Origin of the sequence: Candidatus Chloroploca sp. Khr17 (assembly GCF_004138165.1) — a bacterium.
Lineage (GTDB): Bacteria > Chloroflexota > Chloroflexia > Chloroflexales > Chloroflexaceae > Chloroploca.
Genome location: NZ_RYFF01000004.1, coordinates 115,344 through 221,181 on the forward strand (window position 1 = coordinate 115,344; position 105,838 = coordinate 221,181).

The window sequence follows — 105,838 nt, forward strand, 5'->3', positions numbered from 1 at the left end:
CACCACGCGCCTGAAGTTCAGCGAGCGAGGTAGCGATATCATCAACGCGATAGGCAATATGGTGAATGCCGGGACCTTTCTCACTTAAAAACTTGGAGAAAGCTGCCTGCTCTGAGGTCGGGGCAATCAATTCGATCAAGGTCTCACCAAGGCGGGCAACCCCGACGGCCATGTGGCGATCGTCCAGACTGATGCGCTCCCACTCGGTGATGCCGTAGGCCTGACTGTAAAAAGCAATCGCCTCCTCGACATTATGAACAGCAAAGCCAATGTGATCAATAACCGTGAACATATGTACTCCTTTACACATAGAAACTAGCGCTTAGATATAGGCTATTATACCCTGTCTGGCCAGATCTGGCAGATGAATCTGGGTCTACGTCACTTTTTTGTAAAGTAAACCATAGCATCAGTGACCATGAGAGAGTACAATGCAAACAATGGTATGGTAGACACGCTTGTAGCGCTTACGCTGCCCTACATTATAGTACGGTCTTCCTTATGCTGAGTGTACAGCCTGAGCAAGCGACAGAGGCCCTGATGCTGCTGGCCGAAGCGACCCGGTTGCTCTACGAAGATCAGCCGCTCCAACAGCGTGTTCATCGTGTATTTGAACTCTTGCGCGGGCCGGTCAGTTTTCGTGATGCACGCTTGACATGCTGGCTCCAGTCGGCTCAACCGGGCACAGCTCGCCAGCAATACTATTCTGCCCGTGGTTGGCCCTATCCGTGGGATGAAGCCCTCACACGGCGGGTGGCCCTGAACGGAGTTTTTGAGAGTCGGACAATTGTGCTGAGCAACGAGGCGGCGGGAGATGGTGATTTGCCAGTTATGCAGGCAGCCTACCTTGGCACACCGATCTTCTGGGGCGGGCGTTTATGGGGTGTCATCGAGTTGCGCGCCCCCACCGGTACGAACCTGGTCAACCTCGGACGTGAAATGCTCACAGGCTTGCTGCCTCAGTTAGCCATTGCGATTGCCCGGGAAGGGCGGCGTGAAACAGTCCCGGCTGGTCTTACGCCAGTGAGTGAGACGCCAACTGGTCTCACCCTTGAGCCGCAACGTCGCCAGCAACTGAGTGAACTCGATGCAAATTTAGAGCAAATGCTCGATTTGCATGAATTATTGAGTTTACTGTTACGGCGTACCATCGAGGCAACCGGGGCTGACGCCGGAGCGATTGTGCTTGTCGATCACCAGCGGCGTCAATTGATCCTGCAACTGGCCGAAGGCTATCCATCATCTTTGCAGCAGGGGCTGACGAGCCAGGGGCGCCAGCGGTTTAACTGGGAGACAGGCTTGGCGGGTCAGGCGGCCCACAGTGGTCGGGTCTTGCTTGTACGCGATCACGCAACGCAAGTCGGGCTACAGCCTACCTGGGCAGGAGCGCGAACCGAACTCGCGGCACCAGTGTTGCTCGGCGACCGTCCTGCAGCCATCATTTTATTGCATAGTACGCGGGCAAATGCCTTTGGTGAAGATGAACTGAGTTTTATGCGTGCCCTCTGCCGCCGGGTCGCCAACCCGCTCAACCGGGCCATTCATTACCAAGAAGCGCTTGAGAGTGCCAATTATCTTGGTCAAGTCTTTGCCAGTTTGCCAACAGGGTTGGCATTGATTGATGCAAGTGGCAAAGTGTTGCGGGCGAACCCTGCCTGGAGTGAAATCTGGGGCTTGCGGGGAACACTGGCACGCTCGCCCTTTCACGTCAGTTTTGATCTCGTCGAGTTACTCTTGCCACGCCTGCAGGACCCCATGCGCCTGACCGAATTTTTTACCCGGTGTCAGCGCAACCCCGCCGAACTACAGACAACCCGTGTGCGCCTGGTCAACCCAAATCAGAATCTGCAAATCCTCTCGGTGCCGACGTCTGACAGCCAGCACCGGATCACCGGGCGGCTCTGGGCAGTGACTGATGTCACCCGCGAAGGCGAAGCCGATCGCCTCAAACACGAATTTGTTTCGATGGTCAGCCACGAATTGCGGACACCACTAACCTCAATCCTCGGTTATACTGAACTCTTGTTGAACCGTGAATTTACGACACCTGACCGCATGCAGTTTACGCAAACAGTCTTTGATGAAGCGAGTCGTCTCTCACAACTGGTGGAAGACTTGCTAAGCATTTCACGGATTGAAGCGGGCAAAGTTCAGCTCAATCGGTGGCTCACCTCACTCCATAGCATTGTGGCCGAGTTGACGACGCAACTCAACACCCAACTGGCCCGTCATCGTATGTTGCTGGATGTGGCCCACAACTTACCCCCAGTCTATATTGATCGTGACAAAGTGAAGCAAATTATCTTCAATCTTTTAACCAATGCGATCAAGTATAGCCCGAATGGTGGGCAGATTGTGTTGGCAATCAAGGAGGCTGACGAGGAAGACCTGCCGCTTGATCATCCACCAGGCAGGTGGATCCGGATTGCCATTAGCGACAAGGGACTTGGCATTGCCCCCGAGGATCTGCCCCGTATCTGGGAGCGCTTTTATCGCGTGGATAATACGAACACGCGCAGGATTGGCGGAACGGGTTTAGGTTTGAGCATTACCCGTGCGCTTGTCGAATTGCATGGAGGGCGGATCTGGGCTGAAAGCGAACTTGGAACTGGTTCAACCTTTACCTTTACCCTTCCTATTCCTGGCGTCAACGTTGGCTTTCGTCAACGCCTTGCTGATAGTGTGTAATATCATGCAGATTCTTACGATCAGTGATGAGGTTGTTCCCACAATCTACAGCTTGAATATCAAACAGCGCTTTCCCGCGATTGATTTTGTCTTAAGTTGCGGCGATCTGCCCTATTACTATATCGAGTTTGTCATGACCATGCTTGGCGTGCCATGTTTCTATGTCTATGGCAACCACGATGGGTCACAGTTTCTAGAGACCGGGGAAGAGTTGACGGCCCCTCGCGGGGCTATTTCGGTTGAAGGTCGCGCCATGCGCTATGGGGGGCTCAGTATCGCCGGGCTCGGTGGAAGTTTGCGCTACAAACTTGATGGGTATCATATGTATACTGATGCCGAGATGATGCGGCGGGCCTGGCGTCTGGTACCCTGGATGCTGCTCAATAACTATCGTTATGGCAGTTATCTTGATATTCTGATCACCCATGCCCCACCCCTTGATATCCACAACGGCCCGGATTACCCACATCGCGGCTTCCAGACGTTTCTCTGGCTGATGGATCGCTTCCGTCCGCGCTATCTCATTCACGGTCATATTCATCTCTCGTATGGCTATACGAGCACGACCGAAACCCGTTATGGCGATACGATGGTGATCAATACGGCCGGGTACGGTCTGCTTGAACTCTGATCAAAGGCAAAGAACTGGCTGTGAGGGGGCTGGCAAAGCCAACCCCCTCACAGCCAGCTATCAGATCAACCCTCTTGCAATGAAAGACTGTTCATGCTACCCTACGCTTAAAGTGACGCAACCATAGCGGCTGCGCAGGTCCCGTCGAAGGTAGACAGACATCACACGGCGTCGTGGGACGTAGCCAGGAGATAGAATCGATGTCCTGGATTCAGCAGACGACTCGTGAGGATTTTAGTCGAGCCCGGCGCAAAGCACTGATCACTCAGTTGCTTTCGCTAGTTGATCGTTCTTCGAATGAACTGCTCGCGTTTGAAGAGGTGCGCTCACGCCTGAATGTGCGGAGCCAGCGCGATCTAGGCCTCCACAGTGTGCCGGTCGCGCAAATTATTGGCAGCGAAGGCCGCTACGCCGATTTTGACCGTCAGTTTGCACCCCGACATCAGGCTACGATGTCACGCTGGCTGTCGGTTGATCGTGCCTTCCACGAGGCAGTGACGCTGCCAGCGGTCGAACTCTACAAGATCGGTGATATTTATTTTGTCAAGGATGGCAACCATCGTGTCTCCGTAGCCCGTTTGCAGGGCCAGGTAGACATCGATGCGTTGGTGATCGAACTGGTCGTTGATGTGCCGCTTGGTTCAGATTTGAGTATGCGCAGTCTCTTGCTGAAGGAAGAATATAGCGATTTTCTTGAGTGGACTGAGTTGGCAAGCCTGCGTCCAGAGCAGCGGATGGAGTTTAGTGAACCGGGGGGCTACCTGGCCTTGATCCAGCATATCAATGCCCATCGTTACTATCTAAGTCAGGAACAAGGCAGTGAAGTTACCCGCGATGAAGCCGTTACAAGGTGGTACGATACGGTCTATATGCCGGTTGTCAGTGTAATCCGTGAGAGTGGGGCCTTGCGTTCGTTCCCAGGCCGTACCGAGGCTGACCTCTATCGGTGGATTATGGATCATCGCTGGTATCTGCGCGAACGCAATGGTGGGGCTGACCCTGGCCCACTCGTTGCGCTTGAAGACTATGTACGGTTGTTTGGACGACTGAGCCTTGCCGAATTGACCGAGCGCCTGATGCGTGGGCTTCGTGCGGCCGTCAAACCCTCTACCGACCGCGCTGCGTAACAGAAGGTCTGTGTTGTGAGTCCGACCGTGTCTGTTGTTCCTACACGATCTGCGCGCCTCCCACGGCAGGTTGTCGCCATGGTTGTGACTCCAACCCTGCTGGCGCTCTTCACCCTGGCACTTCTGATGCTCGGTTCATCGCTAGCACGCGCTTCTCACCAGATGAGGGTCGATGATCCGCTGCTCGGGCGATCGTTGTTCCGTTTTTATCCACTCGAAGTGAGTGAAACGGGGATCTATCGCTGGTCACGCCCCGAGGCAACGCTCTTTCTCTATGGCTATGATGGGCGTGCCGTCGTGACAAGTCTGCGCCTGGCGGCGTTTCGACCTGCCGATCAGCCGGTTGCTCTGGTTCATCTGCGAAGCGACACGCTTGATCAAGGCTCATTTCCGGTCGACTCTGTCTGGCGAACCTATCATCTGCTGATGCCGATGCGCCCTACTGGTGAAACACCGCTCTACTTCACCACAGCAGCCTATCAATCGCCCGCTGATCCACGTGAACTCGGGGTGGCCCTGAGTGACGTGACGATCGCCGCGACGCCGGGCTTGATGCTCCATCCGGTGCGCCTGGTCTATCTGCTTGGCTGGCCGTTGCTTGGCTGGCTTGCGCTGGTGCGACTGCGTGCCTCGCCCAGGCTGGCGGTGGGGGGCGGCCTGGTGATGGCGCTTGGGGCTGGCTGGGCTGCCGCTTTTCCGGTTGAAGCAGGCTACTGGTGGCCGACCCTTGGCTGGCCCTGGTGGCCGCTGCTCCCATTCGCACTGCTAATGGGAGCCCGGCAACTCGGCTTATTGCTTGCTCGTGTGCGCTCATATCTTATCTCTCACTCTACGCTCAGTCTGGCAGGCATTGGCCTGGCGCTGGGGGCCTTGCTCGCGCTGCGCTTGGGCTTTGCCGTTGCACCTGGGATGCTGCTACTCGTGGTAGGTACGTGGCTTGGACAAGTCTGGCTCAAGCGTGCTGCATTACGCCAGGGGCTTCTGAGCACGCGCAAGGTTGCGATCATGCTCGCGCTGCTTGGGCTCCTTGCCCTGGGCACACGCCTCGTAAACCTTGACACACAGCCCGCTGGCCTCTGGCGTGACGAGTCGCGTCACGGCTTGCAGGCCTTGCGTATCTGGGAAGATCCAGCGTATCGTCCGGTCTATGTCGTAGAAGGAGCCGATCTTCCTGCCCTGCTCTTCTACCTGATGGCACCGGTCATCGGCAGCTTTGGCCCGCACCCGTGGAGTGTGCGCCTCGTGAGTGCGCTGGCTGGTGCGCTGACACCATTGGCACTTTATTGGGCTTCGGTGCCCCTTATCGGTCGTCGGGCCGCGCTCGTGGCTGCAGGATTGCTTGCAAGTGCATCTTGGGCGTTGAGCATGAGTCGGTGGGCGTTTCCGGCAACCCTGGATCATCTGCTTGTCCTGACCGCGCTTGGTCTGGTCTGGCGTACCCTGCCCGTTGATGCCTCCCAACTGAGCCTGTTCGATGCACCGCGAACCAAGCCAGAGGTAAATCAGCAACGCAGAAGCATAGTGCCTTCCATGATTGGCATGGCGGTGGCAGGCTTGCTGGGTGGCCTGGCGATGTACACCTACCATACGGGGCGGCTGGCCCCGGTCGCCCTCGGCGCGGCTGTGGTGATACGCCTTGGCCTGAACCCGTATCTATGGCGTAAAGCGGCACCGGGTCTTGCCATCGCGCTCGTTGTAGGGGCACTCATGATCACGCCACTTGGTTTGGCGATCCTCGGTGATCTTGAAGGCTACAACCGACGCGTCGGAACGGTTTCGTGGCTTGATGCCAATAACCCTGTTAGCCGTACACCGCTTGCGCTTGCACTTGATAATCTGCAACGCTATGCGCTCGCCTACCATGCCATTGGCGAGCGCAATGGCCGACATCATCTGCCCGATGTCCCGCTGCTCGATCCCGTGACCGGTCTGTTACTCGCGCTTGGGCTTGGGGCGGCGCTCCCTCGCCTTCGGCAACAGCCGGGACTCCTTGTGGTTGTAACACTGGGCGTCATCTATCTTGTGCCAGCCGTTTTGAGCAACGACGCGCCTCACGCAATGCGTGCGCTTGGCACGCTTGCCCCGGCTTGCATGCTGGCCGGGATCGGGTTTGTCGGTCTGCGTTATGGCCTCGGAGGTTCGCCTGACCAGATTGATGAGCCTGCACCGAGCGCCTTTGCGTCAACTATTTCGCGGGTTTACCCAAAGGAGAAGCCAGTGCCGCCGCTGATACGCGCTGCTCCTTTGATGCTGCTTGGCGCAAGCCTGCTCTTCAACCTCTGGCTCTATTTTGGCGTGATGCGGCTTGATCCACGCGTCTATGGGGAATTTGATCTGGTCGAAACAGCAGTGGGACGGCTTATTCAGCAGGATCATGAGCAGAACAATCTGGTGAGTGAAGACCTAACAATCTATTTGCCTGAAGCACTGCGCACAGCCGACACGGTTCGTTTCATGACCTGGGGAATCGAGCTAGGCCGTTACGATGGGCGTCCCCTTGAAGCAGAAGGGGCAGCAGTGATCTTGTTGCCTGCCAGTGCGGATGATACAGAACAAGCTGCGGCCCTGGCCGCACTCGGGGCTGAAGGCCGCGCCCTTGGTGTGGTGGCAACAAAACCTCATGGCACACCACTGGTACTTGCTTTTGGACGTGGGCAAGCCGCTGATCGAATGCTGCGCTGAGAACTATCATGAACACACAGATCTGGAATCACACCCAACTACGCTGGCATCAGTTGCGATGTCAGGGATTCGTCTCACCACTGGCAACCCCCGAAGCGGTCGCATCTCAACTGATTGGCGTGCAGGCGCAGATTGTGCCCGCAGCCGGTTTGGCGCTGTGGAATCGGCTCGCGGCGTTTACTGCAGCCGAGTTATCCGAGCGCTTGTATGCACAGCGGAGCCTGGTCAAGCTCTGGGGGCAACGCCATACCCTGCACCTCTATGCTCGCGAGGATTGGGCGCTGCTTTATGCGGCACAGGCGGATCTGAAGAGTTACTGGGAGCGTGAGGCGCGCAAGACAGGGGCTAGTCTGACGGAACTTGAAGCACTGGTCAGCACAGTCGAAGCCCTCTTGCGTGAGCGGGATGATCTGGGGCGAAGCGACTTGCGTGCGACGGAATTAGCGCTTGATGAGACACATCTTTCGGGTTGGGGAGGCATCTTTTCGATCCTGGCGCGGCGTGGTCTCGCATGTCATGCGCAGCCGCGGGCAGGCGAAGCACGGATGGCTCACCGAACGCGCTGGCTACCAGAAATGGCCTGGGATCCGCCAGCAGTGGAGCAAGCCAATCTGACCCTGATGAAACAGTATTTCGCCACGTATGGGCCTGCGACGCTTCAGGATTTTGCCTACTGGCGCGGGCGAACCTTGACCGAAGTCCGTCGTTGGGCGGTCTTACTCGCTGATGAACTCGTGCAAGTGCAAGTTGAAGCGCAAACAATGCTCGCCTTGCGTACGGCACTACCTGAGCTTGATCTTGTTCCACCCGAAGCTGAAGCATGGCCGGTCAAGCTCCTCGGGCGCTTTGATCCGCTCTTGCTAAGCATCAAAGACAAAAGTCAATTGATTGCGCCTGAACACTACCAGCGTGTCTGGCGGCCCGCCGGACATATCGAGGCGACCGTGCTGGTGGCCGGGCGCCTTGCTGGTACATGGCGTTATGAGCGCCGCCAGGGTGGCCTGGTCTTGACGATTGCGCCCTTTGAGCCTCTTTCCGCAAGGGTACGCCAAAGCGTTGAAGCGCAGGCGGAAGGTGTTGCTACACACTTTGGGCTTGCTCTGGTAACATTGAACTGGGTTTCAGCCAAAGCAAGATGACAACGCATAGCAGGAACGATGGAGCACGATGACCTTGCACGAGTGGCGTGTGCTGCCCTATCAAGCGACTGACGTTGCGAGCGAGCTCGCGGCGAGTGATAGTTTATTAGCAGGGCTTGCGGATGTGGCGCAGCCTGTGGTGCGCTGGTATGGCGCGCCAGGCGAGGCCCTGGTGCTTGGTTCAGGGCAACGGCTCAGCGAGATTGACCGCGAAGCAGCCAGGCAAACCGGGGTGACGGTACATCGTCGCAGTTCGGGCGGGGGCGCGGTGCTCTTTACACCTGGCTTTCTGATGCAGGATATTGCCTTGCCGCCGACCTCGCCACTCTACCGTACTGACGTGACCGAAGCGTACCGCTGGCTTGGCGAAGCCTGGGGGAGTGCTCTGGGCCGCCTGGGGCTTATGACAACGCTGGTTAGCGTGGCTGAAGCACGTGCCGATGCGAGCAGCCTTGATGAGTTGGTGCGGCGAGCCTGTTTTGGCGGACGCTCGCCGTACGAACTGCTCGCCGACGGGCGCAAGCTGGTCGGTTTTTCGCAGATCCGTCGACGCCCTGGGGCGCTGTTTCAGGTTGGCCTGTACCGCCATTGGCCCGGAGCGGAACTGGTGCGGTTGCTCGGTCTTCCCACCGCGAGCCAGACGCACCTGGTTGACAGGCTGGCCGAGCGCGTTGTTGGCCTCGACGAACTGCTCACACCAGTTCCAGACGAACGCACCGTCATGGATGCATTTGCGCACGCCCTGGCCGAGCGTTACGAGGTTCAGCTTGTGGCTGACACCTGGCGAAGTGATGAACTCCAGGGAGCGGCGCAAGCGTCTGGACGCTATCTGCCCTTGTAGGATTCACGGCGTTCGCAACGGATCGCGCACTTTGTACCAGAGCACCACGAGCAAGATGACCGTCTCGCCGAATGCACTCAACACATGGGCCATCGGCACAGCGGCCACCCCAAACCGTTCGAGCAAGAGCATTGCGAGCATGATGCGGATCACAAGCTGGAGCATATTGGCGAGCATCGCGGTCAGGGTGTCATAACGTGCGACAAGGGCGCGGGTCGCGACCTCAGTCGCAACATAACTGGGCAACCCCAGGGCATAGATCACGAGCACCTGATACGTCAGCGCAACTGCCGCCGCATCAAAGGCCCCGCGTTGAAAAAGCAACATCAGCAAGGGGCGTCCGAGCGCGATCAAGAGCGCAGCAGCAAGCAACGCGAGAAGCGAAGCCGTGACGAGGGTGCGAAGGATGAGGCGACGAAAGCCAGCCAGATCGTTGCGAATACCGAGCAAGGCGAGGTGAGGCAGCGCTGCCTGGCCGACGGCTACCCCGAGCAAGCGGGTGGGCAAACCAATCAAGAGCCATGCATTGAAAAGCGCCCCGATAGCTGCTGCAATGCCCGTGAGACTGGCAATGGCCGTATCAACAATATTGCCCGCATAATTCGAAACCGCGCCCAGCGCATTGGGCACCATCAAGCGTCCGACCGTATGCACATCAATATTATTGGGTTCCCAGACAACCGCTGGGCGATACCCTCGCTGGCGGAGACCGGGCACCAGCAACCCAAGCTGGATCAGGGCATCAATAAGAGCGCCAATGGTCGGCCCATAGATGCCCACCTCGGGGATCAGAATAGCAAGCAGAACGCCCCCGATCAGCGTCACATTGCGGGCAGCAATAGCAAGAGCCGGAAGCAACACCTGATTGCGGCTAATCAAAATAGCAGCGAGGGCTGCCTCAGCCACAACAAGCAGCACCTCCATCAGCATCAGGCGCGAAAGGCTCACCGTAAGGGCCTGAGTTGGGGCATCAAAACCCGGGGCGAGCAGGGTGCGAACGAAAAGCGGGGCAACCAGGGCGGCCACGAGGGCAAGCGGCGCAATGAAGGCCAGCATCATTGTCAGCGTTGCATTGACGAGGCGCAGGGCTGACTGTTCGTTATCACGGTTTGCCACACGCAGCAAGACCGGAATCAACGCATTGGTCAGGGCACCGCCGGCGACCAGCATCGCCACCGTCTCGGGTAAACGAAACGCTGCATAATATGCGGCGGCTTCGGGACCGAGGCCAAAGCGGGCATTGAGCAGGATCTGTCGGATCACACCGAGCGACGCCGAGATCAGAAACGTCACGACATAGAGTGCCGTGGCCTCACGCACCGCAAACTCAAGGGTAGGCCATGCGTGCAACGGCGTACGGCGAAGGCGCTGGCCGAGACCAACGAATAACGCGAGGTAGCGTTGGATATACGAATAGATCAGCGTGCGTTGCTCAAACACAAAGGAAGAAAGGTGATCAAGAGTAAACAGGTGTCACACGGTCGCAAGACCGTGTGACACCTGCTTGCGCAAAGCCATACGCACACAATGGACTAGAAGAGCAACCCACCGTCCACTGAAAGCGTAACACCGGTGATGAAGCTCGACTCATCCGACGCCAGGAAGAGATAAGCATTCGCAATATCCTCGGGGAGACCGAGGCGACGGAGGGGAGTACGCTCACGGACACTTTCGAGAACTTTTTCGGGCACCGTGGCAATCATCTCAGTAGACGTAAACCCTGGGGCAATGGTATTGACGCGAATCCCATTGGGGCCAAGCTCACGGGCCCAAGTCTTGGTCATCCCGATGACACCGGCCTTCGCGGCGACATAGTTGGTCTGCCCAAAATTACCATAGAGACCGACGACCGAAGCAGCATTAATAATCGAGCCACCGCCACGGCTAATCATGCTTGGCACAGCGGCTTTAGCGCAGAGCCAGACACCCTTCAGGTTGACCGCAATAACCGAATCAAACTGAGCCTCGGTCATCTTCTGCATCCGCGAGTCGCGGGTAATCCCGGCATTATTGACCAGGATATCAACGCCACCGGCCCAATTCATCAACGACTGAAACGCTGCTTCAACCGAGTCAGCCCGGCTCACATCGAGGAAAACAGCCTTGGCCTGACCATCGGCCTGCTCAATTTCTTCAGCTGCAGCCTGAGCGGCGCTCATATTAATATCAGCAACAACAACTTTGGCACCTTCGCGAGCGAACGTCATTGCGGTCAATTTACCAATACCCTGACCACCCCCTGTGACCAAGGCGACCTTGTCTTTGAGGCGCATAGTGTTCCTCATGGCGAGGATACTGGATCGTCGACAGAGACACCGCTGGTGGGCATCGGTGGGCCGACCCTGTAACCTGGCTTTAATAGTTGAATGCTACAAAAAACCGTGTTAGATATGACATAACCAGAACGTAGGCCGCGCCATACATTGCTGATGCGGCCTACCAGCATCTAAAATCGAGCTCTTACGCACTACGCTTGGCAAGCCAGTTATCAATCTGAGGCCATGTACGCTTACTTGCGCCACTGCCCACCATCAGACCGATATGACCGCCCTTCATCTCGAGCAAGAGCTTATCTTGTGTACCGAACTTATCCATGGCTGCCGTCGACTGGCAATTGGGAACGATATGGTCTTTGTCGGCGATCACATTCAGCACACTGGCCTTGATATTCTGGAGTTCGACCGGACGGCCCTCCATGATCAACGTACCTTCCATCAAGCGGTTCTCACGGAAGAACTCCTTGACCCACTGACGGAATGCAGCCCCAGGAAAATCGACATTATCGGTAACCCAGGTATTCATCGAGAGCCATGACTCGACGACATTAGGATTATCGAGATTATCCCAGAGCTTGAGATAGTTCATGACATAGTTTTCGACTGGCTTGAGCATTTTGCTCCCATAGTCGATCACTGCACCAGGAACATTGCCATATTGACGCACAAGTTCGTCAACATTGTAGAACTCGGTATTAAGCCATTTGTTGTAGGGGCCGGCTTCTTTGTTGGCAAAATCGAGTGGTGCGGTCAACAAGATCAAATTGCGTAGGCCATCATCGGGACGCATTGCCGCATAGAGTGCAGTAATCGTTGCCCCGATACACCAGCCACACAAACTGAACTCGTGCGAGCCTGAATGACGTTGCACTGCTCTGACAGCCCGGGGAAGAAACTTGAGCGAGAAGTCCTCGAAATCATAGTTTGCATCCTCGAGTCCAGGCCGTCCCCAATCAAGCAGATAGATGTCATAGCCCTGCCGCACCATATATTCAATGAAACTGTTGCCAGGCCGCAGATCATAAATATCAGGCCGGTTAATCAAAGCAAACACCAGCAGCAGCGGAGTGGCTTTACGCTGCTCGAGGGGGGTCTGCGGATAGAAGTGGTACAGCTTCATCTTGTTGAGTGTCCAGATTGTTTCACGGGGCGTTTGCCCGATCTGGACATTCATACGACTGGCGGCAATCTTCGAGAAGGTGTCGCTGCTCTTGCCAAGCCGCTCCATCTCTTCATACAATTTCGCCGTCATCACCTCAACATCGAAGGTTGCGGTGCTCGGTGTAGTCATGGGCAACTCCCTAATATAGACGAAGAATGATCATGGCATGCAACAACATCATGCCGTGACAACAGCACCCACTTGCATGTCTGCGCGGCGCGGCCTAACTTTCAGTTGTTTGCTTCCGGCTACGACGGTTGGCAGGCTTGGCCTCTTCAGCGGATGGATCAACAGGCTGAGCAGCTTGTACCGAACCGAGTGCACGAATAGCAAACAGCACGTCGTCGAGTTGTGCCTGCATATCATCAAGACGAAGTTCAATGTTGGTCATACGGGCTGCAAGGCTGACAACTTCAGCACGCGAAGGCATGTTGACCTGAGCAAGATAGGTTTCCATGTACTGTTGAACAGCCTTCTGTGCCGGAGCTGAAGCCGCGAGCAGCGTGTCGAGCTGCATGCCAATGGCTTTGGAAAAGACTTCCGTGTTGACCAGCGAAGTCATACCTTTCGCCCAGGCATCGAGGTTGGCGTCGCGAATGGTGCGCCAGGTGCCGAGCGGATCGTTAGGGTCAAACCCGCCGGTCGCGTTCTGGCTCATAAGAGTCTCCTTTGACAGTGCGCAATAAACACGCATTCCTTCTGTTTTAGTATTACCCCAAGGGTACCGTAGATAGTTACGACAGGGTTACATTGCAGTATAATTCATTCTAACGGAAGCGATAGAGAGAAAATGAGGTTATTCTATGCAATTGTCACTACCCACATCAGCGCTCGAGACGCTTGAATGGGGCTGGCAGGCGTGGCGTCCGGGGTTTGCTCTGCTCCGTGAGGCGCCACTTGATGCAAGCACCGTTGCAACATGGCTGGCAACGTGGACAACCTTGAGCAATTTGATCAGTGAGACCTATGCGCGTCTTTCGGTGGCAACAACGTGTGATACAACCGACCCCGTTGCCGAGCAACGTTTTCATGCATTTTTGAACGATGTCTACCCACAAGCGATGGCGGCTGACCAGGTGTTGAAGCAACGTTTGTTGGCAAGTGGGCTTGAGCCAGAAGGGTTTACGGTGCCGTTGCGCCATTTGCGTGCTGAAGCAGCCTTGTTCCGCGAGGCGAATCTGCCGTTGCAAACCGAAGAACGACGCCTTGGCAATGAATATAATCGGGTGATCGGTGCCCAGACGGTGCATTGGGATGAACGTGAGTTGACAATTGCGCAGTTGGCACCCTATTTTGAAGATCCTGACCGCAGGGTGCGTGAACAGGTCTGGCAGTTGGCTTCCACCCGTCAACTGGCTGATCGTGAAGTCATCAACGATCTCTGGCGTCAACTGCTCGCCTTGCGTTTGCAACTCGCGGCAAACGCCGATCTGCCTGATTACCGTACCTATGCGTGGCAGGCGCGGCAGCGCTTTGACTATACGCCTGACGATTGTCTGCGCTTCCACGACGCGATTGAAGAAATAGCCGTGCCTGCTGCCGAGCGTGTCTATGCCCGCCGTGCGGCACGTCTGGGGCTTGACCGCCTGCGGCCCTGGGATATCATTGCCCGTGCCCCCGAGGATACCCCGTTACGCCCGTTTGCCAATGGCGAAGACCTGGCTGCCCGTGGCGAAGCCGTCTTGAGCCGGGTTGATCCGGTGCTCGGTACGCATTTTGGGACGATGCGGCGTGAGCAGTTGCTTGATCTTGATAACCGTAAGGGCAAGGCTCCGGGTGGGTACTGCACGACCTTTGCGGCAGCCGGGCGTCCGTTTATTTTTATGAATGCCGTCGGGATGGCAACGGATGTCCGTACCCTGCTGCACGAGGCCGGGCATGCCTTCCATGTCTTTGCCACCGATGCATTGCCGTACCATCAGCAGCGCTCAGTGCCAATTGAGTTTGCCGAAGTTGCCTCGATGGCGATGGAGTTGCTGGCCGCACCATATTTGCGCCGTGGCGATGGTGGCTACTATGCCGATGAAGCGGCATATGCACGCGCACGGATCGAGCATCTTGAAGGTATTCTGCTCTTCTGGCCCTATATGGCTGTGGTTGATGCGTTTCAGCATTGGGCATACACCAATTCTGAAGCAGCCGATGATCCCTCGGCATGTGATGCCGCCTGGGATGGCCTCTGGTCGCGTTTCATGGGTGCCCTTGACTGGTCAGGCTTTGAAAGTGACCGGATGACTGGTTGGCATCGCAAGCAGCATATCTATCGTTACCCCTTTTATTATGTTGAGTATGGTATGGCGCAACTCGGTGCCGTGCAAGTCTGGTGCAATGCGTTGCACGATCAACCAACGGCCGTCAAGCGCTACCGTGAGGCGCTGGCGCTTGGCGGAACGGTCACTCTGCCTGAACTCTTTGCCGCTGCAGGGGCCCGTTTTGCCTTTGATCAGGGAACCCTGCAAGACGCAGTCACGCTGATTGAAGAGACGATTGACGAATTACAAGCGTGAGAAGTCCACGCTCTGCGATGAGCGCATGTGCTCAGTTTAGACCTGAACAGTCTCGTCAACGGGGCGCGCTTCCACCAGATCAGGCTGCACCGCAAGGGGGAGCCAGATAGCAAAGGTGCTGCCACGTCCTGGCTGACTTGCCACCGTCGCATACCCTTGATGGGCTTCGGCGACACGCTTGACAATCGAGAGACCGAGCCCCGCACCGCCACTATGCCGCGAGCGCGACTGGTCGGCGCGGTAGAAACGGGCAAAAACATGCGCGAGTTCGGTCTCTTCGATGCCAATGCCAGTATCAGCGACACTCAGGCAAGCAAAGCCGTCCCGTTGTTCAAGACTCAACGTCACCGAGCCACCCTGCGGCGTATACTGCAACGCATTGACCCCCAGGTTGAGCAAGGCCTGTTTGAGGCGATCGCGGTCACCTTTGATGATAACCTGGTCTTCGTTCCCAATGCGGAGGTGGACACCCTGAGCAAGGGGACGCAACTCGCGGTAGACTTCGAGCACGAGAGTATCAAGTTCCACCAGTTCACAGCGTAGTTCCACGTGGGCATCACTCTGGGCCAGGAGCAACAGATCATTCACCATACGAATCAATCGTCCGGTCTCGCGGCGCATATCAACAACAGCCTCGGTCGCAAGCTCAGCATCACGCAAGCCTCCGCGGTCGAGCACCTCAAGATTGCCTTGCATCGCGGCGAGTGGGGTGCGCAGTTCATGGCTTACATCGGCAACAAAGCGTCGTTGGGTCGTAAAAAGATCTTCAAGGCGGGCAAGCAGATCGTTAATCGTGATGGTCAAACGCTGGAACTCATCCTGATGAGGCGGCACTGGCACGCGCTGAGCAAGATCTTCGGCATTGACAATGCCCTGCGCCGTCCGTGTCAATTCATCAATGGGGCGCAAGACCCGCCCAGCAATCAGCGTCGCACCGAGACCGGTGAGTAACAGGGCAATAGCGCTGCCACTGATCAACATTGCCGTCAGAACCCCCAGAGTCAGATCGACATCACGGAGGGGACGCGAGATCTGAACGAGACCAACCACCTGGTCATTGCCCGATAAGACCAGTGGCGTCACAAGTGACGCGAGGCGGAGACCGCCCACCTCACGCACAACACTATAGCCGGTCCCAACATCTTCGGGGCCGAGCAATAATGCCGCGGGAGGAAGGGGAAGTTCACGATTGCCGAGATTAGGCGTACTATCGAGCAACTCGCCATCGGTACGAAAGATCTGCGCAACGAGATTAGGATTATTAAAAATTTGGATAAACTCAACCCGCAAAAAGAGGCGGAGTTCACCAGTAGGCGTACGAATCGGCTCGAGTCCACCGGCATTAAAAATGGCGCGCACCTGACTGGTGGCCGCCGAGAGTTCGCGCTGGACCCCGGCATAAAGCGCCTGGCGGACAGCAAAATAGGTACCGCATCCGAGCAGCAGCAGAGCGAGGGCAAAAAAGACGGTATAGATAAGCGTCAGGCGTGCACGAAATGACATAGCAACTCGATGAACCTTGCGCCTGCATCATTGGCAACGGCAAGGCCCGATGTACATACTCATGATTGCAAGAGCAACTCAGCAGCCGTATAGGGATCGCGTTCGCGTGAAGCAATCATTGCCACAAGATCTTGCCAAGCAGTGCCACGTAACCGTTCAACGGCCAACTCCTGGACAGCAGCAATCAACTCACGCTCGGCAGCGTCAAGGGCACGTTGGGTTGTTGTCCCTGTTTCGCGAAGATACGCCAGATGCTGAGCAGCGGCATCGACAATTGCCTCACTGCCCTGGGCCTGAAGTGCGACCGCCTTGAGCACGGGTGGTTGCCAGGCATCAGGCTGATACGTGCCGAGATGGAGCATCGTCTTGAGGTGTTGAAGCACCCGGTCGGCCCCGTCATGATCGGCCTTATTGACCACAAAGAGATCGGCAATTTCGAGCATGCCGGCCTTGATGCTCTGCACATCATCGCCCATCCCGGGCACCTCAACAACAATCGTCGTCTGGGCGGTACGGGCAATATCCACCTCGGACTGACCAGCCCCGACCGTTTCGATCAGAACCACATCAAAGCCTGCGGCATCAAGGAGCACCACTGCATCGGCAGTGGCCCGTGCAAGCCCGCCAAGGCGACCGCGGCTCGCCATCGAACGGATGAAGACCCCGGGGTCACCACCCAGCACCTGCATCCGAATGCGATCACCGAGCACGGCCCCACCACTAAAGGGAGAGCTGGGATCAACGGCAATAATGCCCACCGTCATACTACGGCGACGCCATACCTGGGCAAGTACCGTAACCAGGGTTGACTTGCCGGCCCCAGGTGCCCCGGTAAGCCCAACCACATGGGCATGGCCCGTATAGGGGTAGGCCTCGGCGAGCAGGGTACGCGCACGTGAACCACCCTGCTCTACCAGTGAAATCGCTCGTGCCAGCGCCCGGCGATCCCCAGCGCGTAGGCGGGGGATCAAGTCGTCAGCACGCATCATGGAAGAAGGTTTGCTATTCGTCACATCAATCTCGGCTTGCTAGCGCATGAGCCTGTATAAACCTGACAATATCGTGGGTTGAAGCGCCAGGGCCAAAGATCTCGGCGATGCCATGGTCGGCCTTGAGAACCGCTGCTTCGTTATCTGAGATAATGCCACCAGCCACAACCAGCACATCATCCATACCCTGTTCAGCCAGCAGACGCGTCACTTTGGGCAACAGGGTCATATGTGCGCCAGAGAGAATTGACAGACCGATGACATCAACATCTTCCTGGAGTGCAGCTTCGACAATCATCTGAGGGGTCTGTTGCAGACCCGTATAAATAACTTCCATGCCTGCATCGCGTAGTGAGCGGGCAATAACTTTGGCCCCACGATCGTGACCATCGAGACCTGGTTTCGCGACAAGCACACGGATCTTACGCTCCATGGTGAGCCTCCTGGGTTGGGTAGGGTGAACATCGTTCGGGAATTCCCGTATGGGCACTAAGACAGGGTTAAGGCTGAAACCTTGTCGAACGATACAGCTTCATAATTACAGAGAAGTGCAAGACTGAGGAAATTATAGCATGGCTCTGATGTTCATTGCGAATACCGGCTTTCGTAACGGTTCACACTTCTCCTGGGAGCGCGGGCGGCTCGCCCGCTCTGGTCTGGATGCGGGCGAGCCGCCCGCGCTTCCAGGGTGGTGCTTTACCCGAAGTGTGAACCGTTACGGGCTTTCTACGATTTGCATCTTTGGGCAGGATATGATATACTCCTCGCTGTGATGAGGTTGTGGCCCCATCGTCTAGCGGCCTAGGACGCCACCCTCTCAAGGTGGAGATCGCGGGTTCGAATCCCGCTGGGGTCACCAACAAATAAATCCTGGACCCGTGGTGTAGCGGTTAACATGTGGCCCTGTCAAGGCCAAGAGCGCGGGTTCGAATCCCGTCGGGTCCGCCAACCAGGTAGCAAAACGCTCAGAGTAAACTCTGAGCGTTTTGTGTTATGCCTCTTCCCCGCTTTCGACATGACCAGTGACCATCTGGATGCGCAAGGTCGGCCCGGCATCGCCAGGGATAATGCGATCACCGTCGCGAAGCGGCACCATCGTCGCTGGGGGCAAGCGTTCTTGGTTGAGAAAGGTGGCAAGATCGGTACGCCGGGTGGCGATTGACCATCCCCCATGGGCCTCAGGACCGATGTCACAGTGGGCTTCCCGTGACACATAGGCATAGGCTGAGGTACGCTGGGCAAGACGTGCCAGTTCCGCCTGATATGATCCAGGGTTCAGAAGTGCCATCATATGGAAGCACCAGGCTCGGGTCAAGGCAAGACGATGCTGCGGCAGGGTAATGGTGCTTCCATCAGGCAAACTGAGCAGACAGGCGACCTGACGGGTCAGCGCTTGCTCGGTCAACCAGAGATGGGTACCACTTCGTATGCCGTGAATGCTCAGAAGTGCCTTGCTCGGCAAGACTGGGCCATCAATGGCGCTGTTGCGGAGTTGGTACCGATGCATGTGAGCCGTACGATCATGGGTGGGAAGGCCACACCCGTGCGCCAAGAGAGGGATCAGTTGCACTGGGGGGCTGTCTTCACAGACAACAGTCGTTGTCTGCTCTTGCCCTTCAACGAGCCAGTGCAGCGTAACAGTAAGGCTTTCACGCCGTGCTTGCATCTCACTTCCTTTCGGTCAAACCCGGGCAAGCTGGAGAAGCTGATGCTCGTCTTCTCTGACCAGAAGGGCGCGTCCTGGAGGTTGCTCGGCGCTACGTTGATCGCTCAGGGGGAGGGCGACCCCCAGGAGGCGGGTGCCCGGATCATACCGGCCAGGCCAGAGAATAAGGCCGGAACGCCCCGCATCCAGCGCACGTAGAAGGTTATCATCAGCATAGGCCACACTGGCGGCGAGTAGCAGATGCTCACCATAACGACCGCCAACCTGGATCATTTCGCCCAGCGTATCGAGCAGATTGGGGCTACCACCATAACTCTGCGCAAACTGGGTGCGCATACGCTCGCGGCAAAGGTTGTAGTCATCAATGAGGACAAGTCGTCGGGGCGGTGAAGCGGCCGTCCGTGCTGCGATGAGATCGATCCTCAGCGCACCCGCTCCAGGTTCATCATCCGCATAGAAACGGGTATGGGCCAGTTCACGCAGCGCAGATAGGTTGCTCCGCGGGCCATCAAGGATGTACAGGCCCAGTTCAGCGGGATCGTGATGGGCAGTCAGTTGATGCACGATCAGGTGGAGCAGGCTCGTTTTACCACTACGCCGGGGACCAATAACAAGGGCATGAGGAGTTTCACTATCCAGCGCCAGCCACGCAGTATGAAGATTACGGCTTTCGCGACCAACAGGAAGCACCAGCTCACTGTGCGCATGTGCGGGTGGCATTGGCGTGGCAAGGGTAGCAACAGTGATGCGCTCGGGGAGCAACTCAACACGCATTGGTTCGGGATCAGAGCTTCTTCTTGCGCCCCAGAACGTAGCCAGATACGTCACATAATCGCGCACCTCACTGGTGAGATCAGGCTCGAATGGACTTGCCTCGCGTTCGGCGACGCCGGTTGGGGCCAAAGCCATAGAAGGAAGGGCAACCTGGAGATCCAGCGCTCCATAGTCGGGATGCGCCACCAGAGCACGTCCAGGCTGACCAGGAGGTAGCGGCGTTGTCACCCGTGTGCCGAGCAATTCGCTATAGTCGTGAAGCTCGGGCTGACGGAGCGTCAGGCGATGCTCAATCAAAGCTAACAAACGATAGCTCAGGTCAGCGGCACGATCGGCACTTATGACCAGATGCATACCACAGGATCGTCCGAGGCGCGCCAGGCGGATCAGGGTTGCCAACAGTTCATCGTCACCACCCTGTTCGCCAAATTCTTCACGGAGAACCGCGAGCTTATCAATGACAACCAGAAGTTCTGGGAGAACGATACCCGTCCGCAGCCGGTAGGCCGCGAGATCAGCCGCATCGGCAGCGCGCAAAAGCTCTTGTCGTTCACGAAGCGTCGTATCCAACATGCGCAGGAGGCGACGCACCCGTTCAACTTCACGAGCTTGCAAATGGTCACCAACATGCGGGAGACCAATGAGAGAACCGAGACCCTGACCACCCGCATCAACCAGGTAACACCAGAGCGCCTGGGGCGCAAAGGTCTGGGCCAGACTCAGCACGAGCGTACGCAGCAGCGTTGTTTTACCACTGCCGGGAGCCCCTACCAGAGCCACATGTCCAGTCGCAAAGTCAAAGGCAAAAGGTTGGCGGCGACACTCCTGGGGCACATCAAGCAAGCCAACAGGTGCCGCCTGCCATTGCGCTTGCCCAGATGCTTCGCTTGATGCAAGAGACGTTGGCTCAGCAACCAGTGCTCTGAGGGTCAGACGGAGGGGGAGCGGCGGTTGCAAGATGGGTTGCGGTAGCCAGCCAGGGTAGGCGGGGTCCATTGTGCTGCTAGCCGTGCGGAGGGCACGAACGAGCAGATCGAGGTCTGTTTCGCGTTCGGTTAAAGGGCCGGGATGCCCTGGAGCAACCGGTTGTTCCTGGCCGTTGCGCAAGAAACTCACGCGGGGGCCGTGTATCCCAGGCTCAGTGGGCTGATAGACTCCGGTAACGACGGCGACCTGGAGGGGCCGCACTTCGCCGCCTGAGCGCATATAGGCTCGTCCAGGCAAATCAGTGGTCAAGAAGGCCGCATCAGGCTTGAGCAACATCGTGCGACTATCTTCCGCATTGCCCAAGCGCAGAGCGACAAAGAAACTCAATTGGCTCCGAATCTCATCAGTAACGGCACGCGAAGGTTGCTGTGTTGCGAGCAGCAGATGCACACCGAGGCTGCGACCCTGTTTGACAACCCGAATTAACTCGGCCACAAAGTCTGGATAGGTGCGCGCTAATTCGTCAAACTCATCAACAACAATCAGCAGATTGGGCAAAGGTGGCAGACCCTGGCTCGCAGCGAGCACACGATAATCGCGGATATTTTCAACCTTGACCTCGTGGGTGGTAGCCATGGCTTTGAGCAAACTTTTGCGGCGTCGCAACTCACTTTTGATCGACGTCACGGCGCGTTCGGCCATACGGCCCTCGAGATCAGTGACGAGACCTGCGGTATGGGGAAGGGGTTCAAACATCATCAGAGCCGCCCCGCCCTTGAAATCAATCAAGAGCAACTGCAAGCGTTCGGGGCTATGGGTGGCACACAGCGCAGCAACGATTGTTTGCAGCAACACACTCTTGCCTGCACCGGTTGCCCCGGCGATAATACCGTGCGGCCCATGACGGCCTTCATTGAGATCGAGACAGACCGGCACGCCATCCGCGCCAGCACCGATTGGAACATCGGGATGCCACGCCAGAGGCAATGGTTTTGACCAAGCTGCGGGTGGCGTCAGACTCAGTTCATTGCGGATACCAAGCAAATCAAAGAGTCTGACGCTACGCGGAAGATCCTGTGCGCCACCACGTTCGAGCAAACGAATGCCTGCGAGGCGGCGTGCGAGCTGATCACTTATGGCAAGTGCAACCTGATCGGGCGTAAAACGCCCACGGGGCCACTGTTCGCCACTGCGAACCCAACGACCACCGTAGGCATCCAGTTCCAGCATCGCGGCACAATCTTCGGGGATCTGATGCCACGCCGCGACCAGCAAAAGGCAGACCATACCGAGAGAGGCACCATGGCGAATAACCTCGGCCAGCGCAGGGTATGTCTGAGGCAAATCGGCCCCATCGATCAACAAAAGGATCCGCGGTTCTTGTTGTGATAAGGGATTGGCCCCGGGACTCTGCTCACGGCGCCGACTGAGTTGATCAAGTAACTCACTTCCCAGGGCACCAATAGTTCCAGGTGAAGTGGCAAGCATGCGCTTGCCAGGGGCAGAATCATTGCCCAACGGAATCGTATGGGGAAGCCAGCGGAGCCATTCCCATTCATCGGCGGTCGCAGCCGGACAAAACAGAGCGACGCGGAGATCACCCGGAGCGTGCAACACCACTGCTTGCCAGAGCAGAGCACGTATGAGGGCACTGGCAGCAACACGAGAACCTGCCACGGCAAGCGAACCGAGCGTGCCAAGCGGCACCGTGATAGGCACCTGGCGCAGGGTTGCATATTCAGTGGCAATCCGGTAGAGACGCTGATCGACCATACCATCACGCGTGGGGGGAGGAACACAGGCCTGACTAGAGGCTGGTATGCTGCCAATCCCCACCCGCAGATCGAGAAAATCATCATCGCTGATACGACGCTCCCACAATCGTGGCTCAGGCCTCGCCTCACCGCTACCCGCAATGAGCAAGAGTTCGTTGGTCTCGGGATGAAGATAGCATCGCGCAGTGCGTTCCTGGTCATAGAGGCGACGCAGGCGTGTCCGCCCCGCTTCCAGCTGATCTTCAAAAAGATCAGTGCGGCTGCGATGAACAGCAGCCGCATGACGAGCCTTAACGCGATGCTGATGCAAGCCCAGACCAAGACCGAGCAGGGCCATTGTTCCGGTTGGCAAAGCAACCAGCAACGGATTGCCACCGGCGAGGCTCGCGGTACCGGCAAAAACACCAGCCCCGGCAAGTGGCAACAGCATCGGCAACAGATCAGGCTGTCCGCTTTGCGGCGGATCAGGCGGCTCGGGCAAATCAACGGTTTCGCAGGGCCAGTGAGGGCGAATCCGGGGAGGACGATTAAAGATCTGGTAGGTCATGCGCATAGGTTCCTGCTCAAGGTTTCTTTGCCAATTGGCGTTCACGCTCACGTTCGCGCTCACGCGCTTCTTCCTCTTCACGTTCACGTTCCTGGCGTTCCCACTCGGCGCGATCACGTACACGGCGAACCTGTTCATCGTAAGCTTCGGCATCAGCGCGAGCCAGACAATTGGCCGCATCGCGGCAATCGCCTGCAAGCTGACCCGCATCGAGGTTCTGGGAATGGCGTTGATGGTCAAAGAAGCTACGATGGCTTCCTAGCCAGACCTGGCAAGCATCGCTTCCCAGCCTTGTGCAATCACCAATAGTGCTTTCGATCGTGTCAGCAGCATAGCGCAGGGCAAAGATAGCGGCCCCGGCAGCGCCGTGATCCCAACGAACATCATCATAATTGGGTCGTTCCATAGTTGTTTGCTCTCTACGGCCAGCTAGGTTGGTTTTCGCGAGTCCAAGCGTGATGGCGGGATGCGTTGGGTCTCTATCGGCCTTCTTCGCTGGAACAAACCTGTGATGTGAGCTTGTTCCAGCGAAGGCAAGACTCCTTAACTTCCTGGTATTCTGGAGTGCCGGCTTCAGCCGGCTAAAGCCGGCACTCCCTTCGGCAGCAGAGCAGAAAACGTACGTTACTCACGACTTACCTTGATGGGCCTAGTGAAGGCGGCGTTGGTGTTGGCACGGGCACGGGTGTTGGCACGGGCACGGGTGTTGGCACGGGCACAACAACATTCCAGGCAAACGACTCCGGCGTTGGCATCAGGTTTTCGGAAGCTTCGAGGTTGAAGGGCACTGGCGTGGGCCTGGGGCCAGGGCCAGGCGGCGGTGGTGCGGGTGCAGGCAACGGGGCAAGTTCGAGCAGATCGCTATAGGCGCGATAACTGATGCTCGCAACCTCGTAAGGCGCGATCTGGAGTTCGTAAGGCAGATCCTGATATTTGCTGACATCCCCATAGCTGGTATGGGCCTGGATGGGATCATCAATAGAGTAATTGTTGAGCATGATGATATTCTCGTATCCACTATGACCAGCCCCGACACTCAGGGCCAGCGCATCGTCAGAGTCAACATAATGGCGTTCGATCGTGTGCGCAAACGGATCATCATCTTCGTCGGGTTGCTGATCAGCACCGGCGGGGCCATTCGGTCGTACCATGCCCAGGGTAATGAGCGAAGCACAGACAATGCCTGCTTCTTGCATCCGTTGGCGTACTTCGGGATCGTTGCGCAAGAGCATACACATGCCACCGCCCATGCTGTGGCCTTCGAGATGCAGCCTGCTCCCAGGTGGGATGCGTTCGAGGGCTGCAAGGAACCGTGCCTTAACCTGCAGATAGTAGGCGTTCGTTTCGGTCAGGTTCATAGAGGTCTGGATGACAGCAGTGAGATTATTGGCAGCACCGGGCTTGTGGGGATCAAGCCCAGCAAAACTGATCCGATAGTCACCCGTGGCGTCATTGAGCCGCTCAAGACGAACCTGCTCATACGGCCAGTAGCTGATGCCACAGTGATCGCCAAAACGAGCATCGGCGATCAGCGGGTGAAAGTGTGCTTCGGGAACACCACCGGCGCTGAGTTCGAAGGCCTGGGTCACACTGACATTGAGGACACCCTCTTCGGCATCAATCAGGTATTCAGCGGAGGTTTCGTCACGGGCCTCAATCGTCTTGCCCAGTTGCTGACTCAGATTCAGCGAAAGTTGATCAAGTTGGGTGGCGATCAAGAGAAAGAGTTGAGGATGCAGGTGGGCTTGACTCTCGTACCAGAAGCCCTGGTGCAACAGATCAAGCATATCCCCGGTCTCTTGCACATCTTCGTAGGCCCAGCGTGGGCCATTGCCAAAGGTCGTGAGGAAGATGGTCTCGAGGCCACAATGAACCAACCCCAAGGCCAGGAACTGGGTCAAGGCAGGTGTGAGCAAGGGAAACGCAGGACCGACCCACTCCAGCGACAGATTGAGGCTTGTCACAAGCAGCAACAAGCGCAGGCCAATCCAGTTCCAATGCAACTCTTCGTAGGTGGCGACAATCTCACCAAGGGTAAAATCCACCCCAAAAAAGACCGGTTGGTCGGCTCCCTGCTCCCAGAGGGTCTGGGCTATCAACATCAGGGCACCGTCAAAACCATGCTGATCGTAGTGATGACTGAGCACCCGCAGACCATTGTGCATCGTCTCGACAAGTGAGCGACCTCCGCCCAGGGCCGTATCGGCGATGGCAAAGCCATGGGCGATCTGTCCTGTCCACGACGCAAGTTCAGCTTCGCGGCGTGCGAGTTGTAAGAGGCGAGCCGGAAGATCGGGCATGCCACCAGGGGCAGGGAACTCGGTGCAGCGGGCCAGACATGGGCCAAGAGCTGCATCAAGCCGACGCGCCTCATCTTCGAGACGTGCAGCCGCATCATTGCCGCCACGAGCGTAGATGGTGAGCAACGGAGGACGAGCTGAGCTAGTCGTGAGCATCGAAGAATCTCCCTAAGCAACAGGTTGAAGCCATGCAGTCATAGTGGCAAGCTCACTGCGGAGCCTGGTGCCATCAATGGGATGCAAGGTCAGCGTCGTGGATGAGCCGTCTGATGGGCTCCACCAGGTACCAGATGTGCCAACAAGCGCAACGGCACCACAGACCTGCGGGGGGAGGCCAGTGGTCATACCGCGCATAGCCCCGAAGGCAAAACGGGCGGGTTGTGGTCCAACCGCGTACAAGAACTGGCTCGCCAGATCAGATTCAAGACCACTGGTCATCAGTGAGCGATGAGCGATCGCAACGTCACCCCGATCGATGGCATCAAGGGTGGTAGCGAGCACATCCACTGCGACCGTCACAACCGGCCTGGGCTGTTCAGGATGAGCATCAAGCGTCGCGACCAGCCAGGCTGTCGCCTCAGCATGGCTCCCCAGGAGCCTGAGGCGATGCGTACGGGGCAAGGGGCTGGTATGGAGGACAACAAGGCCTTCACACGACGTGAGATGTGCAACCTGTCGCTCGTTGGCGCGACGCTCTACCAGGACGAGGCAGCTATCAGCCAAGGCGACTGAGCGGGTAAGCTCGGCAAGCGCACGAACAGGCTCAGGAGGATAGAGGGCCTCGGTATCAAGTTGTACGAGTTCGCGTGCAAGGAGACTCCCGGTTGCTACGGCGAGCGCGATGCCCAGCCCGATCTGGTCGTACCCTTCGGTTGGACGAGGACCCAGGGCGAGCGGGGTAGGCAAACCCAGCAGACCGAGGAGGAGGAGCAGTTCCTCGTGACTAAGTTGGAACGAGTGGTCTTCCATTGGTCTCCCTCGATTTCGTAGCGTACCTGGCAAGGTATGCGTCGTTGGCTGAACACGCCTTGCCAGGGCACCAACTTCAGCCTCACATATTGCCGCCAGCCTGCATGATGTTCTGATTGATCTGATGGATCTGTAGGCGCAATTCTTCGAGCGCCTGCTGAATCACGATCAACTTCTGATGGGTATCACTCCAATGGGCACGAAATTCGGTGGCAAGCCGTCCATCCCAGTTGTCGGGCTGCGAGAGAAGCTGGCCTTTGCTGTTGAGTTGGTTAATCTGATCAAGCAGTGGGCCGTTGACGATCCCTTGAAAGGCAACGATAGCTTCACGAGCGGTAGCCGTCGAAAGAACACGATCACTCATAGAGAACCTCCTGTAGACAATGCGGTTATAATCGTCTCGCACGTTATACCGCCGGATAGTCCAAAAAGTTACGGTCGCTGATCAAACAACCGAAGGATCTGCCATGAATATTTCAGAGCATCGTCTCAAGCGCCGCAAGCGTTGGGCGCTGTGGGGTGCCTTGATTCTCGCTGCCCTGGCGATTGTGCTCGGGGGGCTCTTCAACGTCTTAATTGCGCTGACTGGACACAACGTTCCACCTGACACAGGGATAGGCTTCTGGGCCCTCTTGCTGTTGCGTTCATCGTTGGCCTGGGGTGGGGGTGCGCTCTTCTTTGGTGCCGTGCTAGGGGTCTTTGCCTCGATGATCTGGCGCGACGACGAAGAATTGCGACAGCACGAAAGCTAACGAGTATCAACGTACGCAGGGCAATTGCATCCTCCGTTGGTGCGTGCCGCCCTGCGCACGGATCGCCCCCATCAGCCCCCACCGTCGGCGTGAATACCTCGGCTACCGAAGGCGAAGTCGGCGAAGGCCGGCTCGCTCAGGCCACACAGGTGGCCTTTGCTCGCCAAAAGCCGAGGCGTTGACGGCGACGGCAAGAAGATGCAATCGCCCTGAAGCAACCTACGCCCCTACTTGCAGAAGCAGTAGGGGTATGTTATACTCAAATTGCATATAAACAAAAAATATGCTTTATGTGAATTGTCATTTCATACTTAAATTACTCCTGCTGCCCTGAGAAAAAGTTGGCGCTCATTTCGGTTCTGTGTATGTGCAAAAGGATTGTTTAACGCTTGCATATGCTGTGCAAGTATGATACACTCAGCCTGATACCATCACAGCGGAGTCACTCGTGAATGTACAATTAAACAAAAACTTCCCCAAGGCGGGTGAAGAACCAAGCAGTGTGACAGTACGCAATGCGGAACGGCTGATCTTGTTTTACTGGCTTATTTCCGGGGTGCTCGGGGTGATCTTTCTCTGGGACTGGCTGATGGCCTGGAATGTTCCGGTGACATTCAGCCATCCATGGTTCGTGCTCTACTTGATCTTCTCGTTTGGACTGACCCAGGTTCTCTATTTGCTGGTAGCGCGCCACGATGGGCGCCCATTGCACTGGGGGGCAACGGCGATCTTTGCCATCGGCAATGGGGTCGCCGAAACGCTCGCGTTTGCCTTGGTTTACCGGCTCGGCGAAGTGATCGGGACATGGCTGATTGGGCTCGTTGCCCCATCCTTTGCCGCACTTGGTGGGTTGATGGTGGGCATTATTTTCTTTACCATTTATGGTGGCCTGATTCATGGCCTCTTCTGGATGCGCATTTTGCCCCCACACCTCGATGACTCACCCCGTTCGCAGGCGATTCGGAAGAATCGCCCCATCGCCGAGATTGTCCTGGTTCTCGGGTGGAGTCTCTGCTTGTGGTGGACCCGCGATATCTGGACAGTGATCTTCTTCCATGTTCTGGTAGATATTGGCCTGATGGTACTGGTTCGTCCTCCCATCTTTGGGGGACGCCCAAGCCCTGTGCCAGCCAGTTGACCTTTGATGATCGCGCAAACCGAAACCGCCAGCAATGCTGGCGGTTTCGGTTTGCGCGATCAATGTGCGCTCGCTTTGAAAATCCCGTGCATAATTGCTCTCAGTTCATACATCCATCCTCTCAGCTCCTGCGTAATGGTATATGTAACAATGACTGTGCATATCCTATGCATAATGTTTGCATAGGGGCTTAACGCAAAAAGCTGTTTTGAGGAGGAAGTCTGTGAAGTTGTCAAAGCTGTTCGTATTTGCTCTGGTTGCGGTGCTCGCCTCGCTTTCGTTTGTGCCTGCTACCTTCGCTCAGGAAGGCAATGCTCAGGTTCGGGTTATTCACGCGTCGCCTGATGCACCTGCTGTCGATGTTTTTGTTGACGGCGATCGCGTGCTGTCGAATGTCCCGTTCTTTACGGCGAGTGACTATCTTTCGCTGCCCGCAGGGACATATCGCATTCAGGTGAGCCCCACCGGTCAGCCGGCAAGTGCTGCGGTGATTGATGCCAATGCGACGGTCAGCGCTGGTCAGGCGTATACGATTGCGGCCACCGGCCTGGTTGCTTCGATCCAGCCAACGATTATCGTTGACAACCTTGCTGCTCCGGCGAGCGGCAACGCCAAGGTGCGGGTCTACCACTTCTCGCCCGATGCGCCTGCGGTCGACATCAAGCTTGCCAGTGGCGATACCCTGGTTTCAGGTCTGGCTTTCCCCAATGCAACTGACTACCTTGAGGTTCCTGCCGGTACCTATGACCTTCAGGTGACGCCTGCCGGTGCTAGCGCAGTGGTCATTGACCTGCCTGGTACGACGCTTCAGGCTGGCCAGATCTACTCGGTCTTCGCCACCGATGTGGTTGCTTCGATTACTCCGCAGCTCGCTGTGACCCAGGGTCTTCAGGTCGCTGTTCCGCTGCCTGCTCCTGAGGCACCGACCACGCTGCCGACCACGAGTGGCTCGTCGGCTCCGCTTGCCCTGTTTGCCGCTGTCGCTCTGGCGATGGTTGCTGGTGCGCTGATGCTGCGCCGCCGCGCTTCGCTCTAAAGAAGCGTTTGAGTACTGCCGAAGGGCAGGTCAGCCTAGCTGACCTGCCCTTCGGCGTTTCGCTGAACTGTATCGGGTTGTTTATCCGGTGAGCGGTTTACGGGTAGGGGTGCCAACTGGCCGTGGGTAGCGGCGATCGGTAGAGGCAATTTTCTCGATCAGAACGACGCTACGTGGTTCAAGCCCGGGAAGCAGCACTGGCTCGATGCTGTGCAAACGACCACCGAGCATCGCGAAGACCGGTAAAGCGGCCTCAACCTCGGCCCGAGGATCGGCCCCTTTCGGCGCGAGCAGCCGTCCACCGGGGGCCAGCAGAGGTAACGCATATTCCGCAAGCACGCGTAAATCGGCGACAGCGCGTGCAGTCACAACAGGATAGCGTTCGCGCTCGTAGGGGATACGGGCAAAAGCCTCGACCCGTTCGGTGACTATGCGCACCTGCTCAAGCCCAAGTTGCATGATCAGATGTTTCAAAAAGTTGGTCTTTTTGGCAACCGAGTCGATCAAGACAAGCTCAAGTTCAGGAAACAGGATCTTGAGCGGCACACCTGGCAAGCCTGCCCCACTGCCAATATCGATCAGTGCCGCTGGTGACGTACCGCAGAAACGAGCAAGGGCCAGCGCGTCGAGAAAATGGCGCAGGTAGATCTGGTGGCGATCAGTGATCGCAGTCAGGTTGGTATGGGTATTCCACTGGGCCAGGGTCTCGGCATAGCGGCGAAAGAGCGCCAACTGCTTCAGATCAAGGCACAAGCCCCACGCATCCACCTGGGACACGAGCATCTTTTCCGCAACATCATCAGTCATATTCAGGCACACCTTTGGCTTGGCTTGCATCACGATAGAGTTGATGGGCCGCGATATAGTGACGCACAGGCTCTGGTACCTGATAGCGTACCGAACGTCCTATGCTGATACGTTGACGAAGATCGCGGCTTGAAATGCTCAATTGAGGGCCCTCGATCAGACGTGCTGTTCTGATAACTTCGACTGGCAAGTGATGGGCAAGGAGTTGGGGCGTATGGGGGTAGCCAGGCCGCAGCATAAACGCAAAGCGCGTTAAGCGGGCAATCTCGGGAAAGCGATGCCAGCGTGGCAATTCCAGAGCCGCATCAACGCCGAGAATAAACCAGAAGGTTGCCATTGCGCCATAGCGTTGAGCAAGAAATTCGAGGGTCGTGATCGTATACGAAGGAGGTGGCCGCTCGACCTCAAAGGGTTCAGGAAGAAAAGCCGGATGATCTTCACAGGCCAAGCGAACCATCGCGAGGCGATGGTGGGGTGTGGCAGCAACTTCATCTTTGAACGGCTGGCGGGCGGCAGGCACAAAGAGCACCTGATCGAGCCCGAGCACGTCGCGGGCTTCTTCAGCGATCACCAGATGGCCGAGATGAAGGGGATCGAAACTCCCCCCATACACCCCGATACGCCTGAGGTGTGGCACTGGCAGATGCTCCTCAGGCTGCGGCAAGGTCAAATTCACGGGCAGACTGAAAGAGATGCCAGACCACCCACGAGAGTGCGTGCTGATCATCAGGCGACAGATCATCAACGTAAGGCGCAATCAACTCGAGCACATCACTACGGGGCAACAGATAGACCCGTGGCCCGAGCGACTCGTGGATCTGGAGAGCGAGGACATCAGCGAGATCGAGCATATCACGTTCGGGGAGATGCCGATCCGTGGAAAAACGATAGCCTTGCATAGGAACAGCCCTGTAGACTAATAACGACCCGTTGGCCGATGGCGCCCTTCAACATACCGACCAGCATCATCATAATAGGCTTCACCGTGGGCTTGGGTTTGTTGCGGTTGCACCGGGACAGGGACGCGTTCCTGGGTGCGGCTACGACCGGGGAGGAGCGCATTATCAGTCAGGCTCTCGTGAATATAATCGAGATAACTACGGATATCATCATTATCATCAAGACTGGAAAAAGGCACGGTTGCGCCACTCACTGTTTTGACACTTTCGCCGATATCACGCAGGGTATGATCAATGCCTTTGACCAGACCGCGCATCACACCAGCCAGTTCTTCTTTTTCTTGAACCGTCAAATTCGCGAAACCGATCAAGGCTTTTTCCTGTGCTCGTAACAATGTCGCACGGAGAATCGCAATATCAGCCTGGGTTTGCAACTCATAGCGACGCACCAAATGCGCCTGGCGCACCTGTTCCACCAATTCTTCGCTGGTGACAGGGGTCCAGAGCAAAGCCGGAATAATAATAAAGCCAATAATGCCAATAATGACCTGCTGGAGGATCAGGCCTGTCCCGGCAACTACTGGCTGAGACGCCCACCATGAATATTGGATTTCAAAAGAATAATAAAGCAAATAGAGCGAAGCGCCGATAATGACCGCATAGCCCCACGTACGGGCATTGATCTTCTGGAGCAACATCCCGCCGGGAGACCAGGGAATCAAAAAAGAGGTCAGACTCGGCGGAGCCAGGACAAGAATAGCGGTAAACGCTGTTGCGACAACCCAGTTACTCGTCAGTTGACTCTGGACACCCCACCAGTAGACGGCCGAACCAATCATCGCTACGACCGCCAGAAGCGCGAGGAGCGATTTCGCGGTAAACTGCCACCCTCCATTGCCACGCCGCCGCTGCCCTCGAACCATGTCAAGATATCGGCTACTCACATCATCTCTCACTTCCAGGTTTACGCTCACCCTGCTATTATAGCACTTGTGTTCTTATTAGGCAAGGCGGTTTTTGCTTACAAAGGTGCAATGTTAGAACCGACAAAAACGTACGTTTCGATCCAATCTGAAAAGCCAGCCACCCGAATACGTTCGAGCAAGGCTGGCGAAAGGGCCGTCAAACCATAGCTTACATTGACTTGATACGGCACTTCAAGGGCCTCGACCCCCTGACCCCGCAAAATAAAGCGCGCCTGCGCAACAAATGGCCCATTTATGCGTCCAAGGATGACTGATTGTTGTTGCACAGGATCGTACCACCAGAGCTCACTCCCCGTTGTCGTAAAGGCAAGGGGCGCAGCAAAGATTTGCCGATCAATCTGTTGGACTCGCCAGCGCTCTTCGTACGTCAGTTGAGGGGGAGGAGGCACGGCGAGGGTTGGCAAGATTTCTGGAGCAGGTGGAGGGTCAAGCGAAGGAAGCGGGGTGAAGGTCGGATCGAGGGCAGGAGTCGCCTCTGGTGGGGGTACAGCGGTCGCCGGATCGGGGGCGAAACTGCCGACTGAGGTCGGATCTATCGCTATCGTCACGGTCGGCCTGGGCAATGCCGAAGGACGTTCCACAGACGGCATCTGGCTTGTTTGCAACACAGTCATGCAACCCGACAGCAGAAAGATACTGGAGGTTAAAAAAAATAAACGAAGCCAACATCGAAATGAAGATACTCCGCCTGATTGTGGACAGCTTGAGGTCACCTTAGGCTGGTGGCTCACCACAGTCGTTCGCTTGCTACGGTAGAGCAGAACCGCTTGTCGGAAGGTTCTATACCGTCAACGTCAATGCTACACCCAGCCCATGATACCACAGTTGTTGATTCTCTTAAGACGACACGCCTGATCGCATGATGACAAGAAGAGGCATGGGGGCATAGAGGAAACACAGCTACGCTGTGTGGCAAGATCTGGGCAAACATCACGGCTGGCTCGTCTAGACTGAGCCCTGAGCGGGACAGGGCCCACCAAGGCCCGGGAATAGTTAGAGAAAGGTTAGCATATTCGTTATCTCATGTCAATAGGTTTTGTTCCTATTGGGCAAAACCTGACTGCCATGCTAGAATGAGAGAGGAGAACAATCTGGTCGGAACAGGGGTTCCGTACAATGATGCCGGAGACCAAGCGTACCAGTTAAGGGAGGAAACTACGACCATGTCAATTCTTACGCGTATCAAAGATCTGGTCAGTGCGAACGTCAACTCGATGCTTGATCGTGCTGAAGATCCCGAGAAGATGGCCAACGAGTATCTGCGCCAACTTACCAACGAGCTCTACGAGGTTCGTACGGGGGTGGCAACAGCGATGGCCGATGAAACCCGGCTTGAGCAGCGACGAATTTCGGCCTTTGCCGAAGCTGAGCAGTGGACAGCGCGGGCTGAAGCGGCGCTCCGTGCTGGTGATGAAGAACTGGCCCGTGCGGCTCTCTCACGCAAGGTACAGAGCCAGAAACTCGCCGAGCAGTTCCTGACCCAGGAGCAGGCCCAGGAAGAGCAGGTCAACGCGATGCAGGATGCCCTCGTGCAACTCGAGACCCGCATTGCCGAGGTGAAGGCCAAGAAAGAACTGATCATTGCCAAGAAGAATCGGGCGCAAACGCAGGAAGCCCTGCAACGCACGGCACAGAGTATGAGCCAGATCGGGACGATGGATAAGCTGAGTCAGTTGGAAGAGCGGGTTGATGACCAGTTGGCAAAGGCTGACGCAATGGCAAAACTCGAGCAGGGTTCACTCGAGGCACGCTTCGAGGATCTCACGAAACGAACCGAAGTTGACTCAGAACTGGAAGAACTAAAGCGCAAACTTGGGATGTAAGCGCCTGGTGGGAACAATTGACGCCCCGTGCCGGGCAGGAAGGGCTGCCCGGTTTTTTGTGTCGGGCAGGATGTGTGGACATTATGCCATTCTATAAAGATATGGAATTGATCTGTCGCAGCTGTGGCGAGTCGTTTATCTTCACTGCAGGCGAACAGGAATTTTATGCCGATAAGGGCTTTCTGCATGAGCCGACCCGCTGCCCGCGGTGCCGGTCGCGACGCGATGGGCCACCATCACGTCCGCGTGAGACTGAACCGCGGCAGGGTCGCCGGCCAAAGGATTAAGTATGCGTGACCGGAGTCCGCTGCGTGAGCGGTATGAAGTGGTCGTGATCGGGGCGGGTATTGGAGGGTTGACCGCAGGAGCGCTGCTTGCCGCACGGGGCAAAGATGTGCTCGTGCTCGAGCAACACTATCTGCCGGGCGGTTCAGCACAGACGTTTCCTAGTGGGCGTTATCGGTTTGATGTCGGCCCCAAGCTCTTTTTTGGGATGGATCAGGGTCGCGGCAATATGCGCTATCATCAAGAGGTTTTTGCCGAGCTTGATGAGTGGCCTGAATTAAGCTCGTACGAGAGTTACTACACCTTTCGACACCCCCGAGGCACGTTGCGAATTGCCGGGTCAACAGAGGAGTATCTTCACGAGTTGATCACCTGTTTTCCTGAGGAAGCGGCAGGGATCCGTGCGTTTTATCGCCGCCTCGAGCAACTGCACGAGCTGTTTGTGGCGATGCCGAACCTACCCCTCGATGATCCCTGGACCTATGCAACCCTGTTATGGCGTGTACCACTTGAGCGCCTGGTTGAACTCAACCACTGGAGTCAAGTGACGCTCGGGGAACTCTTTGACCGTTACATAGCTTCGCCCGAGGTACGCTCGATCATCAATGCCGAGATGATCGCTTTCTGTTACTCGGATCTTGATGAGACCCCGGCGGTACTGGGGGCCCTGGTCTTGATCGAACGGCATAAGGGAGGCGGCACATTTACCAAAGGTGGGAGTGGTGAACTGGCGAAACTCTTGATTCGGGGGCTTGAAAAGCATAATGGACGGATCAGCTATCGTAGCCCTGTGGTACGGATCGGAGTCGAAGACGGACGCGCCCGTGGGGTCGTGCTTGGCGATGGATCCCGGATCAGAGCCGACTGGGTGATCAGCAATGCCGGAGTCGTCAATACGTTTGGACGTACCGGAACACCGGTTGAGCCCCTCGTCGATCGGCGCTGGGTGAAGCCAGCGACACGCACGCGGGTTGACCAGTTGAAAATCACCGATTCATTTATCACCCTCTTTGCAGGTGTTGATGCAAGCGTCTTTCCTGAGGGAACCGACCCGCACACCCTCTATATTGATCACTATGCGCAAACAGGCAATGATCTGCGCATGATCTGTTTCTGCAACTCGTCCTTCAAGGATCCGAGTCTGGCTCCACCGGGCAAACATGCCCTACAGATCGTCTATTTTGACCCTGACTATTGCCGATATGACGTATGGCAACGGAATGACGACTATGCCGCACGCAAAGCCGAAGCGACCGAGCGTGCGCTGACGATGGCCGAGGAGGTTTTTCCCGGGATCAGAGCGGGCATTGAGCGGCTGGAAGTCGGGACCCCGCTGACCTACGAAGACTACCTGGCAAAATGGGGTGGCGGCTGGGGAGCCCGCATGAGCGTTGATCAATTTGCCTTTCAGCGCTTCCAGCACAAAACCGACATTGACCGTCTTTTGCTGGTAGGGGCCGACACGCACCCTGGTATCGGGGTCGTGAGTGTCACCATGAGCGGAATCAACTGCGCGAGCTTGATTGCACGACCGCGCTAACCAAAGGAGAGCGGTCATGAACGAATTGATCCGGTTGCGCGAGGCGGCGCTCGGGCTCGTGAATATCGGGCGTGGGAAGGAGGTGTTGAATGAAGGAACCATTGATCCGGAAACCATCCCCATTCACGCCATCCCGGGGGCCATGGTGCGAGCTTTGCTTATGCTCAAAACAACTGCCATCAGTGATGAGGGAACAAAGGTTGCGTATGATGCGTTACGCGAGAGCGAGGCATACCGCGAATTACGCAACCTGACGCCACATCTGCGCCGACTCACCCCTGAAGATCTACCAAGTCGAACCGAGCGGCTCGCTTTGTGGATCAACCTCTACAACACACTTGTGCTTGATGCCGTGATCAGCTATGACATTCAGCGCAGCGTGAGCGAGCGCCTGGGGGGGATCGGTTTCTTTCGGCGCGCAGCGTACAATGTGGGCGGCCTGCGCTTCAGTGCCGACGATATTGAACATGGCATCTTGCGTGCCAATGCCTCGCACCCCTTCTTGCCAGGACAACAGTTCGCCCAGGGCGATCCGCGGTTGGCTTGGAAGATGGAGAGCCGCGACTCACGGATCCATTTTGCGCTCAACTGCGCGAGTCGCTCGTGCCCACCGATTGCCGCGTACCGCGCCGAGCAGATCGACGACCAACTGGAACTAGCCGTGCGCAACTTTGTTGACGCCGAGACCAGCGTCGATCCGGCGGAAGGAACCCTGCAGATTTCGAGCATCTTCAACTGGTTTCGGGACGATTTTGGCGGCCTGGACGGGGTCGTCGCCTTTGTACGGCGCTATCTCCCCAACGATGCGCGGCGGACATGGCTAGAGGCCAGGCACGAAATTGATCTGGTCTTTACCCCGTATGACTGGAGCTTGAATCGTTAACTAGGGCGATTGCAGCTTAAAGTCCCAAAACCTAACTCAAGGTAGGAGTCCTTGAGTGCCACACGAAAACGCTTGGCCTTGATACGGCCTTTCCTTGGTTTCCGACGCAAGAGGGGTGAGCTTAATCATGTCGAGCAGGTTGTGCGCCTTGGTGCGCTCAATCCGTGGATCTTCCACAGTCGCACAAAGAGGGCGCGAGGGTTCGTTCAGCATGCGACGACATCAGCTTGCTCCTCATACATGGTGGCCTACACGAATGATGCGCTTATGCCCCATGTTGCCCCACCGCGCAACGGGGGTGAAACACGGCGTTGGGCAAAACAGTATGGCACACTCCAGCGCAATCGATTAAGCTGCAATCGCCCTAACCCGATGGCGTCCCCCACTTGACGCTGTGCGACCCTGTTGTTATACTAAACGCAAATGGCTGTGACGGGGACGAGTAGGATGATCAATCTCGCCTTCAGCGAGCCCGGGTTGGTGTGAGCCGGGCGGTTGAGCATCATCTGAAGATCACCCCTGAGCTGGCAGGTGAACCGTGGTGTCACATCGATGCCCCCAGTAGCCCCGCCCGACCTTGTCCCTCGTTAGCGGGACAGAGCGTTGTTGGACGCTCGCCGAGCGCAGAATGTGAAGGCGTCGGGATGGTGGGTGAGTGCTTTGCTCGCTGCTCCTCTCCGTTCCTTCAACCTTCTGAACCGGGGTGGTACCGCGGGGCTTTTTCGCCTCGTCCCCTTTCTTGATGGGGGCGGGGTTTTTTGTTGTCTCGCCGTTTGGCCAGGTACGTTTCTGGAGGATGCATGTTTACACCAGTCACGACGAATGTCTCCTTCCCGCAACTCGAAGAAGAGGTGCTAGAGTGGTGGACTGAGCGACAGATTGTGGAACGCTCGCTTGCTTCGGGTGAAAAACCGTTTGTCTTTTATGAGGGGCCGCCGACGGCGAATGGTCGCCCCGGTCTCCACCATGTCATCAGCCGAACCTTTAAGGATATTATCCTGCGCTATCGGGCGATGCAGGGCTATCAGATCATTGGCCGTCGTGAGGGCTGGGATACCCACGGGTTGCCGGTTGAAATCGAGGTTGAACGCAAACTTGGGTTTACCGGCAAAGCTGATATCGAACGCTTTGGCATCGCAGAATTTAATAAGCTCTGCCGTGAGAGTGTTTGGGAGTATATCCAGGAGTGGAAGACCTTTACTCAGCGCATTGCCTACTGGGTTGATGAGGATGGCTACTACACCTACGATAACAAATATATCGAGTCGCTCTGGTGGATCTTGCGCCAGCTCTGGGAGCGTGGGTTGCTCTTCCGTGACTATAAGGTGACGATGCATTGCCCGCGCTGCGGGACGACGCTCAGTGATCACGAGGTGAGCCTCGGCTTTAAGGAGGACGTTGATGATCCGAGTGTCTGGGTGAAGTTCCGCTTGACAGGCGCATCAGTCGAGGGCGCTCCCGCCGAGGCGCTGGCCTCAGGGTTGGAGGGGGCCTTTATGGTGGCGTGGACGACGACGCCCTGGACGTTGCCGGCCAATGCGGCACTGGCGGTCAATCCCGAGGCTATGTATGCACTGGCCGAGGTGGATGGACAGCAGTTGCTGGTCGCGGCAAGCCTGGTCGAGCGGGTGCTCGGCGAGGGTGTGCCGGTGCATCGCCAGCTCCAGGGCAGCGACCTGGTCGGCCTGCGTTACGAGCCACTCTTTCAGGGGGTGCCGGGCAAGGGCGATACGGTTGATTGGACGCAGGCGTATCGGGTAGTTGCCGATGAATTTGTGAGCCTTGATGATGGTACCGGGGTGGTGCATATCGCACCAGCCTATGGTGACCTGGAGATCGGGCGCAAGTATGGGTTGCCCACGCTCTTTTCGGTGGGACTCGATGGCAAGGTGCTGCCCGAATATGAGGAACTGGGTTTTGGTGGCAAGTTCTTCAAAACGGCTGACCCTGACATCACGCGCAATCTGAAACAGCGCGGGCTGATGTTCAAGAGTGGGCGCGTGCGTCACAGCTATCCTTTTTGCTGGCGCGACGATACGCCGTTGCTCTACTACGCCAAACCTTCGTGGTACATCCGCACAACGGCGTACAAGGATGATCTGGTTGACAATAATCAGCAGATCCACTGGGTGCCCGAGCACATCCGTGATGGGCGCTTTGGCAACTGGCTCGAAAATAATATTGACTGGGCGATCAGTCGCGAACGCTATTGGGGAACCCCCTTGCCGATCTGGACCAACGCTGATGGCTCGCATATGGAGTGCATCGGCAGCCTGGAAGAGCTAGAGCAGAAGGTGGGACGCTCACTGCGCGATCTTGATCTGCATCGGCCCTATGTTGACGAGGTGACCTGGCAAGATCCGCAACACGGCACGATGCGACGCATTGCTGATGTTGCCGACTGCTGGTTCGATAGCGGGGCCATGCCGGTGGCACAGTGGCACTATCCCTTTGAAAACCAGCAACTCTTTGAGAGCGCTCATCCAGCCGATTATATCTGTGAGGCGGTGGACCAGACACGCGGATGGTTCTATACGTTGCATGCCGAAAGCACGCTGCTCTTCAATCGTCCGGCCTTCCAGAATGTGATCTGCCTTGGTCATATTCTCGACGAGCATGGCTTGAAGATGAGCAAGAGCAAGGGCAATATCATCAAGCCAGCGGAAGTGATCGAAGCGTATGGCGTTGACGCCTTGCGCTGGTACCTCTTTGCCGCAGCGCCTCCAGGGAACCCGCGGCGCTTTAGCATGGGCCTGGTCAGCGAGAGCCTGCGCAAATTCTTGCTGACGCTCTGGAATACCTACAGCTTCTTTGTTACCTATGCGACCCTCGACCAGTGGCAGCCAGGCGAGGCGGTACCGAATGAGGCGTTGCAGCCGATTGACCGGTGGGCGCTGGCGGCGCTCAACGGGTTGGTACGTGATGTCACTGCTGACTTCGAGGACTACGAGGTCTACCCGGCGGCGCGGCGGATCGAGCGGTTCGTAGACGAGCTCTCGAACTGGTATGTGCGCCGCAATCGGCGGCGTTTCTGGAAGAGTGAAACCGATGCCGATAAGCAGGCAGCCTACCATACGCTCTATACGTGTCTGCTGACGTTGACCAAAGTAACGGCACCCTTTATCCCGTTTATCAGCGAGCAGATCTACCGCAATCTGACGGGCCAGGTGGCAGGGGGAGCGTCATCGGAGGGTCTTGCCGAGAGTGTCCACCTGGCGCGGTGGCCGACCTACGATCCGGCGCGCATTGACGAGACCCTCGTGGCCGATACGGAAGCGTTGCTCAACGCAGTCTCGCTGGGGCGTGCCGCCCGCAAGACGGCCAACCTGAAGGTGCGTCAGCCGCTGGCCGAGCTCTGGCTGCGTGCAGCAACCCCCGCCGAGACAGCAGGCGTACGCCGGTTTGAAGCGGATTTGCGCGACGAGTTGAATGTCAAGCAGGTGCGCTATCTTGAAGCTGCCTCGACGATTGTCGAGTATCGCTTCAAGCCCAACTTGCGGCTGGTCGGCAAAAAATATGGTAAGCTCGTGCCCGCCTTGACCGTTGCCCTCAAAGACCTGGCAGGCGACGCGGCACGCGCAGCGGCGCACGCATGTGAAGCTGGTGAACCGGTACGGCTGACGGTCAACGGACAAGCCCTCGAACTCCAGGCCGAGGAGATTCTGATCGAGAGCAGCGCCCCCGAGGGCTACGCTGTCGCCGAAAGCGACGGTATGCTCGTGGCGCTCAATACTACGGTCACACCCGAGTTGCGCCGGGAGGGGGCGGCACGGGATCTCGTGCGCAGCGTGCAGGATGCCCGCAAACAGGCGGGCCTGGCGATCGCCGATCGCATTGCGCTCTATGTGACCAGTGCGAACGAAGGCGCACTGCTGCAGGAAACCCTGGCGCAGTGGGGCGACTATGTACGCGGCGAAACCCTGGCAACGAATCTCACGGTGGGCGAGGCCCCCGAGGGTGCCCACACCGAACAGGCCGAATTTGGCGATGGCGACGCGACGCTGGGCATTGTAAAGGCGTAGACCTTTTCGCTTTCCTGCGCAGAACGATGCCAGCAAAGCTGGCATCGTTCTGCGCAGGTACAGGAGTCATCCTTGAAACAAGAAGATCTCCCTCACTTGCGGCGTCATCTCGTTGGTACGGGGCGAGTTGAGGGTGCGCGACCGTTGCGGTTGGTGATTGAGGAGACAACAACGCAGGCGTATAGCGATGCGCAGATCGACGATTATCAACGCGGTCAACGCGAGCCGTTGATCCGACGCCCGCCGCTGCGGCTGAGCGTGCGAGCACGTTTTTCGCACGAGGCGGGGGTGTTGCGCGGCACGGCTGGTTTTGGGTTCTGGAACTACTTCCTGGCGGGATGGCCGACGATGCCGCGGGCGCTCTGGTTTTTTTATGGCTCGCCACCAAGCGACATTGCACTGGCCTCGGGCGTGCCGGGGCGCGGCTGGAAGGCGGCAGCCATTGATGCCGGTCGCCCACAGGGGCTGGCCCTCTTTCCGGTAGCCTTGCTCGCCGCACCACTGATGCGTTTCCCTATGCTCTATCGGGGATGGTGGCCACCCTTGCAGCGGGCGATCGGGGCGAGTGAGCGGCTCGTGGGGGTACCGATGACCGCCTGGCATACCTATGCCATCGAATGGGGCGAGCGCACGAGTCGTTTTCTCGTTGATGGGCGGGTCATCCTGGATGAGGTGCCGTCACCACGCGGCCCGATGTGTTTTGTCGCCTGGGTTGATAATCAGTACTTGGTGGCAACACCGCAGGGGCGTTTGCGGTGGGGCTTGCTGGATGTGCCTGAGGCACAATGGATCGAGATCGATGATGCCGTATATGGGTGACCTCTACCCTCAATCGGGAAAAAGCTCGTCAACCTCTTCCTGCGCCGTTGGCATCGCCTCAGTACGTGCCATACCACGGCGTTGCACCGCTGCATACAAGGCCTCGTCATAGCCACGTGTCTTGACGACCACCGGCATAGGCACAGCATGGCCAAGCACGAGGGCCTGTTGCTTGCTATCAAGCGTCGCGAGCACCGCCTTGAGACCTGCGGCCCCGCTGACCCCGGTAAAGACCGCGTCAATATCGCGGTCATCGTTGAGCAGGGCCGTAATGCGTGTCCCAAGCTGACTCATCACTTCATTATCGATCGAGGATGGCCGCTGATCAACGACGAGCAGAGTGACGCTGTATTTGCGCAACTCGCGGGCAATCGTGCCAAAGATTGTCTGACGCGCTGTCTGAGGGTTCAAGAATTTGTGCGCCTCTTCGATGGTGATCATCAACGGGTGCGGACGATCGCGCTCATTTTTTGACTCGAGAAAGCGTGCAGTCTGCTGAGTCCAGTGGCGGTGAATACGCCGCGTAATCAGGTTCGCCACCAGCATATAGGCTAGGCTCCCCCCGTGCGGGCCAAATGAGAGCACAATACTGCGGCCCGCCGCAAGCTGTTCGATCATGCGATCAATCGAAGAAAAATCGGCCTTCTCTTCAACAAAACCAAGGCGAGGGATCTGGGCGAGTTTGCGTTTCAAGGCACTGATCGAACTCGGGTGTGCGCCACTCTGCTCGGCAAACTCGGTGATCGCGCCACTATCCATTTCGAGCAACGAACGCAACCAGTCTTGCTTGAAACGGTCATGGAGCAGGTAGGACGACTCGGTCGCAGTGCTGCTCAGGTTCAGTTCTTCGGTTAACAGGATCACATCTTCAATTTCGATCTGATTCAGCCCAATCACGACCTCGCCATCGATCTGATTGCGTTGACTCGCCCGCCGATCAAGCGTGTAGACCAGCACATCACTGCCAAAGAGTTGCTTCAAACCCTTAACAAACGTATTATTTTCAGCGCGTGTTTCCCAGCCGTACTCGTTGTGCATATCAAAAATCAAATTGCTGGCGATATTCGCGTGGATCACCCCACACAACAAAAGCCGGGTCAAAAAACTTTTGCCGGTGCCACTCTTGCCAAAAATGCCATTCGAGCGCTCGACGAGGCGGTTGAGATCGAGGCAGACCGGCACATTCATATCGAGCGGTCGCCCAATCTCAAAATGGCTCGCATCTTCTTGCCCAAAGACCCGCGTGAAATCGCCCTCCTGTGCCTCGAAGACCGGTGAAAAGTGACGCGGAACCGTTTTTACCGGCAGCAACTGTGCGCTCAGGTCATGCGGCAACATCAGACGCGGCATGAGATCAAGGGTTCCAAAGGTCGAAGTCCCCGCGAGTACCGCCTGCAGAAAGCTGTCACCATCGGGAGGATCGGTTAAAATCTTCTGACTGGTTGCTTCCAGCGTCACATCGGTGATCATCGAGAAGAATTCGTGTTTTTCACCCTGAACGACCACAAACTTGCCGACACGCATATCTTCAACACTCTCGCTCGCCTCGAGGCGGGCCGTCAGCCCTTCACTCAGCGAGCCACTGGTGATGACGCCAAGCCGATTGCGCTGCGATGCCATCAATGACTCCTTGCCAGGGTAGAAAGAAAGTTATGTCTATTCCACGCTTTGACGGGTACATTTTCGATCTTGACGGTACCATTTATCTCGGCGACCAGATCTTGCCGGGAGCCACCGAGTTATTGACGACGCTCCGCCATGAGGGGCGACGGATCGCCTTTCTCTCTAACAATCCAACGCGAACCCGTGAACAGTATAGCCTGAAATTACATCGTCTGGGGATCGAGGTCGCGCTCAATGAGGTTGTCAATTCGTCGTATGTGCTGGTTCAGTGGCTGCTTGCCAACGCGCCAGGGGCAACACTCTTTGTCTGTGGCGAGACACCGCTCATTGGTGAACTCGAAGCGGCGGGTTTCCGGCTCAGTGAAGAGGCCGGGTTGATTGACTTTGTCGTCGCCTCGTTTGATCGCACCTTCACCTACCACAAGCTCCAGGTTGCCTTTGATGCGATCCGCGCCGGTGCCCGCCTGATTGCCACCAACCCCGACCGTTTTTGTCCTGTGCCTGGGGGAGGCGAGCCCGATGCCGCAGCAATCATTGCGGCGATTGAGGCATGCACCGCCACCCAATGCGAGCTCAATGTGGGCAAACCGTCACCAATTATGGCCCGAACGATCGGCGAACTGATCCAGGTGCCACCCGAGCGTTGCCTGATGGTTGGTGACCGCCTGATGACCGACATCGCGATGGGTGCCGCCGCCGGCATGGCAACCCTGCTTGTCCTGACAGGCGACAGTACACGAGCCGATCTTGCCACTGCTCCGGCCCAACCGACGTATATCGCTGAAAACCTACTTGAATTGATATAAAAAATCGTCTTTACTGATGAGTGTGTCAACAAAGTTTTCTGGCGTGCTCAGCCGTCCACGAATGGGGGCCACGAAGCAACGAATACGTGCGTCACACAGCCTGTTTTCGTGTATTCGTGAGGGTTCTTCGTGGTCGGCGGCGCGACCGGGAAACTTACGTTACAGGCTACTGAGGCTCGATCAGGCGCCGTGTCGCTTCGGCCAGCACCGTACCTGCGACGGCACCAATGATGACATCACCAGGGTAATGGACGCCCAGATAGACCCGCGAGAAACTGACCGTGGCGGCCAGCAGATACCACGCGGGACGCAGTTCAGGATAGTGGCGACTCATCAGCCAGGCGCCCGCAAAGGCGGCTGCCGAGTGACCCGAAGGGAATGAGTACGAGCCGGGCTTGCGCCCAATCACCACGGCCTGCACCACATCAAGAAAAGGGCGTTGGCGGCGAAAATAGCTCTTGACCGGATACTCAATCGTCATCGTGGATAACCACATCGGGGGGGCAACCTGGCGCAACGCATGAAGGCCTCGCTCACGATCAATTGCCGTTGCGCCAAGCAGGATCAAAATCCAGCCCCACCCTCCATTCATCACCTGCGTCAACCCGTACATCAAGCGGTTGACCAGCGGCGGATGCGGCATCCGGTTGACCATAAGAAAGAGTCGCCGATCAAGCGCTTGGTACGGCGCCATGCGTTCGAGCAACTCGGTGCGCAAGAGCGCCAAAGCCCCCGCGAGTCTGGGGTCTTGATCAGGTGCCTGGGGATTGGTTGCACGCCGCGCTGCCTGCTCGAGTGCCTCACGGGGCATCCCCTCGCGAGCCTCGATCTGCGCGGCCACGGCCAGCAGCGCGTCGGCGATGGCCTCGGTATCATGGCGTCCGGCGATCTGCACCGCAAGCTGCTGGGCCGCCACTGCATCCACCGTTTGTCCAACTGAAGAGGCCGTCCGATCGGCGGCCAGACGGATCAACGCATCAACGACCTGACGGGCCTGTTCAGGACCAACGATCTGTCCGAGTTGCTCACGTAACGCATCGGTAAGCGGTGCCATCCGCGCAGCCACCTCCGGATCAACAGGTTCATCAAGCAAAGCGCCCTCAGGCGGCAGGGTCGTCGTGAACGTGGGCTGCGATGCCGCGTCATGCGCAACAAAGCCAGATCCAACCACACAACGCACAGTGCGAGGCTCGACCGTGATCTGGATTGGCGTTGTGCCAACCAGATCACCATCGAGTTGCACCGGCATCCGGCTACGCTTCGACTTGATATTGATCGCGACACTCTGACGAGCCTTGAAATAGCGCATCTGCTGGCTCGCACGCTGCCTGCCTGTCATCGTTGCCCAGCCGACCTTCAGATAATCACGCAGTGTCCGGGCCGTGATAAGGCAGACATCAATGACGCCATCATCAGGCACAATGTCGGTACCCCAGCTAAAAGGCGCCTGACCCATCTCGCCACCATTCGCAACGAGCACCTGTGAGGCACTGACGCGATGACGCACCCCGTCAATAACCAGCACAAAGCGTTGTGGTTGCATGCCAAGAGCCCAGCGCGTCGCCACATAGAAATAGGCGAGACGGCCAAAACGACGTTTCGCCTTGCGGCTAGTATCCCGCTGCATCAACGATGTCAGCCCGACACTGATATGCAAGAGGCCCAGATGATCGCCGAGACGCATCCCATCGAGCGCTGCAATGCGCAGATCGGCGGCCAGCAGATCAAGCGCTGGCTCTAACTCCAACGGAAGCGCCAGCACATGCGCCAGTACATTTGCTGTCCCGATTGGCACAATGCCAAGTGGAACCTTGCTTCCAGCAAGAGCGCCCGCAACCGTCGCAACGGTTCCATCACCGCCTGCGGCAACGACCAGATCGGTGCCACCTACCACCGCCTCGCGCACCCGCTCTGGAATATCCTCGCCATCGGCACCTGTCGTCGTATAAATCTCGAGCTCGCGTTCAGGTCCCCCAAGGCGTTGTTCAAACGCCACGCGTACCATTTCGGGATCAGACGTACCGGCAACCGGGTTCAAAACGACAAAAATGTTGGTAGCACGCTGTTGCGTACTATGCATAAGCTTCTCCTCCTCACCCTCAGCGCCCCTGCGTTAACCCCCAACACGCATTACCCCTCCCGCAAGCGTTGCACCGCCGCATACCAACGCTGCAGCAGATTCTCTCGCGCCGAAGCCGACATCGTTGGTTCAAAGACCTGCGCATCATCCAGAGGCAACGGCGGCAAAGCGTCGGGGGTGGCCCAGAAACCAGCACCAAGCCCACCAAGCAGCGCCGCAGCACGCACCCCCGTCTCGGTATTGCGCGCCCGCACAAGCTTGAGCCCGGCAAGATCCGCCTGGATCTGACAGGCACGATCACTATTCGCCAGCCCTCCCCCGACGCGTAGCACCTGAATCGTCAGCTTCGCTTCCTGTTCCATCGTCGCAATAATCGCGTGGAGTTGACACCCTATCGCTTCAAACAGGGCACGTGCTAGATGGCCTGGTGTTGTCCCCAACGTCATGCCCATCAACGTACCACGCACCTGGCGATCCTCCCAGGGTACGCCAAGGCCAGTAAAGGCCGGAACGAAGACAACGCCATCACTATCAGCAACCGACCCGGCAAGCTGATCGAGTTCGTGCGCATGGCGAATCAGGCGCATCTGGCTCAACCAGCGGATCGCCGCCCCGGTCACCGTCATATCTGCCTCAAGCGTGTAGGTCGGGATCGCATCGAGTTCCCAGGCGAGATAGGTTTTGCAGATCCCCTGGGGAGGCGCAAGCGCACCGGCAACAACATTGACAAACGAAGCGGTACCGTGGGTCACCACAGCCTCGCCTGGTTGACGACAATCATAGCCAAACAGCCCGGCCTGCTGATCAGCCAACATCGCCGTCACAGGGATCGCGTGGCCTGCGATATGCAATTCACCAAACGGATAGAGCGTTGGCCGTGCAACAGGAAGCGCCGCCCGCGGAAGGTCGAGATACGTGATCCACTCGTCCCACAATTGGCGACGCCGTGGATCAAAGACCGTCATCGCCTGTAGCAGCGAATAGTCGAGGGCATGCTCAAATGGCTGCCCAAGAGCCTGGATGAGCCAACCAGCGGCGAGCGAGACACGCAACCATTGCCGCTCGGCAGCGCGACGAAAAGAAGGATCGTGACGCATGCGCCAGGCCATATGCATTGCTGCCGAATATGAACCGGGAAATTGCCCGAGACGTTGGCGACGTTCACTGGCATCTTGCCACTGATCAACCTCTTCGACCAGCGGCACCGTACGCAAATCTTGCCAGGTGATCGCATTGCCAAGCGGTCGTCCATTCCGGCGATCCCAGGCAAAAGTCGTATCACGCTGCGACGTCAAACCACAGGCAACCACATCGGCAGGCGAACAACGAGCACGGGCCAGCGCATCACCAATCGCTTCGGCAACACTCCGTGCCACCACCGCAGGACGCTGCTCAACCCAACTTGGTTGCGGATAGATACGGGCGACCGGGCGATAGCCATAGCCGCGCACAACCCCCTCGTGATCGAGCAGCACTGCACGACTCCCACTGCCCCCCTGGTCAATCCCCAGCACCATTGCCTCGCTCACCCCTGCCCCCTCTGCATCTCTGCGCCTCTGCGTTAAAGTCTGGCCTTATTCGCGCACAAACTCCTTCTCAAGCACCGTCGCCAACGCCTGAGCGAGCTCAACCAGATCACCCGCATCAGCCGCAGTCTCAATCACCCAGACGTACTCACCAACCAACAGTTCAAGAGCCACAATCGGCTGAAGACGCCGAATGGGCCAACCAACGGCCAATGGGCGACGATTGAGGCGCAAGCTCGTAATCTGATGAAACCGAAGCAACTGCGTCCGTGCTGCCCCAACACGACTGGCCTGACGCAAGACCAGCGTTTGCGCCTCGGCGTCGGCTACCAGCGTATTATACGTCGTCAAGATGGCATATCCGCCGAGCATCCGCTGAAACCCAAGGCCGCCAAGCAAACCTCCGATCACCGCAGCGAGCGCCGCAACCGCAAACCCCGACCCCGCCCCGGCACTCCACAACCCGCTCAAAGCAATAATCAATGCTACCACAATCATCGCTGCGCCGCCGACCACCACGCGCATCCCAACCGACCGATTCGCGTCCGAACGCGAGGCCAGTTCCAGCCGCGCAGGACTCCGCACGACGAACAGATAGTATGGCTCAACACTCAACCGTCGCCCGATCCGTTGCTGCAACCCCATCACGACTCGCTCTTCTGTTGACATACGCTACTCGTTTCATCTGATAGACTCGTGTCCACTTAGTGTTTTGTAACAAAAGCTTCCTGCCAAAGGGAGTGCCGGCGTTAGCCGGCTGAAGCCGACACTCCCTTTGGCAGCAGAGCAGAAAACTTACGTTCCAGACTACTTAAATGTGAACTGCTTCCGATCATGATCGCATTTGCAAAATCCTTCAAGCCATGCTATACTCTCGAAAGCAATGACGAGTGTGCGGGAGTGGCTCAGTTGGTAGAGCGACACCTTGCCAAGGTGTAGGTCGCGGGTTCGAATCCCGTCTCCCGCTCCATTGCGAAAGGCCAGGTAGTGTAGAGCTACCTGGCCTTTTGTTTTGCCTGGTTGATGTATAATAGCCCTGCTGAAGCATTGTGTGAGGAGCCATCTTATGCCTGTTTCTAATTTCAACGCTGGCCCTGCTGTCCTCCCCCGTGTGGTGCTCGAACGCGCCCAGAGTGAGTTGTTGGATTATCAGGGACGTGGTATGTCGATCCTTGAGATGAGCCATCGCTCCAAAGAGTACGAGGCGATCAACAAAAGTGCCGAAGCCCGCTTCAAAGCACTGCTAGGGCTTGGCGATGACTACCGTGTTCTCTTGATGCAAGGTGGGGCAAGTACCCAATTTGCGCTGCTGGCACTCAATTTTCTGCGGCCCGGTACCCTGGCTGATTATGCTATCACAGGCAGTTGGGGAGAGAAAGCCCTCGAAGAGGCCCGGCGCATCGGTGAAGTCCACGTCGCCGCAACCATGGCCGAGGGCGGCTATCGCACGGTTCCTTCGACGGCTGAACTGCACCTCAGTGAGCATCCCACCTACCTCCATCTTACCAGCAACGAGACCATCCAGGGTGTGCAGTGGGCGGCGTTTCCCGACACTGGTGAAATGCCCCTGGTCGCCGATATGAGTAGCGACATTCTGTCACGACCTTTCGATGCGACGAAGTTTAGCCTGATCTATGCCGGTGCCCAGAAGAATATCGGCCCTGCTGGCGTGACGGTGGTCTTGATCCAGCAGCATTTCCTCGATCAGGCCCGGGCTGACGTGCCGACGATCTTGAGCTACAAAACCCACGCCAAGAATAATTCCCTCTATAATACACCGCCTGTCTTTGCCGTCTATATGCTCGACCTGGTGCTCGGCTGGATCGAGTCACTTGGTGGGCTCGCCGCGATCGCGGAACGCAATGCCGCCAAGGCGGGGCTGATCTATGCAGCCATTGATCAGAGCAATGGCTTCTATCAGGGCCACGCCGAGACCAGTGCGCGCTCGCAGATGAATGTCACCTTCCGCCTTGCTGATGAGGCGCTTGAAAAGACCTTCCTTGCCGAAGCTCAGGGTCAGGGCATGGTTGGGTTGGCCGGGCATCGTTCGGTTGGTGGTGTCCGTGCGTCGATCTATAACGCCCTCGAACACGAGGCATGCGCCGATCTGGCTCAGTTTATGGGCCTCTTTGCCCAGAAGCATGGCTAACCATGCGCGTTGTCATCCTCTCCAAAGCGCTTGTCGTTGGCGCTTATCAACGCAAGCTCGAGGAGCTTGCCCGCCTCGGGGTGACGCTGACTGCGCTGGTGCCGTGGAGTTGGCGGGAACCGCGGGTGGGAATGCAACGGCTCGAGCGCCGTTTTACCGAGGGGTATACGCTCACCGGCTTACCTCTGGCGCTCAATGGGCAGCATCATCTGCACTTCTACCCGACGCTTGCCCGCGCATTGCGCCGCCTTCGCCCCGAGGTGCTGCATATTGATGAAGAGTCGTTCAATCTGGCAACGTTTCAAGCTATGCGCCTCGGGGTTGCCCTTGGCGCACGCTGCTGTTTTTACAACTACGCCAATATTGACCGCTATTATCCCCCGCCTTTTAATCTCTTTGAACGCTACAATCTGCGCCACGCCAGCCACGCGCTCGCCTGCAATCAAGAGGCTGCTAGCATCATTCGGCGTCATGGCTACCGTGGCCCTCTGACAATTGTGCCCCAGTTTGGCGTTGATCCGGCCATCTTTGCCCCCCGTGATGAGGCGATGGCTGATGACAGCTCGCCGTTTCAACAGAGCGACCAGCGCCCACCCTTTGCCATTGGCTATCTCGGTCGCCTCGTACCCGAAAAGGGCATTCTCGATCTGGTCGAAGCCCTCGCCGGCTTGCCCCCCCACGTCTGCTTGCACCTGATTGGCGATGGCAGCCAGCGCCCCGTGATCGAGCAACGCATTGCGCAACTCGGCCTCGGCAAACGCGTCGTGCTCAAACCAGCCATCAGCAGCACCGATGTCCCCATAGCCCTCCAGAGCCTCGACACCCTCGTCCTACCTTCACACACGACTCCCTCGTGGAAAGAACAGTTTGGCCGTATTCTTATTGAGGCTATGAGTTGCGGCATTCCTGTGGTGGGATCAAGTTCAGGTGAAATACCGTACGTCATTGGTGACGCCGGGCTCATCTTCCCCGAAGGCGAGGTTCCGGCCCTACGTGCGATGCTCGCCCGGCTCGCCGCCAACCCGGCCCTCCGCACCCACTTCGCCGAACGCGGTCGTCAACGCGTCCTCGACCACTACACCCAGGCCGCCATCGCCCAACGGCATGTTGACGTCTACCAAAGTATGCTGAACCATGGGCGCAGGGGGTAAGCGCAGCCCTACAACCCCATACCCATTAAACCCGATCACACTTCAACACCAGCAACGTAATATCATCATACGGTGGTTGCCCACGCCCATGCGCCGTCACAGCTTGCAGTATCGCCTCAACGAGTACCTCTGCATGTTCATGGTGATGTCGCCGGATCAGGTCACGTAATCGATCAGTGCCAAATTCGCTCTGTACTTCATCAATGGTTTCGGTTGCCCCATCCGTGTAACAGAGCAAAATGTCGCCAGGTTCCAGACATATTTCGGCTTCGTTGAGTTGAATTTCTTCCAGAACACCCAACGCAATCCCCGGTGTCCGTAGTTCGGTAATCGTGCCATCGTTGGCATGATAATGCAGTGGTGGATTGTGCCCGGCCACACTGTACCGCACATGGCCCGTGTCTGGCTGGAGAATACCATAAAAAAGCGTAACAAACATACCCGATTCCGAGTCTCGGTTGATCCATCTGTTCGCCCGTTCTAACGCCACTGATGGTGATGATCCATCGAGGGCCGCCGCACGAACCAGCGAACGCGAAAGGGCCATAAAGAGGGCGGCCGGGACCCCTTTGTCGCTTACATCAGCGATCACAAAACCGAGGGGCATCGCTCGTTCCTCGCCGTCATGCACCTGGGTGCCTGCCGGTAGACGCCAGAAGTCAAAAAAATCCCCCCCAACCATCCGTGCCGAACGCCACGCCGAGGCGATCTGCCAACCCTCTAGGTGTGGGGATCGTGATGGCAACAGGGCCGTCTGCAATTCACGGGCCACCTTGATCTCTTGCTCAAGTCTCGTCGCCGCTTCCGCTTCCTGCGCGAGTTGCAGGCTCTCTAGGGCTGCCGCCACCTGACGTGCGGCACCAATGCAAAGGTTGATCTGCCGAGTGTCAAATTCCGCGATCACTTCATCAAAATCAAGCACCAGTGCGCCGAGATGCCCACTTCGCCCGGTCAAAGGAAGTGCAACGAGGCTTTGCCCTGCATTGATGCGCGCCAGGGCAGGCCAGGCACGCGTGCGCTCCTCGGCGCCGCTGATCCTGATCAATGGCATCGGTTGACTCGTCTGTAGGCTATAGACGCGAGCCAGCAGCGGAGCCTCGGTCAACGTGATCGGCACCCCGCTCAGCGCATCGCGCAGCTTGCCGATCACCCCATAACTTGAGCGTACCACAAAAGCCTCTTGCTCCCAAAGCAAGAGATAACACCGTACCGCGCCGAGCAAGATCGGCGGCAGGCGTACCGCAGTCGCCAGCAGGTCTTCGACACAGTTGGCCCGGCCAATATTCTCGGCCACTTGCAGCAGTGCATTGAGCGTCCAGGCCTCTTCTTGTTGTGCCCGATAGATATTGGCACTGTCAATCGCAATTGCAATCTGATCGGCCAGGGTGCGCATCACAAAGAGATCGTCGGCATCAAAATCATTGACTTCGGCACTCTGCACATCAAGAATGCCAACCACCTCTGCGCCGATCCGTAGGGGCACTACCAGCTCAGAACGGGTACTACTATTGCCAGCAATATAGCGCGGATCGCGCTGGACATCGCCAATCAAGATAACCTCTTTGCTGCGTGCAGTGGCCCCAATCAAGCCTTGCCCAATCATCAGTGACCGTGTACGCACCGCTTCGAGTTGTTCATCCGTCGCGGTCGAGGCGCGGAAGTAGATCCGTTCATCGCCTGGTTTCAGGGTAAAGATATGGACAGGATGGTACGCAAAATGTTCGCGGATCAAGCGAACAATGGCCGGCAAGAGTTGCTCAAGATCAAGGATAGCCGTGATGCGTTCGCTGACCTGCTGAATTGCCTGGAGTTGCACTGCCCGACGGCGCGCCTCACTAAACGCACGCGCCCGGGTGATGGCAACCGCAGCCTGATCGGCAATCAACGAGAGCAGGCGCAGATCATTGGCCGCAAACGCCCCCGGCTGATAACTCTGCACCGACAACGAGCCAATCACCTCTTCGCCGATGAGCAAGGGCACATAGATCCCCGAACGAGGCGGGCGTTCGCTCTGGTAGCGTGGACGGGCTGGCAGGTGCTTCATCTCCTCAAGAAAATCTTCGACCAGCAGCGCTTTGCCCGTCTGATGCATCCAGCCAATCAAGCCATCACCATCGGCAAGATCAACCGTGAGCCGGGGCAAGCGCACATTGTCCTGAACGCGCACCATTAATGTATACCGCGAACCCTCGAAGAGCCCGATATGAAACGATGAGGTATCCACAACTTTGCCAGCCTCGCGATACACGAGTTCGCAGAGCGTCGCCACGTCGAGTTCACTCCGGATGATGGCCCGACTCACCTCATTGAGCATCGCGAGTTCACGGACTGAGCGGCGCTGGCTGGCAAGGTTCAGCGAAGCCCGGCGCACCGCTGCGGCAGCGGCAACCATCGCCAGGCCGGCCAGGAGAAAATAGGCCATCCCAAGCTCGCGATAGATCGCCGCCCCGAGCAACGCCAGCGGCAGGGGCAAAAGTTCGGCCCCCAGCGCAAGGTACCATGTGCGCTGCCACCATGCGAAGACAGCCGGCAGCCCCCCCTGAAGCCACTCACGTCCAACGCGGGTCAACTGGATGATCCCAAAGAGACTGAGCGTACTCCAGATCAAAAGCGCAACCGGATCAAGGGCAGCCGGATCATACTGTGAGCGTCCCGTCGCTGCGGTCGCAAGCATGGCCCCGAGCAGCACGCCAGCGGCCCGCATCCCGCCACGAAGGAAAGGGCGGGCAACGAGATAATAGAGCGTACGTGGGCGATTATAAATCAGCGTCAACAACAACCCAGAGAGAGCGCCCTCAAGCGCGGCGATCAAGGCCGCCGCACTCGGGCCAAGGCTTAGCGCAGCGGTGAGCAAAACCACGCCCGCGAGACCATAGACCTCGGCGAACGACGTACGAAAACTGAGCGCATCAATCGCAAGGGCAAGGGCGGCAAAAAACAAGAGCGCCGGCAACGAAGGCACAAACCAGGGCGCAAAGAGTAGCCAGAGCCAGCCAGGGAGACCGACGAGCAATGCGTAGAGCATCAGTAGCCGTTCGTGTTTCACCATGGCGCATAACAACAGGCATTCACAGCGCACCCGTGGCGGAGGTTCCGCAGGATCGAAGCCCCCTCACCACGGCAACAATCGTCGCACTGACGCGCCTACGAGTGCATACGTCCCTGCCCAAAAGCATGCTGTGCCTCTTCGAGGGTCGGATGGATCGAAAACACCTGGACAAAACCGGTGAGGGTAAAGACCTCAAACACCTGGGATTGCAACGAAGCGAGGCGCAACTCACCGCCGAGCGTCATCAACTCTTTGCGGATCAGCAGCAGGGCACGCAGGCCACTACTCGAAAGAAAATTGACCCCACCGAACTCAAGCAGGACAAAGCGTGCCCCCAGGGCAATGCGTTCGTGAACATCACGGGTCAGTTGCGGCGCAGTAACGGCATCAACGCGCCCCGTGACAGGAATCACGACCACATCATCGCGTGAGCCAGGCGTAATATATTTGATCATAGTCAACACATTGCCGCCCTGGGGATTAAAATCGAAACGCACCTCGTCCATCAGGCGGGTGATCAAATAGAGCCCGAGCCCACCGACCTGGCGTTCCTCAAGGGGTGAAGAGATATCAGGGGGCGGCACGTTTTGCGGATCGAACTGGCGACCATAATCGCGTAACTCCAGCACAAACTGATTATGCTCGCACTGCCAGGTCAACGTCAGATCACCCGGCTCATCGCGATCATACGCGTGCTGGATCACATTGGTTGCTGCTTCATCAACCGCAAGTTGCACCTGCCAGGTCGCCCGCTCATCGAGGCCAGCGAGTTCAGCGGCCTCAGTCACAAACGCACTGATCCGGGCCAGGGCATCAAGATCGGCGGTAAGAGTAATGCTTTCCATAGGCTGAAGGCGAATATCTGGCTAAAATGAGCCGACCGCCTCAATCGTATCGTTGTAGAGTTCGAAGAGCGAGGTAAACCCGGTGAGATCAAACACTTCTTTGATGCGCGGAGGCAACCCAGCAATCCGAATATCGCCCCCCTCAAGATCAGTGATTTTCCATTCACGGGCACGTTTCCGTGCTTCAATCAAGACACGCAGGCCAGGGCTGCTAATATATTCTAATTTGGAACAGTCGAGCACAATCCGGTAACGACCCTCGTCAAAGAGGGCATCAATGCGCTGTTTCAACTGCACTGCCGTTGCCGCATCAACCCGACCAGCAATCTCAAGCAAATCAACCCGATTAAAGCGGCGGTGGTCAATATTCATGCCTACACCTCACGACAACAGCCTCAACGACCTGTGTGCTACGCACAAAGAAATTATAACACACTACGTCTCGTCTTCAGGTCTCCTGCCCTGGAGCCATCAGGAAGCATTGGGTGGCGCGAAAAAAGCCCGCGACGTGACATGTTGTACGCCAGACAACTCGGCAACAGCAGTGGAATTTGGAACCCCAGTCGTCATAAAGCTTACACCGGCATTGACTCATTTGCCCCCGACACCGTCAAAGGCAGCGTTGCCTTAACTTTGCGCAGGCGGGTCACAGCATCGATCGCTGCATCGTGTACATTGGCATCTTCGTCTTCCATGGCTCGCAGCAAGGCATTGATCACGGGGGTCGTCGCAGCGGCCACGCCAAGCCTCCCAATGGCCCGAGCCGCTGCTTCACGCGCATAAGGGTCGCGATCGCTGATCAAATCGGTGAGCTTTTCGACCATTTCACGCGTTCCCGCAAGCTCACCCAGTTGGCCCAGGGCCAGCGCTGCGGCTGAGCGCACAAAGGGATCGGTATCACTCAGGCAGAGACTGAGGTGATCGATCAGTTGGGGGGAAGCAATCCGTTCACCCAGCAAGCCCAGCGTGCGCGCTGCAGCGTAACGAGTTTCGAGATCGCAATCATAGAGCGCCACCCGCGTCAAGGCTTTGACCAGCAGCGCAGGCGGAGTGCCGGCAAACAACCCCAGCATCCGTGCCGAAGCAGCCCGCACATGCGCGGCACTGTCATTCAGGCCATCATGCAATAAAACAAGATCGGCAGCCGTATACATACCTTCGCGCTGTCGCAGGCTGCGAATCGTTTCATACCGTGATTGCCAACCTGGATCATGAAGGAGATGCCGTAACTGATCCAGTTCGGTCGGCGGATACCCATCCAGTTCGGTCAGCAAAGTCACACGCAACCATTCATCACGGCTGCTATTTAACCGTTGCCGCGCCAGATGGATCACATTCAAACCAACAATCAGTTGCTCAACTGCTGAGCGTAACTCTGCCTGCGAACGCAGTTCCCGCTCGATCAGGGTAGATAGTTGAAAGCGAATACGCCCCGCGCGCCGTACAATGATATCGGCACCAGGCCCCTGCACCATCTCTGCCAGGGTGAGCACGGCAGCAACTGGCTCACGCTGAAAAGCTTGGAGGAATGGTTCGAGCGTTCTTACAGCAAGATAACCAAGGACTGAGCTTGTTCCGGAGATCTGAATTTCTTGTTGTGGGTTACGCGTAAAGCTATGCATCTGTTCAGCAATACACGTTCGCCATAACTCCTGGTCAAACATAGCTATGTTTAACAGATAGCATTATAGTTTTTCATGTGGAGACACGCTATCTGTTTTCTCCTGCCTTATCGGAATTATAGCACACCAGCCTACCGCAAAGAGGGCAAGGAAGCGTAGAAATTAAGTTTCTGCCAAACGACTTTACAGATACAGCAGTCCTGCTCGGGTTGTATACAGGAGTGTCGGCTTGGGTTGTATACAGGAGTGCCGACTTATGGTCTTCCAGAAATGAATCCGATAGAGCCCACGAAGGTGGGCTTCGCTTCCCATAGCCGAGGGCTTATGGTCTTCCAGAAATGAATCCGGTCTAGCCCGCGCAGACGGGCTTCGCTTCCCATAGCCGAGGGCTTCAGCCCCACGGCATCGGGCGCATACCGGATTATGTACTGGAACACCATTAGCCGGCACTCCTATAGGCACAAATCGTCTAGGATTGTTATACGTTAGGGTTGCGATAGAATGGTATGCTAACAATCAGCATCTCGAGAAGTAGCAACATGCAAGGAACCTGATGTCTAATCCATATCTACATCCCCAGCGCATTCGTGCCGCCCTACGCACCCTTGATCTCCGCCCCAGTCGTGGTATGGGCCAAAATTTTTTACTTGATGCCGACGCTCTGGCTACGATTGTCACGGCAGCCGAGTTGTCACCCACCGATCTTGTGGTCGAGGTTGGCCCTGGTCTGGGGGTGCTCACCTGGGAATTGACGCGACAGGCCGCCCATACCATCGCTATCGAACTCGACCGTCGCCTTGCGGCGCGGCTCACCGAAGAGTTTGCCGGTCAACCGCTGACCATTGTGCAGGATGATGTGTTACGGGTTCGTCCAGGCGATCTATTGCCACCCAACACACACACGTCAGGCTATAAACTGGTGGCGAATCTTCCCTATGCCATTACGTCAGCGGTGCTACGCCATTTTCTTGAAGCCGATCCTTGCCCAACGCTCTCGGTCGTCCTTGTTCAGTGGGAAGTGGCCCAACGCATTACCGCTGCCCCCGGTGATTTGAGCATCCTCGCACACTCGGTACAACTTTATGCCGAACCCACGATCGTCGCTCGCGTCCCTGCGAGCAGTTTTTTGCCAGCACCCGCCGTTGATTCCGCAGTGCTACGCCTGCGTCGTCGCCAGGAACTCGCCGTCACGGTTGCTGATGTGAACCGCCTCTTTCGGGTGATCAAGGCCGGTTTTCTGCACGGGCGTAAACAACTTGGCAATGCCCTGCCCGGCGGCCTCGCGGCAATGGGCTTCGATGTGCCCCGCGCGACAGCGCTCGTCGCCCTCGCTGACGCTGGCATTGACCCCCAACGCCGCGCCGAAACCCTGACCCTCACTGAATGGGCCAGGCTTGATGCGCAGATCTGGTAATCAGCTTTTGTCAATGTTTTGTCATTGCTTTGCACAGAATATATGGTATAATGTGGCTAGTGGGCACGAAAAATAAAGACAAATGAGGTGTGGTATGGAACAGACTATTCCGGGAAAACCCTTCAGCATTCTCTATAAGCAGCAGTACGCCAATCTCTTCACCTTTCGCAAGAATGGTGAGGCCATCAAAACGCCGATCTGGTTTGCCGAGCGTCAGGGCAAGATCTATGTGATGACCACCATGGATTCAGGCAAGGTCAAGCGCATTCGTAATAATGGCCGGGTTCAGATTGGCCCCTCAGATCGCGCTGGCAAGCCTCTTGGCCCTACCGTCGAGGCCCATGCCCGTATCCTCGAAGAACACGAGACTCAGGTAGCGAAAGATGCGCTCGACCGCAAGTATGGTCTGTTCAAGGCGATCTTCGATTTCTTCGGTACCCTCAGCGGGATGAACCGTGCCTGGATCGAGATTTCACCCGCGCCCGACGTACTTTAGGGCTGCTACCCTGACAATCAAGCATGCACGGAGGAACAAAAACGACCAGCAAAGCTGGTCGTTTTTGATAGGGCTGTTGCAAAGTCTGCCTCCGGATGTGGGGTGTGAAGCGGCTTCGCCGCTCCACGAGATTGTTTGGTTCGTTTTGGCGGCTTCGCCGCCAAAACAAACCAAAAACTGGGGCTTGGGACGCAATCCCAACGGCGTTGCATTAGCCCGGTCGTTTTTGATGCCACACGCACGCTTCATGGAAGGCATGTGGTAGTATAAGCACCTATGATGCAAACAGGCTGGCAACCTGGACTCTGGTTTGTAGCACTTGTCGCACCCGTGCTGCTTTTTGTTATTCCCGGATGGGTGCTGCTCCGTTGCTGGGGTGAATCTGCCAGGCTTACGTGGCTCGAACAGGCTGCCCTGGCAAGCGGTATCGGGTTAGCTCTCTATCCCCTGCTCTTGCTCTGGACAAGCATCCTCGGTCTTTCAGCGGGGGCCTTCTATGCCTGGGGAACGGCAGGACTGGGCTTGATCGGGGTCGGTTGGCACTTGTTGCGTCGATCTGGCTCCTGGCGCTGGAAAGCGGGGAGAGAATGCGTACAGCATAGCCACCGCTGGTCGCTTGTCGCCCTCGCGGGTGTCGGCCTAACACTCTTTATTGTGCGCTTGCTCATCATTGCCGAGCTGCGCATCCCGCTCTGGGGCGATTCGGTGCATCATACGATGATTACCCAGTTGCTCGTGCAAAATAGGGGCCTCTTTGCTTCATGGCAACCCTATGCGGCGATGGAAACCTTTACCTACCATTTTGGGTTCCATAGTCAGGTCGCGGCCCTGATCTGGCTAACCGGGATGAGCACGCCCCAGGCCGTCCTCCTTGGTGGGCAACTTGCCAATGCAGCCGCTGTTTTGGCCCTCTATCCACTTGCGTTGCGCCTCGGGCACAACCGATGGGCGGGTGTGGCGGCCTGGCTGATCGCAGGGCTGCTTCTCTCTATGCCGATGTTCTATGTCAACTGGGGCCGCTATCCTCAACTTGCTGGTCAGGCCATCCTGCCGGTGGCGATTGCTTTGCTCTGGTACTACCTCGCTGCGCCCCGGCCTGCACGGGCTTTGTTTGTGCTCACGGCCTGCATCATTGCCGGTCTCGTACTCACCCATTATCGGGTAGCGATCTTTGCGGCATGTTTTGTCCCTGCCTATCTCGTAGTCATGGGGGGGCAAGGTGCCTGGCGTGCGTTAATGACCAAACTTGCGGTGCTCGTTCTCGCCGTAGCACTGCTGATCCTGCCCTGGGCTCTGCGGGTCTTTGAGGGAGCCCTGGTTGCTTTGATGAGTGCCATTTTTGTTGCCTCAACGCCTGGGAGTGGCCTGGCAACTCAGGCCGAGGCGATCAATGCAATTGCTGATCACCGCTTGTTTCTCCCTACGCTTGTCTGGTATGCAATGCTCGGAAGCCTTGTCTGGGCTATTTGGCGTCGCGAGCAAGGCTTGCTCGTCGTGGCCGTCTGGTGGCTCTGTGCGTTGCTGGTCGTCAACCCGCAACGCCTTGGCCTGCCAGGGGCCGGAACAATTACCAATTTTGCGCTCTTCATTGCCGCCTATATTCCTGCGACTCTTTTGCTTGCGGCCCCGGTAGGCTGGCTGCTGCACCGTCTCCGCGCCCCCGCAGCCCTGGCGGGAATAACGGTGGTGGCGCTTGCCCTCGGCCTCTGGGGTGGCACGATGCGGCTGCAAGATCTTGATGTCGCAACGCATGCCCTGGTACAACCCGAAGATCTCAGGGCGATGGCCTGGATTGAGTCGCATATCCCTGAAGACGCCCAATTTCTCGTCAATGGTTTTTTTTCTCATCCTGCCTCGGTAGTAGGAGGCGATGCAGGGTGGTGGTTGCCGTTGCTAGCCCAGCGTCCAACAACACTGCCACCAATCCTCTATATCACCGAGCAAGGGCCGCGTCCCGATTATGTCCCATGGATCAACGAACTCTATGCTACAATCGAGCACCTGGGTATCGAACATCCCACAACCCTCGCCATGCTCCGTGAACGTAAGATTGCCTACATCTATCTGGGGCAGCAGCAGGGAATGATTGGCAATCCTGATCCAACGCAAGTGCTCGATCCTGCCGTCCTGCAGGCCAGTCCTCATTTCAAACTGCTCTACCAACAGGATCAGGTCTGGATCTTTACGCTGCAAACATGATAGAGCAAGCCAAGACGATTTGTGTCTCAGGAGTGGCAGCTAATGGTTTCATGGAACTGACCTCGCAAGCGTATAACTGGTTGCTCATGCTTGCCAGCGCGGCCCTGCTTTTTGTTATCCCGGGACTGGCGCTGCTGCGGCTGTGGCGTGGCGCTGCCGCACTAACCATCCTAGAGCAGGCAGCCCTTGGGCTCGGGATCGGTCTGTCTCTCTATCCGGTACTCTTGCTCTGGGGTGATCTGCTCGGCCTGAAACCCGGCCCCCTGCTGGCATGGAGCGTACCCCTCCTTAGTTTGCCCCTGTTAGGCTGGACGTTTGTGCACCGAAACCCACCGATCAAGCGTGAAGCATGGCGAATCCGCGAGCCAGGGGGCAATGTCTGGCCCTTGGGGATGGTGCTCTTTGTTGGTTTTGCCTTGCTAGGTGTGCGTTTATCTACGATTACCGATCTCAGCGTTCCTCTCTGGGGCGATTCACTCCACCACACGATGATCACCCAGGTGATGGTCGAACAAGGGGGGCTTTTCAGTTCCTGGCAACCCTATGCCAACCTAGAGACAATGACCTATCACTTCGGCTTTCATAGTCAGATTGCGGCGATGATCTGGCTAACGGGGCTGGAGGCGCCCGAGGCGGTGCTGATCGGTGGTCAACTCGCCAATGCTGCCACTGTTTTTGCCCTTTACCCACTGGCGCTCCACCTGGGACGAAGCCGGTGGGCGGGGGTGATGGCCCTGCTCGTGGCAGGGTTGCTCGCACCGATGCCAATGTTCTATATCAACTGGGGGCGCTATACCCAACTGGCAGGTCAGATCATCTTGCCGGTCACAATCACTTGCTTGTGGTGCTACCTTGCTTCGCGTGAGCATGCCAAGGCGCTGCTCGGCCTCACGGTCCTGACGATGGGCGGGCTCTTCCTTACTCATTATCGCATCATCATTTTTGCCGTCTGTTTTATCCCGGCCTATCTGCTCGTCAGTGGCAGATGGTCTATGTGGCGCACCTTGGGCATCCGGTTGCTTCTGGTCGGAACAGGCGTTGGCGTGCTTGTGTCTCCCTGGCTCATGCGTATGCTCGAAAGCCTCTTATTTCCTCTGCTCTCGGCGATTGTCGCTGCCTCGGCTTCGGGTGGAACAAACGCGATCCGTGCCGAGACGATTAACAATGCGATCGGTCACCCCTTCAGCTATCTACCAGCGCTGATCTGGTATGGCATGCTGATCGCACTCTTCTGGGCACTCTGGCGACGTGAACGTGCCGTTCTAATCATTGCCATTTGGTGGCTCTGTGCGTTGCTAGTCGTCAACCCGCAACGCCTTGGTCTGCCAGGGGCCGGGACGATTACCAATTTTGCGCTCTTTATTGCCGCCTATATCCCTGCGGCGTTGCTTCTCGGGGCTGCGGCAGGATGGTTATTACACCGCATTCGCGCGCCTGTCGTGCTGGCTGGGGTATCACTGATCCTAGGGGGCTTGAGTGTGTGGGGCGTAAACCTGCGCGCCCACGATCTCGATACCGTCAATTTCGCCCTAGTCATGCCCGAAGATCTCGCAGCAACGGTCTGGATCGAAACACATACGCCCAAGGAGGCCCATTTTCTGGTCAATGGATATTTTCACAACGAGACAAGCCTGCTTGGTGGTGATGCCGGATGGTGGCTCCCCTTACTCGCTCACCGACAGACCACCCTCCCTCCGATGATCTATGTAGCTGAACAGGGCCCACATCCAAATTATGTGCAGTGGGTCAACGAGTTGTATGCCACGATCTACCATCTGGGCCTTGATCACCCCGAAACGTTGAAGTTGCTGCGTGAACGCGAGATTTCGCACGTTTACATCGGGCAACGCCAAGGTCTGGTAGGCAATCCTGATCCAACCCAGGTGCTCGATCCTGAGGTACTGGGTGCCAGCCCGCATTTTACGCCGCTCTACCACGAGGATCAGGTCTGGATCTTTGCGGTGCAACCAGATGATTGAACACGCTTCAGGGTGCTGGTGGTGAAAGCAAAAGGCTGCTGGCCCAGCCAACGGTTTCTACGGGGACACGCTCAGGGGCACAATCTGCTGCCGTGCTAAGTAGGCGGATCTGATACCAGCGCACGCCATCCGCGAGGTTCTGCTCTTGCAGAAAGAGGACTTCGTCACCAACACAGATCTGACCAAGCACCGTTTCAGGCACAACAAGCGGTTCCGAACGCAGATTACCCCCAGCGATCACCGTACCACGACCCAGGCTGTCGGCGGGTGCGGGTGCTGGCGAAGGCATTGTCAAAGCTTCAACCGTCGCCGTCGCGTTACGGGCTTCCTGAGTTGACCTGAGCACAATGAGCACTTCATTGGTCGCCACTGCAGCAGTGACCGTGGCAATCCTGGCCTCGATCTGGGCATCACGGAGGCGCAAACCCAGGAACGCACCGCCAAAAAGCAGGGCGATAACAACCCCGACCAGCAACAGGTTCGCCAGGGCACGCAGGATACCACCGCGCCGATGGACATGCGGGCTAAACAAGCGCTCCCAATCACGCGGATCTAATCGTGGTGGCACACTTTCCCCAGTTTAAGGATGTAGGTTTCGACGCAAGATCAACTGACGCTCACCAGTTGTGACAAAGCCAAACCACTGGTAGAGGCGCTGTGCTTGCATGTTATATGCCTGGGTGTTGAGTGTCAAGACATGTGCCCGTTGGGCGATAGTGAAGGCAACAACATCGGCGAGCAAGCGAACACCAATCGCTTTGCCGCGCCACGCGGGGTCAACGGCAATACGCACGAGATGGACGAGGCGTCCGCCAAAATGGGTGGTTGCATACGCATAGCCCACAATTGTCTCTTCATGCTCAGCAACCACAACATAGGGGCCTTGCTCAAGGGCGGTGCGCATAATCGTGGCATCTTTTGTCCACTGAGGTTCAAAACAGGCCCGATCAACCGTAAGCACCGCTGGCAGATCGAGAGGCAGGGCCGGGCGCAGCGTGATCGCAAGATTGCCCTGATCAGGAATTTGCAGTTGTCGTTTTTCATACACAACAACTTCAGTTTCTGGCTCAAACTGTTGTGCCTGCAACGCAGGCACCAGCCAGGCATCGGCCTGCTCATCACCGGCATAGAAGATCGTGTGCACACCCTGCCGACGGAGCGTCGCCTCAAACACTGGCAAGAGCGTAGCCAGCGCGAAGCGCACATCGAGGCCATCACCAAGGGCAACTGCATAAATCCAGCAGATGCCCTCGGCGGGCTGATTGGCCAGCGCGCTCGCAACGATCGTGGTGCCAACCTCAAGAACGGCACCCCATTGCTCGGCCGTCAAGTGCTCGAGGTCAGCACCAGTCATCGCGTAGTAGCGCCGCCCAGCCTCGCGCAACAGCCGCGTGACAGCAGTCAGATCGGTTGCCTGGACAGGGCGCGCCACCGCCTGATTCAAGTCGATACTTTTGCGAAATAGCCACATACCCTTACTGGATCAACGCAACAATCGCTTAGGGATAACCAGTATATACCTTGCCCAGATCGAGAGTCTGTCCGGCTTCCACCTCAAAGATAAGATCCTTCGACCGATCGTCGCCCTGGCGAACAAGGTACTGATTCAACGGACCCTGCACAACAATGGCATAGCGACCTGGGGGCACATCACCAAAGGCAAACCCACCCTCAACGTCCGGTGTAACCCAGGGGTCATTCTCGGGATCATGGCTAACTGCATCCATCGTCGCCGCGTCAGTCGCTATCACCGGCGAAAGGTAGAGCACAATGGCATCATAGACGATTTCATCAGTCTGTAGATTATAGAGCACCCCGTGGACAACGCCCGTCCCTTCTGATGGCACAGGAAGTGGTTCAGGCTGACGTCCTGGTGGGGGCGTATAGCCAGGGCCAGGATAAGCCGGATCGACCGTTGGCATAGGAGGCGCGATCGGGTAGGGGTATGGATAAGGATCCTCAGAAGGCTCAGGGGTAGCCACCTGAGTCGGTTCAGGGAGAGGAGTCTGGGTTTCGGTTGCCGGACCGCCACAGCCTACGAGCATGGTCAACAAGACCAGCGCGAGCGCAAAGGGCAGCCAGAAAGACGTACGTTGCATAAATTGTATACCTCATGCAAAGGGGTGTGGAGAGGCCGCCTTGCGGTTTCTCCACACCCCTGATAGAGCTATCGACCGGATCGTGGACGTATCCCGTCTTAGAAGTTGATGCCGTTGTAGGTCAGGAAGGCATCACCGGAATTCGCAGGAGCAAGCTGGTTGACGATACAAACCACATTGCTCGCGGGGCTGGTCGTCACCGTCGCACCACCAACGTAGCGCTCGGTGGGGATCTTGGCGTTCTGGAACCAGGTGACCGACTCACCAGCAGCCAGCGTCGCAGTATCGGCCTCGGGGGTCAGCGTGCTACCAGCAACCGCATTGGGCGTGAAGGTCATGGTTGCCGTGGTGCTCGCAGTACCGGCATTGCGGCACTGCACAGCGGTGAAGAAGCCACCATTGTTTGCCATCAGCAGCGGCAAGCTCACGCGGGTGGTCGCACCGGCTGCCGAAATACCCTCATAGGAGGTACCGAACTGGCTTGACAACTGGTTGAGGACGACCACAATGGGCTGGGCCGAGGTCACAACTGCCGAACCAATGTAGCGGTCAGTGCCGTTGACGATGATCGCCCGGCTGGCACCTGCACCAAGATTGAAGGTCTCATTCGTCAGGCTCGCCCCACCAGCAACCGTGTTGGCCCCATAGGTAACCGTCACATCAGCCGCAGCGGAACCAATATTCTGGATCGCGATACCACTGAAGAAGGTAGCATTGGCCTGTTGAACCAGGGGCAGCACAACCTCAGTCGAGCCTGCGGCGAAACCGCTGTAGGTCAACTGCGTACGGAAGCCACCCTTACCAACCTGGTTGACAACCACAGCGACGGGCTGGGCACTGGTAATCTGGGCCGAACCCACAAAAGTATCCCCAAGATCGGCGAGCGTTGCCTGATCGAAGACCAGCGACGCGCCAGGGGCAATGTCGCCCGAGTTCACCGTATGGGCCGTACCGGAACTACCAGGCGTGAAGACGACCTGCACCGGAGCAGCTGCGGTACCCGCGTTCTGCACCGCAAACCAGGTATCAAAGCCCGAGTTGCCACGCTGAATCAGCGGCAGGTTGACCGTGGTCGCGCCCTGAGTCAGGCCAGTTGCAGCCTCACTGTAGAACGGCTGACCAGCGACGCCGTTGTTGCCCAGGATGTTCAGGATCGCCGCCACAGGCTGGTCAGCTTCGATAACGGCCGAGCCGCTGAAACCCGTCGAGACACTCGGGATTGGGAAATAGGTCTTGCTCGCACCCGCCGCAATCGCCTCACCAAGAATGTTGGCAGCTGACGAGCCATCGGGGTTGATCAGGCGAATGTCAACCGTTGCCTGAGCGGTACCCAGGTTCTGCACCTGGAAACCAGTGCTCCAAGTAATGCCCTGCTGAGCACTTACCGACCGAACTGGTGCAAGCACCAGCGCCAGGGCCATTATCAGCCCGGTCACGAGAGCAATTGCTGTCACTTTGCGCAGCATACCGTTACGTATCCTTTCGTTACCTACACATCATGAACCATGATGCGAAACCTTATGACGCTCACTGTAGCACAGGCACCAACCACCTGGCGATACCTCTTTAGAAGAGTCAACCCTAATCCATCTGGTTCCATCGTCGCAGATTCATCGCTAATACCCAATAAAAAGAGGAGTAACCCGAAAGTATTAGTGGCTTTTAGCGCTTGCTAAAGCCATATTTTCGACCCCCGATCGACCAGACCTCACCGGTCTGACAGACCTGTGAGGTCTGGTGTAACGGATTATTTCTGGCAAACCATTATGCTGGTGTACAGACAAAGACCAGCAGATCGCCAAGATTGACTGGTACAATTGGCCCGATGAGGCTACGCACAAAGGTGTGTGGTCGCCGCAGCATCCATTGCCAATCAGCCCTCGTTTGGGGCAACGGGCGTTCGAGGACCACAACTCGTTGCGTGCGCAAGCCATGATCGGCTAACAAGCGTTGCCACGACCCGCGTGAGGCATAGCGCTGCAATGGCTGCCCATCATCAAAGACCTCACCGTGCCGCAAGACATACCAGATGTTGCCAAACAAGCCAAAGGCGTTGGGCAACAAAACCACGGCGGTGCCGCCGGGGCGCAGCACCCGCGCCATTTCACGCACACCCTCTTCGGGAGCAAAATAGTGCTCGAGGCTGCCAATGTTGGTGACCAGATCAAACGTATGATCGGCAAATGGAAGTTGCTGGGCATTCGACGCAGCCAGCGGGATCGTCGCCCCCCCGCGCTGGTCAAGCTGATGCAGGGCCGCCACGGAAAAGTCAACACCCATCCCCTGATAGCCCGCCCGCTGGGCAAAGCGCAGAAAATCGCCTGCCCCACACGACACATCGAGCAAACGTCCTGGCGGTGGCGACACTCGTCGCACCAGATCGAGAAACCAGAGATAGAGCGAGTCGCGTTGATGCAGGCCACCTTCACGATAGATCGTATCATACGCCGCTTGCTCGGCTACTTCCGTCGCCGTGTGACGAATTTCAATGGGATACCACGACATACACACCTCAAACTCAGGCTCTACCAGCGCGAAAAAACCAGCGCCCAGAAGAGCTCATTCAGCGTAATCCATACGCGCATCAGCAAGGCGATGATCAAGGCAACAGAGAGCGGCACAATCAGGGTCAACAAGACGACCATGCTGAGATCACGAAAACTAAACCCGATCGGGAGGAGAAAAGAGAGCGCCCCAACCAACCCGCTGGCAACCCAAATCTGAACCAGAACCGGCAACATTGACCACTCGATCAGATAGATCGAACGCACCAGGAAAAAGAGGATCAAGCCCCCGGTCAACCAGACAAGCATATGCAAACCCACGACCAGCAGCGTGGCTGGTAAACCAAGCAACTGGGTCAGCGGTTCGCGCTTCCAGCGCTTGAGAATCAGGTTCAACAGACGCACCAGCAGCGCAGGACGCACCGCCACCACAAGGCTGACCAGCGCCACCAGCGCCACCGGCAGCAAGGGGATGTTGCCATTTAGCAATGGCGTCAAGGGAAAGAGCATCACGACAAGCAGGCCACCCGAGGCGATCAAGAGAATCTGTTCCCAGAGCATCCCGAGCAGCGTCATCCGCCGCGCAACCCCAACCTGTTCGTAGAGCAGGACACGACTCGCGACAAACGGGGCAGGCGTAGGTAAGCGGCGGGCCATCCACGAGTAGAGAAAAAAACGCCCATGGTGACGCCACCCGACGCGCACATTGAGCGCCGACATTATAAAGCCCCAGGCAATGACCGCCACAGCCAACGAACCGGTGTAGGCCACACTGCTCAAAGCCAGATAGACCGCATCAAATTGCCAGTCATAGGTTACGAGGGAGCGCCAGTCACGCACAATCGTGATCAGGATGACTGCCAGAGCCGCGGCTAGCATCCCTCCTACGATGATTCGGCGTGACTGAGGCTTATCCCAGATGGTACGCCCACGTTGCCACAAGCTTGTTAGCATCATTTATACCGGTTGGGCGACGACCGTGATCACCGCGCCTTTGTGGAGTTTACGGTCAATCACCCAGAGTGGGGGCAAAAGCGCCGTGCGCACAAGAAGATTTTCCAGGGCACGCTGGGCAAGTGGCTGCAGGATTTCGTTGCGTAGGTGTTGACGCAACCAGAAGCGCCAACTCAACATCATCACCTGGTAGGTACTTCCCAGACAGATCAACTCGCGCACCTGAAAGCCAGCCTGATTGAGCATCTGCGTCAGCGTGCGTTCATCAGGGATAAACATATGACGTGGCTGATCGAGCCCGGCCCAGTAGCGACCACACAGACGAGCATCCCAGGCCGAAAGGTTAGGCACGCGGGCCACAAAGATGCCATCAGGGGGCAGGAGTTCGCGCACCCGTTGCAAGCTTGCCTGCGGCTGATGCAGATGCTCGAGTACATCCCACATCGTAATCACATCAAAGGTCTGACCTTCCAGGGCGACCTCCTCGAGCGTGCCCTGATGCACCATAAGCCCAAAGAGCTCACGGGCCTGCCGCGCCGCGTCGACACTCAATTCAACCCCAACCGTCTGCCAGGCAGCGCTGCCCGCACCAAGAAAGACGCCGGTGGCACAACCAACATCGAGGAGCCTGCGTTTGCCAGGGCGCGATGGCGCGTGACGTTCGACCAGGCGCCACCGTTTTTTCAAGCCATAGAGGTGCAGCATACCTCGCAGCAGGCTGGGGTTAGCCCAGGGCGGTGGAACAAAAGGATCATAGTCGGGAGGGTAGTAGAAGCTAATCTCGTTGGGAGCGGGACGCGGATTTTGATAGAGCAGGCCACATACGACACATTCGACCAGGGTAAAGCTGCCAGGCAACCCCAGCAACGCATCCGGCAAGGTATAGCGGTGACGAGCCTCAGTTGCACCACAGAGCAAGCATGCAGTCGTTTCCATCGTTGCCGGGTATCTCCTAATACCAATCGAATCGCTTAAAGGTACCGCTTTGTCATGCTGAGCACAGCGAAGCATCTCTGCCGTCGAGAAGCCTGAGACCCTGAGCGAAGCGAAGGGTGACAATGCGGCCTACTCAACGGTAAATGGTATAACGTGTTGAGCGGGGCGACCGGTTCATCCAACGCTTGCATTATACACGTTCATGATCGACTCATATGCGCGCTCGGCTGAAAAATGGCTGAGTGCGCGGGCACGAGCAGCCACAGACAGCGCGGCCCGTCTTGGCGGATCAGCCAGGAGGCTGCTGATGGCGTCGACGAGGGCAGGCGTATCCCGCGGTGCCACCAACAGGCCACATGGGCCAATCACTTCGGGGAGCGAGCCGGCCCGCGTGGCAACAAGCGGCGTCCCACAGGCCAGCGCTTCGAGGGCAGGCAACCCGAAGCCTTCGAGCAGTGAAGGCAAGACAACCAGATCCGCCAGCGCGTAGTAGGCCGGCATCACGGCATCGGGTACACTGCCAACTTCAAGCACCCGGTTCCAGGCTCCTCCAGCCGCCTCAATGACCTTCTGCCGATAGGCCGCGTCCCACTGACCAACAATGACGAGGCGCACATCATCGGCCAGGGCATTCAGTCCGGCGACGAGATACTCTAGCCCTTTGCGCGGGTTGGAAAAGCCCACATAAAGCAAAACCCGATACCCTTGGAGCCCGAGTTGCTGACGCAACGGCGCAACACGGGCAACTGGCTGGGGAGCAAAATAGTCGGTATCAACACTCTCAGGGGTAAGCGCAATCGCCCGCTCGGCTAGGCCATAGTGGGTCACAAATTCCTGCCGTGTCGCCTCGCTGAGTGAGACCAGCGCCTGGGCACGGTGAAGGGTTGGCCGTTCGAGCAGATGCATCGCCGTTGTATAGTACACCCGGCGAAACGCCCGATTCGCCGCCGACGAAGCATAGGGTTGACCATTATCGGCGGTAAGACGCTGGTGAAACGATTGCAGCAGACTCGCCACAAAAGGCCCCCGGTAGGCCCAGGCAAAATGCACATCAAGAAAATGGACAAGATCAAAGGGATGCCGGGCGTGTTGCTGCGCGACATGCCGGGCCGCGTGCCACCCATAGCCAATCCAGTCTGATCGACCAATCGGAACCCGCTCGACCACCATGCCCGCCGTCACCGTCCGCGGCAGCGTCCCAGGACGCCGTGCGGCCACCATCGTCACCTCGTGCCCACCAGCAACCAGTCGTTCAGCCAGCCGTTCAGCATAAACAGCCAGGCCCGACGACCGTACTGGAGCAACATCGAGGCTAATCAGACAGAGGCGCATGGACTTCCATCAGAATATCATTGAGCACAGCGCCAATGCGGGCAATGCTATAGCGCTCGATCAGGTGGGAATAGCCACCCCAGGCAATCTTCTCGCGTAACTCGCGATCATTGCGCAAGGTCAGAATCGCTTCAACCAGCGACTGCGGATTCGCAAGCTCACACATATAAACATGTTCGCCATGAACAAAGATCTCGGCATTGGCCGCATTATTGCCAACAATCGTTGGCCGGGCCATCCCTAAAAACTGATAGGTCTTGGTCGCAATGACATTCTGGGCTTTGCTATTATCAGAAAAGTGCCCACCCAGGCAAACTGACGCCTCGGCGATAGCCTCGGGCAGTTTGTGGTAGGGAACCCAGCCCATAAAGCCGATATTGGTGCATCCAAGTGTCTCAGCCAGCGCACGGATCTCGCCAAAGCGAAGCCCTTCACCCGCGATTTGAAAGACAATATCACGCTCGTTTTCGAGTAATTTTGCGGCCTGAACAATATATTCAATGCCCTGCAACGGCAGAAATGAGCCATAATAAAAGATCTTGAAAGGGTGCTCGGCTGGCGCAGGGCGGGGAAAGAAGATCTCTTCGTCATATCCAAGGTAGAGCACCCGGAATAATTCGGGGGGTAAATGGTACAACCGAGTAAAATAGGCACAGTGGGCCTGGGTATCGAGGACAACGACATCGGCCATGCGACAAACCAGACGATCCATCAAAAAGATCATGCGTCCGGCTAATGAATCAGGCTTGATCACACGACGATCAAGGCAAAGCGTATTAAAAGTCGAGAGATATGCATCAAAAACAACGGGCTTATGCGTACATAAACGCATCAGAAGGACAAGAAGGTAACCATAAAACCCCACAAAAACAACGTCGTGAGGTTTACGCTGCATTAATACCTTAAAAAAAAGACGCACGTGACGTATGATATAATTCTTGCCACTATCAGTAATTGCTATCACCTCAGCATGTTGCTGAAGTGCTTTCAAAATAATCTGATTACGGACATATTCTGGCTCACGTCCACATACAAACAGTACTCGCATACATCCTCCTGCGACGGCCATTATAGCTCAGTTGCAGGGTAAAGGCAACGCTCGTGGCCTCACCTGCCGCCCCTGGCCAACTTCTTCCGCTCTATGTGGTTGTACTCAACTGGAATTTACCTGCGGATACCATCGCTTGCCTACATTCACTCCAAGCTGCTGCGCTGCCCGAGGTACATCTTCTGGCGGTAGACAATGGCTCAACTGATGATTCCCTGCACCAGATCCGGCATCACTTTGCCGATCAGATCGAACTGGTGGCGTTGCCAGAAAACCGCGGGTTTGCCGGGGGGATGAATGCCGGCATTGAGGCGGCATTGCGAGCCGGGGCGGGTTCGATCCTATTGCTTAATAATGATACGGTTGTTGAACCTACCATGCTCTCGACGCTACTTGGGGCAGCGCAACAACGGCCACAAGCAGGCATTCTTGGGCCTGCGATCTACTACTATGATGCGCCCGAACGCCTCTGGCAGATCGGCGCACGCCAGCATCCCCACTTTCCCGTGCCCGTCAACCTGAACCTACGCACGATCCGTCGGACAGGAGAGCAACCCTTGTCTGCTGACTATGTGACCGGGTGCGCCATGCTTGTGCGTCGCGAGGTCTTTGAACAGGTGGGCTTGCTCGATCCTACCTATGTCATGTACTTCGAAGACGCCGATTTCTGTCAACGGGTGCGCAAGGCAGGCTATCAGATCTGGTGTGTTCCCGCTGCACGGATGTGGCATCGTGTCTCGCTCAGTGCCAACAAAGTCAAACCGGCCAGTCGGTATGCCTTTGCCTGGGGACGTGGGCGCTTTTACCGTCACTATCCCCATGGGCGCTCACCGACGTTGACCTTGACCTATCTCTTGTTGAGCACCGCTATGAAAGCCGGGGGCGATCTGCTTCGTGGCGACTGGCAGCCGGCCCTCTGGCTGTGGCGAGGGACACTCGATGGCTATCGGCTACGCCCATTGCGGGGGCCAGTGCTTGGGGCGACGCATGAGTAGTCTGATGATTTGACGCAAAGGCGCAAAGGGTTTTGAGAACACATCTGGACGCCAAGCGTGCGACGGATAGCGGTACCAGAGGGATAGAAGAAAACGTCGTTGACAGCCTACGATACTTTTGGCACAGCCCAAGGCCTCTGCTCACGGCACAAGCGACTCATTGGCGCGGCTCGGGACAAAGATCGTAAAGATGACCCGATATTCGCCGACAGCACCTGGGGGCGATGCATCGGCACCCGCGACAAAAAAGAGACTGGTATTGAAAAGCACCAGATCACTCGCCTGGAACGCAATCTCGGGCATCGTATAGGTCGACCAGGCATCTGCAACCGGATTATACTGCCAGGCGGCCTGGGCATCGTCATCAAAGACAAGCAAAGTATTGATCACCGCCGCAAGTCCGGGGTTGGCAATGGCAATAGGCATCGGCGCTTTGCCTTCCCACCGACCGCCATTGTCGGCCCCAGGATCAAGGCGAAGCGTGTCACGCAAAGGGCCGCTAGCACCTTCGCCACCTACCAAATAGATCTGACCTGCCAGGGTCGTTGCATTGGCATACTGGCGACCCGAAGGCAATGAGACACCCCGTGACCAGCTATCCTGCTCGGGATCATAGATGAACACGTCTTCAACGAGTTGCTGACCGTTCCATCCGCCAAGCAAGTAGATCCGACCTTCCCATACCGTCAGCGCATAGCGACTCCGTGGCTCAGGCAGGGAACTCAACACTTCCCATTGCTGCTCACGCGGGTTGTAGGCTTCAAGCACATTGCTGACTATTCCCCCGACGGTTTCACCACCGGGGACATAAATTTTACCCCGCAGCACAATAGCGTCTATTTCGCTTACTGCGGTGGGCTTATCAACCAGCGAAACCCAGAGGCCTGTCTGTGGATCATATCGGTCGAGCAAAGCGAGCGGCTGATCGTCCTGCATCCCACCGATGGCATAGATGCGACCATCCACATCATAGGCTGCCAGTGCCAGATCCTGGCGTGGGCGTGGCAATGGCGCATGCGTAATCCAGCGTTCGTGTGAACCCTGCTGCATTGTTCCGGCCGATCCAGGAATATCAGTGGCAACCACAGGTGCCGACGGTTCTGCGGTATCGCGACCCGACCAGAGCACAAAACCCACCAGGCCGAGTACAACCACCAGCACAAAGGCACCTATCAGCAAACCCTGATTCGTTGGGCGAGGGCTCGTACGTGGGCCAGACGCAACGCTGCTCGGCTTGATCGGTTCATCAATAGGCGTAACGTGGGGCCTGGTCACAGCAAGAACCGGGGCAACAGGGGCAAGATCTGGCTCTGACTCAAGACGAGGGGCCTCAACCGGGGACGCAAGGTCGCCCTCAACCGACGTAACCGTCGTGGCTGGCTCGGCCAAAATCTGTGGCTGAGGCACATCAAGCTCAAGCTGCAACTCTGGGGCATCACGATGCGTCGCCGAAACAAGCCCATTGCGAATCGCATAGACAGTCGCCTCGGTACGCGAGACGACCCCGATCTTGCCAAAAATATTGCGCAGATGGACTTTGACCGTATTGATGCTAATATTCAGCTGCAGGGCGATCTGCTGATTGGTTGCCCCGGTTGCGACAAGACGCAAAATTTCGCGCTCACGCTCGCTAATCTGGATGTCGTTGGTCATGGTGCCATTCTATGTGCTGAGTCTATCCTCGTGATCATAGCATGCGCAGACATCCTGGGCAAGTTGTCAGCGCTGGCGGTTCTGGCGCAGCGTGTCAATCGTCACGAATTCAAGCCCACGGAGGGTCAGCGCACTGAGGATCGCATCAGTCAGCGTCGCCACAGATGGCCCAGCGAGAGCTTCGTGCAAGACAATCAGCGCACCCGCGTCGGTCTGCGCCACGACCTGGCGAATACTCAGTGCTGCCGGTTGCATCCAGTGGACAGGCATAATGCTGCCGAGCACCGGCTGATAGCCCCACGTGCGAAAGGCCTCGATGAGGGAAGCACTGAAGTGTCCAAACGGAGGACGCACACTCGTGATCGTCGCAGGGTCACGCCCGCTATACTTCGCCAGCAGATCGCGCGTCTCATCAAGCATCCCGTGCAAGGCCACCTGGTTTTCGAGTAGAAACGAGCGATGACGGTAGCCGTGAACCATCAACTGATGTCCACCGGCAGCGGCGGCCTGAACCAACTCGGGATGCGCTTTGACCCGTTCACCAAGCCATGAAAAGGTTGCAACAACCCGATGGCGTTGCAGCACCTCGAGCAACGCCGGTGTATCATCAGGATGCGGCCCATCATCATAACTCAGCGCTATTTGCAGGCGCGACGGGTCACCCATCCACAAGATCTCGGGAAAATGACGATCAAGCAGCCGCGTCGCATCATTCAACGACGTGGCTGCATAGGTCTGAAACAGCTCGGCCCAACCTGGCCTAACGCCTCTTTTGCTCATTGGCGTCGGGGAGAAAGATAGAAAGAAAGAACGAGACAATGCTCACCACGATGGAACCAACCAGAGCCGCGAAGAAGCCATCAACACTGAATCCTGCCCCAAAGAAACTTGAGGCGATCCACGCCGAGAAGCTAAAACAGATGGCATTGATCACGAGCGTAAAGAGCCCCAACGTCAACATCACAAGTGGACAGGACAGGAGCGTCAACAATGGTCGAATAAAAGCATTGACCAGACCAAAGACCGCAGCCATGATCAGAACCGCAAACCAGCCATTCTGGTCAGTAATATTGATCCCGGGCACCGTCCAAGCCGCAACGACCAGCGATGCGGCCGTGATGAGCCAGCGCAACAAGAGTTGCATATGCGCCTCCTTATCTTGCCATGAACCACGCTGCCAACACATATCATACCGCAAAAGTGAGGATGGTGCGTATGAGTCGTGTAGGGTCAGTATAATAGAGCGCATAGGAAGGGAAGGAGCGACTTGGAATGACCGAGCGACAGCGTTTCAAAGACCATTTTGATGCACGGCTGGCCCACGATCTGGCGACACGCCTGAGCATTGTTGCGCCCTCGTTTCGGGCTGAAGCCTTCACCGCACAGGTCATACCACAGCTTGCGCCACTTGAATTAAAGGCCCGCGTAACGGTTTTTGCCCAGGCGCTACGCGATCATCTTCCCAGAGATTATCCTACGGCGCTATCGCTCTTGCTAGCGACCCTCGGGCCACCCCATCGCGAAGATCAGGGTATGTTCAATGATGGCTGGTATCTGATGCCAGTGGCGACCTTTGTTGAACTGTATGGCCTGGATCATCTTGAGGTTTCGCTCGATGCGATGCATGCGCTTACGCAGCGTCACACCGCTGAATTTGCCATTCGACCTTTTCTGGTGCGTTATCCTGATGCGGTGCTCGCAAGGCTGCATCAGTGGGCCACCGACGAGAGTTTCCATGTCCGTCGTCTCGTCAGCGAAGGAACCCGCCCTCGTCTACCGTGGGCCACCCGTCTCGATCAGTTTATCGTCGAGCCAGCACCTGTCTTCGGCTTGCTCGAACACCTCAAAGACGATCCGTCAGCCTACGTTCGTCGCTCGGTCGCCAATAATCTGAATGATCTCGCCAAGGATCACCCCGAACTCGTTGTTGCAACGCTCAGCCGCTGGCGCGAAGGTGCCGATGCACAACGCCTCGCGTTGATCCGCCACGCCCTGCGCACGCTCATCAAACAGGGGCATCCTCAGGCACTGCAGATCCTCGGGGCTGCCTCGCCCGAAGTAAAGCTCATCGCGTTGACCGTGACGCCTGCGACCGTGCCGATTGGAGGCATCCTGCATCTTGCCGTGCAGATCGAAAGCACAAGCCTACATCCCCAGCAACTGGTGCTTGATTATATCCTGCATCTGGTTGGCACACGTGGCGAACGACGGCGCAAAGTCTTCAAATGGGCCACGCGCCTCCTTGAACCGGGGGCGACCCTCACCCTGACCCGTAGGCACTCGTTTGCGCCAGTTTCGGTACGGCGCTATTATCCAGGAGCACATCAGATCGAGCTTCAAGTCAATGGCGCAATCATTGGAGACGTCACCTTCATGCTCGAGCAAGCATAAGGATGCAAAGCAAACCTCATGCCAAAACCCCTCCCTCACCTCGCTGCTTCATCAACCCAGGTAGATCTGCGTTGGGCGATGTTTGCGCTCTATGTCGCCGCAACGGTCGTCTTTTCAGACATGTACCTGACCCAGCCCATTCTCCCGTTGCTTGCCGAAGAATTTCAGGTCACGGCTTCGGCCGCCGGGCTCACGATTTCAGCGGTTGTCATCATGATTGCGCTTGGTTCGACAGCGTACGGGCCATTGAGCGATATGATCGGGCGCAAATCAGTGATGGTGGCAGCATGTGCCCTCTTGAGCCTCCCGACGATGCTGGGGGCCTTTGCGACCAGTTTCGAGCAGTTACTCTTCTTTCGCGCGCTGCAAGGGCTCTGCATTCCCGGCTTAACAGCGGTAGCCGTGGCTTACCTAGGCGATCTCGTCGGGCCAGCCGCTCTGGGCAAAGTTGTCGGCGGATGGGTCGCAGCCAATGTTGCCGGCGGGTTAGTGGGGCGCGTCGCAAGTGGCATCATTACCGATCTAGCCGGGTGGCGCGAGGTTTTCGTCATCTTTGCGCTGCTCACGATGGTCAGTGCCATCCTGCTGGCCTTTTTGTTACCCGAGGATCGCGTGAGAGAGTCGGGAGGATGGGGCCAGGCCTACCGAGCGATGTTTGCCCATATCCATGACCCACAACTCTTCAGTGCCTTTATGATCGGCGGCGCACTCTTCTTCGGCTTTATTGGCACCTTTACGTTTCTCCCCTTTTACCTGACTGGCGAACCCTTCCTCCTCTCAACGACCATGGTCGCCTTTGCCTATGTCAGCTATCTAGCTGGTGTTCTGGTGTCACCCATCGCGGGGAGCCTCTCGAACCGTATTTCGCGCCGCACCCTGATTACGCTGGGCCTGCTGATTGCAATGCTAGGCCTCAGTCTTACGCTGATCCCCGTCTTGCCATTGATTGCCATCAGCCTGTTTATTTTATGTACCGGTATGTTTACGGCGCAGGCGATCGCACCGGCACTCGTCAACACCCTGGCAAAACAAGCGAAAGGCGGGGCCGGGGCGCTCTACCTTGTCTTTTACTATATTGGGGGCACCCTGGGGGCAGTTGTGCCAGGGTTAGCCTGGCAAACCTTCGGCTGGATAGGGGTCGTGGCGACCTGTCTAACCGCCTTTGGGATCGCCTTGATCGCCAACTGGCGCATCAACATCTGAGCAAGCGTGGCAGGGCTGGTGCGATTCGAACGCACGACCATCCGCTTAGAAGGCGGGTGCTCTATCCCCTGAGCTACAGCCCCACATACCTGGATTATAATACCATGGGTCTTATAACCAGTATCTTCCTGGCATATCGCTCAACGCAGGATGCAAACGTGTCGCGGCCAACCATGCCTCAATGCCAACCGAAGGTTGAATGCCCTGTTCGGTCACAATGCCTGCCAGGGCATTAAGCGGGGTGCGGTCAAAATAGAGGTTTTCAACCTTGACCCCGGGTGCGGGATTTTCCCACACTTGCTCGCCAGGCCAGCGAGCCTGAGGTGGCGGATGGTAGCCCGGAGGCAAGAATTTTTCGCTGCCACAGAGCGCATAGACGGGTACGCCACTCGCAGTTGCGGCGAGGGTCAACGCATATGTGCCAACCTTATTTACAAGGCCCTGGGCATCAAGGAAGTCAGCCCCTACCAGCACAAGTTGCGCCTGGGCGGCAAACATGACCGCCAGCGCATCGATCACAAACGTCACAGGCAAGCCAATCGCGGCCAGTTCGGCCGCCAGGCTCCGCCCCTCACAGGCCGGACGGCCCTCAGCGCACACAACCTTGATACGGCGACCAGCGCGCTGGGCATGGCGCAGGGCGGCAGAAACCGTTGTGCTGCGTCCATTCGTCACAATCTGACCCTCTTCGGGAATCAAGCGCAAAGCGGTCTCAGCAATAGCCGCCTCGTGGACGTGCAAACGGCGCTTAAAATCATGCACAGTTTCGACAGCCCTGGCACGAGCCTGCCCAAGCTCATCGGTTGACGTCACAGCCCACAGAAGCGCATTAATAAGATTCACAAGAGGCGCCATCGTTGGATGGGCTTTGATCAATGTGCCTCCAACATTAAGAACCTTCTGTTCCAGGGCGGTGATCGTCGTTGACTGATCGCTGCGCATCAAACGATAGAGCACCTCGGCACTCTTGTCAGCAATCTCAACCGCTGCCGAGATGTTATCATCGACAATCGTCGCAACTGCCTGTGCAGTAAACTTATCCACAACACCTTCCCTGTGTGAGCAACAATCTGATCGGATACAGCACAAGAGGAGCTTCAGTTTGACGAAACCATGTGTATATGTACGATACCACAATTTTGTCGGTTGCACAGGAATAAAAAGCCAGCGGATTGTCTGACGGTTGACAACAAAAGAGGAAGGCTGAGCGTTGCGAAGGTTATTAGAAGGTGGAGCGAAGGTTCAGCGCCGAGGCTATAATCTGCTCAAGTTGTTCAATCGTAAACGGTTTCGCGAGGAACCGATAGAGTCCCTCTTTGAACTCGGCATACGTCAGCGGACTCACGGTATCACCGGTCACAAAAATGATCCGCTCAGCAATCTGTGGATCAAGCTGACGTAAAGCAGCAAGGAACTCAAAGCCGTTCATGACCGGCATTTTTACATCTGAGAGGATCAGATCAAACGTCTCGCGCTGGAAAACTTCGAGGGCTGCGGTGCCACTGGTGACTGGAATAGCAGCATGTCCCAGATCTTCGAGCATGCGCGTCAACAACTCAACCACAGGCTCTTCATCATCAACCACCAGAATCTTGAGCGAGGGCTTCAGCAATGCGGTCGGGCTAGCAGGAGGATCGGGGAGAGCGTTGGGTTCCACTACTTCCATCGTACGCACGGGAAGGGTAAGCTTGACCACCGTCCCAACACCCTCCTGGCTTTCGGCCCAAATATGCCCCTGGTGCTCCTGGATAATTCCAAAGCAGATCGACAAGCCCAACCCGGTTCCCTGACCAATCGTTTTTGTCGTAAAAAAAGGGTTGAAGATTTTTTGGAGATATGGTTGGGAAATACCAATGCCAGTATCTTCAACTTCAAGCTGGATCACTGCTTCACCATCGCTACGCATTTTCAACCTGGTACGCAAAGTCAGGGCACCCGGCTTGGCCTTTTCGAGCATCGCGTGGCGGGCATTGGTGATCAGATTGAGGAGCACCTGCTGCAACTGGTGTGGATCGGCGACAGTCTCGGGGAGGTTCGGATCAAGATCAAGGGACACAGAAATGGTATCAACCTTGAATTGATACTGTTGCAAAGCGAGGGCACTCTCCACAACAGTATTGAGCGCGACCATCGAGCGTTCAGGTTTGTGTTCACGGGCAAAAATCAGCAGATTGCGCACAATTTTGGCCGCACGTTCAGCCTGCGTACGAATATGCTCAAGATCCTGGCGTATTTGATGAGGTAAGGCGGGATCGCGCAACAAGAGTTGGCTGTATCCACTGACACTGGTGAGCGGATTATTCAACTCGTGAGCCACGCCGGCCACGAGTTGACCAATCGCCGAGAGTTTTTCCGACTGGATCAACTGTTGTTCAAGATGACGGCGCTCGGTGAGATTACGGGCAATGCAGTGCAACCCCTTGATCCCGTGCCCATTCATGATCACCTGGGTTGAAACTTCCAGGTAAATGGTCTCATTATTGCTTGCCACCAATTCAAGTTCAAAGGGCTGGCCGGGCTGGCCCTCAAGCCGAGCCTTGAGCGAGGGCCATGCCTGATGCCATGACTCTGGGGTCGCAAGCGAGTGTAAGGAACGTCCGAGCAAACCCTCGCAGGCCGTACCGATCAATTCTTCACCGACCTTATTGATACTCGTCAGGCATAGATCGCGATCAAGCAAAAAGATCATATCATACGCATTGGCAAAGAGATCGCGATAGCGCTGTTCAGAATGTTTCACCTCTTCATAGAGACGGGCATTCTCAATCGCAATGGCCGCATAATCAGCGAGCGTCGCCAGGAGATACTGATCATTCTCCGAAAACGTCCGCTCGGTCTGCCGGTTATCAACGGCAAGAACCCCAATCACCTGATCGCCCACCATCAACGGAACTTGCAGGATAGCGCGCACAAGAAACCCGGTTTTGACCTTGAGGGCAAAGCCTGAGCGGGCTTGATCAAGGCGGATCGGCTTACCCGTACGGACGACCTGACCAGCGAGAGTATCACCGACAGGCATACGTAAGCTTTGGGCCCGCTGATCGCCAAGGTTCTTGGCGGCGCGCAGGTAAAGTTCTTGATGTTCGGGATCATACAGGAGCAGGAAACCCTCTTCGGCCTGGGTAATATAGACGCCGGCTTCCACAATCCGTTCGAGCAACTGCTCAAGATCCATCAACCCAGTCACCGACTTGCCAATGCGATAGAGCACGGTCAGTTCCTGCACCCGTTGCTGTAGCGAAACGGTCAGGCGATCTTTATCACGGCGGAGGCGACGCTCACGCAGAGCCTGATCAATGGCTACCCGAGCTTCGGTATCAGAAAAGGGTTTGATTAGATAGTTGCGTGCCCCAAGGCGAAAGGCTTCGACCGCAATATTCTCTGAGCCGTGTGCGGTCATCAAGATGACCGGCACATCATAGCCCTCTTGCGCAATCAAACGCAACAGATCGAGCCCGCTGATATCAGGTAATTGCAGATCGAGCAGGATCAGATCCGGCAAGCGCATACGCAACTGCTGGAGACCTTGACGACCTGTGTGCGCCACAATCGAGCGGAAACCCAGTTCGGGCAAGACATATTTTGCCAGCAAGTCAGTAATCTGCTCGCTGTCATCAATAATCAGAATTTCTTCCATAAGGCGCTTGTGCTCAAACCCTGGGTCAAGACCCTCGCAAGTTGCCGATCTGAGGACTCAATTGTACACTACTGTCAGCGTCAGCAGCAAGATAAAACCTCATAAGAATGGCTGAGAGATATGATACCTGAAACAGCAGGAGCTACCGTCCTTGTGCTCGGTGATATCAACGCAGATCTTAGCTTTATTGTGCCATCATTTCCTAATGAGGGTGGTGATATTTCGGCTCAACGTCTGCGCTGGCACAGTGGAGGAACCGGTTTGAATAGCGCGATTGCGTTCAGTCGTCTTGGGGCACAGGTCGCCTTGCTTGGGCGGATAGGCGATGATCCGGCGGCTGAAGTCGTGCAAGCGACGGCACGTAAAGCTGGCCTCGATCTGCGCTGGGTGCAAACCGACAGCGAGGTTGCCACGGGCCTTTGTGGAGTGATTGTCTCGCCGGGAGGGCAGCGCACCTTTGTTAGTTTTCGCGGGGCTAATCTGCGTTATCATGGCGAGGCCTTGCCGACTCATCTGCTTGATACGTGCGACTTGCTCTTTCTTTGTGCCCATGCTCTGTTAGAAGGTTCACAGCAATGTGCGGCTCTGCAGCTGGCCCAACTAGCTTTTGAGCGCGCTCTTCCCGTGGCCCTCGATCTCTGCCTGCCCGCGATTCAGCAGGCTCGCGAGGTTGTCTTCGCGATGCTGCCCCAGCTCTGGTTATTGACGATGAACGAGGACGAACTACGGGCGCTCTTGCCCGGTATGAGTCTCCAGCAGGCCCTAGATCGCCTGTTGCAATGCGGCGTAGCGCACGTTGTGATCAAGCGTGGTGCCCAGGGATGCAGCATTGCCGATGGGCGGGTACGGCTCGATGTGTTGCCTCCGGTCGTCAAGGTTGTTGACACAAATGGGTGTGGTGATGCCTTTGCGGCAGCGTATGCCTGGGCCTGTCTGCGCGGGGCCGAGGTGCGCGAGTGTGCAACCCTGGCGAACACCATGGGTGCGCTGACGGCAACCCGTTCAGGGGCCGCTGATGCTATTCCAACCCGCGCGGAATTAGCCATGCGGCTCACCTACGGTCTGCACTATCTGCTGGCCCCGGTCGCATCGGGAAGCTAACGACAAAGGAAGATACGCTATGGCTCCACCCTGGAAAGAACGCCTTGACGCCCTGAGGATGACCCATCTGGGTGAAATGTTCACGACCCCGCGACCAGTCATTGGCATGGTTCACTGTTGGCCCCTGCCAGGTGCGCCTGGTTATCGTGGCTATGGGATGGCAACGATTATTGAACAGGCCGTGCGTGATGCGACCGCCCTGGCCGAAGGTGGCTGTCACGGGTTGATTGTGGAAAACATGTGGGATATTCCCTTTCGCGCTGGCCCCCATGTGCAACCCGAAAGCATTGCGGCCCATGCGGTGGTTGCGCGTGCCGTGCGTGAAGCGGTTCCCGAGTTGCCCCTCGGCATTAATCTGGTTCACAACGGTGGCGTTGCGTTGCTCGCGATTGCCATCGCGGCCGGGGCCGATTTCATCCGTGTCTGTATGTTTACCGGTGCGGGGGTCTGGGATGCTGGCTCGTGGGACGAAGGGTGTGCGGCGGATCTGTTGCGCCGACGCACCGAGCTCGAGGCCGAGTCGATCAAGATTTTTGCCGATGTGGATAAAAAACATTCGGTGCGTTTTCCAGGGATTGATCTGGCAACCCATATTGAATGGACACGCTTTTTTGGGGCCGATGCGCTGATTGTCTCAGGGCGCATGACGGGTGATGCCCCTGATCTCGCCAAGCTCCGTGAGGCACGCCACCTTGCAGGGACCACACCTATTTTGCTGGGTTCAGGCACTGACGAACATAATATTGGCGCCTTTATGGCGATCGCAGATGGGGTCATTGTTGGCAGCAGCATCAAAGGAGATGGGGCGATCGCCAATCCTGTTGATGTGGAACGTGTTCGTCGTTTTGTGAATGCCGCCCGCTGATCACGCCGCAGCAGCGTGGTACAATAAGGATATGGGACATCAAAGAAGATGCCACCAACTGGTGTCGAACCTACTCAGTGACGAGGAGCATGCAACCAATGGTGTTTGAAACGTTGCCAGACACGACCGAGAATTTGTTTACGATTGCCCAGCGTCAATTTGATCGTGCGGCCGATCTGCTTGACCTGCCCGCTGGCTTACGCGGCATTTTGCGGGTACCCCAGCGCGAACTAAGCGTCAACTTTCCGGTCAAACTCGATGATGGCACAACGCGTATGTTCACAGGGTATCGTGTCCAGCACAACCTGTCACGGGGGCCCACCAAGGGCGGCATACGCTATCATCCGTCGCTTACACTCGATGAAGTGCGTGCGCTGGCAATGTGGATGTCGTGGAAATGTGCGGTGACACATCTACCCTATGGCGGGGCCAAAGGCGGTGTGATCGTTGATCCCAAGCAGTTTTCGCAGCATGAAATCGAACGCCTGACCCGACGCTATGCCAGTGAGATCAGTTTGGTGATTGGCCCTGATCGTGATATTCCCGCCCCTGACGTCAACACGAACCCCCAGATTATGGCTTGGATTATGGATACGATCTCGATGCATCAGGGCTATACCGTCCCCGCAATTGTAACGGGCAAGCCGCTCACGATAGGTGGCTCAGAGGGCCGTCACGAAGCAACCGCCCGCGGTCTCGTCTATATCTTGATTGAGGCAGTCGCACACGCGGGGATCAATCTTGCCAACAGCAGGGTCGCTATCCAGGGTTTTGGCAACGCCGGGGCAAGCATCGCCCGTATGTTGCATGCCCTTGGTGCGACCATCGTCGCTGTGAGCGATAGCCAGGGCGGAGTCTATCATCCACGTGGCCTTGATCCTGCTGCCGTTGCCCTGCACAAAGAAGCGACTGGCAGTGTCGTCGGCTATCCCGAGGGCGACCAGATCAGCAATGCGACCCTGATCGAGCTTGATTGCGATATTCTCATTCCTGCGGCCCTAGCGCAGAGCATTGATGGTGCCCGGGCACCCTATGTGCGCGCCCGCATTGTTGCCGAGGCAGCCAATGGCCCGACCACGCCTGAAGCCGATGAGATCCTCTTCGACCAGGGGGTTATGGTTGTGCCTGATATTCTGGCCGGGGCTGGAGGAGTGACGGTAAGCTATTTTGAATGGGTGCAAGGGCTCCAGTCATTCTTCTGGTCTGAGCGTGAAGTGAATGCGCAACTCGAACGGATAATGCAGCGCTCGTTCCACCAGGTTGTAGAGATGGCCCAACAGCATCAGGTACATCTGCGGACCGCTGCCGGTGCGCTTGCGGTACGCCGTGTCGCCGATGCCGTTGCCACCCGAGGGATCTATCCATAGGCACCAAGCGTTACCTTTTCATCTGGGTGGCAGCAAAAAAGCCAGCGACGCTGGCTTTTTTGCTGCCACCCAGAACCTTTTTCTCATCATGTTCTTATGCAAAGTTAAATTGCTGCTCAGGCTGCTAGTGCATACTGAAATCAATCAAAACAGAAATCAAAGATAAAGGTAGGTGGCTTATGGAACAATCATACAGGACAAATCCGCTGCTGCTTCTGGTGATGCTCTTGCTTGGTCTCTTTATTGGCATTGGTGGTGGGGCGGTTGCTGGTGGTTTTACGGCCCTCATGGTCAATCGACAACAGGCTACCGCCAGCACAGTGCTGGCTCAGCCGGTACGCGCTGAACTCGCAACGACAGACCTCACTACGCAACCGACCGGCGAGGCCGAACGCATGATCCCGAACACGGCGATCAGTCCTGCGGTCGCTGCGGTGCAACAAGTAGGCCCTGCAGTCGTGACGGTGCTCAACCGTAGTACCACTGGTATGGGCAGTGGTAGTGGGGTGATTGTGAGTGAAGATGGTTACATCATCACCAACAACCACGTTATTCAAGGGGCCACACAGCTTGCCGTCGTCTTTGCTGATAGCAGCCGCCGCGAAGCTGAATTAATTGGTGCCGATGCGCTCAACGATATTGCGATTATTCGGGTCAACGGCGATATGCCGGCGGTGGCCAAAATTGGCGACGCAGCAGCTTTGCAACCCGGCGAGCAGGTGCTGGCGATCGGCAGTCCCCTTGGGAACTTCCGCAACACAGTCACGTCTGGTGTTGTCAGTGCCCTCAATCGTTCGGTTGGTTCGATGGAGGGTTTGATTCAGACGGATGCCGCAATCAACAGTGGCAACAGTGGGGGGCCGTTGATCAACCTCAATGGTGAAGTAGTTGGCATTAACACCCTTGTTGTCCGAAGTGACTTTGATTTGGGGTCAAGTGCGCCGGTCGAAGGCCTCGGATTTGCCGTGCCAAGTACGATTTTTCGTAGTGTGATGGATCAACTGATCGCGACGGGCGAAGTGCGTTATCCGTTTCTCGGCGTGCGTTATCTTCCCATTGATGGCAACGTGGCCGCCGAGTTTGAATTGCCTGTGCAAAATGGTGCCTTCATCCAGAGCGGGCTTCGTGGGCAAGCCGCAGTCGAGCCTGGCAGTGCCGCAGACCGTGCAGGCATCCGTGAAGGCGATATTATTACCGCCATTGACAGCACACGCATCGACTACAATACCTCGTTGCGCCAGTTACTGCTGCGCCACACGCCTGGTGAGACTGTCAAGGTTACGGTCTTACGCGATGGAGCCGAACTCACGCTTGACGTTGTGCTCGACGAACGACCTACTGTACGTTGACGTTCGGGCGGTCAACAACCGTACTGCGCATGGGCATGCGCTCCCTTGCGCAGTACGTGGAGGGCTGAGGCCCTCACAACTTTCTTGGGGGCAGCAAGCCCTGCCAAAAAACCAGAGGACGTTGCCCTCTGGTTTGTGGTATCATACATATGAAGAATCACCAAGACCAAGGAGCAGGATGTGACCTTGATGCTGCTGATCCGGCACGGCACGAATGATTGGGTGCATGGTCGGCTGGCGGGTTGGACACCCGGGGTGCATTTGAATGAAGAGGGCAAACGTCAGGCCGTTGCCCTGAGTGAGCGTCTCGGCGATCTGCCCATTGTCGCATGCTATACCAGCCCCCTTGAACGTTGCGTTGAGACCGCAACCGCCCTGGCTCAGCCGCGTGGCTTGCCCTTGCGCCTGGTTGAAGGGATTGGCGAAGTACGCTATGGCGAATGGCAAGGCGCCGAACTGAAAGAATTGTACAAACACGAGCTGTGGCCGGGCGTGCAGTTTTACCCGAGTGGTACCCGCTTTCCCAACGGCGAGTCAATTGGTGAGGCTCAGATGCGCATGGTGCAAGCCCTTGATGGGTTGCGTGCTCAGCATCCCAAAGAGATGATTATCGTTTGTTCCCATGCGGATTTGATTAAGCTTGCAGTTGCCTATTACGTTGGCATACATATTGATCTCTTTCAGCGCCTGATCATCAATCCCTGTTCGCTCAACGCCATTGCCTTTGAACCAATGGGGCCACGCCTGCTTGCGCTCAATGATACTGGTTCACTTGAACATCTACGGCCAAAACCTGTCCCGCCGCCTGAGCCATCGGTATCTGCTGATACCAGTGCCTCAGCCCCAGCTGGAGAGCAGGAGCATGTCTGAATTTACGTATGACCTGGACGCCGTACAGCGTATTACCGCAGGCGCAGTAGGCCCTCGCGGACAACGTGTCTTTTATGTGCAGGCCCGCCGTGGCGCACGCTTGATTACCCTCGCTGCCGAGAAGGAACAGGTGCGTGCCCTGGCCGAGGCCATTTCGCGTTTGCTTGATACGCTTGCCGAAAAAAATCCACGCCTCACGACATCGGACGATCTCTTTATTGCCGATATGAGCCTTGAAGAGCCGCTTGAACCAGAATTCCGGGTGGCGCAGATGGGCCTTGGCTATGACGCTGAACGCGATCTGGTGATATTGCTGGCGCAAGGGCTTGAAGACGATGACGAGAGCGAGCCCCCAACAGCGCGGTTATCGGCATCGCGCCCCCAGATGCGCGCCCTTGCGATCCACGCAGCGCAGGTGGTCGCCGCAGGACGCCCTATTTGTGGCAATTGTGGCCGCCCAATCGATCCCGTCGGGCATTTCTGCCCCCAACGTAACGGTCACGGCCCCGTCATGACCAAACAGTAGGCAGCCCCCTATGGACGAAGAGATGCAACCACAAGAAGTTAGTATTGCCCGCGTGCTTGAGGCACTTGCTTCAGGGCAGCTTGAGGTTGCCGCTTCGATGCCGTATAGTAGCAACTATACCCTGCTTGCAACCGTACAACACAATGGACTCGAGTTACTCGGGATCTACAAACCAAAACGCGGTGAGCGCCCGCTCTGGGATTTCCCACGCGGGACACTCTATAAACGTGAGGCCGCTGCCTATGTGATCTCTGAGGGCCTCGGCTTTGGGCTTGTGCCCCCAACCGTCGTACGTGATGGGCCGTATGGCGTGGGTACACTGCAACTCTTTATCTCCAATGATGAAGAGTCGCATCTCTTCACCATGCTCAAAGAGGGTGGCTATGACGCGACAATCCGTCGGCTCTGCGCCTTCGATTGTCTGGTGAATAATGCTGATCGTAAGAGTGGACACTGCCTCAAAGGTTCGGATCGACGACTCTGGGCAATTGACCATGGCCTCTGTTTCCATGTCGAGCCAAAACTGCGCACGGTGATCTGGGATTTTGTTGGTGAACCCTTGCCGCCTGATGTGCTTGATGGCTTGTGTCGCCTGCGTAGCCGCTTTGAGGCTCAGGATGATGTGGTTGCCGTGCTTGATGGCCTGCTCGACAAGGGTGAGGTGCGCGCCCTGCGCCGTCGCCTGGATCGTTTGATCACCACTGGCGTCTTTCCAACCCCTGGCCCTGGCCCTAATGTGCCCTGGCCCCCTGTGTAAGGGGAAAGCGCCTCCGGCGGGATGGCTGTGGGGTGCAGTCTTGCGTTGCTGGTCGAACGGGCCAGCGTAACTGGCTTGTTCGACCAGCAACGCAATGGGGCTTGAGGGATTATGCTCAATTCTAGCGATCATCGTTTGCTCCAGCGCGAATATCTGCTCCAGATTAGCCGGGCGATGACCGCACAGCTCGATCTGCTGAGTGTGCTCTCGTTGACGATTGGCTATGCCGTCGAGATGACGGCGGGAACGTCGGGCCTCATTGCCCTCTATGATGAAGAGGCAGGTGATGAGTTGCGCATCCGGGCCTCATCAGGGTTGCCACGGAATGAATGGCCTGCCTTTGCCCGCCTCTTGACGTTGCCTCCGTCTGAGCTTGGACGCCGTGGCGAAGTGGTGCTGCGCGAAGTGGCGACTGATACCGGTTTGACCCTGCGCCAGATGATTGCGTTGCCTCTGACCCTCCGCGATACGCCCGTCGGGGTGATCTATGTCTTCCGGGCGGCGCTCAATGTTGCTTTTTCGGCTGATGATCGGCAGGTGCTGCAGGATTTTGCCGACCAGGCGGCGATTGCTGTCTCGAATGCGCGCCTCTATCAGAGTGTCCTGCGCGAGAAGCAACGCCTCGATGCGATGATCGAACAGTCAGCTGATGGGGTGATGATTATTGATAGCCGCTGGCGCATTACGACGTTTAATAAGGCGATGGAGGCCTTGACAGGCTGGAGTCGCGAAGAGGCGCTCGGGCGCCCCTGTGCCGAGGTGCTCGCGATTGAAAATGGGCAGGGTATCAATATCTGTCTCACTGATTGCCCACTCCAGCGCCTGCCCTTTGCGGCAAATCCTGTGGTGGAGGGCCGTATGCTTACCCGTGATGGCCGGTCGCTCTTTGTGCAGAGCCGCTATGCGCCGCAACGCAGTCATCAGGGCCAGTTTCTTGGGGCCATTGCCAATATCCGTGACATTACCGCGCAGAAGCAAGACGAAGAGTTGCAGAGTACGTTTATTTCGGTGATTTCACACGAGTTGAAAACCCCCGTGAGCATTATTAAAGGCTATGCCGGCACGCTACGCCGCGACGATGCCACCTTTAGTGCGCAACAGTACCGCGATGGTCTCACGGTGATCGAGGAAGAGGCCGACCGCCTTGCTCGTCAGATCCAGGATCTCCTGGATGTTTCGCGTTTGATGGCCGATGGGACGCGGCTTGAGATAGCGGATTTCCCGTTACCGATCCTTGCCAGCGATGTGGTGCGGAGCTTTGTCCCCACTGCCGGTGAACAGTTTGAGTTCGAGTTGCGGTTTCCCGAGGATATGCCGCCTGTCCAGGGAGATTATGAACGCATCCGCCAGGTACTCGCCAATCTGGTCTCGAATGCAGTCAAATACAGCCCCGAAGGGGGCATGATCCGCATTGGCGGATGGCCCGACGGCGACCACGCCATCTGCTATGTGAGTGACCAGGGCGTCGGCATTGCCCCAGAAGAGCAAGAGGCGATCTTTCGCCGTTTCTACCGCATTGATACGCGCCTCCGGCGTGAAACCCAGGGCTCGGGGCTGGGGCTTTTTCTCACCCGTGCGATTATCGAGGCCCACGGTGGGCACATCTGGGTCGAGAGCCAACTCGGCAAAGGCTCGCGCTTTAGCTTTACCTTGCCCCTCGGACGCCGTAAGCTGGCCGACGAAGCTACGCCACCATAACGAAGAGCGAGCGATGTTTCAACAGGCAACGTTGACGCTGCTCGGCCTTGTCCTGCTGGGCGCACTCATCTTTGGGCAAACGAGTCTGGCCCTCTTGACGGGCATGCTGCTCGTGACAGCCGGGTTGGCCCGCATCTGGAGTCGCTGGGCGCTGGTGCGGGTTGCGTATGAACGCCAGCTGAGTCAGACCCGTGCTTTTCCGGGCGATGAGCTTACGTTGACGATCAAGGTCACGAATCGCAAGCTGTTGCCGCTCGCACGCTTGCAGGTGGACGATGAACTGCCGGGTAACCTGCAGCTCGAAGGTGGCACAGAGCCACGCCGCCTGGGGCGCAGCAATCTGTTGCAGCGCCGCACGAGCCTGCGCTGGTACGAAAGCATCGTCTGGCGCTACCGTATCCGCCTGCGTGCCCGTGGTGCCTATCGCCTTGGGCCGGTGCAACTGCGCAGCGGCGACCCTTTTGGACTCTATGATTGCGATGCAACCCTTGAGGTCTTTACGCCGCTGCTCGTCTATCCACGTTTCTTGCCAGTCGAAGAACTGGGCTTGCCCGCACGCAACCCGCTCGGCGATCTCCGCGCACCCTCGCTGTTGCGTGACCCGCTGCGCACCATAGGCGTACGTGACTATAGCCCGACCGATCCGCTGAAAGATGTCCACTGGGCGGCCACCGCCCGTACCGGCAAACTCCAGAGTCGCGTTTATGAACCAGCAACGTCGCGAACCCTGGTCATCTTTCTCGATCTCGACACCTTTGAATTCTACTACGAAGGCATTGATCCTGAACAGGTCGAGCGCATGATCAGTGCGGCCGCAACGGTGGCGCGCCTCGGGCTAGAAGCCCGCGATCCCGTTGGCCTCTATGTCAATGGCATGCCCGCCGAGCACGAACATCTGGCGCACCTGCCTGCCGGACGGAGCCCCGCCCAGTTTGGGTTGATGATGGAGACCCTGGCGCGGCTGACGACCTACTCGGTGATGCCGATTGGTCGTCTGCTCAACCTCAGCACGACCGAACTGCCTCCGGGGGCAACCGTGCTTCTGATTGGCTGCGTCAACAGTGAAGCTACACGTGCCGCCCTTCTGCGCCTGCGCTCGCATGGCTACCAGGTGACCTGGCTCTATATGGGCACCGGTTCAGCCCCGGTCGTGCCAGGGGTAAGGATTGTGGCAGGGCGTAGCCACAGCGCTGCTGTGGCTACGCCCTGAGTTGCCAGGGAATGTGTCGCCTCCGGCTGGGGGTTTGGGGGCCTGCGGCCCCCAAGAAGCATGCGTGTGCTGGCGTAAACGGCCAGCTTCGCTGGCCGTTTACGCCAGCACACGCATGGATTGTTTGGGCGACAGCCCATGAGCACTTGTCAGAATGTGGTATACTAAGGTATAATCATATACCGGTGGGGGGTATACTTATGGAGATTAAAAAAAGGAGTCATGTATATGCATAGCAAAGTTGTCATCATCGGTTCAGGCCCTGCCGGGCTTACGGCAGCGCTCTATGCGGCACGGGCAAATCTTGAGCCACTGGTGGTACGTGGTTTGCAGCCAGGTGGGTTGATTGCGACCACCTCGGAGGTCGAGAATTATCCTGGGTTTGTCGAGGGCATTGGTGGCTTTGATCTAGCTGATAATATGGAGAAGCAGGCCGCCCGTTTTGGCACTCAGTTCAAAGACACCCTGGTCACCAAGATTGACGCCTCGGTACGTCCGTTTGTCTTGCACACCGACGATGGCGACCAGCTTACCGCCGATACCCTGATCATCTCGACGGGTGCTTCACCTCGCAAGCTCCATGTTCCTGGTGAAGAGGAACTCGCCAACCGAGGGGTAAGCTATTGTGCCACGTGTGATGGCTTCTTTTTCCGGGGCAAGAAGGTTGTCGTGGTCGGCGGTGGCAACAGCGCCCTCGATGAGGGGCTCTTCCTTACGCGTTATGTCGATGAACTAATCATTGTCCACCGGCGCGACAGCCTGCGTGCCGACCCGGTGCTGCAAGAGCGGGCTTTTGGCAACGAGAAGGTGCGTTTTGTCTGGGACAGCACCGTTGATGCAATTCTCGGTGACGACAAAGTCACCGGGGTGCGGCTGCGGAACCTCAAGACGGAAGAGACGAGTGATATTGAAGTTGACGGTGTCTTCCCGTACATTGGTCATGTGCCCAACACGAGCCTGTTCACCGATCTGTTGACGCTCGACGAAGGGGGGTATATTGTGACCGATGGTCGACAGCGCACCAACATCCCCGGCATCTTTGCCGCTGGCGATGTCGTTGACCATGTCTATCGTCAGGCGATCACTGCTGCCGGTGAAGGCTGCCGCGCCGCAATGGAAGCCACCTGGTACCTCGCTGAGCAAGAGCACGCTGCGAAGAAAGCCGCCCAGGCAGAACCAGTCCTGGCGCAATAAGGATATGCACAGAAGTACCGACCACACGGTGTGGTCGATACTTCTGTGCATAAGCCCTTAATCCGCAGCTGCATCCTGAGGGACAGCCACCGGCAACGTCACAACCTTACCTGACCGACCATCTTGGACAGATTGGCCGCTGATACGTATGGGCTGAAGTGAGTGCTTGTAGACCACCGCAACAGGCCATTTCCCCCATGCAAGCAGTGAGTCAAGCCCGTCTGAGGTTTTGCTGGCTGTCCTGCGCCACCGATATCCTCGTCCATTAAAGGCCGTGATTGTTTGCTCGGTGATCACAACGACACACGTGCGTCCAGTTGTGCGCAGCTCATGAAATATTCTGAGGATACTGGTATCCGAGAGGGTAACGGGAAGCAGAACGTAATCGGGTTTGACATCGTTGATACAACGATAGGCATCTTCACTGTCTACAACCACCTCAATGTCAACAAGAACACGCACTCCTTGTAACATCGCGAGATCTGCCGCATCAGGTTTGCCAATAAAGATAGCTGTGTAGGCCTTATGCATGGTGGTGTCTCCTGCTCTGGAAGAAATGGGCAGTCGTTGCCGGTTTCTCTTTTGTTTCTGGGGCTTCGTGGCCGCAGAGATAGCATGGCGACAAAAATATATCCCCTTACTACCATGTATTATACTACAGCCATTAAGCCTGTCAGTAAAGGATAGAAAAAGTATAAGGTACGATTCAGCTTCCATGCTGACAGAGGGTTGCCTCAAGGGAGGTAGCGTTTGTGCTACTTAAGAGAACTTTCAGCCTCCTCGTTTTTAGGATGCTCAACAACCATCCCGCTGCGACGCGCATACGCCACTGCTTCAGCACGGTTGGCGAGATGGAGACGGCTGAGGATCTGTTTCATATGGTATTTGATCGCCGCTTCACTGAGATGAACGGTCTGAGCCACTTCACGGTAGGTGAGGCCTTGGGCAACGAGGGTAAGGATGTTCCGCTGCTTGGGGGTGAGCCGCGCTTCTACGGCAAGTTCTTCCGCTTCCTGGCGTGCCAATTCAACGTCAATACGTTGGGCCAGCTCTGGGGCAATGGGCGGGGCACCTTGCTCAAGGCCCGCCAGGAGGAGAAAAAGGTCGTCGGCTTGCATGTTTTTGAGCAAATAGCCCGAGGCACCGGCCTTCAGCGCTTCAAAGAGCAACGTTTCTTCGGCCGAGACCGTCAAGACCACAATGCGTGCCTCGGGCCATTCGGCGGTGATGCGGCGGGTCGCTTCAAGACCATCGCAACGGGGCATCTGCAAATCGATGACGAGCAAGTCGGGGCGCAAGGTTCGTGCCAACATTTGCGCCTCTTCGCCATCCGATCCCGTGCCTATCACTTGCATTCCATGGGCCGTCAGAAAATTCCGCAGACCTTCCAGAAACATCGGGTGATCGTCGACAAGCACAACCCGCAACGGGCGCATCGGAAGAGTGGTATGCGGTTCTTCTTCAACCCGTTCAAGGGGACAGGTTACCAGGATGCGCGTGCCTAGGCCAGGTGCAGTATAAAATTCCACCCCTCCCCCTAACTCACGCGCTCGTTCTTCCATCGTCTTCAGGCCAAAATGACCTGATTCTGGCGGCCTCGGGATGAGCGCTGCTGGATAAGGATCATCACTGTGCCGTACAAACCCCTGCCCATCGTCCTGAATGGTTACAAGCAGCAAGGTGCCCTTTCGTTCGAAGGTTACGTCAATACGTGCTGCCTGGGCGTGCTGCTCAGCATTGTGCAACGCTTCCTGCAAAATGCGCAACAGATGCAACTGCCCTATCGGTGAGAGCCACGCTTCTTGCCAGGGCTCAGGCGCGTGCAGGGTGAGCGTCAGGTTGCTGCGTAGCCGAACTTCGTCAAGGGTATGGTTCAGCATCTCCCAGAAACCCTGGACAGAGGTCTGTCGCAGGCCGAGGATAAAGCTACGTACATCGGCATGCCCCTGGCGGGCCGCCTCACCAATGTGGCGACTGGCTTGCTCAGCCGCCAGGGTATCTCGGTTGCGCAAGAAGGCTTCGAGCGCCTGGGCCTGAAGATTGATCGAGCCAAAGACCTGCCCAAGACTATCGTGCAATTCACGCCCCAGACGATATCGTTCCTCCAGCACGGCCAACGTACGCTGGTGCTGCAACGCCTGCACCTGCGCCTCTTGACGTTTGCTCATCTCGGTACGCAGTTGGGCATTGGAGGCATCAAGCTCGGCGGTACGGTCGGCCACCCGTTCTTCGAGGGTCTGGATCAGATCGGCAAGTTCCGTCGAGAGCCGCTGAAACGCCTTCGTGAGAAAGCCGACTTCGTCCTGATAGTAGATCCGCACATTGGAAGGATAGCGTCCTGACTCCATCGCCTGGACACTCGCCAGAAGCGCATTCAGGGGTCGTAACAGGGTTACTCGGAAGAAGAACGGAAAGGCGACCAGGATCAAAATGTTTGTGGCGAAGAAGAGTTGCACAAGCGGATGAAGCAGACTATGCAAGTGTTGGCGATATTCGACGAGATAATCCTTGATCACACCCTCTGATCCGCTGCTGACCGGAAGGCGATCCAGGGTCATCAACTGAGGCATAGGGCCACGGAGTTGACCAGGTACCGCACCGATCATCCAAGGATTCGCCCCTGGTGCATCATTGGGATAGTAATGCAAGACCTCGGGTCGTTCGGCATAGTTGAACTCAAAAATCCCATTGCTATACAAGACTGCCTGAAAGGTGTATTCATCGACAGGCCGATACGCATTGCGCATTCGCTCCCAGGTAATAATCAGTTGGTCGTCCTGTTGATAGGCAAAAACACTCCCTGAACTCTGCCGGTGGTCGAAATCGAGCAAGAGCGCAAGCATCAAAGGGGTACCTGCGCCATAAAAGTACTGGAACGAACGATAGCGAACTGGTGCATCAAAACTCACCACACCATCATAGCAGGCATAGAGGTGTTCGTGATCTTGCCCAAAGAACGGGAAGGCAAAGGTAAGGGCAGAACTGCATTCGTGCAATGCATGCACATTCAACTGAAGTTCTTCGCCTCGCGTGGTCTTGAACTGAAAGGGCACCCGATCGACATCATAGCCGCCTGCTTCATTGGGGGTAAAGCGGAAGCTTTGCTGGCGGGGGATCTCAACCGTAAAACTCGTTTCACGGTTGGTGCTAACGATCCACCCGACGATGCCGATCAAGCCCATGTTGGTGATAAGGCTGATCCCGATCATCCGCACCAGAAATGATGTTGTCTCGGGTTGCGCATTGAGATAACTGATGACAAAGCCAAATATAGCCGCGAGAATACCAAGCGACAGCATAGCATTCGCCACCGTCGTCAGAATCAGCGTGGTATGCAGCAGAATGGAAATGAGATTGAGCGAAGCAACAAAGAAAAAGATGACCGTGAAGACCCGAATCGTGCTCGCTTCCGAGTTACTCGGTTTCAAGAAGGGAGCGAGCCACTGTGATCGCCCTCTGTCGCTTGACACTGGTGTGAGCAGGTAGATCTGTCGCACAAGCACAAGCGGTACCCACAGAAAGATCCCCAACAAGAGATAGTCGATCGACTCGTGGCGAAACAGGACAATCCCCTGTTGGAGCCTCCAGAGACGATACGCGGCATACCCAACCTCGCCGAGCGTATAGAGGCTGCTGAAGATCAAGACGATCCGCGCCTCGATGCGCCAGCGTGGTGGGAGCACAGGAAAATGATAGGCAAATTGCAAAAGAAAGATCAGGGCAAGGCCAAGCAGGCTATTCTGTGCAAGCACGCTATAGAGCCGTGGGGTCGGTAAGAAGCTCACTTCCAGCCAGAGTGTCCCAAGGAAGGCGGTGAGGGTGATAAAAAAACCGGCGAGCAACCAGGTATAGCGACGCTCTGAGCGCAATGCCATTACAACCAGATAGCCACTGAAGAGCATCGTGAGCAAAATCTGGTTGAGATAGACAAGCCCGTTTGGCGTCACATAGAATTGCACTGCATTTAAAACCCGGCCACTGTCTGTACTTGACTGAGTATGCCCAGAATGAGATTCGGGAAGAGACCAAGGATGATCAGACCAGCGGCGGCAATCACAACGGCGGCAGTGATCCCGGGCGGTGCCGTTACAGGGGTCTCAGCGGCTGGCGGTTCCATAAACATGGCCTTGAGCAGCCGCAGGTAGTAGTAGAGGCTGATGACCGTAGTCAAGACTGCGATCACAACGAGCCACTCGGCACCAGACTGCCAGCTTACCATAAAGACATAGAATTTGGCGAAGAAACCCGCCAGCGGCGGTATCCCGGCCAGTGAGAGGACGCAGATTGCCATCAAGACGGCCAAGCCCAGGTTGCGCCGCGCCAGTCCGTTCAAATCGGCAATCTCATCGCCACCCACAGCCATACTGACTGCCGCCAGCGCCCCGAAGGCTCCCAGGTTGGTTAGGGTGTAAACGATCAGATAGTAGAGCAGGGCGACCGTGCCCTGGTCACGGTCAAAGGTCTGCGGGGCTGCCCATGCGACAAACGCCAGCAAGACAAAGCCGGCCTGGGCCACGCTCGACCAGGCGAGCAACCGCTTGGCGTTGGTCTGCGGCAAGGCAGCCAGGTTACCAACAATCAGCGTCAACACTGCCAGCAGCGCCAGCGCACTTGTCCAACCACTCAATTCGCCCCAGACGGCCGTTCCAGTCAAGCCAGGGAAGGCTGTGGTGAGCAAACGCAACAGCAGAATGAAACCAGCCATCTTCGAGGCCGTCGAGACAAACGCTGTAATTGGCGTTGGCGCACCCTGATAGACATCGGGCGACCAGCCGTGGAAGGGGACAACGGCAAGCTTGTAGCCAAGGCCGGCGATCATAAAGATCATGCCCAGCGTCAAGATCCCCTGATTGTCGGCGATGCGGGCCAGCGAAGCAATCTGGGCAAATTCGGTCAGGTTGTTGCCCAGGCTGTTCCCCGCCAGCGCACTCGCCGTAAAACCATAGGTCAGGCTCATTCCATAGAGCAGAATGCCCGACGAGAGGGCACCAAAGAGGAAGTATTTCATGCCCGCTTCCGACGAACGCATGTCGTTGCGGAAGTAACCCGCCAGGATGTACAGGGGAATGCTGGTCAATTCGATCGCCAGGTAGGCAATGATCAACTCAGTCGCCCCGGCCATCAAGCACATCCCCAGCGTTGCAAAGAGGATCAGCGCATAAAACTCGGCGGGATGCGCCGTAGGGCGATAGTCCAGACAAAGCAGACTCGTCAGCAGGGCCGCCCCGATCAGGGTCAGACGGCTGATCATCGTCAGGTGATCCGTCGCAAACGCACCAGTGATCGGTTCACCCACTGGCCCACCTGCCTGCAGGTTGCGCACAATGTTAATAAAAAAGTTTGGTGCAGCCGTCTCGGGGACGACGGTAAAGGGGATATAGCCACTCTGCACGAGCGCAATGAAGAAGATCAAGCCCAGACCAATCGCGGTGAGCGACGCCGACGAGCGTACCCGTTCAAGCTGGGCCTCTTGCGTACGCCCCCATTTCTCAAAAATATCAGAGCCAAGCACCAGCAGCGCCAGCACCAGCAAGAGAATCTCGGGCAACAGCCGCGGGATGTCAGTAATCTGAAACACGTCTTATCTCCCCGCGAGGGTAATCCCCTCCAACTGGGCCACAATCGGCCGCACCCCGACATCAATCAGTTCAGTCAAGATCGCCGGATAGAGCCCGACGCCAATCAGGATCAAGACCAGGATCGTTGCCCCGGTATACTCTTGCCAGGTCAGTTTCGGTAGTTTGAGCAATTCAGGATTTTTGACTTCATCGAAAAAGACCGCCCACACCGCCCGCAGAATATAGGCTCCGGTGATAGGAATCGAGAGCACTGCGATCACCGCCACGAGGGGGTAACGCTCCCAGACACCGAGGAAGATAATGAACTCGGACCAGAACCCGGCCAACCCTGGCATACCCATCGACGAGAGACCAGCGATGATGAACATGATGGTTGCAAAGGGCATCACCTTATAGAGACCGCCAAGTTCGGGTAACTGACGGGTGTGAGCGCGCTCGTAGATCATCCGGCCCACCACCGAGAAGAAGAGCGCTGTCATCACCCCGTGGGCAAACATCTGCAACACGGCCCCCATCAAGGCGAGTTGCGTTCCCGCCGCGAGGGCAAGCATTACGAGGCCCATATGGCTCACCGACGAATAGCCAATGATATACTTGGCATCGCGTTGCGCCATCGCGATCGTCGCCCCATAGACGACATTGAGCAGAGCGAGACCGGCCACAACAGGCAACCAGGTATTGGCCCCGGCGGGCATCAGCCACATCGCGGCCCGCAGACAGCCATACGAGCCAAGTTTCATCAACACGCCGGCGTGCAGCATACTGACAGCCGTTGGGGCCGCCACGTGTCCCGTCGGGCTCCAGGTATGAAACGGAAACATACCGGCGAGCACCGCAAAGCCGAGAAAGAGCATCGGGAAGAAGATGCGCTGCACATTACCGGCCAGGGTCACATTCTGTGCCAGCACGATCATATCAAACGTGCGTAGCCCCGAGCCAAAATAGAGGGCCAGCATACCAATGATCACCAAAGCGCTGCCGGCCATCAAAAAGAGGGTCAGCTTCATCGCGCCATACTCTTTGCGCGTACTGCCCCAGATGCCAATCAGCAGGTACATTGGCAAGACAGCCAGTTCATAGAAGACAAAGAAAAGAAAGAGATCGAGTGAGACAAAGACGCCATAGACCCCGGTCGTGAGCAGGAGCAGCAACACCCAGTACTCTTTGACCCGAGTATCAATATTCCAACTCATCAGGGCACCGGTCGAGATCACAATGCCATTGAGCAAGATCATCGGCAGACTGATGCCATCAACGCCAAGCTGATAACTGATGCCAAGCTGAGGCATCCAATTGAGGCGTTCGACAAACTGAAACCCTGCCCGTCCCGGCTCATAGGCCAGAAAGACGAGCAACGAGAGCACCAGCGAAGCAAACGCAAAAACTGCTCCCACCCAGCGCATCGCCTCCTTGTGCTGATGAGGAATGAGGGCAATGATCACTGCTGGCACGGCCATACTCAGCCAGATCAGGCTCAGCCAGGGAATATCAGTTGCGAGCGTGAAGAGTCCCATATGCTTCTTTCATCTCTTGATGGCAACAGACCCCGCCGTCACCTTAGGTATGCAACACCTGTTGAAAGATCGCCACCAGTTCCGTGACAGCCACATTGCCCAATTCCATAATGGGGGCAGGATAGACGCCAAGTATCAGCAAGAGGGCGAGCAGCGGCAAAAGCACACCCATCTCGGCAGGGCGCAGGTCGGCCAGGCGATCCCAGCGGTCGTTGAGTGAACCAAGGAAGATGCGCTGGAACATGATCAACAACGCCAACGCGGTGACAATCAGGCCAATGACGGCCAGGCCGGTAAAGAGCGGGAGCGTAGCCCAGGCCCCCCGGAAGATAAAGAATTCACCGACGAACCCGGCCATACCGGGCAGGCCCAAATTGGCAAACATCGCCGTACCCATCACCCCGGCAAAGGCAGGTGCCACGACGCGCAACCCGCCAAAATCACTGAGGCTCCAGCTTCCACTGCGCAGATAGAGCAGGCCGGCCAGATAAAAGAGGGCACCTGTGCTGAGCCCGTGGGCGACCATCTGCATCACTGCGCCATTGAGGGCAATCGCCCGGCTATCAAGGCTCGCCATGCCAGGCATAGCCGCAGCGGCGGCAATGGCCAGCATCACATAGCCCATATGGTTGATCGAGGTATAGGCAATGAGGCGTTTGATATCGCCCCCAGTATTCGCGAGCGCCCCAAATGCACCAGCCACAATCCCAATCAACGCTAACCCACCCATCACCGGGGCGAAATACTGGCTGGCATCGGGAACCAACGGCAGCATAATGCGCAGCATGCCATAGGCCCCCATCTTGCTCATCACCGCACTAAGCAGAATACTGCCCGCAATCGGGGCTTCGGTATAGGCATCGGGCAGCCAGGTATGGAAAGGCCAAACGGCAAGCTTGATCGCAAAAGCAATAAAGATCGCCCAGAACGCAATGCTCGTATAGAGCAACGGGTAGCGCCCGAGCACATTGGCGACCCCAAGATGATCCATATAGGCAAAGATGATCTCGCGCAGCGTACCTGTGACACCCTCGACGGGCAATCCTTGCCCAACGCGGCCAAGATCCACCAGATTGAAGGTCGGTAAACCAGCGTAGCGCATTGCCAGATAGATCACCTGGAAGAGCAACAACATCCCGAGCGAACCGGCCATCGTATAGATAAAGAACTTAAAGGCCGCATAGCGCCGATTGTCACGCCCCCAGTTCTGGATCAGGAAAAAGGCCGGGACGAGGCTGAATTCCCAGAAGATGAAGAAGAAGAAGAAATCGAGCGCCAGGAAATACCCAAGCATCGCCGCTTCGAGCAACAAAAGCAGCGCATAATGAGCCTTGACGCGATCAGTGACCCCCATCGAAGCTATGCCCGCCACGGGGGCCATCACCACCGTCAGCAGCACGAGGGCCATACTCAACCCATCCACCCCAAGGAAATAGTCAACCCGTACGGCTTTGATCCACGGCATCTTCTCGACCAGTTGCACGGCACCCTGCCCCGCCGCCGCCGCGCCAGGCTCAAAGAGGGTCCAGACAACCATCGCCAGAGCCAGGGGCACACCCATCCAGGCAGTGGCCCCGATGCGCACCAACCGATCATCCATGCGAAGCCAACCCGCCAGGCCGACGAGGGCAATGCCGACGAGCGGCGACAGCAGCAGCAGCGTTAGCCACGGCATGCCGTCGGGCGAAGGGATAAGATACGATGGCAAAGACATGAAACCACCTGTGACACGACGACCCGGTGAGCTCAAGCACTCTTCAGGTCATCAGGCCGCTCATCAAAGCACGTAGAGATAGACCAGGGCCAGGATGACGGCCCCGCCAAAGACATAGACGATATAATCCTGCGCCTTGCCAGTTTGCAGCCGACGGGCGCGTTTGCCAGTTGCGACGGTGCCATCAGCGACGGCATCGGGGCCATCATTGAGCACCGTATCGTCAACAATGAAATTGAGCCGCCCGACAAAGAGGGTCACGCGCCCAATCCCGTTGATGATGCCATCGAGAATAGCTTTGTCAAGCCAGGCCCAGGCGAGGGCGAGCAGAGCCGTAAACCGCACGATGCTCGCCTGATAGAACTCATCAACCCGATATTTCTCGTTCAGCAAGCGGAAGACCCCAGGCGCACGCACATCAAGCGGATCGCGTTCCTGCGCCGTCTTAAAGGCCGTCCCATAGAGTATCCAGCCTGCCGCGATGCCACCAAAAGCAATGAGCAACGAGATCCCCGCCACAACCAGACTAAAACTCGCTGGCTCTTGCCCCCAGAGATCGTTGAGCCAGTGACCGCCAGGAATGCTGAAGGGCAGGTTGAAGAGGCCACCCAGGGCGGCAAAACTCGCCAGGATGACCAACGGCGCAATCATCAACGGATCTTCGTGCCAGTGCGCCCCCGTATTGGCGTGATGCTCGTCGTGCCCATGCATGTCGTCATGGTGGGCGTGGCTAGCTTGGTGATGCCCTGCACGACGCTCAGGGTTGACATAGACCACCGGTTGCTCACCGCGAAATGCCCCAAAGAAGACGAGCCGCCACTGGCGCGTCATATAAAACGCCGTCAGGAACGCAGCCACGGCCAAGACGGTAAAGACTACCCAATGCCCACCCTTGAAGGCATCGGCCAGGATCTCATCTTTGCTCCAGAAGCCGGCAAACGGCACCACCCCGGCCAGCGCCAGGAACCCGAGCGTGTAGGTCCAGAACGTCCAGGGCATCCGTGTGCGCAAGCCACCCATGTTGCGAATATCCTGGGCTGTCTGCTGAGCGGCGTACTCATCTTTGTGGTGCAAATCCGCAATCCTGGGGGTCGCCTCCATCCCGTGGATGATCGAGCCAGAGCCAAGAAAGAGCAGGGCTTTGAAGAAGGCGTGGGCAAGCAGGTGGAACATCCCGGCGACCCAGCCTCCAATGCCAATGACGGCCACCATAAAACCAAGCTGCGAGAGCGTGCTATAGGCGAGGATGCGCTTGATATCGTACTGGGCAACCGCAATTGTCGCCGCAAAGAGGGCCGTGAAGGCCCCGATAAAGGCAACCACCGCCAGCGCCGTGCCATTATCAGCCTCGAAGATCGGGAAGGTGCGGGCGAGCAAAAAGACACCTGCCGAGACCATCGTCGCCGCGTGGATCAGCGCCGACACGGGTGTCGGCCCCTCCATCGCATCAGGCAACCAGACGTGCAAAGGGAACTGTGCCGACTTGCCAACCGTCCCGCAGAAGATGAGCAGCGCAATGCCCGTCGCGTGGCTCAGGCCAACAGCGCTTGTCTCGCTGCCAATGCGGGCCAGGAACTCGGGGTTAAAGATCTCGCCCGGTGCCGTACCAAAGGCGAGGCTACCTGCCTGGGTATAGAGATAGGCGAGACCGAGCAGCATCAGCACATCGCCAATGCGGGTGACAATAAAGGCCTTGATCGCAGCGCGATACGCCTGCGGGCGCTCATAGAGGAACCCGATCAAGAGATAGGAACAGAGGCCCATCACCTCCCAGGCCATAAAAAAGAGCAAGAGGTTATCGGCCATCGCCATCAGCAGCATGGCTGCCGTAAAGAGCGAAATAAAGCTAAAGAAGCGACTCTGGCGGGCATTGCTTGCCATATAGCCCAGCGAGAAGAGGTGGATGCAGGCCGAGGTAATCGTCACCATCGCGAGCAGCGCGGCAACCGGGGTATCAAGATAGATCCCCATCGCAAAACTGGTCGTACCGGTGGGTGCCCAGACAAACCGTTGCACCACGTTAGGCTCGGGGAAGGCAAACGCCGCCTTGCTCGTCTCACCGTGGGCATCTGCTTCGCCGTGGGCATCTGCTTCACCGTGGCCGGCCCTCTCAAGCGTCACCAATTGCCCATCGCGCACGGCGAGACCCTGGGCGGTCGCAGCCAGCAACCCGACGGCCAGCAGGCTTGCCATGATCATCAGACCAATCGTCGCCCAGCCACTTGCCACCTTGCTCTGGCGCAACGGCGTGAAGGTAATCAGAACACATCCCAGAAGCGGGAGGGCCGGAATAAGCCATGCATACTGGAGAAAAAAAGCCATTGCGGTGCCGTCACCCCTTCATTGACGCGACATTATCCACATTCGAGGTGAGCCAGGTACGATAGATCGCAATGATCATCGCCAGGCCAACGGCAGCCTCGGCGGCGGCCACCGTAATAATGAAAATCGCAAAGGTCTGCCCAACCACAAAGCCCGGCTCAAGGTAGCGCCAGAAGGCCACGAGATTGATATTGACCGCATTAAGCATCAACTCAACGCCCATCAGCACACTGACCATATTGCGCCGGGCGAGGGCACCAAAGAGGCCAATGCAGAAGAGCGCTGCCGCAACCATCAAAACGGCTTCAAGCGGAATTGCGTTCGTCATCCTTGCTCTCCATCAGACATCGGGGCCGCCTGGGGTGACGGTATCCGCTCACCAGTCACCGGTGGGCGAGCGGGCTTCTGTCGTTTACGTACCTCATGCTCTTCAGCCAGGGTCAAGACCCGACGGCGGCGCGCACGTTCTTCAAAGGCAATCACAATCGCCCCGATCAGGGCGACGGTCAACAAGACGCCCGCCACCTGAAATTGAAGCATATACGAAAAGACAAAGCCTCGTCCGAGATCTTCGACCCCTGCCAGCACCTCAGGCGGGGCGGGACTCCCAGGGGTTGCCACCGGTGGCGGCGGCACATTCCAGGTATGGGTAAAGATCGTCGGCACCAGCACGGCACCAAAGAGGGCCACACAGACAATCGCCGTCACCACGAGGCGCCAGCCACTCACCATATAGCGTGCGCCTTCGCTCTCGCGGGTGAGCATAATGGCAAAAAGGATCAGGATCGAAATGGCCCCCACATACACGAGCACCTGCGCAACAGCGATAAACTCGGCCTCAAGCAAGAGATAGAGCGCCCCAACGCCAAAAAAGCAGGCGATCAACCAGAGCGCCGCATGGATAACATTGCGTACTGAAACGACCATCACCGCCGAGCCGACGATCAAGGCCGCCAGGAGTCCGAAGATTAGCTGAATGAGCGTATTCATAGAGCCTACATCTTACCGCGGTAGCGCAAGGATCTCGCGCAGTTCATCAACATCAAGGCGATTACGTGCGACCTGGGCACTATTATATATGCGAGCGACGATCACGTATGCAGCGCCATTGAGCACAAGCGTAGTGACAAACGCCACCCCCCAGCGCAACATGGGCGACCAACCCTCCACCAGGCCAAAGCCCTCGGCCACCCCCCAGTTCGTTACGGCAACCCAGATCGCCGCACTGAAGACATTGACGAGGGTGAGCGGAATCAAGAACTTCCACCCAAAATCCATCAACTGGTCAACCCGCAAGCGCGGATACGCCCCACGGATCCAGATCATCACAAAAAAGAAGAAATAGGTCTTGGCCAAGAAATAGAAGACCCCGAGCATCCCGGCCAACAGATTGAAGATCCAACTCCCATCGGGGTTGATGGGCGAAATTGCCATCCCATAGAGCCACCCGACACCGGGGCCTTGCCAGCCACCAAAAAAGATAACCGACGCAATGGCACAGAGCAGGAAATTGAGGATGTATTGCGCCAGATAAAAGAGTCCAAACTTCATCCCGCTGTACTCAGTCATATAGCCAGCGACAATCTCTGAGTCAGCCTCGGGAATATCAAAAGGCGTGCGCTCGCCCTCGGCCAGTGCCGCAATGAAAAAGCAGATAAAAGCAAGCAGACCCACTGGGGTAAAGATCAACCAGCCGAGACCCAAATCTGGAATGCCAGCTACATCGTTGGTACTAATAAAGAGCCCACCCTGCGCATTGATCAGGCTCACGACCGAGAGTGTGCCGGTGATCATCACAATCGCCAGGAGGCTCAAGACGGCGGGGATTTCGTAGCTCACCATCTGAGCAACGGCACGCATTGCACCGAGCAAGGCAAACTTGTTATTGGAAGCCCAGCCGGCCATCATCAAGCCCACCGCACTGATTGAGGAGATCGCAAAGAAGAAGAGCAGACCCGTATTCAGATCAACCGGCACCATGCCCGGACCCCAAGGCAGCACAGCAAACATAAACATCGTAGGGGCGACGACCACAATCGGGGCCAGCAGATGCACCCACTTATCGGCGGCATCGGGGACGATATCCTCTTTCGTGAACATCTTGACGCCATCGGCGACCGGCTGAAAGATCCCCTCGGGGCCAACCCGGTTGGGACCGATCCGATCCTGCATACGTGCAATCGCCCGCCGCTCGTAATAGGTAAAAAAGAGCATCTGGAAGGGAGCGACGGCAAAGAGCAGCGTTGCCACCAGCACATAGCCAAGCAGGCTGATGAGCCACGAAGGCCAGCCAAACCCGAGGGTGCTATTCACAAGTGCATCAATGATATCGTACATAACACACCTCTTTACTCTTCGCTGCGTTCTTCAGCCTGCTTCTTGGCAGCATTGGCGGCGCGGATCGCTGCGAGCTTGGCGGCTTTCTCGTCAACCGGGGCAGGCTCAGCTGCCGGCGGTTGAGCAACGGGGGCAGTACCGGCCTGTTTCGCGGCATTCGCAGCGCGGATCGCCGCCAGTTTGGCCGCTTTCTCATCAACCGGGGCTGGTTCGGCTACCGGCGGTTGAGCAGCGGGGGCAGTACCGGCCTG

The 105,838-nt window shown here is 57.1% G+C and carries 86 protein-coding genes, 4 tRNA genes and 1 pseudogene (1 of these 91 running past the window's edge); 39 read left to right on the forward strand and 52 right to left on the reverse strand.

Annotated elements, in window-relative coordinates; translation table 11 throughout:
• Window positions 1–292, reverse strand: the 5' portion of a protein-coding gene (locus tag EKD05_RS03930) for a VOC family protein (RefSeq protein WP_129671120.1). 116 nt of this gene lie to the left of the window's left edge; the window shows 292 of its 408 coding nt (coding positions 1–292); it begins with the start codon at window positions 290–292; its stop codon lies off the left edge, out of view.
• Between the two features lie 209 nt (window positions 293–501).
• Between EKD05_RS03930 and EKD05_RS03935 the strand changes: the two genes are divergently transcribed.
• From EKD05_RS03935 to EKD05_RS03960, 6 genes are all read left to right on the forward strand, one after another.
• Window positions 502–2,688 (forward strand): ATP-binding protein, encoded by a 2,187-nt coding sequence (locus EKD05_RS03935; protein ID WP_240695620.1) that lies wholly within the window; start codon window positions 502–504, stop codon window positions 2,686–2,688.
• Window positions 2,689–2,692: 4 nt separating this feature from the next.
• Window positions 2,693–3,319 carry a metallophosphoesterase gene (locus EKD05_RS03940; RefSeq protein ID WP_129671122.1) on the forward strand — a complete coding sequence of 209 codons (627 nt, stop codon included), beginning with the start codon at window positions 2,693–2,695 and terminating at the stop codon, window positions 3,317–3,319.
• A gap of 200 nt (window positions 3,320–3,519) precedes the next feature.
• On the forward strand, window positions 3,520–4,446 hold the full coding sequence (locus EKD05_RS03945) for a DUF4032 domain-containing protein (protein WP_129671124.1): 927 nt from the start codon (window positions 3,520–3,522) through the stop codon (window positions 4,444–4,446).
• 78 nt (window positions 4,447–4,524) lie between these two features.
• Window positions 4,525–7,128: a glycosyltransferase family 39 protein gene (locus tag EKD05_RS03950; RefSeq protein WP_129671126.1), complete on the forward strand. Its 2,604-nt coding sequence runs from the start codon at window positions 4,525–4,527 to the stop codon at window positions 7,126–7,128.
• A gap of 8 nt (window positions 7,129–7,136) precedes the next feature.
• Window positions 7,137–8,267, forward strand: coding sequence for a winged helix DNA-binding domain-containing protein (locus EKD05_RS03955; protein WP_129671128.1), 1,131 nt, complete (start codon window positions 7,137–7,139; stop codon window positions 8,265–8,267).
• A 28-nt stretch (window positions 8,268–8,295) separates the two neighbouring features.
• The gene (locus tag EKD05_RS03960; protein WP_129671130.1) at window positions 8,296–9,108 is read left to right on the forward strand and encodes a ligase; all 813 of its coding nucleotides are present in this window, start codon (window positions 8,296–8,298) and stop codon (window positions 9,106–9,108) included.
• A 3-nt stretch (window positions 9,109–9,111) separates the two neighbouring features.
• Here the strand turns inward: EKD05_RS03960 and EKD05_RS03965 are convergent, their stop codons facing one another.
• The 4 genes from EKD05_RS03965 to EKD05_RS03980 all read right to left on the reverse strand — a co-directional run bounded on the left by EKD05_RS03965 (window position 9,112) and on the right by EKD05_RS03980 (window position 13,204).
• Window positions 9,112–10,548, reverse strand: coding sequence for a lipid II flippase MurJ (locus EKD05_RS03965; protein WP_165360578.1), 1,437 nt, complete (start codon window positions 10,546–10,548; stop codon window positions 9,112–9,114).
• Between the two features lie 92 nt (window positions 10,549–10,640).
• A complete protein-coding gene (gene fabG, locus EKD05_RS03970) occupies window positions 10,641–11,381 on the reverse strand; it encodes a 3-oxoacyl-ACP reductase FabG (RefSeq protein ID WP_129671134.1) in 741 nt (246 codons plus the stop codon).
• A gap of 187 nt (window positions 11,382–11,568) precedes the next feature.
• Window positions 11,569–12,675 (reverse strand): alpha/beta hydrolase, encoded by a 1,107-nt coding sequence (locus tag EKD05_RS03975; RefSeq protein ID WP_129671136.1) that lies wholly within the window; start codon window positions 12,673–12,675, stop codon window positions 11,569–11,571.
• A 94-nt stretch (window positions 12,676–12,769) separates the two neighbouring features.
• Entirely contained in the window at window positions 12,770–13,204 is a 435-nt protein-coding gene (locus EKD05_RS03980) for a hypothetical protein (protein WP_129671138.1), read from the reverse strand.
• Window positions 13,205–13,349: 145 nt separating this feature from the next.
• On the opposite strand from EKD05_RS03980, the gene EKD05_RS03985 reads away from it, so the two are divergent.
• A complete protein-coding gene (locus EKD05_RS03985; protein WP_129671139.1) occupies window positions 13,350–15,053 on the forward strand; it encodes a M3 family oligoendopeptidase in 1,704 nt (567 codons plus the stop codon).
• A 36-nt stretch (window positions 15,054–15,089) separates the two neighbouring features.
• On the opposite strand, the gene EKD05_RS03990 is transcribed toward EKD05_RS03985, so the two are convergent.
• From EKD05_RS03990 to EKD05_RS04000, 3 genes are read right to left on the reverse strand one after another with little or no spacing between them, the layout of a single operon-like run.
• A complete protein-coding gene (locus EKD05_RS03990) occupies window positions 15,090–16,556 on the reverse strand; it encodes a cell wall metabolism sensor histidine kinase WalK (protein WP_129671140.1) in 1,467 nt (488 codons plus the stop codon).
• Between the two features lie 59 nt (window positions 16,557–16,615).
• Complete coding sequence (gene meaB / locus EKD05_RS03995; RefSeq protein ID WP_129671220.1) at window positions 16,616–17,542, reverse strand: methylmalonyl Co-A mutase-associated GTPase MeaB; 927 nt, start codon at window positions 17,540–17,542, stop codon at window positions 16,616–16,618.
• Window positions 17,543–17,570: 28 nt separating this feature from the next.
• Window positions 17,571–17,978 carry a cobalamin B12-binding domain-containing protein gene (locus tag EKD05_RS04000; protein WP_129671141.1) on the reverse strand — a complete coding sequence of 136 codons (408 nt, stop codon included), beginning with the start codon at window positions 17,976–17,978 and terminating at the stop codon, window positions 17,571–17,573.
• A 349-nt stretch (window positions 17,979–18,327) separates the two neighbouring features.
• Between EKD05_RS04000 and EKD05_RS04005 the strand changes: the two genes are divergently transcribed.
• Together EKD05_RS04005 and EKD05_RS04010 are read left to right on the forward strand one after the other, a co-directional pair.
• Window positions 18,328–18,404: transfer RNA gene (locus EKD05_RS04005), tRNA-Glu, on the forward strand.
• A gap of 13 nt (window positions 18,405–18,417) precedes the next feature.
• Window positions 18,418–18,493: transfer RNA gene (locus EKD05_RS04010), tRNA-Asp, on the forward strand.
• 43 nt (window positions 18,494–18,536) lie between these two features.
• Here EKD05_RS04010 and EKD05_RS04015 read toward each other — a convergent pair.
• The 6 genes from EKD05_RS04015 to EKD05_RS04040 all read right to left on the reverse strand — a co-directional run bounded on the left by EKD05_RS04015 (window position 18,537) and on the right by EKD05_RS04040 (window position 26,867).
• Window positions 18,537–19,211 (reverse strand): FHA domain-containing protein, encoded by a 675-nt coding sequence (locus EKD05_RS04015; protein WP_129671142.1) that lies wholly within the window; start codon window positions 19,209–19,211, stop codon window positions 18,537–18,539.
• Between the two features lie 15 nt (window positions 19,212–19,226).
• On the reverse strand, window positions 19,227–23,234 hold the full coding sequence (locus EKD05_RS04020) for an FtsK/SpoIIIE domain-containing protein (RefSeq protein ID WP_240695622.1): 4,008 nt from the start codon (window positions 23,232–23,234) through the stop codon (window positions 19,227–19,229).
• Window positions 23,235–23,250: 16 nt separating this feature from the next.
• Entirely contained in the window at window positions 23,251–23,640 is a 390-nt protein-coding gene (locus tag EKD05_RS04025) for a hypothetical protein (protein ID WP_129671144.1), read from the reverse strand.
• Window positions 23,641–23,869: 229 nt separating this feature from the next.
• Window positions 23,870–25,690, reverse strand: coding sequence for a hypothetical protein (locus tag EKD05_RS04030; protein ID WP_129671145.1), 1,821 nt, complete (start codon window positions 25,688–25,690; stop codon window positions 23,870–23,872).
• A 12-nt stretch (window positions 25,691–25,702) separates the two neighbouring features.
• On the reverse strand, window positions 25,703–26,503 hold the full coding sequence (locus tag EKD05_RS04035; protein WP_129671146.1) for a hypothetical protein: 801 nt from the start codon (window positions 26,501–26,503) through the stop codon (window positions 25,703–25,705).
• A gap of 82 nt (window positions 26,504–26,585) precedes the next feature.
• The gene (locus tag EKD05_RS04040) at window positions 26,586–26,867 is read right to left on the reverse strand and encodes a pyrophosphorylase (protein WP_129671147.1); all 282 of its coding nucleotides are present in this window, start codon (window positions 26,865–26,867) and stop codon (window positions 26,586–26,588) included.
• Between the two features lie 103 nt (window positions 26,868–26,970).
• Here EKD05_RS04040 and EKD05_RS04045 point away from each other — a divergent pair, with 103 nt between their 5' ends.
• The 3 genes from EKD05_RS04045 to EKD05_RS04055 all read left to right on the forward strand — a co-directional run bounded on the left by EKD05_RS04045 (window position 26,971) and on the right by EKD05_RS04055 (window position 29,429).
• Window positions 26,971–27,255 (forward strand): ABC transporter ATP-binding protein, encoded by a 285-nt coding sequence (locus EKD05_RS04045; RefSeq protein WP_129671148.1) that lies wholly within the window; start codon window positions 26,971–26,973, stop codon window positions 27,253–27,255.
• Between the two features lie 448 nt (window positions 27,256–27,703).
• Complete coding sequence (locus EKD05_RS04050; protein ID WP_240695623.1) at window positions 27,704–28,393, forward strand: hypothetical protein; 690 nt, start codon at window positions 27,704–27,706, stop codon at window positions 28,391–28,393.
• A gap of 223 nt (window positions 28,394–28,616) precedes the next feature.
• Window positions 28,617–29,429, forward strand: a complete 813-nt coding sequence (locus EKD05_RS04055) for a DUF4397 domain-containing protein (protein WP_240695624.1) — start codon at window positions 28,617–28,619, stop codon at window positions 29,427–29,429.
• Window positions 29,430–29,510: 81 nt separating this feature from the next.
• Here the strand turns inward: EKD05_RS04055 and rsmG are convergent, their stop codons facing one another.
• From rsmG to EKD05_RS04080, 5 genes are all read right to left on the reverse strand, one after another.
• Window positions 29,511–30,236 (reverse strand): 16S rRNA (guanine(527)-N(7))-methyltransferase RsmG, encoded by a 726-nt coding sequence (gene rsmG, locus EKD05_RS04060; protein WP_129671150.1) that lies wholly within the window; start codon window positions 30,234–30,236, stop codon window positions 29,511–29,513.
• The gene (nadD, locus tag EKD05_RS04065; RefSeq protein ID WP_129671152.1) at window positions 30,229–30,873 is read right to left on the reverse strand and encodes a nicotinate-nucleotide adenylyltransferase; all 645 of its coding nucleotides are present in this window, start codon (window positions 30,871–30,873) and stop codon (window positions 30,229–30,231) included. Before nadD ends, rsmG begins: the two co-directional genes overlap by 8 nt.
• Window positions 30,874–30,886: 13 nt before the next feature.
• A complete protein-coding gene (locus EKD05_RS04070) occupies window positions 30,887–31,135 on the reverse strand; it encodes a hypothetical protein (RefSeq protein WP_129671154.1) in 249 nt (82 codons plus the stop codon).
• A 17-nt stretch (window positions 31,136–31,152) separates the two neighbouring features.
• Window positions 31,153–32,079: a hypothetical protein gene (locus tag EKD05_RS04075; RefSeq protein WP_240695625.1), complete on the reverse strand. Its 927-nt coding sequence runs from the start codon at window positions 32,077–32,079 to the stop codon at window positions 31,153–31,155.
• 77 nt (window positions 32,080–32,156) lie between these two features.
• The gene (locus EKD05_RS04080) at window positions 32,157–32,702 is read right to left on the reverse strand and encodes a hypothetical protein (RefSeq protein WP_370374873.1); all 546 of its coding nucleotides are present in this window, start codon (window positions 32,700–32,702) and stop codon (window positions 32,157–32,159) included.
• A 582-nt stretch (window positions 32,703–33,284) separates the two neighbouring features.
• Here EKD05_RS04080 and EKD05_RS04085 point away from each other — a divergent pair.
• The 6 genes from EKD05_RS04085 to EKD05_RS04110 all read left to right on the forward strand — a co-directional run bounded on the left by EKD05_RS04085 (window position 33,285) and on the right by EKD05_RS04110 (window position 41,493).
• Window positions 33,285–33,944, forward strand: a complete 660-nt coding sequence (locus EKD05_RS04085; protein WP_129671156.1) for a PspA/IM30 family protein — start codon at window positions 33,285–33,287, stop codon at window positions 33,942–33,944.
• Window positions 33,945–34,045: 101 nt separating this feature from the next.
• Window positions 34,046–34,231, forward strand: coding sequence for a zinc-ribbon domain-containing protein (locus tag EKD05_RS04090; protein ID WP_240695631.1), 186 nt, complete (start codon window positions 34,046–34,048; stop codon window positions 34,229–34,231).
• Window positions 34,232–34,233: 2 nt separating this feature from the next.
• Window positions 34,234–35,769: an NAD(P)/FAD-dependent oxidoreductase gene (locus EKD05_RS04095; protein ID WP_129671160.1), complete on the forward strand. Its 1,536-nt coding sequence runs from the start codon at window positions 34,234–34,236 to the stop codon at window positions 35,767–35,769.
• A gap of 16 nt (window positions 35,770–35,785) precedes the next feature.
• On the forward strand, window positions 35,786–36,652 hold the full coding sequence (locus EKD05_RS04100; protein WP_129671162.1) for a DUF547 domain-containing protein: 867 nt from the start codon (window positions 35,786–35,788) through the stop codon (window positions 36,650–36,652).
• An 800-nt stretch (window positions 36,653–37,452) separates the two neighbouring features.
• A complete protein-coding gene (ileS, locus tag EKD05_RS04105) occupies window positions 37,453–40,674 on the forward strand; it encodes an isoleucine--tRNA ligase (protein ID WP_129671164.1) in 3,222 nt (1,073 codons plus the stop codon).
• Between the two features lie 72 nt (window positions 40,675–40,746).
• On the forward strand, window positions 40,747–41,493 hold the full coding sequence (locus EKD05_RS04110) for a hypothetical protein (RefSeq protein WP_129671166.1): 747 nt from the start codon (window positions 40,747–40,749) through the stop codon (window positions 41,491–41,493).
• Between the two features lie 9 nt (window positions 41,494–41,502).
• Here the strand turns inward: EKD05_RS04110 and EKD05_RS04115 are convergent, their stop codons facing one another.
• Window positions 41,503–43,113: a helicase HerA domain-containing protein gene (locus EKD05_RS04115; protein WP_129671168.1), complete on the reverse strand. Its 1,611-nt coding sequence runs from the start codon at window positions 43,111–43,113 to the stop codon at window positions 41,503–41,505.
• Window positions 43,114–43,145: 32 nt separating this feature from the next.
• On the opposite strand from EKD05_RS04115, the gene EKD05_RS04120 reads away from it, so the two are divergent.
• On the forward strand, window positions 43,146–43,922 hold the full coding sequence (locus EKD05_RS04120; RefSeq protein ID WP_129671169.1) for an HAD-IIA family hydrolase: 777 nt from the start codon (window positions 43,146–43,148) through the stop codon (window positions 43,920–43,922).
• Between the two features lie 166 nt (window positions 43,923–44,088).
• On the opposite strand, the gene EKD05_RS04125 is transcribed toward EKD05_RS04120, so the two are convergent.
• From EKD05_RS04125 to EKD05_RS04135, 3 genes are read right to left on the reverse strand one after another with little or no spacing between them, the layout of a single operon-like run.
• The gene (locus EKD05_RS04125; RefSeq protein WP_129671170.1) at window positions 44,089–46,002 is read right to left on the reverse strand and encodes a diacylglycerol kinase family protein; all 1,914 of its coding nucleotides are present in this window, start codon (window positions 46,000–46,002) and stop codon (window positions 44,089–44,091) included.
• A 50-nt stretch (window positions 46,003–46,052) separates the two neighbouring features.
• Complete coding sequence (locus EKD05_RS04130) at window positions 46,053–47,531, reverse strand: FGGY family carbohydrate kinase (protein ID WP_129671171.1); 1,479 nt, start codon at window positions 47,529–47,531, stop codon at window positions 46,053–46,055.
• Window positions 47,532–47,576: 45 nt separating this feature from the next.
• Window positions 47,577–48,197: a hypothetical protein gene (locus EKD05_RS04135; protein WP_129671172.1), complete on the reverse strand. Its 621-nt coding sequence runs from the start codon at window positions 48,195–48,197 to the stop codon at window positions 47,577–47,579.
• Window positions 48,198–48,422: 225 nt separating this feature from the next.
• Between EKD05_RS04135 and EKD05_RS04140 the strand changes: the two genes are divergently transcribed.
• The 3 genes from EKD05_RS04140 to EKD05_RS04150 all read left to right on the forward strand — a co-directional run bounded on the left by EKD05_RS04140 (window position 48,423) and on the right by EKD05_RS04150 (window position 50,828).
• Window positions 48,423–48,498: transfer RNA gene (locus tag EKD05_RS04140), tRNA-Gly, on the forward strand.
• Between the two features lie 96 nt (window positions 48,499–48,594).
• Window positions 48,595–49,677 (forward strand): 3-phosphoserine/phosphohydroxythreonine transaminase, encoded by a 1,083-nt coding sequence (serC, locus tag EKD05_RS04145; protein ID WP_129671173.1) that lies wholly within the window; start codon window positions 48,595–48,597, stop codon window positions 49,675–49,677.
• Window positions 49,678–49,679: 2 nt separating this feature from the next.
• Window positions 49,680–50,828, forward strand: coding sequence for a glycosyltransferase (locus EKD05_RS04150; protein WP_129671174.1), 1,149 nt, complete (start codon window positions 49,680–49,682; stop codon window positions 50,826–50,828).
• A 25-nt stretch (window positions 50,829–50,853) separates the two neighbouring features.
• Here EKD05_RS04150 and EKD05_RS04155 read toward each other — a convergent pair whose 3' ends face one another.
• From EKD05_RS04155 to EKD05_RS04170, 4 genes are all read right to left on the reverse strand, one after another.
• Window positions 50,854–53,853, reverse strand: coding sequence for a SpoIIE family protein phosphatase (locus tag EKD05_RS04155; RefSeq protein WP_240695627.1), 3,000 nt, complete (start codon window positions 53,851–53,853; stop codon window positions 50,854–50,856).
• Between the two features lie 119 nt (window positions 53,854–53,972).
• A complete protein-coding gene (locus EKD05_RS04160) occupies window positions 53,973–54,722 on the reverse strand; it encodes an anti-sigma factor antagonist (protein WP_129671175.1) in 750 nt (249 codons plus the stop codon).
• A gap of 21 nt (window positions 54,723–54,743) precedes the next feature.
• Window positions 54,744–55,094 (reverse strand): STAS domain-containing protein, encoded by a 351-nt coding sequence (locus tag EKD05_RS04165; protein ID WP_129671176.1) that lies wholly within the window; start codon window positions 55,092–55,094, stop codon window positions 54,744–54,746.
• Between the two features lie 203 nt (window positions 55,095–55,297).
• Window positions 55,298–56,344 (reverse strand): HEAT repeat domain-containing protein, encoded by a 1,047-nt coding sequence (locus tag EKD05_RS04170; RefSeq protein ID WP_240695628.1) that lies wholly within the window; start codon window positions 56,342–56,344, stop codon window positions 55,298–55,300.
• 553 nt (window positions 56,345–56,897) lie between these two features.
• Here EKD05_RS04170 and rsmA point away from each other — a divergent pair.
• From rsmA to EKD05_RS04190, 4 genes are all read left to right on the forward strand, one after another.
• A complete protein-coding gene (gene rsmA, locus EKD05_RS04175; RefSeq protein WP_129671178.1) occupies window positions 56,898–57,758 on the forward strand; it encodes a 16S rRNA (adenine(1518)-N(6)/adenine(1519)-N(6))-dimethyltransferase RsmA in 861 nt (286 codons plus the stop codon).
• Window positions 57,759–57,852: 94 nt separating this feature from the next.
• Window positions 57,853–58,254, forward strand: a complete 402-nt coding sequence (locus EKD05_RS04180; RefSeq protein WP_165360580.1) for a PPOX class F420-dependent oxidoreductase — start codon at window positions 57,853–57,855, stop codon at window positions 58,252–58,254.
• A gap of 276 nt (window positions 58,255–58,530) precedes the next feature.
• Entirely contained in the window at window positions 58,531–60,453 is a 1,923-nt protein-coding gene (locus EKD05_RS04185) for a hypothetical protein (RefSeq protein WP_129671180.1), read from the forward strand.
• A gap of 50 nt (window positions 60,454–60,503) precedes the next feature.
• Complete coding sequence (locus EKD05_RS04190) at window positions 60,504–62,432, forward strand: hypothetical protein (RefSeq protein ID WP_129671181.1); 1,929 nt, start codon at window positions 60,504–60,506, stop codon at window positions 62,430–62,432.
• Between the two features lie 7 nt (window positions 62,433–62,439).
• Here the strand turns inward: EKD05_RS04190 and EKD05_RS04195 are convergent, their stop codons facing one another.
• The 9 genes from EKD05_RS04195 to EKD05_RS04235 form a co-directional block, all read right to left on the reverse strand.
• The gene (locus tag EKD05_RS04195) at window positions 62,440–63,000 is read right to left on the reverse strand and encodes an SH3 domain-containing protein (protein ID WP_129671182.1); all 561 of its coding nucleotides are present in this window, start codon (window positions 62,998–63,000) and stop codon (window positions 62,440–62,442) included.
• Between the two features lie 12 nt (window positions 63,001–63,012).
• Complete coding sequence (locus tag EKD05_RS04200) at window positions 63,013–63,903, reverse strand: GNAT family N-acetyltransferase (RefSeq protein ID WP_129671183.1); 891 nt, start codon at window positions 63,901–63,903, stop codon at window positions 63,013–63,015.
• Between the two features lie 28 nt (window positions 63,904–63,931).
• Window positions 63,932–64,531, reverse strand: a complete 600-nt coding sequence (locus EKD05_RS04205; RefSeq protein WP_129671184.1) for a hypothetical protein — start codon at window positions 64,529–64,531, stop codon at window positions 63,932–63,934.
• Between the two features lie 98 nt (window positions 64,532–64,629).
• Complete coding sequence (locus EKD05_RS04210; protein ID WP_129671185.1) at window positions 64,630–65,997, reverse strand: hypothetical protein; 1,368 nt, start codon at window positions 65,995–65,997, stop codon at window positions 64,630–64,632.
• 298 nt (window positions 65,998–66,295) lie between these two features.
• On the reverse strand, window positions 66,296–67,036 hold the full coding sequence (locus tag EKD05_RS04215; RefSeq protein WP_129671186.1) for a bifunctional 2-polyprenyl-6-hydroxyphenol methylase/3-demethylubiquinol 3-O-methyltransferase UbiG: 741 nt from the start codon (window positions 67,034–67,036) through the stop codon (window positions 66,296–66,298).
• Between the two features lie 20 nt (window positions 67,037–67,056).
• Complete coding sequence (locus tag EKD05_RS04220; RefSeq protein ID WP_129671187.1) at window positions 67,057–67,914, reverse strand: hypothetical protein; 858 nt, start codon at window positions 67,912–67,914, stop codon at window positions 67,057–67,059.
• Between the two features lie 78 nt (window positions 67,915–67,992).
• On the reverse strand, window positions 67,993–68,925 hold the full coding sequence (locus EKD05_RS04225) for a bifunctional 2-polyprenyl-6-hydroxyphenol methylase/3-demethylubiquinol 3-O-methyltransferase UbiG (RefSeq protein WP_165360581.1): 933 nt from the start codon (window positions 68,923–68,925) through the stop codon (window positions 67,993–67,995).
• Window positions 68,926–69,099: 174 nt separating this feature from the next.
• Window positions 69,100–70,257 (reverse strand): glycosyltransferase family 4 protein, encoded by a 1,158-nt coding sequence (locus EKD05_RS04230; protein ID WP_129671189.1) that lies wholly within the window; start codon window positions 70,255–70,257, stop codon window positions 69,100–69,102.
• Window positions 70,238–71,305, reverse strand: coding sequence for a glycosyltransferase (locus EKD05_RS04235; protein ID WP_165360582.1), 1,068 nt, complete (start codon window positions 71,303–71,305; stop codon window positions 70,238–70,240). Before EKD05_RS04235 ends, EKD05_RS04230 begins: the two co-directional genes overlap by 20 nt.
• A 53-nt stretch (window positions 71,306–71,358) precedes the next feature.
• Between EKD05_RS04235 and EKD05_RS04240 the strand changes: the two genes are divergently transcribed.
• The gene (locus EKD05_RS04240; protein ID WP_129671191.1) at window positions 71,359–72,300 is read left to right on the forward strand and encodes a glycosyltransferase family 2 protein; all 942 of its coding nucleotides are present in this window, start codon (window positions 71,359–71,361) and stop codon (window positions 72,298–72,300) included.
• Between the two features lie 141 nt (window positions 72,301–72,441).
• Here EKD05_RS04240 and EKD05_RS04245 read toward each other — a convergent pair whose 3' ends face one another.
• From EKD05_RS04245 to EKD05_RS04255, 3 genes are all read right to left on the reverse strand, one after another.
• On the reverse strand, window positions 72,442–73,953 hold the full coding sequence (locus EKD05_RS04245) for a helix-turn-helix domain-containing protein (protein WP_129671192.1): 1,512 nt from the start codon (window positions 73,951–73,953) through the stop codon (window positions 72,442–72,444).
• A 66-nt stretch (window positions 73,954–74,019) separates the two neighbouring features.
• Window positions 74,020–74,670: a polysaccharide deacetylase family protein gene (locus EKD05_RS04250; RefSeq protein ID WP_165360583.1), complete on the reverse strand. Its 651-nt coding sequence runs from the start codon at window positions 74,668–74,670 to the stop codon at window positions 74,020–74,022.
• 43 nt (window positions 74,671–74,713) lie between these two features.
• The gene (locus tag EKD05_RS04255) at window positions 74,714–75,097 is read right to left on the reverse strand and encodes a phage holin family protein (RefSeq protein WP_129671194.1); all 384 of its coding nucleotides are present in this window, start codon (window positions 75,095–75,097) and stop codon (window positions 74,714–74,716) included.
• Between the two features lie 128 nt (window positions 75,098–75,225).
• Here EKD05_RS04255 and EKD05_RS04260 point away from each other — a divergent pair, with 128 nt between their 5' ends.
• The gene (locus tag EKD05_RS04260; RefSeq protein WP_129671195.1) at window positions 75,226–76,344 is read left to right on the forward strand and encodes a DNA alkylation repair protein; all 1,119 of its coding nucleotides are present in this window, start codon (window positions 75,226–75,228) and stop codon (window positions 76,342–76,344) included.
• An 18-nt stretch (window positions 76,345–76,362) separates the two neighbouring features.
• Window positions 76,363–77,547, forward strand: a complete 1,185-nt coding sequence (locus EKD05_RS04265; protein WP_129671196.1) for an MFS transporter — start codon at window positions 76,363–76,365, stop codon at window positions 77,545–77,547.
• Between the two features lie 7 nt (window positions 77,548–77,554).
• Here EKD05_RS04265 and EKD05_RS04270 read toward each other — a convergent pair.
• From EKD05_RS04270 to EKD05_RS04280, 3 genes are all read right to left on the reverse strand, one after another.
• Window positions 77,555–77,630: transfer RNA gene (locus tag EKD05_RS04270), tRNA-Arg, on the reverse strand.
• A 28-nt stretch (window positions 77,631–77,658) separates the two neighbouring features.
• Window positions 77,659–78,591: a translation initiation factor eIF-2B gene (locus tag EKD05_RS04275; RefSeq protein WP_129671197.1), complete on the reverse strand. Its 933-nt coding sequence runs from the start codon at window positions 78,589–78,591 to the stop codon at window positions 77,659–77,661.
• Between the two features lie 178 nt (window positions 78,592–78,769).
• Window positions 78,770–81,184, reverse strand: a complete 2,415-nt coding sequence (locus EKD05_RS04280) for a response regulator (protein WP_129671198.1) — start codon at window positions 81,182–81,184, stop codon at window positions 78,770–78,772.
• 120 nt (window positions 81,185–81,304) lie between these two features.
• On the opposite strand from EKD05_RS04280, the gene EKD05_RS04285 reads away from it, so the two are divergent.
• The 10 genes from EKD05_RS04285 to trxB all read left to right on the forward strand — a co-directional run bounded on the left by EKD05_RS04285 (window position 81,305) and on the right by trxB (window position 92,121).
• Window positions 81,305–82,285: a carbohydrate kinase family protein gene (locus EKD05_RS04285; protein WP_129671199.1), complete on the forward strand. Its 981-nt coding sequence runs from the start codon at window positions 81,305–81,307 to the stop codon at window positions 82,283–82,285.
• Window positions 82,286–82,304: 19 nt separating this feature from the next.
• Window positions 82,305–83,150: a BtpA/SgcQ family protein gene (locus EKD05_RS04290; protein WP_129671200.1), complete on the forward strand. Its 846-nt coding sequence runs from the start codon at window positions 82,305–82,307 to the stop codon at window positions 83,148–83,150.
• Between the two features lie 98 nt (window positions 83,151–83,248).
• Complete coding sequence (locus EKD05_RS04295) at window positions 83,249–84,517, forward strand: Glu/Leu/Phe/Val dehydrogenase (RefSeq protein WP_129671201.1); 1,269 nt, start codon at window positions 83,249–83,251, stop codon at window positions 84,515–84,517.
• Window positions 84,518–84,696: 179 nt separating this feature from the next.
• Window positions 84,697–85,866 carry a S1C family serine protease gene (locus EKD05_RS04300; protein ID WP_129671202.1) on the forward strand — a complete coding sequence of 390 codons (1,170 nt, stop codon included), beginning with the start codon at window positions 84,697–84,699 and terminating at the stop codon, window positions 85,864–85,866.
• 189 nt (window positions 85,867–86,055) lie between these two features.
• Entirely contained in the window at window positions 86,056–86,736 is a 681-nt protein-coding gene (locus EKD05_RS04305) for an MSMEG_4193 family putative phosphomutase (RefSeq protein ID WP_129671225.1), read from the forward strand.
• Window positions 86,729–87,262 (forward strand): DUF3090 family protein, encoded by a 534-nt coding sequence (locus EKD05_RS04310; RefSeq protein WP_129671203.1) that lies wholly within the window; start codon window positions 86,729–86,731, stop codon window positions 87,260–87,262. The genes EKD05_RS04305 and EKD05_RS04310 overlap by 8 nt, the downstream gene beginning before the upstream one ends.
• A gap of 10 nt (window positions 87,263–87,272) precedes the next feature.
• A complete protein-coding gene (locus tag EKD05_RS04315; RefSeq protein WP_240695629.1) occupies window positions 87,273–88,019 on the forward strand; it encodes an SCO1664 family protein in 747 nt (248 codons plus the stop codon).
• Between the two features lie 111 nt (window positions 88,020–88,130).
• Window positions 88,131–89,717, forward strand: a complete 1,587-nt coding sequence (locus EKD05_RS04320) for an ATP-binding protein (protein ID WP_129671204.1) — start codon at window positions 88,131–88,133, stop codon at window positions 89,715–89,717.
• Window positions 89,718–89,730: 13 nt separating this feature from the next.
• On the forward strand, window positions 89,731–90,927 hold the full coding sequence (locus tag EKD05_RS04325; protein ID WP_129671205.1) for a DUF58 domain-containing protein: 1,197 nt from the start codon (window positions 89,731–89,733) through the stop codon (window positions 90,925–90,927).
• Between the two features lie 228 nt (window positions 90,928–91,155).
• Window positions 91,156–92,121 (forward strand): thioredoxin-disulfide reductase, encoded by a 966-nt coding sequence (gene trxB, locus EKD05_RS04330; RefSeq protein WP_129671206.1) that lies wholly within the window; start codon window positions 91,156–91,158, stop codon window positions 92,119–92,121.
• 57 nt (window positions 92,122–92,178) lie between these two features.
• On the opposite strand, the gene EKD05_RS04335 is transcribed toward trxB, so the two are convergent.
• The 10 genes and pseudogenes from EKD05_RS04335 to EKD05_RS04380 form a co-directional block, all read right to left on the reverse strand.
• A complete protein-coding gene (locus EKD05_RS04335; RefSeq protein WP_129671207.1) occupies window positions 92,179–92,652 on the reverse strand; it encodes a hypothetical protein in 474 nt (157 codons plus the stop codon).
• Window positions 92,653–92,876: 224 nt separating this feature from the next.
• On the reverse strand, window positions 92,877–96,080 hold the full coding sequence (locus EKD05_RS04340) for a hybrid sensor histidine kinase/response regulator transcription factor (RefSeq protein WP_165360584.1): 3,204 nt from the start codon (window positions 96,078–96,080) through the stop codon (window positions 92,877–92,879).
• A 5-nt stretch (window positions 96,081–96,085) separates the two neighbouring features.
• On the reverse strand, window positions 96,086–97,699 hold the full coding sequence (locus tag EKD05_RS04345) for an NADH-quinone oxidoreductase subunit N (protein ID WP_129671209.1): 1,614 nt from the start codon (window positions 97,697–97,699) through the stop codon (window positions 96,086–96,088).
• Window positions 97,700–97,702: 3 nt separating this feature from the next.
• Window positions 97,703–99,214 carry a NuoM family protein gene (locus EKD05_RS04350; protein WP_129671210.1) on the reverse strand — a complete coding sequence of 504 codons (1,512 nt, stop codon included), beginning with the start codon at window positions 99,212–99,214 and terminating at the stop codon, window positions 97,703–97,705.
• A 43-nt stretch (window positions 99,215–99,257) separates the two neighbouring features.
• Window positions 99,258–100,928, reverse strand: a complete 1,671-nt coding sequence (locus EKD05_RS04355) for a NuoM family protein (protein WP_129671211.1) — start codon at window positions 100,926–100,928, stop codon at window positions 99,258–99,260.
• A gap of 63 nt (window positions 100,929–100,991) precedes the next feature.
• Window positions 100,992–103,250, reverse strand: coding sequence for an NADH-quinone oxidoreductase subunit L (locus EKD05_RS04360; RefSeq protein ID WP_129671212.1), 2,259 nt, complete (start codon window positions 103,248–103,250; stop codon window positions 100,992–100,994).
• Between the two features lie 10 nt (window positions 103,251–103,260).
• On the reverse strand, window positions 103,261–103,578 hold the full coding sequence (gene nuoK, locus EKD05_RS04365) for an NADH-quinone oxidoreductase subunit NuoK (RefSeq protein ID WP_097655208.1): 318 nt from the start codon (window positions 103,576–103,578) through the stop codon (window positions 103,261–103,263).
• Window positions 103,575–104,240, reverse strand: a complete 666-nt coding sequence (locus tag EKD05_RS04370; RefSeq protein WP_129671213.1) for an NADH-quinone oxidoreductase subunit J — start codon at window positions 104,238–104,240, stop codon at window positions 103,575–103,577. Before EKD05_RS04370 ends, nuoK begins: the two co-directional genes overlap by 4 nt.
• A gap of 12 nt (window positions 104,241–104,252) precedes the next feature.
• Entirely contained in the window at window positions 104,253–105,587 is a 1,335-nt protein-coding gene (gene nuoH, locus EKD05_RS04375) for an NADH-quinone oxidoreductase subunit NuoH (protein WP_129671214.1), read from the reverse strand.
• Window positions 105,588–105,598: 11 nt separating this feature from the next.
• Window positions 105,599–105,838 (reverse strand): annotated as a pseudogene (locus EKD05_RS04380) (4Fe-4S ferredoxin); the annotation flags it as partial.

Bases quoted from the DNA above. Each gene is read 5' to 3' on its own strand.
- EKD05_RS04085 (WP_129671156.1), top strand. From the start codon at position 33,285: ATGTCAATTCTTACGCGTATCAAAGATCTGGTCAGTGCGAACGTCAAC.
- EKD05_RS04000 (WP_129671141.1), bottom strand. From the start codon at position 17,978: ATGGAGCGTAAGATCCGTGTGCTTGTCGCGAAACCAGGTCTCGATGGT.
- EKD05_RS04210 (WP_129671185.1), bottom strand. From the start codon at position 65,997: ATGCTGCGCAAAGTGACAGCAATTGCTCTCGTGACCGGGCTGATAATG.
- EKD05_RS04185 (WP_129671180.1), top strand. From the start codon at position 58,531: ATGATGCAAACAGGCTGGCAACCTGGACTCTGGTTTGTAGCACTTGTC.
- EKD05_RS04295 (WP_129671201.1), top strand. From the start codon at position 83,249: ATGGTGTTTGAAACGTTGCCAGACACGACCGAGAATTTGTTTACGATT.
- EKD05_RS04245 (WP_129671192.1), bottom strand. From the start codon at position 73,953: ATGACCAACGACATCCAGATTAGCGAGCGTGAGCGCGAAATTTTGCGT.
- fabG (WP_129671134.1), bottom strand. From the start codon at position 11,381: ATGCGCCTCAAAGACAAGGTCGCCTTGGTCACAGGGGGTGGTCAGGGT.
- serC (WP_129671173.1), top strand. From the start codon at position 48,595: ATGCCTGTTTCTAATTTCAACGCTGGCCCTGCTGTCCTCCCCCGTGTG.
- EKD05_RS03940 (WP_129671122.1), top strand. From the start codon at position 2,693: ATGCAGATTCTTACGATCAGTGATGAGGTTGTTCCCACAATCTACAGC.
- EKD05_RS03935 (WP_240695620.1), top strand. From the start codon at position 502: ATGCTGAGTGTACAGCCTGAGCAAGCGACAGAGGCCCTGATGCTGCTG.
- EKD05_RS04015 (WP_129671142.1), bottom strand. From the start codon at position 19,211: ATGCAAGCACGGCGTGAAAGCCTTACTGTTACGCTGCACTGGCTCGTT.
- rsmA (WP_129671178.1), top strand. From the start codon at position 56,898: ATGTCTAATCCATATCTACATCCCCAGCGCATTCGTGCCGCCCTACGC.
- EKD05_RS04285 (WP_129671199.1), top strand. From the start codon at position 81,305: ATGATACCTGAAACAGCAGGAGCTACCGTCCTTGTGCTCGGTGATATC.
- EKD05_RS04200 (WP_129671183.1), bottom strand. From the start codon at position 63,903: ATGTGGCTATTTCGCAAAAGTATCGACTTGAATCAGGCGGTGGCGCGC.
- EKD05_RS04190 (WP_129671181.1), top strand. From the start codon at position 60,504: ATGGAACTGACCTCGCAAGCGTATAACTGGTTGCTCATGCTTGCCAGC.
- EKD05_RS04120 (WP_129671169.1), top strand. From the start codon at position 43,146: ATGTCTATTCCACGCTTTGACGGGTACATTTTCGATCTTGACGGTACC.
- nuoH (WP_129671214.1), bottom strand. From the start codon at position 105,587: ATGTACGATATCATTGATGCACTTGTGAATAGCACCCTCGGGTTTGGC.
- EKD05_RS03955 (WP_129671128.1), top strand. From the start codon at position 7,137: ATGAACACACAGATCTGGAATCACACCCAACTACGCTGGCATCAGTTG.
- EKD05_RS04035 (WP_129671146.1), bottom strand. From the start codon at position 26,503: ATGGAAGACCACTCGTTCCAACTTAGTCACGAGGAACTGCTCCTCCTC.
- EKD05_RS03975 (WP_129671136.1), bottom strand. From the start codon at position 12,675: ATGACTACACCGAGCACCGCAACCTTCGATGTTGAGGTGATGACGGCG.
- EKD05_RS04315 (WP_240695629.1), top strand. From the start codon at position 87,273: ATGGACGAAGAGATGCAACCACAAGAAGTTAGTATTGCCCGCGTGCTT.
- EKD05_RS04310 (WP_129671203.1), top strand. From the start codon at position 86,729: ATGTCTGAATTTACGTATGACCTGGACGCCGTACAGCGTATTACCGCA.
- EKD05_RS04040 (WP_129671147.1), bottom strand. From the start codon at position 26,867: ATGAGTGATCGTGTTCTTTCGACGGCTACCGCTCGTGAAGCTATCGTT.
- EKD05_RS04360 (WP_129671212.1), bottom strand. From the start codon at position 103,250: ATGGCTTTTTTTCTCCAGTATGCATGGCTTATTCCGGCCCTCCCGCTT.
- EKD05_RS04180 (WP_165360580.1), top strand. From the start codon at position 57,853: ATGGAACAGACTATTCCGGGAAAACCCTTCAGCATTCTCTATAAGCAG.
- nuoK (WP_097655208.1), bottom strand. From the start codon at position 103,578: ATGACGAACGCAATTCCGCTTGAAGCCGTTTTGATGGTTGCGGCAGCG.
- trxB (WP_129671206.1), top strand. From the start codon at position 91,156: ATGCATAGCAAAGTTGTCATCATCGGTTCAGGCCCTGCCGGGCTTACG.
- EKD05_RS03980 (WP_129671138.1), bottom strand. From the start codon at position 13,204: ATGAGCCAGAACGCGACCGGCGGGTTTGACCCTAACGATCCGCTCGGC.
- EKD05_RS04160 (WP_129671175.1), bottom strand. From the start codon at position 54,722: ATGGAAAGCATTACTCTTACCGCCGATCTTGATGCCCTGGCCCGGATC.
- EKD05_RS04300 (WP_129671202.1), top strand. From the start codon at position 84,697: ATGGAACAATCATACAGGACAAATCCGCTGCTGCTTCTGGTGATGCTC.
- EKD05_RS04225 (WP_165360581.1), bottom strand. From the start codon at position 68,925: ATGGAAACGACTGCATGCTTGCTCTGTGGTGCAACTGAGGCTCGTCAC.
- EKD05_RS04230 (WP_129671189.1), bottom strand. From the start codon at position 70,257: ATGCGCCTCTGTCTGATTAGCCTCGATGTTGCTCCAGTACGGTCGTCG.
- EKD05_RS04235 (WP_165360582.1), bottom strand. From the start codon at position 71,305: ATGCGAGTACTGTTTGTATGTGGACGTGAGCCAGAATATGTCCGTAAT.
- EKD05_RS03950 (WP_129671126.1), top strand. From the start codon at position 4,525: ATGGTTGTGACTCCAACCCTGCTGGCGCTCTTCACCCTGGCACTTCTG.
- rsmG (WP_129671150.1), bottom strand. From the start codon at position 30,236: ATGACTGATGATGTTGCGGAAAAGATGCTCGTGTCCCAGGTGGATGCG.
- EKD05_RS04215 (WP_129671186.1), bottom strand. From the start codon at position 67,036: ATGTCGTGGTATCCCATTGAAATTCGTCACACGGCGACGGAAGTAGCC.
- EKD05_RS03945 (WP_129671124.1), top strand. From the start codon at position 3,520: ATGTCCTGGATTCAGCAGACGACTCGTGAGGATTTTAGTCGAGCCCGG.
- EKD05_RS04045 (WP_129671148.1), top strand. From the start codon at position 26,971: ATGAATATTTCAGAGCATCGTCTCAAGCGCCGCAAGCGTTGGGCGCTG.
- EKD05_RS04220 (WP_129671187.1), bottom strand. From the start codon at position 67,914: ATGCTAGCCGCGGCTCTGGCAGTCATCCTGATCACGATTGTGCGTGAC.
- EKD05_RS04255 (WP_129671194.1), bottom strand. From the start codon at position 75,097: ATGCAACTCTTGTTGCGCTGGCTCATCACGGCCGCATCGCTGGTCGTT.
- EKD05_RS04370 (WP_129671213.1), bottom strand. From the start codon at position 104,240: ATGAATACGCTCATTCAGCTAATCTTCGGACTCCTGGCGGCCTTGATC.
- EKD05_RS04320 (WP_129671204.1), top strand. From the start codon at position 88,131: ATGCTCAATTCTAGCGATCATCGTTTGCTCCAGCGCGAATATCTGCTC.
- EKD05_RS04165 (WP_129671176.1), bottom strand. From the start codon at position 55,094: ATGAATATTGACCACCGCCGCTTTAATCGGGTTGATTTGCTTGAGATT.
- EKD05_RS04090 (WP_240695631.1), top strand. From the start codon at position 34,046: ATGGAATTGATCTGTCGCAGCTGTGGCGAGTCGTTTATCTTCACTGCA.
- EKD05_RS04280 (WP_129671198.1), bottom strand. From the start codon at position 81,184: ATGGAAGAAATTCTGATTATTGATGACAGCGAGCAGATTACTGACTTG.
- EKD05_RS04115 (WP_129671168.1), bottom strand. From the start codon at position 43,113: ATGGCATCGCAGCGCAATCGGCTTGGCGTCATCACCAGTGGCTCGCTG.
- EKD05_RS04155 (WP_240695627.1), bottom strand. From the start codon at position 53,853: ATGCTCTACGCATTGCTCGTCGGTCTCCCTGGCTGGCTCTGGCTACTC.
- EKD05_RS04305 (WP_129671225.1), top strand. From the start codon at position 86,056: ATGCTGCTGATCCGGCACGGCACGAATGATTGGGTGCATGGTCGGCTG.
- EKD05_RS04020 (WP_240695622.1), bottom strand. From the start codon at position 23,234: ATGACCTACCAGATCTTTAATCGTCCTCCCCGGATTCGCCCTCACTGG.
- EKD05_RS03985 (WP_129671139.1), top strand. From the start codon at position 13,350: ATGCAATTGTCACTACCCACATCAGCGCTCGAGACGCTTGAATGGGGC.
- meaB (WP_129671220.1), bottom strand. From the start codon at position 17,542: ATGCGTGCTGACGACTTGATCCCCCGCCTACGCGCTGGGGATCGCCGG.
- EKD05_RS04095 (WP_129671160.1), top strand. From the start codon at position 34,234: ATGCGTGACCGGAGTCCGCTGCGTGAGCGGTATGAAGTGGTCGTGATC.
- EKD05_RS04335 (WP_129671207.1), bottom strand. From the start codon at position 92,652: ATGCATAAGGCCTACACAGCTATCTTTATTGGCAAACCTGATGCGGCA.
- EKD05_RS04030 (WP_129671145.1), bottom strand. From the start codon at position 25,690: ATGCTCACGACTAGCTCAGCTCGTCCTCCGTTGCTCACCATCTACGCT.
- EKD05_RS04125 (WP_129671170.1), bottom strand. From the start codon at position 46,002: ATGCATAGTACGCAACAGCGTGCTACCAACATTTTTGTCGTTTTGAAC.
- EKD05_RS04290 (WP_129671200.1), top strand. From the start codon at position 82,305: ATGGCTCCACCCTGGAAAGAACGCCTTGACGCCCTGAGGATGACCCAT.
- EKD05_RS03960 (WP_129671130.1), top strand. From the start codon at position 8,296: ATGACCTTGCACGAGTGGCGTGTGCTGCCCTATCAAGCGACTGACGTT.
- EKD05_RS04260 (WP_129671195.1), top strand. From the start codon at position 75,226: ATGACCGAGCGACAGCGTTTCAAAGACCATTTTGATGCACGGCTGGCC.
- EKD05_RS04265 (WP_129671196.1), top strand. From the start codon at position 76,363: ATGCCAAAACCCCTCCCTCACCTCGCTGCTTCATCAACCCAGGTAGAT.
- EKD05_RS04070 (WP_129671154.1), bottom strand. From the start codon at position 31,135: ATGCAAGGCTATCGTTTTTCCACGGATCGGCATCTCCCCGAACGTGAT.
- EKD05_RS04350 (WP_129671210.1), bottom strand. From the start codon at position 99,214: ATGGGACTCTTCACGCTCGCAACTGATATTCCCTGGCTGAGCCTGATC.
- EKD05_RS04150 (WP_129671174.1), top strand. From the start codon at position 49,680: ATGCGCGTTGTCATCCTCTCCAAAGCGCTTGTCGTTGGCGCTTATCAA.
- EKD05_RS04025 (WP_129671144.1), bottom strand. From the start codon at position 23,640: ATGGAACGACCCAATTATGATGATGTTCGTTGGGATCACGGCGCTGCC.
- EKD05_RS03990 (WP_129671140.1), bottom strand. From the start codon at position 16,556: ATGTCATTTCGTGCACGCCTGACGCTTATCTATACCGTCTTTTTTGCC.
- EKD05_RS04355 (WP_129671211.1), bottom strand. From the start codon at position 100,928: ATGTCTTTGCCATCGTATCTTATCCCTTCGCCCGACGGCATGCCGTGG.
- EKD05_RS04170 (WP_240695628.1), bottom strand. From the start codon at position 56,344: ATGCATAGCTTTACGCGTAACCCACAACAAGAAATTCAGATCTCCGGA.
- ileS (WP_129671164.1), top strand. From the start codon at position 37,453: ATGTTTACACCAGTCACGACGAATGTCTCCTTCCCGCAACTCGAAGAA.
- EKD05_RS04205 (WP_129671184.1), bottom strand. From the start codon at position 64,531: ATGCAACGTACGTCTTTCTGGCTGCCCTTTGCGCTCGCGCTGGTCTTG.
- EKD05_RS04100 (WP_129671162.1), top strand. From the start codon at position 35,786: ATGAACGAATTGATCCGGTTGCGCGAGGCGGCGCTCGGGCTCGTGAAT.
- EKD05_RS04325 (WP_129671205.1), top strand. From the start codon at position 89,731: ATGTTTCAACAGGCAACGTTGACGCTGCTCGGCCTTGTCCTGCTGGGC.
- EKD05_RS04135 (WP_129671172.1), bottom strand. From the start codon at position 48,197: ATGTCAACAGAAGAGCGAGTCGTGATGGGGTTGCAGCAACGGATCGGG.